This is a genomic window from Nonomuraea sp. SYSU D8015 (assembly GCF_008065375.1).
GTDB lineage: Bacteria > Actinomycetota > Actinomycetes > Streptosporangiales > Streptosporangiaceae > Nonomuraea.
In genome coordinates this window covers 1-115343 of the sequence record NZ_VJYI01000029.1, presented here as the reverse complement: position 1 = coordinate 115343, position 115343 = coordinate 1, and the positions used below count along the sequence as shown (strand labels likewise).

At 71.3% G+C, this 115343-nt stretch carries 106 protein-coding genes (1 of these 106 running past the window's edge); 65 read left to right on the top strand and 41 right to left on the bottom strand.

Features of this window, described 5'->3' with window-relative positions; genetic code table 11:
• The 4 genes from ID574_RS51940 to ID574_RS51925 all read left to right on the top strand — a co-directional run.
• Nucleotides 1–2192: the 3' portion of a glycoside hydrolase family 6 protein gene (locus ID574_RS51940; protein ID WP_188196502.1), read on the top strand. It extends 265 nt beyond the left edge of the window; the window shows 2192 of its 2457 coding nt (coding positions 266–2457); its start codon lies beyond the left edge, outside the window; the stop codon is at nt 2190–2192.
• A 119-nt stretch (nt 2193–2311) separates the two neighbouring features.
• On the top strand, nt 2312–3625 hold the full coding sequence (locus ID574_RS51935; RefSeq protein WP_188196501.1) for an MFS transporter: 1314 nt from the start codon (nt 2312–2314) through the stop codon (nt 3623–3625).
• Nucleotides 3626–3634: 9 nt separating this feature from the next.
• Entirely contained in the window at nt 3635–4300 is a 666-nt protein-coding gene (locus ID574_RS51930) for a response regulator transcription factor (RefSeq protein WP_188196500.1), read from the top strand.
• On the top strand, nt 4297–5622 hold the full coding sequence (locus ID574_RS51925) for a sensor histidine kinase (protein WP_188196499.1): 1326 nt from the start codon (nt 4297–4299) through the stop codon (nt 5620–5622). The genes ID574_RS51930 and ID574_RS51925 overlap by 4 nt, the downstream gene beginning before the upstream one ends.
• An 18-nt stretch (nt 5623–5640) precedes the next feature.
• Here ID574_RS51925 and ID574_RS51920 read toward each other — a convergent pair whose 3' ends face one another.
• A complete protein-coding gene (locus ID574_RS51920; RefSeq protein WP_223167968.1) occupies nt 5641–6546 on the bottom strand; it encodes a TAXI family TRAP transporter solute-binding subunit in 906 nt (301 codons plus the stop codon).
• 26 nt (nt 6547–6572) lie between these two features.
• On the opposite strand from ID574_RS51920, the gene ID574_RS51915 reads away from it, so the two are divergent.
• The 3 genes from ID574_RS51915 (at nt 6573) to ID574_RS51905 (ending at nt 11115) form a co-directional block, all read left to right on the top strand.
• Nucleotides 6573–7298, top strand: a complete 726-nt coding sequence (locus tag ID574_RS51915; protein WP_188196498.1) for a Mut7-C RNAse domain-containing protein — start codon at nt 6573–6575, stop codon at nt 7296–7298.
• Nucleotides 7299–7666: 368 nt separating this feature from the next.
• On the top strand, nt 7667–8233 hold the full coding sequence (locus tag ID574_RS51910; protein ID WP_188196497.1) for a hypothetical protein: 567 nt from the start codon (nt 7667–7669) through the stop codon (nt 8231–8233).
• A gap of 311 nt (nt 8234–8544) precedes the next feature.
• Nucleotides 8545–11115, top strand: coding sequence for an AfsR/SARP family transcriptional regulator (locus ID574_RS51905; protein ID WP_188196496.1), 2571 nt, complete (start codon nt 8545–8547; stop codon nt 11113–11115).
• 4 nt (nt 11116–11119) lie between these two features.
• On the opposite strand, the gene urtE is transcribed toward ID574_RS51905, so the two are convergent.
• Genes urtE through urtA form a run of 5 tightly spaced genes read right to left on the bottom strand, consistent with a single transcriptional unit; the run spans nt 11120 to nt 15607 of the window.
• Complete coding sequence (gene urtE / locus ID574_RS51900; protein WP_188196495.1) at nt 11120–11812, bottom strand: urea ABC transporter ATP-binding subunit UrtE; 693 nt, start codon at nt 11810–11812, stop codon at nt 11120–11122.
• Nucleotides 11787–12539: an urea ABC transporter ATP-binding protein UrtD gene (gene urtD / locus ID574_RS51895; protein WP_188196494.1), complete on the bottom strand. Its 753-nt coding sequence runs from the start codon at nt 12537–12539 to the stop codon at nt 11787–11789. The genes urtE and urtD overlap by 26 nt, the downstream gene beginning before the upstream one ends.
• A complete protein-coding gene (gene urtC / locus ID574_RS51890) occupies nt 12523–13557 on the bottom strand; it encodes an urea ABC transporter permease subunit UrtC (protein WP_188196493.1) in 1035 nt (344 codons plus the stop codon). Before urtC ends, urtD begins: the two co-directional genes overlap by 17 nt.
• Nucleotides 13554–14402, bottom strand: coding sequence for an urea ABC transporter permease subunit UrtB (gene urtB / locus ID574_RS51885; RefSeq protein ID WP_188196520.1), 849 nt, complete (start codon nt 14400–14402; stop codon nt 13554–13556). The genes urtC and urtB overlap by 4 nt, the downstream gene beginning before the upstream one ends.
• A complete protein-coding gene (gene urtA, locus ID574_RS51880) occupies nt 14402–15607 on the bottom strand; it encodes an urea ABC transporter substrate-binding protein (RefSeq protein ID WP_188196492.1) in 1206 nt (401 codons plus the stop codon). Before urtA ends, urtB begins: the two co-directional genes overlap by 1 nt.
• 198 nt (nt 15608–15805) lie before the next feature.
• Between urtA and ID574_RS51875 the strand changes: the two genes are divergently transcribed.
• From ID574_RS51875 to ID574_RS51845, 7 genes are read left to right on the top strand one after another with little or no spacing between them, the layout of a single operon-like run.
• Nucleotides 15806–16108 (top strand): urease subunit gamma, encoded by a 303-nt coding sequence (locus tag ID574_RS51875; RefSeq protein ID WP_188196491.1) that lies wholly within the window; start codon nt 15806–15808, stop codon nt 16106–16108.
• On the top strand, nt 16105–16416 hold the full coding sequence (locus ID574_RS51870; RefSeq protein ID WP_188196490.1) for an urease subunit beta: 312 nt from the start codon (nt 16105–16107) through the stop codon (nt 16414–16416). The genes ID574_RS51875 and ID574_RS51870 overlap by 4 nt, the downstream gene beginning before the upstream one ends.
• A complete protein-coding gene (locus tag ID574_RS51865) occupies nt 16409–18118 on the top strand; it encodes an urease subunit alpha (RefSeq protein ID WP_188196489.1) in 1710 nt (569 codons plus the stop codon). The genes ID574_RS51870 and ID574_RS51865 overlap by 8 nt, the downstream gene beginning before the upstream one ends.
• Nucleotides 18118–19044 carry an urease accessory protein UreF gene (locus ID574_RS51860; RefSeq protein WP_188196488.1) on the top strand — a complete coding sequence of 309 codons (927 nt, stop codon included), beginning with the start codon at nt 18118–18120 and terminating at the stop codon, nt 19042–19044. Before ID574_RS51865 ends, ID574_RS51860 begins: the two co-directional genes overlap by 1 nt.
• A gap of 16 nt (nt 19045–19060) precedes the next feature.
• The gene (gene ureG, locus ID574_RS51855; RefSeq protein WP_188196487.1) at nt 19061–19735 is read left to right on the top strand and encodes an urease accessory protein UreG; all 675 of its coding nucleotides are present in this window, start codon (nt 19061–19063) and stop codon (nt 19733–19735) included.
• The gene (locus tag ID574_RS51850; RefSeq protein WP_223167967.1) at nt 19735–20544 is read left to right on the top strand and encodes an urease accessory protein UreD; all 810 of its coding nucleotides are present in this window, start codon (nt 19735–19737) and stop codon (nt 20542–20544) included. The genes ureG and ID574_RS51850 overlap by 1 nt, the downstream gene beginning before the upstream one ends.
• Nucleotides 20545–20548: 4 nt before the next feature.
• Nucleotides 20549–21016: a hypothetical protein gene (locus ID574_RS51845; RefSeq protein ID WP_188196486.1), complete on the top strand. Its 468-nt coding sequence runs from the start codon at nt 20549–20551 to the stop codon at nt 21014–21016.
• A 1-nt stretch (nt 21017) separates the two neighbouring features.
• On the opposite strand, the gene era is transcribed toward ID574_RS51845, so the two are convergent.
• The 8 genes from era to ID574_RS51805 form a co-directional block, all read right to left on the bottom strand.
• A complete protein-coding gene (gene era / locus ID574_RS51840) occupies nt 21018–21926 on the bottom strand; it encodes a GTPase Era (RefSeq protein ID WP_442939438.1) in 909 nt (302 codons plus the stop codon).
• An 18-nt stretch (nt 21927–21944) separates the two neighbouring features.
• A complete protein-coding gene (locus ID574_RS51835) occupies nt 21945–22421 on the bottom strand; it encodes an NUDIX domain-containing protein (RefSeq protein WP_188196484.1) in 477 nt (158 codons plus the stop codon).
• A gap of 1 nt (nt 22422) precedes the next feature.
• Nucleotides 22423–22740, bottom strand: coding sequence for a cytidine/deoxycytidylate deaminase family protein (locus ID574_RS51830; RefSeq protein ID WP_188196483.1), 318 nt, complete (start codon nt 22738–22740; stop codon nt 22423–22425).
• Nucleotides 22741–22750: 10 nt separating this feature from the next.
• The gene (locus tag ID574_RS51825) at nt 22751–23383 is read right to left on the bottom strand and encodes a hypothetical protein (protein ID WP_188196482.1); all 633 of its coding nucleotides are present in this window, start codon (nt 23381–23383) and stop codon (nt 22751–22753) included.
• 543 nt (nt 23384–23926) lie between these two features.
• Nucleotides 23927–25222: a hemolysin family protein gene (locus ID574_RS51820; protein WP_188196481.1), complete on the bottom strand. Its 1296-nt coding sequence runs from the start codon at nt 25220–25222 to the stop codon at nt 23927–23929.
• On the bottom strand, nt 25219–25695 hold the full coding sequence (ybeY, locus tag ID574_RS51815; RefSeq protein WP_188196480.1) for an rRNA maturation RNase YbeY: 477 nt from the start codon (nt 25693–25695) through the stop codon (nt 25219–25221). Before ybeY ends, ID574_RS51820 begins: the two co-directional genes overlap by 4 nt.
• Nucleotides 25692–26732: a PhoH family protein gene (locus ID574_RS51810; RefSeq protein ID WP_188196479.1), complete on the bottom strand. Its 1041-nt coding sequence runs from the start codon at nt 26730–26732 to the stop codon at nt 25692–25694. The genes ybeY and ID574_RS51810 overlap by 4 nt, the downstream gene beginning before the upstream one ends.
• 261 nt (nt 26733–26993) lie before the next feature.
• The gene (locus ID574_RS51805) at nt 26994–27338 is read right to left on the bottom strand and encodes a histidine triad nucleotide-binding protein (protein WP_188196478.1); all 345 of its coding nucleotides are present in this window, start codon (nt 27336–27338) and stop codon (nt 26994–26996) included.
• 279 nt (nt 27339–27617) lie between these two features.
• Between ID574_RS51805 and ID574_RS51800 the strand changes: the two genes are divergently transcribed.
• Nucleotides 27618–28130, top strand: coding sequence for a SigE family RNA polymerase sigma factor (locus tag ID574_RS51800; RefSeq protein ID WP_080047132.1), 513 nt, complete (start codon nt 27618–27620; stop codon nt 28128–28130).
• Nucleotides 28127–28771, top strand: a complete 645-nt coding sequence (locus tag ID574_RS51795) for a hypothetical protein (protein ID WP_188196477.1) — start codon at nt 28127–28129, stop codon at nt 28769–28771. The genes ID574_RS51800 and ID574_RS51795 overlap by 4 nt, the downstream gene beginning before the upstream one ends.
• Before the next feature lie 87 nt (nt 28772–28858).
• Here ID574_RS51795 and ID574_RS51790 read toward each other — a convergent pair whose 3' ends face one another.
• From ID574_RS51790 to hrcA, 3 genes are read right to left on the bottom strand one after another with little or no spacing between them, the layout of a single operon-like run.
• Nucleotides 28859–29584: a 16S rRNA (uracil(1498)-N(3))-methyltransferase gene (locus ID574_RS51790; protein WP_188196476.1), complete on the bottom strand. Its 726-nt coding sequence runs from the start codon at nt 29582–29584 to the stop codon at nt 28859–28861.
• A complete protein-coding gene (dnaJ, locus tag ID574_RS51785) occupies nt 29581–30720 on the bottom strand; it encodes a molecular chaperone DnaJ (protein ID WP_188196475.1) in 1140 nt (379 codons plus the stop codon). Before dnaJ ends, ID574_RS51790 begins: the two co-directional genes overlap by 4 nt.
• Nucleotides 30721–30731: 11 nt before the next feature.
• Complete coding sequence (hrcA, locus tag ID574_RS51780; RefSeq protein WP_188196474.1) at nt 30732–31745, bottom strand: heat-inducible transcriptional repressor HrcA; 1014 nt, start codon at nt 31743–31745, stop codon at nt 30732–30734.
• Nucleotides 31746–31901: 156 nt separating this feature from the next.
• Here hrcA and ID574_RS61090 point away from each other — a divergent pair, with 156 nt between their 5' ends.
• The 3 genes from ID574_RS61090 to ID574_RS51765 are packed head-to-tail and all read left to right on the top strand — an operon-like array spanning nt 31902 to nt 34350.
• Nucleotides 31902–32768, top strand: a complete 867-nt coding sequence (locus ID574_RS61090) for a hypothetical protein (RefSeq protein ID WP_223167966.1) — start codon at nt 31902–31904, stop codon at nt 32766–32768.
• 17 nt (nt 32769–32785) lie between these two features.
• A complete protein-coding gene (locus ID574_RS51770; RefSeq protein WP_188196473.1) occupies nt 32786–33592 on the top strand; it encodes a DUF3097 domain-containing protein in 807 nt (268 codons plus the stop codon).
• Complete coding sequence (locus ID574_RS51765) at nt 33589–34350, top strand: DUF4870 domain-containing protein (RefSeq protein ID WP_188196472.1); 762 nt, start codon at nt 33589–33591, stop codon at nt 34348–34350. Before ID574_RS51770 ends, ID574_RS51765 begins: the two co-directional genes overlap by 4 nt.
• 4 nt (nt 34351–34354) lie before the next feature.
• Here ID574_RS51765 and hemW read toward each other — a convergent pair whose 3' ends face one another.
• Nucleotides 34355–35575, bottom strand: coding sequence for a radical SAM family heme chaperone HemW (gene hemW / locus ID574_RS51760; RefSeq protein WP_188196471.1), 1221 nt, complete (start codon nt 35573–35575; stop codon nt 34355–34357).
• Nucleotides 35576–35735: 160 nt separating this feature from the next.
• Between hemW and ID574_RS51755 the strand changes: the two genes are divergently transcribed.
• The 4 genes from ID574_RS51755 to ID574_RS51740 all read left to right on the top strand — a co-directional run bounded on the left by ID574_RS51755 (nt 35736) and on the right by ID574_RS51740 (nt 38428).
• Entirely contained in the window at nt 35736–36119 is a 384-nt protein-coding gene (locus ID574_RS51755; protein WP_188196470.1) for a hypothetical protein, read from the top strand.
• A gap of 310 nt (nt 36120–36429) precedes the next feature.
• Nucleotides 36430–36675, top strand: a complete 246-nt coding sequence (locus ID574_RS62555; protein ID WP_188196469.1) for a styrene monooxygenase/indole monooxygenase family protein — start codon at nt 36430–36432, stop codon at nt 36673–36675.
• On the top strand, nt 36579–37115 hold the full coding sequence (locus ID574_RS51745; RefSeq protein ID WP_188196522.1) for a hypothetical protein: 537 nt from the start codon (nt 36579–36581) through the stop codon (nt 37113–37115). Before ID574_RS62555 ends, ID574_RS51745 begins: the two co-directional genes overlap by 97 nt.
• A gap of 65 nt (nt 37116–37180) precedes the next feature.
• Nucleotides 37181–38428, top strand: coding sequence for a glycoside hydrolase family 18 protein (locus tag ID574_RS51740; protein ID WP_188196468.1), 1248 nt, complete (start codon nt 37181–37183; stop codon nt 38426–38428).
• Nucleotides 38429–38468: 40 nt separating this feature from the next.
• Here ID574_RS51740 and ID574_RS51735 read toward each other — a convergent pair whose 3' ends face one another.
• Nucleotides 38469–39107 (bottom strand): MOSC domain-containing protein, encoded by a 639-nt coding sequence (locus ID574_RS51735; protein WP_188196467.1) that lies wholly within the window; start codon nt 39105–39107, stop codon nt 38469–38471.
• Between the two features lie 41 nt (nt 39108–39148).
• Nucleotides 39149–39457, bottom strand: a complete 309-nt coding sequence (locus tag ID574_RS51730) for a hypothetical protein (RefSeq protein ID WP_188196466.1) — start codon at nt 39455–39457, stop codon at nt 39149–39151.
• 117 nt (nt 39458–39574) lie between these two features.
• Between ID574_RS51730 and ccmA the strand changes: the two genes are divergently transcribed.
• Both ccmA and ID574_RS51720 read left to right on the top strand, forming a co-directional pair.
• Nucleotides 39575–40201: a heme ABC exporter ATP-binding protein CcmA gene (ccmA, locus tag ID574_RS51725; protein ID WP_188196465.1), complete on the top strand. Its 627-nt coding sequence runs from the start codon at nt 39575–39577 to the stop codon at nt 40199–40201.
• 238 nt (nt 40202–40439) lie between these two features.
• Nucleotides 40440–41951 (top strand): DUF6297 family protein, encoded by a 1512-nt coding sequence (locus ID574_RS51720; RefSeq protein ID WP_188196464.1) that lies wholly within the window; start codon nt 40440–40442, stop codon nt 41949–41951.
• Between the two features lie 51 nt (nt 41952–42002).
• On the opposite strand, the gene ID574_RS51715 is transcribed toward ID574_RS51720, so the two are convergent.
• The gene (locus tag ID574_RS51715; protein WP_223167965.1) at nt 42003–42494 is read right to left on the bottom strand and encodes a GNAT family N-acetyltransferase; all 492 of its coding nucleotides are present in this window, start codon (nt 42492–42494) and stop codon (nt 42003–42005) included.
• A 66-nt stretch (nt 42495–42560) separates the two neighbouring features.
• On the opposite strand from ID574_RS51715, the gene ID574_RS51710 reads away from it, so the two are divergent.
• Entirely contained in the window at nt 42561–42857 is a 297-nt protein-coding gene (locus ID574_RS51710) for a hypothetical protein (protein ID WP_188196463.1), read from the top strand.
• Nucleotides 42854–43270, top strand: coding sequence for an acyl-CoA thioesterase (locus ID574_RS51705; protein WP_188196462.1), 417 nt, complete (start codon nt 42854–42856; stop codon nt 43268–43270). Before ID574_RS51710 ends, ID574_RS51705 begins: the two co-directional genes overlap by 4 nt.
• A 3-nt stretch (nt 43271–43273) precedes the next feature.
• On the opposite strand, the gene lepA is transcribed toward ID574_RS51705, so the two are convergent.
• Nucleotides 43274–45103, bottom strand: a complete 1830-nt coding sequence (gene lepA / locus ID574_RS51700; protein ID WP_223167964.1) for a translation elongation factor 4 — start codon at nt 45101–45103, stop codon at nt 43274–43276.
• A gap of 55 nt (nt 45104–45158) precedes the next feature.
• Here lepA and ID574_RS51695 point away from each other — a divergent pair, with 55 nt between their 5' ends.
• From ID574_RS51695 to ID574_RS51670, 6 genes are all read left to right on the top strand, one after another.
• Entirely contained in the window at nt 45159–46154 is a 996-nt protein-coding gene (locus tag ID574_RS51695) for a glycoside hydrolase family 18 protein (protein WP_188196460.1), read from the top strand.
• A gap of 138 nt (nt 46155–46292) precedes the next feature.
• The gene (gene rpsT / locus ID574_RS51690; RefSeq protein WP_188196459.1) at nt 46293–46562 is read left to right on the top strand and encodes a 30S ribosomal protein S20; all 270 of its coding nucleotides are present in this window, start codon (nt 46293–46295) and stop codon (nt 46560–46562) included.
• A gap of 178 nt (nt 46563–46740) precedes the next feature.
• Nucleotides 46741–49770, top strand: coding sequence for an ABC transporter permease (locus tag ID574_RS51685; RefSeq protein WP_188196458.1), 3030 nt, complete (start codon nt 46741–46743; stop codon nt 49768–49770).
• A 2-nt stretch (nt 49771–49772) separates the two neighbouring features.
• Nucleotides 49773–52337 (top strand): FtsX-like permease family protein, encoded by a 2565-nt coding sequence (locus ID574_RS51680; RefSeq protein ID WP_188196457.1) that lies wholly within the window; start codon nt 49773–49775, stop codon nt 52335–52337.
• Nucleotides 52334–53260, top strand: a complete 927-nt coding sequence (locus ID574_RS51675; RefSeq protein ID WP_188196456.1) for an ABC transporter ATP-binding protein — start codon at nt 52334–52336, stop codon at nt 53258–53260. The genes ID574_RS51680 and ID574_RS51675 overlap by 4 nt, the downstream gene beginning before the upstream one ends.
• Nucleotides 53250–53942 carry an ABC transporter ATP-binding protein gene (locus ID574_RS51670; RefSeq protein ID WP_188196455.1) on the top strand — a complete coding sequence of 231 codons (693 nt, stop codon included), beginning with the start codon at nt 53250–53252 and terminating at the stop codon, nt 53940–53942. The genes ID574_RS51675 and ID574_RS51670 overlap by 11 nt, the downstream gene beginning before the upstream one ends.
• 90 nt (nt 53943–54032) lie before the next feature.
• Here ID574_RS51670 and holA read toward each other — a convergent pair whose 3' ends face one another.
• From holA to ID574_RS51635, 7 genes are all read right to left on the bottom strand, one after another.
• Nucleotides 54033–55016, bottom strand: coding sequence for a DNA polymerase III subunit delta (gene holA, locus ID574_RS51665; protein ID WP_188196454.1), 984 nt, complete (start codon nt 55014–55016; stop codon nt 54033–54035).
• Between the two features lie 659 nt (nt 55017–55675).
• Complete coding sequence (locus ID574_RS51660) at nt 55676–57988, bottom strand: ComEC/Rec2 family competence protein (protein ID WP_188196453.1); 2313 nt, start codon at nt 57986–57988, stop codon at nt 55676–55678.
• Between the two features lie 484 nt (nt 57989–58472).
• Nucleotides 58473–59096, bottom strand: coding sequence for a ComEA family DNA-binding protein (locus ID574_RS61085; RefSeq protein WP_223167963.1), 624 nt, complete (start codon nt 59094–59096; stop codon nt 58473–58475).
• An 856-nt stretch (nt 59097–59952) separates the two neighbouring features.
• Complete coding sequence (locus ID574_RS51650; protein WP_223167962.1) at nt 59953–60654, bottom strand: DegV family protein; 702 nt, start codon at nt 60652–60654, stop codon at nt 59953–59955.
• Between the two features lie 280 nt (nt 60655–60934).
• Nucleotides 60935–62143, bottom strand: coding sequence for an imidazolonepropionase (gene hutI / locus ID574_RS51645; protein WP_188196451.1), 1209 nt, complete (start codon nt 62141–62143; stop codon nt 60935–60937).
• Between the two features lie 540 nt (nt 62144–62683).
• Nucleotides 62684–64087 carry a GTPase HflX gene (gene hflX, locus ID574_RS51640; protein WP_223167961.1) on the bottom strand — a complete coding sequence of 468 codons (1404 nt, stop codon included), beginning with the start codon at nt 64085–64087 and terminating at the stop codon, nt 62684–62686.
• A gap of 83 nt (nt 64088–64170) precedes the next feature.
• On the bottom strand, nt 64171–64863 hold the full coding sequence (locus ID574_RS51635; protein ID WP_188196449.1) for a DUF4097 family beta strand repeat-containing protein: 693 nt from the start codon (nt 64861–64863) through the stop codon (nt 64171–64173).
• A 165-nt stretch (nt 64864–65028) separates the two neighbouring features.
• On the opposite strand from ID574_RS51635, the gene aceB reads away from it, so the two are divergent.
• The 7 genes from aceB to ID574_RS51600 all read left to right on the top strand — a co-directional run bounded on the left by aceB (nt 65029) and on the right by ID574_RS51600 (nt 73466).
• Nucleotides 65029–66606, top strand: a complete 1578-nt coding sequence (aceB, locus tag ID574_RS51630; protein WP_188196448.1) for a malate synthase A — start codon at nt 65029–65031, stop codon at nt 66604–66606.
• Nucleotides 66607–66633: 27 nt separating this feature from the next.
• Nucleotides 66634–68070 (top strand): FAD-linked oxidase C-terminal domain-containing protein, encoded by a 1437-nt coding sequence (locus ID574_RS51625; protein WP_188196515.1) that lies wholly within the window; start codon nt 66634–66636, stop codon nt 68068–68070.
• Nucleotides 68067–69245, top strand: coding sequence for an FAD-binding oxidoreductase (locus ID574_RS51620; RefSeq protein ID WP_188196447.1), 1179 nt, complete (start codon nt 68067–68069; stop codon nt 69243–69245). Before ID574_RS51625 ends, ID574_RS51620 begins: the two co-directional genes overlap by 4 nt.
• A gap of 1 nt (nt 69246) precedes the next feature.
• Nucleotides 69247–70449 carry a (Fe-S)-binding protein gene (locus tag ID574_RS51615; protein WP_188196446.1) on the top strand — a complete coding sequence of 401 codons (1203 nt, stop codon included), beginning with the start codon at nt 69247–69249 and terminating at the stop codon, nt 70447–70449.
• A 70-nt stretch (nt 70450–70519) separates the two neighbouring features.
• Nucleotides 70520–71257, top strand: coding sequence for an IclR family transcriptional regulator (locus ID574_RS51610; protein ID WP_442939440.1), 738 nt, complete (start codon nt 70520–70522; stop codon nt 71255–71257).
• Nucleotides 71258–71285: 28 nt separating this feature from the next.
• Nucleotides 71286–71498 carry a DUF2277 domain-containing protein gene (locus tag ID574_RS51605; protein WP_188196444.1) on the top strand — a complete coding sequence of 71 codons (213 nt, stop codon included), beginning with the start codon at nt 71286–71288 and terminating at the stop codon, nt 71496–71498.
• Between the two features lie 54 nt (nt 71499–71552).
• Nucleotides 71553–73466: a zinc metalloprotease gene (locus tag ID574_RS51600; RefSeq protein WP_188196443.1), complete on the top strand. Its 1914-nt coding sequence runs from the start codon at nt 71553–71555 to the stop codon at nt 73464–73466.
• Nucleotides 73467–73487: 21 nt separating this feature from the next.
• On the opposite strand, the gene ID574_RS51595 is transcribed toward ID574_RS51600, so the two are convergent.
• Together ID574_RS51595 and ID574_RS51590 are read right to left on the bottom strand one after the other, a co-directional pair.
• Nucleotides 73488–73721, bottom strand: coding sequence for a DUF6289 family protein (locus tag ID574_RS51595; protein ID WP_188196442.1), 234 nt, complete (start codon nt 73719–73721; stop codon nt 73488–73490).
• A 59-nt stretch (nt 73722–73780) separates the two neighbouring features.
• Entirely contained in the window at nt 73781–74194 is a 414-nt protein-coding gene (locus ID574_RS51590; RefSeq protein WP_188196441.1) for a hypothetical protein, read from the bottom strand.
• A 93-nt stretch (nt 74195–74287) separates the two neighbouring features.
• On the opposite strand from ID574_RS51590, the gene ID574_RS51585 reads away from it, so the two are divergent.
• Genes ID574_RS51585 through ID574_RS51575 form a run of 3 tightly spaced genes read left to right on the top strand, consistent with a single transcriptional unit; the run spans nt 74288 to nt 76603 of the window.
• Complete coding sequence (locus ID574_RS51585; RefSeq protein ID WP_188196440.1) at nt 74288–74965, top strand: response regulator transcription factor; 678 nt, start codon at nt 74288–74290, stop codon at nt 74963–74965.
• A gap of 46 nt (nt 74966–75011) precedes the next feature.
• Nucleotides 75012–76250: a sensor histidine kinase gene (locus ID574_RS62115; RefSeq protein WP_188196439.1), complete on the top strand. Its 1239-nt coding sequence runs from the start codon at nt 75012–75014 to the stop codon at nt 76248–76250.
• Between the two features lie 35 nt (nt 76251–76285).
• Nucleotides 76286–76603 carry a PepSY domain-containing protein gene (locus ID574_RS51575; protein WP_188196438.1) on the top strand — a complete coding sequence of 106 codons (318 nt, stop codon included), beginning with the start codon at nt 76286–76288 and terminating at the stop codon, nt 76601–76603.
• Nucleotides 76604–76653: 50 nt separating this feature from the next.
• On the opposite strand, the gene ID574_RS51570 is transcribed toward ID574_RS51575, so the two are convergent.
• On the bottom strand, nt 76654–76848 hold the full coding sequence (locus ID574_RS51570; RefSeq protein WP_188196437.1) for a hypothetical protein: 195 nt from the start codon (nt 76846–76848) through the stop codon (nt 76654–76656).
• Nucleotides 76849–77326: 478 nt separating this feature from the next.
• Here ID574_RS51570 and ID574_RS51565 point away from each other — a divergent pair, with 478 nt between their 5' ends.
• The 3 genes from ID574_RS51565 to ID574_RS51555 all read left to right on the top strand — a co-directional run bounded on the left by ID574_RS51565 (nt 77327) and on the right by ID574_RS51555 (nt 79826).
• Nucleotides 77327–77896 carry a hypothetical protein gene (locus tag ID574_RS51565; RefSeq protein WP_188196436.1) on the top strand — a complete coding sequence of 190 codons (570 nt, stop codon included), beginning with the start codon at nt 77327–77329 and terminating at the stop codon, nt 77894–77896.
• Nucleotides 77897–78324: 428 nt separating this feature from the next.
• Entirely contained in the window at nt 78325–79068 is a 744-nt protein-coding gene (locus tag ID574_RS51560; protein ID WP_188196435.1) for an isocitrate lyase/PEP mutase family protein, read from the top strand.
• A gap of 47 nt (nt 79069–79115) precedes the next feature.
• Nucleotides 79116–79826, top strand: a complete 711-nt coding sequence (locus tag ID574_RS51555; protein ID WP_223167960.1) for a class III extradiol ring-cleavage dioxygenase family protein — start codon at nt 79116–79118, stop codon at nt 79824–79826.
• Here ID574_RS51555 and ID574_RS51550 read toward each other — a convergent pair.
• Nucleotides 79742–80656, bottom strand: a complete 915-nt coding sequence (locus ID574_RS51550) for a ribonuclease Z (RefSeq protein WP_188196434.1) — start codon at nt 80654–80656, stop codon at nt 79742–79744. The two genes, ID574_RS51555 and ID574_RS51550, sit on opposite strands and share 85 nt — an antisense overlap.
• Before the next feature lies 1 nt (nt 80657).
• Between ID574_RS51550 and ID574_RS51545 the strand changes: the two genes are divergently transcribed.
• The 6 genes from ID574_RS51545 to ID574_RS51520 all read left to right on the top strand — a co-directional run bounded on the left by ID574_RS51545 (nt 80658) and on the right by ID574_RS51520 (nt 86922).
• On the top strand, nt 80658–81167 hold the full coding sequence (locus tag ID574_RS51545; RefSeq protein ID WP_188196433.1) for a methylated-DNA--[protein]-cysteine S-methyltransferase: 510 nt from the start codon (nt 80658–80660) through the stop codon (nt 81165–81167).
• Between the two features lie 13 nt (nt 81168–81180).
• Entirely contained in the window at nt 81181–82086 is a 906-nt protein-coding gene (gene miaA / locus ID574_RS51540) for a tRNA (adenosine(37)-N6)-dimethylallyltransferase MiaA (RefSeq protein ID WP_188196432.1), read from the top strand.
• A 9-nt stretch (nt 82087–82095) separates the two neighbouring features.
• A complete protein-coding gene (gene dapF, locus ID574_RS51535) occupies nt 82096–82908 on the top strand; it encodes a diaminopimelate epimerase (protein WP_188196431.1) in 813 nt (270 codons plus the stop codon).
• A gap of 48 nt (nt 82909–82956) precedes the next feature.
• The gene (locus ID574_RS51530; RefSeq protein ID WP_223167959.1) at nt 82957–83712 is read left to right on the top strand and encodes an SCO6745 family protein; all 756 of its coding nucleotides are present in this window, start codon (nt 82957–82959) and stop codon (nt 83710–83712) included.
• 19 nt (nt 83713–83731) lie between these two features.
• Nucleotides 83732–86008: a tetratricopeptide repeat protein gene (locus ID574_RS51525; protein WP_188196430.1), complete on the top strand. Its 2277-nt coding sequence runs from the start codon at nt 83732–83734 to the stop codon at nt 86006–86008.
• Between the two features lie 155 nt (nt 86009–86163).
• Nucleotides 86164–86922 carry an SDR family NAD(P)-dependent oxidoreductase gene (locus ID574_RS51520; RefSeq protein WP_188196429.1) on the top strand — a complete coding sequence of 253 codons (759 nt, stop codon included), beginning with the start codon at nt 86164–86166 and terminating at the stop codon, nt 86920–86922.
• Between the two features lie 287 nt (nt 86923–87209).
• On the opposite strand, the gene ID574_RS51515 is transcribed toward ID574_RS51520, so the two are convergent.
• A complete protein-coding gene (locus ID574_RS51515; RefSeq protein ID WP_188196428.1) occupies nt 87210–88196 on the bottom strand; it encodes a helix-turn-helix transcriptional regulator in 987 nt (328 codons plus the stop codon).
• Between the two features lie 161 nt (nt 88197–88357).
• Here ID574_RS51515 and ID574_RS51510 point away from each other — a divergent pair, with 161 nt between their 5' ends.
• Entirely contained in the window at nt 88358–89026 is a 669-nt protein-coding gene (locus ID574_RS51510; RefSeq protein ID WP_223167958.1) for an HNH endonuclease family protein, read from the top strand.
• A 359-nt stretch (nt 89027–89385) separates the two neighbouring features.
• The gene (locus ID574_RS51505; RefSeq protein ID WP_188196426.1) at nt 89386–89841 is read left to right on the top strand and encodes an OsmC family protein; all 456 of its coding nucleotides are present in this window, start codon (nt 89386–89388) and stop codon (nt 89839–89841) included.
• On the opposite strand, the gene ID574_RS51500 is transcribed toward ID574_RS51505, so the two are convergent.
• Together ID574_RS51500 and miaB are read right to left on the bottom strand one after the other, a co-directional pair.
• On the bottom strand, nt 89829–92747 hold the full coding sequence (locus ID574_RS51500; RefSeq protein WP_188196425.1) for an AfsR/SARP family transcriptional regulator: 2919 nt from the start codon (nt 92745–92747) through the stop codon (nt 89829–89831). The two genes, ID574_RS51505 and ID574_RS51500, sit on opposite strands and share 13 nt — an antisense overlap.
• 243 nt (nt 92748–92990) lie before the next feature.
• The gene (miaB, locus tag ID574_RS51495) at nt 92991–94487 is read right to left on the bottom strand and encodes a tRNA (N6-isopentenyl adenosine(37)-C2)-methylthiotransferase MiaB (RefSeq protein WP_188196424.1); all 1497 of its coding nucleotides are present in this window, start codon (nt 94485–94487) and stop codon (nt 92991–92993) included.
• 138 nt (nt 94488–94625) lie between these two features.
• On the opposite strand from miaB, the gene ID574_RS51490 reads away from it, so the two are divergent.
• The 5 genes from ID574_RS51490 to ID574_RS51470 all read left to right on the top strand — a co-directional run bounded on the left by ID574_RS51490 (nt 94626) and on the right by ID574_RS51470 (nt 100003).
• Nucleotides 94626–95381: an amino acid ABC transporter ATP-binding protein gene (locus ID574_RS51490; RefSeq protein ID WP_188196423.1), complete on the top strand. Its 756-nt coding sequence runs from the start codon at nt 94626–94628 to the stop codon at nt 95379–95381.
• An 18-nt stretch (nt 95382–95399) separates the two neighbouring features.
• Nucleotides 95400–96269: a glutamate ABC transporter substrate-binding protein gene (locus ID574_RS51485; RefSeq protein ID WP_188196422.1), complete on the top strand. Its 870-nt coding sequence runs from the start codon at nt 95400–95402 to the stop codon at nt 96267–96269.
• A 58-nt stretch (nt 96270–96327) separates the two neighbouring features.
• Nucleotides 96328–96996 (top strand): amino acid ABC transporter permease, encoded by a 669-nt coding sequence (locus ID574_RS51480; protein WP_188196421.1) that lies wholly within the window; start codon nt 96328–96330, stop codon nt 96994–96996.
• The gene (locus tag ID574_RS51475) at nt 96993–97910 is read left to right on the top strand and encodes an amino acid ABC transporter permease (protein WP_188196420.1); all 918 of its coding nucleotides are present in this window, start codon (nt 96993–96995) and stop codon (nt 97908–97910) included. Before ID574_RS51480 ends, ID574_RS51475 begins: the two co-directional genes overlap by 4 nt.
• A 281-nt stretch (nt 97911–98191) precedes the next feature.
• Entirely contained in the window at nt 98192–100003 is a 1812-nt protein-coding gene (locus ID574_RS51470; protein ID WP_188196419.1) for a S9 family peptidase, read from the top strand.
• 16 nt (nt 100004–100019) lie between these two features.
• On the opposite strand, the gene rny is transcribed toward ID574_RS51470, so the two are convergent.
• The 3 genes from rny to recA form a co-directional block, all read right to left on the bottom strand.
• Nucleotides 100020–101639 carry a ribonuclease Y gene (gene rny, locus ID574_RS51465; protein ID WP_188196418.1) on the bottom strand — a complete coding sequence of 540 codons (1620 nt, stop codon included), beginning with the start codon at nt 101637–101639 and terminating at the stop codon, nt 100020–100022.
• An 832-nt stretch (nt 101640–102471) separates the two neighbouring features.
• Nucleotides 102472–102948: a recombination regulator RecX gene (gene recX, locus ID574_RS61075; protein ID WP_442939435.1), complete on the bottom strand. Its 477-nt coding sequence runs from the start codon at nt 102946–102948 to the stop codon at nt 102472–102474.
• A gap of 979 nt (nt 102949–103927) precedes the next feature.
• The gene (gene recA / locus ID574_RS51455; protein ID WP_188196417.1) at nt 103928–105019 is read right to left on the bottom strand and encodes a recombinase RecA; all 1092 of its coding nucleotides are present in this window, start codon (nt 105017–105019) and stop codon (nt 103928–103930) included.
• Nucleotides 105020–105534: 515 nt separating this feature from the next.
• Here recA and ID574_RS51450 point away from each other — a divergent pair.
• A complete protein-coding gene (locus ID574_RS51450; protein WP_188196416.1) occupies nt 105535–105810 on the top strand; it encodes a hypothetical protein in 276 nt (91 codons plus the stop codon).
• Here ID574_RS51450 and ID574_RS51445 read toward each other — a convergent pair.
• Nucleotides 105793–105987: a DUF3046 domain-containing protein gene (locus tag ID574_RS51445; protein ID WP_138720415.1), complete on the bottom strand. Its 195-nt coding sequence runs from the start codon at nt 105985–105987 to the stop codon at nt 105793–105795. The genes ID574_RS51450 and ID574_RS51445 overlap by 18 nt on opposite strands.
• A 43-nt stretch (nt 105988–106030) precedes the next feature.
• Between ID574_RS51445 and ID574_RS51440 the strand changes: the two genes are divergently transcribed.
• Nucleotides 106031–106225 carry a hypothetical protein gene (locus ID574_RS51440; protein WP_188196415.1) on the top strand — a complete coding sequence of 65 codons (195 nt, stop codon included), beginning with the start codon at nt 106031–106033 and terminating at the stop codon, nt 106223–106225.
• Nucleotide 106226: 1 nt separating this feature from the next.
• Here the strand turns inward: ID574_RS51440 and ID574_RS51435 are convergent, their stop codons facing one another.
• Complete coding sequence (locus tag ID574_RS51435) at nt 106227–106715, bottom strand: VOC family protein (RefSeq protein WP_188196414.1); 489 nt, start codon at nt 106713–106715, stop codon at nt 106227–106229.
• A 116-nt stretch (nt 106716–106831) separates the two neighbouring features.
• Here ID574_RS51435 and ID574_RS51430 point away from each other — a divergent pair, with 116 nt between their 5' ends.
• The 4 genes from ID574_RS51430 to ID574_RS63215 all read left to right on the top strand — a co-directional run bounded on the left by ID574_RS51430 (nt 106832) and on the right by ID574_RS63215 (nt 114804).
• The gene (locus ID574_RS51430) at nt 106832–111502 is read left to right on the top strand and encodes an Lhr family helicase (RefSeq protein ID WP_188196512.1); all 4671 of its coding nucleotides are present in this window, start codon (nt 106832–106834) and stop codon (nt 111500–111502) included.
• Nucleotides 111503–112052: 550 nt separating this feature from the next.
• Entirely contained in the window at nt 112053–113771 is a 1719-nt protein-coding gene (locus tag ID574_RS51425; RefSeq protein ID WP_188196413.1) for a hypothetical protein, read from the top strand.
• Nucleotides 113772–113813: 42 nt separating this feature from the next.
• The gene (locus tag ID574_RS51420) at nt 113814–114596 is read left to right on the top strand and encodes a hypothetical protein (protein WP_188196412.1); all 783 of its coding nucleotides are present in this window, start codon (nt 113814–113816) and stop codon (nt 114594–114596) included.
• Entirely contained in the window at nt 114499–114804 is a 306-nt protein-coding gene (locus ID574_RS63215; protein WP_223167969.1) for a GntR family transcriptional regulator, read from the top strand. The genes ID574_RS51420 and ID574_RS63215 overlap by 98 nt, the downstream gene beginning before the upstream one ends.
• Nucleotides 114805–115343: the final 539 nt, after the last annotated feature.

The following is a 115343-nucleotide window of genomic DNA, read 5'->3' as shown; positions in this document are numbered from 1 at the left end:
CCTATCTCGTCACCGAATACGTCCAGGGGCCGAGTCTGGACGACGCGGTACGCGAGTCGGGGCCGCTGAAGGGCTCGGCGCTGGACGGGCTGGCCGCGTCCATGGCCATGGCACTGCGGGCCATCCACGGGGCGGGGGTGGTGCATCGCGATCTCAAGCCGTCGAACGTGTTGCTCTCCCAGGTGGGGCCCAAGGTCATCGACTTCGGGATCGCGCAGCTCGCCGACGCGGAGATGAGCAGCGCGGTCCTCGGGACGCCCGCGTACATGTCGCCCGAGCAGGTGGCCGGCGAGGCCATCGGGCCGGCCTCGGACATCTTCTCGTGGGGTGGCACGGTGGCCTTCGCCGCGTGCGGCCGGCCGCCGTTCGGCTCCTCCGGCTCGGTCCCCACGATCCTGCTCCGCATCGTCAACGAGCCGCCCGACCTGCGGGGGCTCTCCGGTCCGCTGCGGGAGCTGGTGGCGGCGGCCCTGGCCAAGAGCCCGGCCGAGCGTCCCACGGCCCAGGACCTGATGGACCACCTCAGCACCTCGGCCTCAGGTGTGCCGGGGCGGGTCCCGGCGGGCGGCGCTGCGCCGGGCGCAGGCACGGCAGGCGGCGTTTTACAAGGTGCGGGCACGGCAGCCGGCGCTCCACCCGGCGGAGGCCCGGCGCCCGGCGGTTCACCGGCCGACCGAGCTGCGGACGCGGCGTCGGACGGGGCAGCGGACGCGGCGTTCCCGCAGGAGGGCGCTACGTGGCCGAGGAGCGAGCCCGCGATCGGCACCGCGCCGGGCACCGGATCACAGTCCACCGGAGCACCGCACAGCGGAGCGGCCCACAGCGGAGTCGCGCGTGGGGAAGCCCCGGACGCCGGCATCGAGACCCCGCACCCTGGAGCCCCACGCGCCGAAGCACCACACGTAGGAACACCGCACGTCGGAGTCGAGTCGGCCGGGGTGGCAGGGACCGGCGGGACGGGGGCCGGGGGTGGAGGCCCCATGGACGGGCGGCGGAGGAGGCTCCTGGCTGCGGCGGCCGCCGTGATCGTGGCCGTCGCAGGCGTGTCGGTGGCGCTCGCCTGGCGCGGTCAAGGCACCCCGGCCGACCCCGCCGCGAACGGCGACGGCACGGCCCAGGCCGGCACCGGGGACGGCAAGACCTCCAAGACAGGCACGGCCGAACGCCCGACCGCCGCGCAGAACCCCCTGACAGCCCAGGAGGACATCCGCTTCTACGCCCCCGAAGAGCCGAACGCGAGCCGCCAGGCCGACGCCTGGGCCGCGGACCGCCCCGAGGACGCCGAGCTCATGCGCAAGCTGGCCGCCGTCCCCTATGCGATCCGCCTGAACGAGCCCGAGGTCAGGGCCGAGGTGGAGAACACGATCACGGGCGCCGAGCAGGCCGGCGGCGTCCCCGTGTTCCTGATCAACTCCATGCCGGGCAGCGACTGCCAGTCGCACACGGCGGCGGAGATGGACGCGTACCACAAGTGGATCAACGGCATAGCCGGACAGATCGGCGACGCCAAGGCGGTGGTCCTCCTGGAGCCGGGCGGCCTGGTCAAAATGCCCGGCACCGAGAACTGCACCCTGCCGGGCTCCCCCGACCAGCGCTACAAGGACCTGCGTCAGGCCCTGCTGACCCTCAAGGCCGGCCCCAACACGGCCGTCTACCTCGACGGAAGCCTGGACTTCTACCCGGGCGCAGAGGCGATGTCCGAGCGCCTCATCGCCGCCGGAATCGACAAGGCGGACGGGTTCTTCACCAACACGGCCGGCCACGCCTACACGGAGAAGGCCGTCGAGTACGGCAAGAGGCTGTCGGCCTGCATCGGCATCCAGCTCGTCACGGGCAAGAAGGGCTGCCCATCGGACGCCACGGTGGACCCGGCGAAGATGCCGCACTTCATCGTCGACACCGCCAGGAACGGCCGAGGTCCGTGGGTCCCGAGGAAGAAGTACAAGGACCCGCAGACATGGTGCAACCCGCCCGGCAGGGGCGCCGGTGCGCGGCCGACCACGGACACGGGCGAGGAGCTGGTGGACGCGTACCTGTGGATCAGCAGGGCCGGGGCATCCAGCGGCCGGTGCCGGCGCGGCACGACCGGCGACAAGGATCCGGAGCGCGGCGTCGTGGCCCCGGAGGCCGGCCAGTGGTGGCCCGAGCTGGCGCTCGAAAGGGCCAAATTGGCCAACCCGCCGTTGCGGTGAGGTTACGTCCGTAAAGCCCCCATGTTAAGCGGACGTTAGATCTCGCCCCGCCTCCCTTGTCCGGACAACCCTCTGGGGTAAGGCTCTGGCCTGCACCTACTCCCCCCAGGAGGTTCCAAGTGAGCAAGGCACGCGTGCCGTGGAAAGCCGTGCTCGGCGGCTCTGTCGGCAATTTGGTCGAATGGTATGACTGGTTTGTTTACAGCAGTTTCGCCGTCTACTTCGCCGCGTCCTTCTTCCCCGAGGGGGACGACACCGCGAAGCTGCTCAACACGGCCGCCATCTTCGCCGTCGGGTTCTTCATGCGCCCGCTCGGCGGCTGGCTGCTCGGCCGGTACGCCGACAGGAAGGGCCGCAAGGCGGCGCTCACGCTCACCGTCACGCTGATGTCCGCCAGCGCCCTGCTGATCGCGATCGCGCCCACGTACGAGACGGTCGGCTACTTCGGCGCGCTGGTGCTGGTGGTGGCGCGGCTGCTGCAGGGAGTGTCCGTCGGTGGTGAGTACGCCGCCAGCGCCACGTACCTCACCGAGGCCACACCCCGAGGCCGCCGCGGCCTCGCCTCGAGCTTCCAGTACGTCTCCATGACGGCCGGCCAGCTCGTCGGCCTCGGGCTGCAGATCGTCCTGCAGAACACGATGTCCAAGGACGCGCTCGACTCCTACGGCTGGCGGATCCCGTTCGTGGTCGGCGCGCTGGGCGCCGCCGTGGTGTTCTACCTGCGCCGCAACCTCCTGGAGACCGAGGCGTACGACGAGGAGGAGCGCGAGGTCAGGACGGAGAGCCGGGGCACGCTCAGGGAGCTGCTCGCCCACCGCAAGGAGGCGCTGCTGGTCATCGCCCTGACCATGGGCGGCACGGTCGCGTACTACACCTACACGACCTACCTCACCAAATACCTGTCGAACACCGCGGGCCTGCCGAAGGAGACGGCCACGCTGGTGAGCTTCTGCGCGCTGTTCGTCTTCATGTGCCTGCAGCCGGCGGCGGGGGCGCTGTCGGACCGGATCGGGCGCAGGCCGCTGCTGATCACGTTCGGGATCGGGTCGATGCTGGGCACGGTGCCGCTGATGACGGCGCTCGCCGGGGTGAGCGGGTTCGGCGGGGCGTTCGTGCTCTCCCTCACGGGCCTGCTGATCATCACCGGGTACACCTCGATCAACGCCGTGGTGAAGGCCGAGCTGTTCCCGACGAACGTGCGCGCCCTCGGAGTTGCGCTCCCGTACGCGATCGCGAACGCGCTGTTCGGCGGCACCGCCGAGTACGTGGCGCTGTGGTTCAAGAACGCCGGCGTCGAGTCCGGCTTCTACTGGTACGTCTCGGGCTGCGCGGCGGTCTCGCTCGTCGTGTACCTGACCATGCGCGAGACGCGGGACGCGGCTCTGTCGCGTGCCGAGCAGGGGGCGGCGGAGACCGTCCCCGCCCGCGTCTAACCTGGCCCCATGCGAGTTCTGCTGGTCGAGGACGACGATCGGCTCGCCTCCGCGCTCACCACGGCCCTCGCCCGGCACGGCCACCAGGTCGCCCGGGCGGGGCTGGCCGTCGACGCCCTCCGCCTGGCGGGGGGCGTCGACTTCGTCCTGCTCGACCTGGGCCTTCCCGACCTGGACGGGCTCGACGTGCTGCGGCGCATTCGCCGAGTGTCGGCGGTGCCGCTGATCGTGGTGACGGCCCGCACCGAGGAGCGCGAGGTGCTGCGCGGCCTGCGGTCGGGAGCCGACGACTACCTCGTCAAGCCGTTCCGTACGACGGAGCTGATGGCGCGCATGGAGGCGGTGGTGCGGCGCGGCACCAGGCCGCGGCCGCCGCGCGACGACGTGGTGAGCGTCGGCGACGTGCGCATCGATCTGGGGTCCAGGCAGGTGACGGTGGCCGGGGAGCCGGTGACGCTGACCCGGCGCGAGTTCGACGTGCTGGCGCTGCTGGCCAGGGAGCCGGGCGTGGTGCGCAGCAGGGAGGAGATCCTCGACGAGGTCTGGGGCGATCCGCTGCTGTCGGCGTCGCGGTCGCTGGACGTGCACGTGGCGGGGCTGCGCTCGAAGACGGGCCGCCCCGGGCTGGTGGAGACCTTGCGCGGCACCGGCTACCGGCTGGGCTCGACGGCGTGAACTCGCGGCTGGTGGTCACGTTCACCACGCTGATCGTGTTCCTGATCGCGGCGCTGGCCGTGCCGCTGGGGCTGGCCTACGCCTCGCACCGGACGAACCGGCTGCTCCTCGACCGCCGCGCCGACGCCACCCGCTTCGCGGAGCTCGCCGACCGGGCGGCGGGGGAGGCCGACTACGCCGGGCTGACCGCCGAGATCGCCCGCTACGCCGGCCTGTACGGCGCCGCCGTCCGCGTACGCGACCGCGACGGCTCCGTCCGGGCCACCGCTGGCCGCTTCGACGCCGACGACCGGGACGCGACCCGCCTGGCGTTGTCCGGCCGCACCACCGAGGACCTGCCCATGATCACCCCGTTCGGCCCGGCGACCGTGCTGCTGGCCGAGCCGGCCGGACGGGACGCGCAGCTGTCGGGCGTCGTGCTGCTGCAGGCGCCCACGGGCCAGGCGCGGCTGGACGTGTCGCTGGTGTGGGGCGCGCTGGCGGTCGGCGCTCTGGTGGCGCTGGCCTATTCGGCCCTGGCGGCCAGGCGGCTGGCCCGCTGGATCCTCCGCCCGGTCACCGAACTGGACCGCACCACACAAGCCATCGCACAGGGCCGCCTGGACGCGCGGGCTCATCCCGGGGCCGGACCGTCGGAGCTGCGGCGGCTGGAAGAGCGCTTCAACGCCATGGCCGACGCGGTCGCCGGCGCGATGGAGCGGCAGCGGGCGTTCGTGGCGGACGCCTCGCACGAGCTGCGCACCCCGCTCACCGTGCTCGGGCTGCGACTGGAGAATCTGGAGCCCCATCTGCGTGGCGAGGGCACGTCCGAGTACGCCGAGGCGATGGCGGAGCTGGATCGGCTCGCACTGCTGGTCGAGGATCTGCTGACCCTGGCCAAAGTGGAGGCGGGGGCCGAGGTCGCGGGCAAGGCGGTGGGGCTGGGGCCGCGGCTGGCGGCGTGGCGGGAGGTGTATGGGGCGAAGAGGGTGAACCTGGTGACGGACATTCCTGAAATTTCGGAAGTGCCGGAGGCGGTGGCCAGGATCGCGGACATCGCCCTCGACAACGCCCAGAAGTTCGTGCCCGAGGGCGGCACGGTGACGGTCACCCTGGCCGACAGCGTGCTGCGGGTGGCCGACGACGGCCCGGGGCTGAGCGATGAGGAGCGCGCGGAGGCACTGGGCCGCTTCTGGCGGTCGGGGACGCACGCCAACGTGCCGGGCAGCGGCCTGGGTCTGGCCATCGCCGCCGAGCTGGCCAGGACGTGCGGGGCCACGCTGCGGCTCCTTCCCGCCGAACCACACGGGCTGATGGTGGAGCTGCGGCTCCCCCGTCCCTGAGGCGCCGCCCGGGCGAGCTCAGCCGTAGACGGACCGGTAGTAGCGGATCGCGCCCGGGTGCAGCGGCACGACGCCGGTGCCGATGGCGTAGCGCTCGTCGAGGCGGCCGCCCGGGGCCGTCGGCGCCTGGAGGCGGTCGCGGGCGCGGAAGAGCGTCTCGGTGATGGTGTGGGCCACGTCCTCGGGGAGCGTGGTCCGGCACATCAAATAGCTGGGGGTGCCCACGGTCGGGACGGGCGCCGCGGCCCCGTACGCGCCCGCGGGCACGGACGCGTCCTCGTACAGCGGCCCGAACTCCCGCCGCAGCACCGGCACCAGCGAATCCAGCGGGACGAGCCGGATGTCGCCGAGCGCGGCCAGGGCGGGTGTGGGCACGCCGCCCGACCAGAAGAACGCCTCGACCCCGCCGCTCCGCAACGCCTTGACGGAGCCGTCCAGGTCGAGCCGGACAACCTGTGGCGCCGGATCCAGCCGGGCGGCGGCCAGCACGCGCAGGGCCGTCACCGAGGTCCCGGACCCGTGCTGGCCGATGGCCACCGCCCGCCCCGCCAGCCGCCCGATCTCGGTGACCCCGGAGTCCTGGCGCACGACGAGGTGGACGTAGTTCAGGTACATCCTGGCCAGCGCGGACACCGGTCGCCTGCGTACGCGTACGGCGTCGTCGGCGCTGTCGGCCAGCGAGAATCCGACGTCGGCCCGCCCGTCGGCCATCATGGCGAGGTTCTCCACGCTGGCGGCGGTCCGCAGCACCCGCACGCCCATCCCCTCGCGCCGCAGCTCCGCGGCGAGCCGGTCGCCGAGCCCTTCGTACGGCCCGCCGACCTGACCTGTCGCCAGCCGAAGCTCGACCGGCCGCGCGCCGCCGCCCGAGCACCCGGCCGCCAGCACGGCGGCCGCGAGCAGGGCCCGGCGGCTAATCGGCATGAAGTCACGCTATCCGGTGCAACAGAATGGATGTTGTGACCGCACGCCTGCGCATCGCCCCAGAGCTGAGGATGTTCCTGCCGGTGAGCCGCCGCCAGGAGTGGCTGGAGGTGACGCCCGACGGCACCTCCACGCTGGGCCACCACGTCGAGTCCATCGGCATCCCGCTGACCGAGGTGGGCCCGATGACCGTGAACGGCCGCGGCGTGTCACCGTCCTACCAGCCGGCGGCCGGCGACGTGGTCGAGGTGCAGCCGATGCCCCGGCCGCAACAGCTGCCCGAGGAGCCGCGTTTCCTGCTGGACGTGCACCTGGGCACGCTGGCACGGCGGCTGCGGCTGCTCGGCATCGACGCCGCCTACCACAACGACAGGGACGACCCGGCACTCGTGGAGCAGGCCAACGAGGAGCGCCGGGTGCTGCTCACCCAGGACCGCGGCCTGCTGCGCCGCCGCGCCCTGTGGCTGGGGGCGTACGTGCGCGGCTCCCGGCCCGCCGACCAGCTGCGCGACCTGCTCGAACGTTTCTCCCCGCCGCTGCGGCCGTGGACCCGGTGCACGGCGTGCAACGGGCGGCTGGAGCCAGTCGCCAAGCAGGAGGTCGCGTCGCTGCTGGAGGCCGGCACGAAGCGCACCTACGACGCCTACGGCCGGTGCCGGGAGTGCGGTCAGGTCTACTGGCACGGCGCGCACAGCGACCGGCTGGAAGAAATCGTGCAGTCGGCACGTGCATGGACTAATAGCACACATTAACGACTGTTCGCGCAAATGAGTAAGGGAACTTTCCCCATGAGCACCTTCTAGAATGCGCTTCGAGTTGATCTCGAAACGGGCGCCTACCAGCACCTTCACCACCCATATCGCCATTAGGTAGTTACGCTCGCAAATCGTCCATCCGGGTGTATGCTGGGGCCGCCCCAAGCGGCACTTTAGGAACAACTCTCACATTTGGCGTTACCGCATCGTCGGCGGTAACGCCATCTTCGCGTATCCAAAATCAGCACGTATGCACGGTTCGCCACAGTTCACCACACCAGACCCTTAATAACGCTATTTTCCTCACATCACTTGCTTGCTGCCCCCCGCCGGGGCAATTCACCCAATTAGGAGATCCGCGGAAGATGACGGACAAATCAATGCCCGCCAACGATGCCGGGCCGGCCTCGGCCGGGCACGGGCGCAACTGGAAGAAGGCGACCGCCGTCATTGGCACGGCCACGGCGCTGGTCGGACTCACCAGCGCCGTGGTGTCCTTCACCCGGGTCAACGCCGAGGACGACTCCCCCGCCATCGCCATCACCGCACCAGAGACGGGGGCCGGGGCGACCGCCTCAGCCTGTCCGATGATCCGAGGCACGGCCAAGGTCGCGGAGGGACTGGCCTTGATCGTCGCGGTACGCCGGACGACCGGCATTCCGCGAGCAAAAACGCATTTCTACCGCGTCGACACCATTCGCCCCACCGGGCAATGGAACGTGACAATCTCTCTCGAAGCGGACAATCCCACGATGGCGGGCCAGTGGTATTCGATCACGGCATTCACCATGCCGTCCGCCTGGGCAGATTTTCTGGAGAGACTGGACGGCACCGCGGACGGCGTGCTGATGGTCGCATCCACGATGCCGCCCCATGAAGGCGAGACACCTTCCATCGATGTTCAGCGGGAAGCCGGGCAGGGCTTCTGCTGAGTGCGCTGCTGATTGCCTGGTCAGTGGCACCATCACCACCCAGGCAAACAGCGGTAGTGGAGAGAATAAACCATCACCGCGTACAACTCTTCTGCTACGCGCATTGTGGTCGGGTGGCCTTTTGGACACCCCGGACCAGCCCTCCGACGAGCGCAGGCCGAAGGGCTCGCCGCCCCGCCCGTACGCCTCGTAGATCACGCCCTGGCCGCCCGGCGAGACAGTAGTCGCCGAGCCTCTGGGGATCGGCGGAAGTGAGAGGAGCCACCAGGTGTGCCATTCTGATCGTCGTCTGCTTCGTGAAGGAAGGTCGCATGGAATTTCGCATCATGGGGCCGCTCGAGGTACGCGACGGCGACGGGCGGGATCGCACCCCGACCGTGCCGAAGCACCGCGACCTGCTCGCGATGTTCCTCATGAACGCGGGACGGCCGCTGACCGTGGAAAGGCTGCGCAAGCTGCTGTGGCCGCGCGAGGACGGCGACCGGTCCGACTCCCTGATCCGCGGCTACGTGGGTCAGCTGCGCCGGCTCATCGGCCAGGACATGATCACGACCGTGTCCGGCTCGTACGTCCTGAACCTGCGCGACGGACTACTGGACGTCGACCGCTTCCGGCTGCTCGTTGACCAGGGAGCCTACGAAGAGGCCCTGGCCCTGTGGCGGGGCGAGGTCCTGGAGGACGTCGACCCCGAGGGCGAGCGCTGGGTGGAGACCCGCAGGCTACGCGAGGAGCTGGCGGAGCTGCGGCTGCTGGCCCTGGAGCGCAGGCTGCAGGCGGACCTCGACGCGGGCAGGCACCGGGAGCTGCTGGCCGAGCTGAAGCGGCTGACCAAGCAGTATCCGACGTGGCAGCGCTTCCGCGGCCAGTACATGCTGGCCCTCTACCGCAGCGGCCGCCGGGTGGACGCGCTGGCCGCCTACGCGGTGCTGCGCGACCAGCTCGACGGCGGTCACGCGATCGAGCCCGACCCGGAGCTGCAGCTGCTCTACCACCGCATGCTGCACGACGACGTGTCGCTGCACGTCTCGGCCGGGCCGCCGGTGCTGCTGCCGCCCGACGTGGCGGACTTCACCGGCCGGGCCGAGCTGCTCGACCGGGTGATCGGCGGCCTGGTCGTGGTGCACGGCCAGGCGGGGGCGGGCAAGTCGGCGCTGGCCGTGCACGCGGCCTGGCGGTCGCGCGAGCGTTTCCCCGACGGGATCCTGTACGCGGACCTGCGCGAGACCACGGCGCCCGCGGCGGTGCTGGAAGACTTCCTGCGCTGGCTGGGCTGCCCAGCACAGGCGATCCCGGCCTCGCTGGAGCAGCGGGAGCGGCTGTTCCGCACCTACGCCGCCAACCGCCGGCTGCTGGTGGTGCTGGACAACGCGGCCGGCGAGGCGCAGGTGCGGCCGCTGCTGAGCGCGTGCCCGACCGTCATGACCAGCCGCTCCCCGCTCAGCGGCCTGACCGGCGCGCTGCGGCTGTCGGTCGGCGTGCTCGACGCCGCGGACGCGCTGGAGCTGCTGGTCAGGAGCTCGGGGCGGCCGGCGGACGACGCGCTGCGCAGGCTGGCCCGCTTCTGCGGCGGACTGCCGATCGCGTTGCGCATCGCGGGCTCCCGGCTGGCGGCCCGGCCCGAGTGGACGGTCGACTATCTGGTGGGGCTGCTGGAGAACGAGCAGGAGCGGCTCGACCGGCTGCACGCGGGCGATCTGGCGGTCCGCAGCGTGTTCGCGATCGGGTTCGACGGGCTGCCGGAGGCGGCCAAGCTGACGCTGCGCGGACTCGGCGAGCTGTCGGCGCCGGACTTCGCGGACTGGGTGACCGAGCGGCTGGGCGGGCAGGCGGAGGCGCTGGTGGACGCCGGGCTGCTGGAGACGCACGGCGTGGACGTGGCCGGCCAGGTCCGCTACCGGCTGCACGACTTGACCCGGTTGTTCGCCCGCGAGCAGCCGGTGCCCGGCGTGCTGGCGAGGCTGTCGGAGGTGGTGCTGGCCCGGGTGCGGACGTCGCGGTTCTCGCTGGTGTCGGGCGATCCGGCCACCGTCGTGGCGACCAGGGACATCAGGGAGTCCGTCGAGTGGCTGGCGGCCGAGCGGGCGTTCCTGGTCAGCCTGGTCGCCGATCTGCACGCGGCGGGGCTGGACGACGCCTGCTGGCGGCTGGCGCACCTGCTGGCTCCCTACCTGGAGCGGCATCGGTTCCTGGACGACTGGCGGGCCGTGACGACGCGGGCCCTGGAGTCGGCCAGGCGAGCCGGAGACGACCGGGGCGAGGCGCTCGTGCTCCTGACCCAGGGAGACCTGCACCTGGCCGAGCGGGAGTGGGATCGCGCCCACGAGACGCTGCGGCTGGCGCTCGGCATGTTCCTGCGCCAGGGCCGCACGCGCGAGGTCGACCACACCAGGCGCCGGCTCGGCCGCGTGCACCTGGAGCGGGGTCGGCTGGAGGAGGCGGAGCGGGCCCTGCTCACCTGCCTGAAGGGCGCGGAGAACCAGCGCGACGCCGCGGACGCCGAGCAGGTGCTCGGCATCGTGCTGCGCCGCGCGGGCCGGCTCGACGAGGCCGCTGACCGGCTGCTGGCCGCCGTCGGGCATCTCGCCGAGCTGGGCGACCGGCACCGGCAGGCAGACACGCTGCTGGAGCTGTCGGCGGTGCGGCTGGCGCAGGGCGCCAAACCGGCCGCCAGGGCGGCCGCCGAGCAGGCCAGGGGCATCGCCGTACGCCTCGGCGACCGGCTGCTCGACGCGCACGCCCTGCTGGCGCTGGCCAGGGTCAACCGGGCGGAGGGCGCGTCCGGGCGCTCGCGGGAGCTGGCCAGGGCGGCGCTGGAGGTCTTTGAGGAGACCGGCGACCGCCAGGGCGGCGCGAACGCCCGGGCGCTGCTGGCGATCTCATGAGCGCTTAGACGGCCAGCAGGCGGCGGACGTCCTCGCGCTGCAGTTCCCCGGCGTCGCCGGTCCGTACGACGTGCCCGGCGTCGAGGATGAGGAACCGGTCGGCCAGCCGCAGCGCGATGTCCAGATACTGCTCCACGAGCAGCACCGCCAGCCCCGAGGCGTGCAGGCGCTCGATGGCCGCCTCGATCTCGAGGATGATCGAGGGCTGGATGCCCTCGGTCGGCTCGTCGAGGATGAGCATCCTGGGCCGGGTCACCAGGGCGCGGGCCATGGCGAGCTGCTGTTGCTGCCCGCCCGACAGGTGGCCCGCGCTGCGCTTGAGCATGGGCTTGAGCGCGGGGAACAGGTCGAGGGCCTCGTCGATGGCCGACTTGGGCTGTTTGGCGGCCTCCACGGTCACCAGCAGGTTGCCGAGCACGGACAGCTGGGGGAAACACTGGTGGCCCTGGGGGACGTACCCCATGCCCAACCGCACCCGCTCGTGGGGCTTGAGCCTGGTGACGTCGCGGCCGTCGAAGGCCACCGTGCCCGAGGTCGCGGGCAGCACGCCCATGACGGTGTTGAGCAGGGTGGTCTTGCCGACGCCGTTGCGGCCCATCACGCAGACGAGCTGCCCGGATTCGACCTCCAGCGACACTCCGAACAGGACGCGCGCCCTCCCGTACCCCGACTCAAGATCGCTCACCGACAGCAGCATCGCTCGGTCTCCTCCCCAGATAGACCTCCTGCACCCGCGGGTCGGCGCTGACCTGGTCGACCGACCCCTCCACGAGCACCTTGCCCTCGTGCAGCACGGTCACCTTCGAGGCGTGCCGCCGCAGGAACTCCATGTCGTGCTCCACGACGATCACCGTGTGGTCGTCGGCGATCTCCGTGAGCAGCCGGCCGGTGCGCTCCCGTTCGTCGCTGGACATGCCGGCCACCGGTTCGTCCAGGAGCAGCAGCCGGGGCCGCTGCGCCAGCAGCATCCCTATCTCCAGCCACTGGCGCTGGCCGTGGGAGAGAACGCCGGCTGAACGCTCGGCGAGCTCTTCGAGCCCGGTCCTGGCGAGGGCCTCCTCGACGGCTTCGGAGACGCCCTTGCGGCGCCGGGCGAGCGACCACAGCGGTTTGCGGAAGCTGGCGGCAAGGTCGAGGTTCTCGACGACGGTGAGCTCCTCGAACACGACCGAGGTCTGGAACGTGCGGCCGACACCCAGCCGGACGATCTGGTGCTCCTTCCGGCCCACGAGGTCGTAGCCGGCGAACCGCACGGCGCCGGCGACCGGTTTCGTCAGACCGGTGATCACGTCGATGAGCGTGGTCTTGCCCGCGCCGTTGGGGCCGATCAGGAAGCGCAGCTCGCCTTCGGGCACGGTCAGGTCGACGCCGTCGAGCGCCCGGAAGCCGTCGAACTCGACCCGCACGTCACGTAGCTCGAGCACTTCGCAACCTCCCCAGGATGCTCCTACCTATTCCGGCGACGCCTTTGGGGGCGAGCGTCATGACCAGGATGAACAGCGCGCCCTGCAGGTAGAGCCAGCCATCGGCGAACTGCTCGCTGAAGGCGGTCTTGGCGTACCCCATGAGCACGGCGCCGAGCACGGCCCCGGCCAGCGCGTGCCGCCCGCCCACGGCCACCGCGACGACCAGCTCCAGCGACGGCACCACGCCGAGCAGCGCGGGCGAGATGATGCCGACGACCGGGACGAACAGCGCGCCCGCCAGCCCCGCCATGCCCGCCGAGATCGCGAAGGTGACGGTCTTGACCAGGGCCGGGTCGTAGCCGAGGAAACGCACCCGGTCCTCACCGTCGCGCACGGCGACGAGCAGGCGGCCGTAGCGGCTGTTGACCAGCTGCCGGGTGGCCAGGTAGAGGACGCCGAGCACGGAGGCCACCACCAGGTAGAGCCCGCGCTGCGTGGAGTCCTCGGCGAGGTCCTGCCCGAACAGCTCGAAGAAGTTGGTCATGCCGTTGGTGCCGCCTGTCAGGCCCTGCTGGCCGACCAGCAGGATGACCATGGCCGCGGCCAGCGCCTGGGTGAGGATGGCGAAGTACGCCCCGCGCACCCGCTGCCGGAACACCAGCGCGCCGAGGATCAGCGCGAGAGCCACGGGCCCGAGCACGGCCATGCAGAGCGCGAAGACCGGGTTGGCGAACGGTGTCCAGAGGGCGGGCAGCTCCTCCACGCCGCTCCACACCATGAAGTCCGGCAGCCCGCCGTCACCGGCCTCGGTGAGCTTGAGGTACATCGCCATCGAGTAGCCGCCGAGCCCGAAGAACACGCCTTGGCCGAGGGTGAGCATGCCGCCCTTCCCCCACGCCAGCCCGATCCCGAGCGCGACGATCGCGTAGCACAGGTATTTGGCCAGCAGTCCCAGCCGGAACGGCTCCAGCAGCAGCGGCGCCGCGACCAGGGCCACCACCGCGATGGCCGCGAACGGCAGGTTCCGTTTGATCATGTGAGCACCCTCGACCTGAGCACGAACATCCCCTGGGGCCGCACCTGCAGGAACGCGATGATCACCGCGAACACGATCACCTTCGCCAGGGAGGCGTCCGACCAGAACTCGGCGTAGGAGTTCAGCAGCCCGAGCCCGACGGCCGCGAGCACCGCCCCGCGCAGCTGTCCGAGCCCGCCCGCCACCACGACGAGGAACGCGTCCACGATGTAGTACGTGCCGAGCGCCGGCCCGACCGGCCCGATGAGCGTCAGCGCCACCCCGGCCACGCCCGCCAGCCCGGACCCGATGAAGAACGTCAGCATGTCCACCCGCCCGGCGTCGATCCCGCTGGTGGCGGCCAGCTGCCGGTTCTGCACCACGGCCTGCGTGCGGCGCCCGAGCCCGGTCCGGTTGAGGTAGACCCAGACGGCGACCACGCCCGCGATCGCCAGCCCCATGATGAACAGCCGGTTGTACGGCAGGATGCCCACCCCGCCGGACAGCCAGGAGGGGGCGGGCACCTGCACGTTCGGCGCCCCGAACAGGTCGCGGGCGAGCTGCTGCAGCACCAGGCTGACGCCCCAGGTGAGCAGCAGCGTGTCCAGCGGCCTGCCGTAGAAGTGCCGGATCGCCGCCCGTTCCAGCGCCAGCCCCATGAGCCCGGCCACGACGAACGCCGCCGGCAGCGCGAGCACCATGTCCTGCAGCAGGAACGCGGTGTACGCGCCCGCCATGATGAACTCGCCGTGCGCCATGTTGATCACGCCCATCTGCCCGAACGTGAACGTCAGGCCGAGCGCGATGAGCAGCAGCACCGCCCCGATCGACAGCCCGATCGGCAGCTGGTTGACGAAGGCCGACATCAGGAGGCCGCCAGCCCGGCCGCCCACGGGTAGCCCTTGAGGTAGGGGTCCGGCTTGATCGGCTCGCCGGAGTCCCACACCTGCTTGATCAGGCCGTCGGGCTGGATGATGCCGATGCGGGCGGTCTTGTACATGTGCTGGTTCTCGCCGTCGATGGTGACCAGGCCCTCGGGACGTTCGAGCGCGATGCCGGGCGCGGCCTTCTTGACGGCCTCGACCTCTGTGGTGCCAGCCTTCTTGACCGCCTCGGCCCACAGGTAGACGGCGTTGTAGCCGGCCTCCATGGGGTCGCTGGTGACCTTGTTGGCGCCGTACTTGGCCTTGAACGCCTTGACGAAGGCCTCGTTGGCCGGGGTGTCGGTGGTCTGGTAGTAGTTCCAGGCGACCGGGTGGCCGGCGATGTTGTCCACGCCGATGCCGGTGACCTCCTCCTCGGCGATGCTCACCGACAGCACCGGCATGCTCTCGGCGGTGGCGCCGGCGCTCTTGAGCTGCTTGAAGAAGGCCACGTTCGAGTCGCCGTTGAGGGTGTTGAACACCGCGTCGGGCTTGGCGCCCATGACCTTGTTGACCAGCGTGGAGTACTCGGTGTGGCCGAGAGGGGTGTACTCCTCGCCGAGGATCTCCATCCCGTTCGCGGCGGCGTACGCCTTTATGATCTTGTTGGCGGTGCGCGGGAAGACGTAGTCGCTTCCGACCAGGAACAGCTTCTTCTTGCCCTGCTCCTTCAGGTAGTCGAGGCCGGGGATGATCTGCTGGTTGGTGGTGGCGCCGGTGTAGAAGATGTACGGCGAGCTCTCCAGACCCTCGTACTGCACCGGATACCACAGCAGCGCCTTGTAGCGCTCGAACACCGGCAGCATGGCCTTCCTGCTGGCCGAGGTCCAGCCGCCGAAGACAGTGGCGACCTTGTCCTGCCTGATCAGCTTGGTGGCCTTCTCCGCGAACGTCGGCCAGTCGGAGGCGCCGTCCTCGACCACGGGGACGAGCTTCTTGCCCAGCACGCCTCCGGACTTGTTGATCTCCTCGATCGCGAGGAGTTCGGCGTCGCGCACGGTGACCTCGCTGATCGCCATCGTGCCGCTGAGGGAATGGAGCAGTCCGACCTTGATCTCGTTGGACTCGGCGGCCGGTTGGGAGTCGGATCCGCAGGCCGCGAGGGTGAGGACGACGAGCGCGGAGACGATCGCGCGAGATATGCGCACAGCGGTTCCTTCCTGCCGGGCGTTCCTGCCAGAAAGGTGACCCCGCGAAATTTCCCGCGAAGATCCCGGGCGTTAAGAGGTGTTTGCCGAATTTTCACGAATGCACATATTTCGATGTGCTGGCACCCGCCGCAGGCCGAAACCAACACGACATACACCGGCAACAGCTCGGAAACGGCCGGTTCCTAGTGTCCGGCCATGCGGCTTACCTCACACGAGCAGGAGCGGCTGCTCATCCACGTCGCCGCCGGGGTGGCGCGCGAGCGCCGGGCACGGGGCCTGCGCCTCAACCACCCCGAGGCTACCGCGATCATCGCGTCGTTCCTCATGGAGGGCGCCAGGGACGGGCGCACCGTTGCCGAGCTCATGGAGTCCGGCCGGACGGTGCTCAGCCGGGCCGACGTCATGGAAGGGGTGCCGGAGATGCTGGAGAGCGTGCAGATCGAGGCCACGTTCCCCGACGGCACGAAGCTCGTGACCGTGCACAGGCCGATCCCGTGATCCCGGGCGAGTACGTGCACCCCGACGGCTCGATCGCGCTCAACCCCGGGCGCGAGCGGGTGACGGTGCGGGTGATCAACACGGCGGACCGGCCGGTGCAGGTAGGCTCCCATTACCACTTCGCGGCCGCCAATCCGGGGCTGGAGTTCGACAGGAAGGCGGCGTGGGGGATGCGACTGGACGTCCCGGCGGGGACGGCGATCAGGTTCGAGCCCGGCGTCGAGCGCGACGTGACGCTGGTGCCGCTGGCGGGCGCGCGGGTCGTGCCGGGGCTGCGGCCGGAGTGGGCGGGGCCACTCGATGACTGACATCTCGCGCGCCCGGTACGCGGCGCTCTACGGGCCCACCACCGGCGACCGGATCAGGCTGGCCGACACCGACCTGTTCGTGGAGGTCACCGAGGACCTGTCGATGGGGCCGGCCGGCGCCGGCGACGAGGCGGTCTTCGGCGGCGGCAAGGTGATCCGCGAGTCCATGGGGCAGGCGCGGACCACCCGCGCCGAGGGCGCCGCCGACCTCGTCATCACCGGCGCGGTGATCCTCGACCACTGGGGCGTGGTGAAGGCCGACGTCGCCGTCCGCGACGGCCGCATCCACGCCATCGGCAAGGCCGGCAACCCCGACACGATGGACGGCGTGGACATCGTCATCGGACCGTCCACCGAGGTCCTGGCCGGGAACGGCAAGATCCTCACGGCCGGGGCCGTCGACTCGCACGTCCACCTCATCTGCCCGCAGATCCTCGACGAGGCCATAGGGTCCGGCGTCACCACGATCGTCGGGGGCGGCACCGGGCCGGTCGAGGGCACCAAGGCCACCACCGTCACCGGGACCTGGTACCTCGGCCGCATGCTGGAGTCGCTGGACGCGTACCCGCTGAACTTCGCGCTGCTCGGCAAGGGCAACACGGTCAATACCGACGGGCTCATGGAGCAGCTCAGGGCCGGGGCCTCCGGCTTCAAGCTGCACGAAGACTGGGGCACCACCCCGGCCGCCATCGACACCTGCCTCAGCGTGGCCGACGCCTCCGGCGTGCAGGTGACGATCCACACCGACACGCTGAACGAGGCCGGCTTCGTCGAGTCGACGCTCAAGGCCATCGGCGACCGGATGATCCACGCGTACCACACCGAGGGGGCGGGCGGCGGGCACGCGCCCGACATCATCCGCGTCGCCGCCCACTCCAACGTCCTGCCGTCCTCCACGAACCCCACCAGGCCGCACACCGTCAACACGCTCGACGAGCACCTCGACATGCTGATGGTCTGCCACCACCTCAATCCGTCCATCCCGGAGGACCTGGCCTTCGCCGAGTCCCGCATCCGGCCGTCGACGATGGCCGCCGAGGACGTGCTGCACGACATGGGCGCGATCTCGATGATCGGCTCGGACTCGCAGGCCATGGGGCGGATCGGGGAGACGATCATCCGTACGTGGCAGACGGCTCACGTGATGAAGGCCCGGCGCGGCGCGCTCGGCGAGGGCCCTGCGGACAATCTGCGGGCTCGCCGCTATGTAGCGAAATACACGATATGTCCGGCTATCGCCCATGGGCTGGACGCCGAGATCGGCTCGGTCGAGACCGGCAAGCTCGCCGATCTCGTCCTCTGGGACCCCGCCTTCTTCGGCGTCAAGCCGGACTTGGTGCTGAAGGGCGGCGTGGTGGCCTGGGCCCAGATGGGCGACGCCAACGCCTCCATCCCGACCCCGCAGCCGGTGCTGCCCCGGCCCATGTTCGGCGCCTCGCCGGTCACGGCCGCGGCCACCTCGCTCCACTTCGTCGCGCCGCTCGCCCTGGAGTCGGGGCTCGCCGACCGGCTGGCCGTACGGCGGCGGCTCGCCGCGGTGGCGGACGTACGGCGGCGCGGCAAGTCCTCGATGCCGCTCAACGACGCCCTGCCCAGGATCGAGGTGGCGCCCGACACGTTCGAGGTCCGGATCGACGGCGACCTCATCGAGCCGTCCCCGGCCGTCAGCCTGCCCATGGCACAGCGCTACTTCCTGTTCTGATGAACGCCGCCCTGCTCCTCCTCACCGACTCCCGCCTCCCGGCCGGCGGCCACGCCCACTCGGGCGGCACCGAGCGCGCCATCGCGTCGGGGGCGGTGCACGATGTGCCGTCCCTGGCGCGCTTCCTGAGAGGTCGCCTGCACGTTGCCGGCACGCTCTCCGCCGCTCTGACGGCCGCTGCCGCCCTCCAGGCGGCCCACCCCGCCGCAGACCCGACCAGGCCACCCGCCGCCCCACGGCCCGGGAGCGCCACGCCCGCCGCCACGCCTGTCCTCGCCGCGCGCGGCGTCCGGCCGGACGCCGGCGGGGGCGCGGCTCTTGAGCAGCCGCAGCCCATCGGCGACGCCGCGGCCGAGTCGAAGGCGGTGGCAGGGGGCGGAGCAGCACCCGAGGCCCGGCACATCACCGGCGGAGCCGGATGGGGCGGTGCGGCCGGGTCGCCGTGGGCGCGCCTGGACGAGGAGGTCGATGCCAGGACCGCCTCGCCCGCACAGCGGGACGCCTCCAGGACGCAGGGCAGGCTGCTGCTCAGGGTCGCCCGGCGCGTGTGGCCGTCGGAGGTGCTGGACGAACTGGCGCGGGACGTACCGAACCCTCACCATCCCCTAGCCCTCGGGGTGGCGGCGCACGCGGCCGGGGCGACGCCCGAGGAGGCGGCCATGGCGGCGGCATACCACGCGATCAGCGGCCCCGCCACGGCGGCGGTCCGGCTGCTCGGCCTGGACCCGGTAGCCGTCCACGCCCTGCTGGCGGACTTCGCCCCCGACCTCGCCGCCGTCGCGGCGGAGGCCTGCCTCGCCGCCACGAGCGCGTTCACCGACCCCGCGGTGCCTCGCTGGGAGGCGTTGCCCGCGTACTCAGCACCAGCACTGGACCTCCTGGCCGAGCAGCACATGCAGGCCGAGGTCAGGCTGTTCGTCTCATAGAGGAAGGACCACGAACATGGGCGCCAATCACGACGACCATCACCACGCACCCGACGGCCGCGGCCGGGCGCTGCGGCTCGGGGTGGGCGGTCCGGTGGGCAGCGGCAAGACGGCCCTGGTGGCCGCGCTCTGCCGGACGCTGGGCACGTCGCTGTCCTTGGGAGTGGTGACGAACGACATCTACACCACCGAGGACGCCGACTTCCTGCGCCGCGCGGGCGTGCTGGATCCCGAGCGCATCCTCGCCGTCGAGACCGGCTGCTGCCCCCACACCGCCATCCGCGACGACATCGCCGCGAACCTCGACGCCGTGGAGACCCTGGAGCACCGGTTCGGCCCGCTGGACCTGGTGATCGTGGAGAGCGGCGGCGACAACCTGACGGCGACGTTCAGCCGGGGGCTGGCGGACGCGCAGATCTTCGTCCTGGACGTGTCGGGCGGCGACAAGGTGCCGCGCAAGGGCGGTCCCGGGGTGACCACGGCGGACCTGCTGGTGATCAACAAGACCGACCTGGCATCCATGGTGGGCGCCGACCTGAGCGTTATGGACCGCGACGCGGCAAAGGTGCGCGGCGACCGCCCGGTCCTGTTCACCTCGATCAGGCAGGACCCCTCGGCCGCCACGGTCGCCGCCTGGGTCTCGGAGCAGGTGACGGCCTGGTCGCACGCCCACGCCTCCGCCGTTTCCTGATGTCTCCCCAGCCCACCGGCACCGCGGTGCACCAGCGGAGGCGTGCGATGCGGGCCCGCGCGGCCGTGGCCACCGGCCTGTCCTCCGACGGCCGGACCGTGGTCAGCCGGATGGCCTCGGCGCCGCCGCTGACGCTGCGCCAGACGGGCCCCTGCGCCGTCCATCTGATCTCCACGGCGGCCGGGCCCCTCGGCGGCGATCGGCTGGCGCTGGACGTGGACGTCGCCGCCCGCACCACCCTGGAGCTGGGCTCGGTGGCGAGCACGCTGGTCCTGCCCGGCGAGGGCGAGTCGGAGCTGCTGGTCACCGCCCGGGTGGGCGCGGGCGCGACGCTCCGTTTCGCGCCCGAGCCGACGGTGCTGGCCGCCGGCTGCGACCATCGCCTCATCGTCCGGCTCGCGCTGGAGCCGGACGCGACCGTGCTGTGGCGGGAGGAGATCGTCTTCGGCCGGTACGGCGAGGAGCCCGGCCGCTGCCACGCCCGCTTCGACGCCACGTTCGGCGACGGCCGCCCGCTGCTCAGGCAGGAGTTCACCGTCGGCGACCGGGCGCTCGACACCTCCCCGGCCGTCTACGGCACGGCGCGCTGCGTCGGGACCACGTTCCTCACGGCGACCGCCAAGGAGCCGCTCGTGGCGGACGGGGTCGCGGTCCTGCCGCTGGCGGTCTCCGGAACGCTGGTGTCGGCCCTCGGGGGCGACGCGGTCGAGCTGCGTTCACGCCTGGAATGGGGCGAACGAGCGGTGTCCGTCGGTGGTGACGACTCCGTTGCGGACGGTGGCCGGGGGCGCGAACCCGGCATACAGTGATCGTGTGGCCGATGACCTCCAGCCCGCGCCCGCCACGCCGCGGACCCGGCGGCGTTATCCGCTGGCCGTGTCTGTCGCCGGAGCGCTCCTGGTGTGCTGCACGATCCTGCCCTGGGCCGGCGTCGACGCGAAGATCGGCCTGCTCGGCAGCGGGGTGACCACCGACGTGCGTGGCGTCGACGACACGTTCGGGATCTACACCCTGCTGGCGGGGCTGGCGGCGGTGGCGTGCGGCCTGGCCGGGCTGCTCTCCCACCCGAGGCTGGCCGCCCTGGCCGTCGTGCCGGGGGCGGTGGCCGTGCCGGCGGTGCTGATGTTCGTGACCCGGGGCGGCGGCGCGCAGGATCGCGTCTCCATCGACCTGGGCGTGCTGTCGGTGGAGCAGGCGATCAGGTTCGGCTGGTTCGCGGCGCTGGCGTGCTCGCTCGCGGTCGCCGTCCTCGGCCTCCTGACGCTGCTCCGCCGCGCTTAGATCAGTCGTAGAAGCCCAGCCGCCGCAGCTGCTTGGGGTCGCGCTGCCAGTCTTTGAGCACGCTGATCCGCAGGTCGAGGTAGACGCGGGTGCCCAGCAGCGCCTCGATCTGCTGGCGGGCCTTGGTGCCGACCTCGCGCAGCCGCTCGCCCTTGTGCCCGATGACGATCGCCTTCTGCGAGGGCCGCTCCACGAACAGGTGCGCGTAGATGTCGAGCAGGTCGTCGCGCCCCTCGCGGGGCAGCATCTCGTCGACCACGACGGCGATCGAGTGGGGCAGCTCGTCGCGTACGCCCTCCAGCGCCGCCTCCCTGATCAGCTCCCCGACCAGCACCTGCTCCGGCTCGTCGGTGAGCTGCCCGTCCTCGTAGAGCGGCGGCGACTCCGGCAGGTGCCCGATCAGGACGTCCGCCAGCACGTCGAGCTGGTCGCCCGACTGCGCGGACACCGGCACGATGTCGGCGAACTCCCCCACCTGCGACACCGCGAGCAACTGCTCGGCGATCTGCTCCTTGGACGCCAGGTCGCACTTGGTCACCACGGCCACGACGGGCGTCTTCTTCACCGCGGACAGCTTGTCGGCGATGAACCGGTCGCCCTTGCCGATCGGCTCGTTGGCCGGCACGCAGAAGCCGATCGCGTCGACCTCGGTCAGCGTGGACAGCACCAGACTGTCGAGCCGCTCGCCGAGCAGCGTGCGCGGCCGGTGCAGGCCGGGCGTGTCGACGATGACGAGCTGGGCGTCGGGGCGGTGGACGATGCCCCTGATGGCCCGCCTGGTGGTCTGCGGCTTGGACGAGGTGATCGCCACTTTGGTGCCGACCAGGGCGTTCATCAGCGTGGACTTGCCGACGTTCGGCCTTCCCACGAAGCAGGCGAATCCGGCGCGATGGCTGTCTGGCGAAGTCACATTCTGCATTGTGGCCCATCAACGAGCGTGTTCACGCCACCAGGTGTACGCCACGGGCGCCACGCCGGGCGTCCAGGGGGTCGTCGGCAGCCCGGCGAACTCCTGCTCGGTGACCCACCGGCAGTCGTTGATCTCGACGCCGTCGGGCCGCGGGACGCCGGAGACCACCGAGCAGCCGTAGACCGCGATGACGTAGCCGACCTGGTGGCCGTTCGGGTAGGTGGTGCGGAACTCGGGGCCGCCGTACACGCCGATCAGGCCGCGTACGGCGATCTCGATGCCGAGTTCCTCGCGCAGCTCCCTGACCACGGCGTCCTGCGGGCGCTCGTCGGGGTCGATGCCGCCGCCAGGCGCGGCCCAGAGCCCCACGTCGCCGTGGCGGGCGACCAGCAGCCTGCCCTCGTCGTCGAACACGAACCCGGCCACCGACGGCAGCATGAGCAGCTCGGAGCCGACCTTCTCCCGCAACCTGGCCAGGAACGGCGACATCGGCATGTCAGGTCCGCAGCGTTCCGTCGGGGCCGGCCACGAGCAGCGACTTGACGCCCATCTCCGCGGCCACGGCCGCGTCGTCCGCGCCCGGCTCGCCGGCGGTCACGAGCGCGACGGCCTCGAGGGAGCGCGCGCCACTGGAAATGGCCATGGCCACCGCCACCTGCACCGCCGAGAGCGTGAGCGAGGCCAGCTTCACGTTGGTCGCCGAGTAGGTGCGGCCCGTCTCGTCGCGTACGGCGGCCCCTTCCTCGGAGCCGCTGCGCGCCCTGGCCGCGCGCGCCAACGTGATGATCTTGCTGTCTTCAGGATCGAGAGTCACGCGCTCTAGATTATGTGCCGGCCATGGCTATGGCCGCGTCGACCACCTTCCGGGTGCGGGTGGGGTCGACCTGGTTCATCCCCGTGTGGACCACCGACACGAGCGTGTCGCCCACCCGGGACAGCACGACGTCCATCGCGTACGGGTAACCGCGCAGCCGGCCCTGGAGCCGCGCGCCCACGGCCTCGTCCCCCACGTCCTCGACCGGCAGCTCGCGCAGTCGCAGGTCGGTGCCGGGGGAGGTGCGCACCGCCCGGCACGAATCCCGTGCCCTGGCCAGCGCGTCGAGGTGTTCATGGGCCTTATCGCCCGCGTACCGGGCCAGGCCCACCCCGGCCTGCTCCCCCAGCCCGTCGCCCTGGTAGCTGACGGCCACCTGGGCGGTCAGCGCCTGGCCGGGCGCGCGGCCGCCGGCCGGTTCGAGCAGCATCCGGCAGTTGTGGTCCGCCGGGCCGAACGGCATCCGCCACGCCTGCTCGGGCTTGGCCGTGAAGCCCTCCGGCAGCGGCGGCTCCTTGCTGAGCAGCTCGCGCAGCTGGGCCATGGCGTGCGGGTCGATGAAGCTCTCCGCGCCTTCGCCGCCGCATCCCGCCAGGGTGCAGGCGAGCACGGCGAAGGCGACGATCCCCTGTTTTCGTCTCATGATCCCTCCTGGCGCGAAACCTCCCCAAGCGACTAATGCGGCAATCCATCGGAGTTCCCACCAATGCGCAAAAAGGGTGCCCCCATCCGGTTTTCCGGACGAGAACACCCTTTGCGCCGACCAGCGTCTCAGCCGGCTACCCGACCGGGACGCTGTCGTCCCCCCTGGATCCATCCTCTCGCCGCGAACCCCACCCGGCGATCGGATGCTTCCCCTCTGACACCCACCGCACTGGATGTCGTGATTAGAGAGTGCCGGACGCGGCTTGCAGAAGACTTGTAGAACGCTTGCGACATCCGCCCGCATTTGTCCCCGAGCCTCTGGCCGTGACCTCCGTCTGCGGGGACGGCTGGCTTCTCCCCGCGATACGACGGCAGGGGGCAGAAGGGGGCTGTGGGAACGGCCGCCCTCCCCCCGGGCCGACCTCTCCCCAGGAGGGCGGGAGGGACCGCAGGACGGCCCGCCCTCCCCCATCTCACCTCCAAAAGGACAGGACGGGAGACGGCGGGAGGGACGATGCGAAGCGGCCTTGTGGGGTGGGGGTCAGTCGCGTTCCGCGGCGGCGGGGACGATCGTGTCCTCCGGAGGCGTGATGCGGCGCACGACCACCGTGCTGATCCGGTTGCGGCGACCCGCCAGGGTCTCGGCGGTGAGCGACAGGCCGGACACCTCCGCGTGGGACCCGGCGATCGGCACCCGGCCGAGCGCGTGGGCCAGCAGCCCGCCCACGGTCTCCACGTCGTCCACCTCGATCTCGGTGTCGAACAGCTCGGCCAGCTCGTCCACCGGCATCCGGGCCGTCACCCGGAGGGCGCCGCCGGGGACGGGCTCGACGCGGGGCGCCTCCTGGTCGTACTCGTCGGTGATCTCACCGACGATCTCCTCCAGCACATCCTCGATCGTGACCAGGCCGGCGGTGCCGCCGTACTCGTCGATGACGATGGCGATGTGGATCTGCCTGGCCTGCATCTCCCGCATGAGCTGGTCGATGGGCTTGCTCTCCGGCACGTATGCGGCCGGCCGCATGATGGACTCGACCGGCTCCTTGCCGCCGCCCTCGCCGGACTCGTGGATCTTGCGGGCGATGTCCTTCAGGTAGGCGATGCCGACGACGTCGTCCTCGTTCTCCCCCACGACCGGGACGCGGGAGAAGCCGCTGCGCAGCGCCAGCGAAAGAGCCTGGCTGATGGTCTTGCCGCGCTCGATGTAGACCATGTCGGTGCGCGGCACCATGACCTCGCGCACCAGCGTGTCGCCCAGCTCGAAGACCGAGTGGATCATCTCGCGCTCGTCGGGCTCGATCACCCGGCGCTCCTCGGCCAGATCGACCAGGTCACGCAGCTCGGCCTCTGAGGTGAACGGGCCGTCGCGGAACCCCTTGCCCGGGGTCAGGGCGTTGCCCAGCAGGATCAGCAGCTTGGGCAGGGGGCCGAAGATGCGGGTGAGGCCGTACACGATGGGGGCGCTGGCCAGCGCGACCGGCTCGGCGTGCTGGCGGCCCAGCGTGCGCGGCATGACCCCGACCACCACGTAGCTGACCACGATCATCACGACCGCGGCCCACACGTACGCCCAGCCCTGGTCGGCCATGATGTCGATGAAGAGCAGCGTCGCGATGACGGTGGCCACCAGCTCGCAGCTCAGCCTGAGCAGCAGGAGCAGATTGAGGTAGCGCGGCGGGTCGTTGACGATGGCCTGCAGCCGAGCCGAGCCCCGCCTGGCGTCGCGGGCGAACTCCTCGGCGCGCACCCTGGAGATGCGCGTCAGTGCCGTTTCCGCGCTGGCGATCAAGCCACCGACGATCACGAGGGCGATGGCCAAAGGCAACCAGGCGTTCACCGCGGGTTGCGCACCTCCTGCCACGACTCCAGGAGCTGCGCCTGGAGCCCGAACATCTCCTTGTGCTCCTCCGGCTCGGCGTGGTCGTAGCCGAGCAGGTGGAGGATGCCGTGGGTGCACAGCAGCTCGAGCTCGTCGGCCGTGCCGTGTCCGGCCTCCTCCGCCTGCCGGGCGGCCACCTGCGGGCAGAGCACGACATCGCCGAGGAGCGCGGGGTCGGCGGGGCTCTCATTGTCGCCACGCGCCCCGCCGCCGGGACGCAACTCGTCCATCGGGAAGGCCAGCACGTCGGTGGGGCCGGGCTCGCCCATCCACTTCTCGTGCAGCTCGGCCATGGCGTCCTCGTCGACGACCACGATGGACAGCTCCGCGAGCGGGTTGATGCCCATCTCCCCGAGCACATGGGCGGCCAGGGCGACCAGGCTCTCCTCGTCGACGCCGACGCCCGACTCGTTGTTGATCTCGATGCTCACGGTCGCCGCTTCCCTCGGTGCTGGATGGGCTTCGGCTCCTGGGCGGCCCGCGAGGCGTCGTAGCGCCCGTAGGCGTCGACGATCTCGCTGACCAGCTTGTGACGGACCACGTCGGAGCTGGTCAGCCGGGAGAAGTGGATGTCCTCGATGCCCTCGAGGATCTCCTGGACCACCCGCAGCCCGCTCACCGTGCCCGTGGGCAGGTCGACCTGCGTCACGTCACCGGTCACCACGATCTTGGAGTTGAACCCCAGCCGGGTGAGGAACATCTTCATCTGCTCGGCCGAGGAGTTCTGCGCCTCGTCGAGGATGATGAAGGCGTCGTTCAACGTGCGTCCGCGCATGTACGCCAGCGGCGCGACCTCGATCGTGCCCGCGGCCATCAGCTTGGGGATGGAGTCGGGGTCGAGCATGTCGTGCAGCGCGTCGTAGAGGGGGCGCAGGTAGGGGTCGATCTTCTCGTAGAGCGTGCCGGGTAGGAAGCCGAGCCGCTCGCCCGCCTCGACCGCCGGGCGGGTCAGGATGATCCGGTTGACCCGCTTCTCCTGCAGCGCCCGCACGGCCTTGGCCATGGCGAGGTAGGTCTTGCCGGTGCCGGCCGGGCCGATGCCGAACACGATCGTGTGCTTGTCGATCGCGTCGACGTAGCGCTTCTGGTTGACGGTCTTCGGCCTGATGGTGCGCCCGCGCGAGGAGAGGATGTCGAGGGACAGCACCTCGGCGGGCCGGTCGGAGGTCATGCGGAGCATGGCGATGCTGCGCTCGACCGCGTCGGGGGTGAGCTCGCCGCCGCTGCGCAGGACCTCGACGAGCTCTTCGAAGAGCCGCACCACGGTGCCGCTCTCGTCGGGGCTGCCGGTGACGGTGATCTCGTTGCCGCGCACGTGGATGTCGGCCCGGAAGGCGCCCTCGATGACACGCAGAAGCTCGTCGCGGGAGCCCAGGAGGCTGACCATCGGGTATTCGTCCGGAATCAGCACCTTCGCTTGAGTACGCGAGGGAGGTGCAGTTCGTCGGGATTCGTGTAGTTCGGACATGGGCAGGCCAGCGGCCTGATGCCTCCCGGTCTCTTTCGGTGTTCTTCTCCGCCCATGGTATCCGGGGCCGGGCGGATTACTCTCGCCAATATCACCGGTGATCCTGGCCCCGCTACCGCACGTGCTGCTTCGTCGCAGGCCGGTACGACGAGCGGTCCCGGCGCACCGCGTCCTCCGGCCTTCTTCTCCAAGAAGACCTCCGCCGGAGCCGGCGGGTGCCGGAAGAGCGGAGCGGAGTCATGGAGAGGTGCGGAAACGGGCCTAGCCGGGCGGCCACGTCAGCGCACGCCCGCCCAGCACGTGGGCATGCACGTGGAAGACGGTCTGGCCGGCGCCGGGCCCGGTGTTGAAGACGATGCGGTAACCGTCGCCGGCCACGCCCTCCTGCACGGCCACCGCGTGGGCGGACTTGAGGACGTCGTCGGCGAGCCCCTCATCGGCCTCCGCCAGCGCCGCCGCGTCGGCGTGGTGCTCCTTCGGAATCACCAGCACGTGGGTGGGGGCCTGCGGCTTGATGTCGCGGAACGCCAGTGTCCTGCCGGTTTCGTAGATGATCTCGGCGGGAAACTCCTTGGTAACGATTTTGCAGAAGAGGCAGTCGTTCACGTCAGCACCCTATCGAGACGCCACCTGTTAGCGAGTCCGTTGCGAATCGGTAATCACCAGTGTCGTGCGTGGGAAGATCCGCGCGGTTAGGGTGTGTGTGCGACACTTCAACAAAAAAGACGATTCAGGGTCGGGCGAGCGCCACCTGGCGAGGACACGACTGGCGTAATGCACCCTAACGAACCGGGGAACCCTCCAGAACCGGAAGAGCGTAAACCCTCTGGGAAGGCCGCGCGTCCCACAGATGTGACCACCGAAACCCTCCTGGCCGACAGGTCGATGGGGGCGGTGCCAGTCGGGTGGGATGCCGACATGGCCGTTACCGCGCTATACAGCGCGCACTTCCGGTCATTGGTGCGTCTCGCCGTGTTGCTCGTGCGAGACATAGCAACCGCTGAGGAGGTCGTGCAAGATGCGTTCGTCGCCATCCACGGCGCCTGGCGCAGGCTTCGCGACCCCGACAAAGCACTCGCCTACCTCCGTCAATCCGTCGTCAACCGGTCCCGTTCCGTGCTGCGTCACCGCGCGGTCGTCGAGAAGTACGCTCCCAAGGGCCTGCCAGACGCTCCGAGCGCCGAGAACGGCGCAATCGGCGAGTTGGAACGCTCCGCCGTCATCGAGGCGTTACGGGCCCTTCCAACCCGACAGCGAGAAGCACTAGTTCTGCGGTATTACGGTGATCTGTCCGAAGCTGAGATAGCCCACGCCATGGGCATCAGCAAGGGCGCGGTCAAGAGCCACACCGCACGTGGCATGGCCGCCTTGCGATCCGTCCTGGAGAAAATGTCATGACCCAGCCCCCCGACGAGTACGGCGACCTCCTGCGCCGTGCGCTCCGCGCGGAGGCGGACGCGGTCGTGCCCTCGCCGGACGGACTGGAGATCATCCGCGCCCGGATCGAGCGGCGCGGCGTCCGCAATCTGTTCTGGTGGCGCGCGGGTGCGGCCGCCGCCAGTGCCGTCCTCGTGGCGGGGGCGATCGTGATGGCCGTCCCCGGGCTGCGCTCGCAGATCATCGAACAGCAGACCTTCCAGCCGGTCGAGAACCAGACCACGTCCAAGGTCCCGTCCAACTCCTCCACCACCCGCTCACAGCAGCCGCCACCGCCGTCCACCTCCGCCCCCGAGCCGAACGTGGTCCTGGTCCCCACGCCGTCCAAGCCCCCGACCCCGCGGCCGACCAGGACGGCGAACTCGACCAGCAGGCCGTCGCCGACCCCGACCACCGAGACCACCCCGTGCCCGACGTCCGCCGAGCAGACCGAGGCGGCCGAGGACTGCCCGTCGGCCTCCCCCACGCCGACGCCGACCGACGCGGAGCCGACCACGTCGCACTCGGCGTGCCCCCTCGAAGAGTGCCCGCCCGACGACACGACGGTGAGCCCCAGCGAGCTGGCGAGCCCGCTGGTGGAGTCGTCCCCCAGCACGCCCTAGAGCGTCACCAGCGGCCCGAGGGCGCGAGCAGAGCGTCCTGGAGCGTCACCCAGCGGCCCGTACGCGTGAACAGCACGGCCTGGAGCGTCACCAGCGGCCCGTACGCGTGAACAGCACGGCCGCCGCAGCCACCCCCGCCGTGGACGTCCGCAGGACGGTGGTCCCCAGCAGCACGGGCACGGCCCCGGCCGCCGTGAACCTGTCCAGCTCCTCCTCCGAGACGCCGCCTTCGGGCCCCACGACCACCACGATGTCGCCCTTCGGGGGCAGCGCCACGCCGGAGAGCGGCTCGGCCGACTCCTCGTGCAGCACCAGCCCCAGCGCCGCTCCGGCGAGCAGCGACTCCACGCGGGCCGTGGAGGCGGGCTCGGTCACCTCCGGCAGGTGGAACCTGCGGGCCTGCTTGCCCGCCTCGCGGGCCGTCGAGCGCCACTTGTGCAGCCCTTTGGCGACCTTGTCGCCCTTCCACTGTGTGATGCTGCGCCCGGCCGCCCAAGGCACGATCACGTCGACGCCCGCCTCGGTCATCATTTCGACCGCCAGCTCGCCCCGGTCGCCCTTGGGCAGCCCCTGGACGACGACGAGCCGCGGCTGGGCCGCCTCGACCACGTAGCGGCCGAGCACGTCGAGCCTGAGCGCGTCCTTGAGCACCTCGCGCACGACGCATTCGGCTACCCGGCCGGCGCCGTCGGTCAGGTCGACCCGCTCACCGGCCCGCAGGCGGCGTACGGAGGCCGCGTGCCGCCCCTCCGGGCCGGTGAGCGTCAGCTCAGGGCCGTCGAGCTCCTCCGAGAGGAAGACGGGCGCGGTCACCGGCCGTTGAAGGCGTCGCGCAGGCGCGAGAAGAAGCCCTGCTGCCCCGGCGCGAACTTGCCGGGCGGGCGCTCCTCGCCGCGCAGCTTGGCCAGCTCCTTCAGCAGCTCTTCCTGGGCGGCGTCGAGGCGGCTCGGGGTCTCGACGTTGACGTGGATGAGCAGGTCGCCCCTGCCCGACTCGTTGAGCCGCTGCACGCCGCGCCCGTACATGGTGATGACCTGGCCGGACTGCGTGCCGGGGCGGACGTCCACCTCCTCGGACCCGTCGAGGGTCTCCACGGCGAGCACGGTGCCGAGCGCGGCGGCCGTCATCGGGATCTGGACGGTGCAGTGGAGGTCGTCACCGCGCCGTTCGAAGATCTCGTGGGGCCGCTCGACGATCTCCAGGAACAGGTCGCCGGGCGGACCGCCGCCGGGGCCGACCTCGCCCTCGCCGGCGAGCTGGATGTGGGTGCCGTCCTCGACGCCCGCGGGGATGCGGACCTTGATCGTACGGCGGGTCCGCACGCGGCCGTCGCCGGAGCACTCCTGGCAGGGGTGGCGGATGATGGTGCCGAACCCGCCGCACTGCGGGCACGGCCGCGAGGTCATGACCTGGCCCAGGAAGGAGCGGGTGACCTGGGAGATCTCGCCGCGCCCGTTGCACATGTCGCACGTGTCGGGGTGCGTGCCGGGCGCGGCGCCTGCGCCGTGGCAGACGTCGCAGAGCACGGCCGTGTCGACGACCAGCTCGCGGGTGGTGCCGAACGCCGTCTCGCGCAGGTCGAGCTCGACCCGGATGGTGGCGTTGCGGCCCCGCCGGGCGCGCGAGCGCGGCCCACGGGCGCCTGCGGCCGTGCCGAAGAAGGCGTCCATGATGTCGCTGAACGGGAAGCCAGCTCCGAAGCCTCCGGCGCCCGCGCCTGCCGCCGCGCCGCCGAAGGGGTCGCCGCCCAGGTCGTACATCTGGCGCTTGTTCGGGTCGGACAGCACCTCGTAGGCCTGCGTGATCTCTTTGAACCGCTCCTGGGTCTCAGGATCGGGATTCACGTCGGGGTGCAGCTCGCGGGCGAGGCGGCGGTACGCCTTCTTGATCTCGTCCTGACTGGCGTCACGCCGCACCCCGAGGGTGGCGTAGTAGTCGCTGTTTGCCACTTATCGACCTCTTATGATGCAGCCAGGATCTGGCTGACGTAGCGGGCCACCGCGCGAACGGCGCCCATCGTCACGGGATAGTCCATCCTGGTGGGCCCCAGCACACCGAGCCTGGCCAGTTGGTTGTCGCCAGAACCGTATCCGGTCGCGACGACGGATGTGCCGCGCAAGTAGGGGTTTTCCGAGCCGATTCGCACGGTGAGCGCGGACGGGGTGTCGGAGGTGGTCTCGCCGAGCAGCCGCATGAGCACGACCTGCTCCTCCAGCGCCTCCAGCACGTCGCGCAGGCCGGTGGAGAAGTCGGCGCCGGCGAGGTTGGCCGCCCCGGCGAACACGATCTTCTCGTCGTGCCGCTCGACCAGCGTCTCGAGCAGCACCGAGAGGATCGTCGCCACGGCGGGCCGGTCTTCGACGGGCAGGCGCTCCGGCAGGTCGGCGACCAGCTCGGGCACGTTGCTCAGCCCGCAGCCGTCGAGGCAGGCGTTGAGCACCGCGCGCAGATGGGCGATGCGGGTCTCGTCGACCACCTCGGGCAGCTCGATCACGCGCTGCTCGACGCGGCCGGTGTTGGTGATCAGCACGAGCATGACCCGCCGGTCGTTCAGCGGCACCAGCTCGACGTGCCTGACGGTCGAACGCGTGAGCGTGGGGTATTGCACGACCGCCACCTGCCTGGTCAGCTGCGCGAGCAGCCGGACCGTGCGGGTGACCACGTCGTCGAGGTCGACCGCCCCGGCCAGGAACGTCTCGATCGCTCTGCGCTCGGCTCCCGACAGCGGCTTGACCTGGGAAAGCCTGTCGACGAACAGGCGATATCCCTTGTCCGTCGGCACGCGGCCCGCGCTGGTGTGGGGCTGGGTGATGTAGCCCTCCTCCTCGAGCGCGGCCATGTCGTTCCTGATCGTCGCTGGGGAGACCTTGAGGTTGTGGCGCTCGGCCAGCGCCTTGGAGCCCACCGGTTCGTTGGTGGACACGTAGTCTTCGACAATGGCGCGGAGCACCGCCAGTTTCCGATCGTCGAGCACGTGCTCACCTCCTGCCTCTGCCCTATGGGAAACGCGATGTCTAGCACTCTGTGTTCCCGAGTGCCAAGTGTACGGCTCTCGCCCACAAGGTGCGATAACACCGACTCCCATCCTCTTGCTAGCCACTTACAAGCGACAGGCTTCACACTTGCGGACATGTCGGACGTTCCACAGCCCCCGTCGTACGGCCCGCCACCTGGGCAGGGCCCCTACCACGGCCATCCACAACCTCCTCAGCCCGGCTACGGCCCGCAACCAGGCTCCCAGCCCGGCTACGGACCCCAGCCCGGGTCCCAGCCCGGCTACGGCCCGCAACCCGGTTCTCAGCCCGGGTACGGCTACGGCCAGCAGCCCGGATCGCAGCCTGGCTATGGTGCGCCGCCGTACGGTGCGCCGCAGCAGCCGTATGGCCCGCCGCCTCAGTACGGACAATACGGCCAACAAGGCCAGTTCCCACCCAGGATCGATTCCAAAGCCATAAAACCGAGCCTGTGGTGGATCGCGCTCGTCTGGGGCGTGGCCGTGGTGTGCGGGATCGCCGGTGTGGTCATCTTCGTCGGCGGAGTGGTCGGCAGCGTGTCCGATCTGGCGCCGAGCAAGACATTCGCGTCGGGCGAGAGCCTCACGGTGACCGTCGACCCGGCGGACAAGCCGGCCGTCTACGTCGCCACCGACACACCGGTCAACTACGAGTGCGCGATCTCCGGCGGCACCGGCCAGGCCAAGCTCGCCAAGACCTCCGGCTCCCAGACGGTCACGGTCAGCGGCGTGGTGTGGGAGCAGATCCTCGTGATCAACGCGCCCGTCAAGGGCGACTACCAGCTGACCTGCACCAACCAGGAGACGGCCACCGTCCGGTACGGCGTGGGCAAGCCCCTGTCGTCCGCCGCGGGCGGGCTCGTGGGCGGGACGGCCGCGTTGTTGCTGATCCCAGGGGCCGGGCTCCTCGTCGCGATCGTCGGCACCATCGTGATCCTGATGCGCCGCAGCTCCGCCCGTAAGCGCCTCGCGGCCGGCGGGTGATTTGCTACGGTCCCCGTGTGTACGAGGGCGATGTGCTGGCGGGGAATTGGCGACGGCCGGGCAAGGGCAAGATCCCGAAGGTGCCCGCCGAGCCGGACCTCGTCGTGGAGGACGCCGACAGCGGCTTCTGCGGGGCGGTCGTGGCCTGCGACAAGGAGGCCGTCACGCTGGAAGACCGGTTCGGCAGGCGGCGACTGTTCCCCCTGGCGCCGGCCGCGTTCCTGCTGGAGGGTAAGCCTGTGACCCTGGTACGCCCCGCGGCAGCCCCGGCGGGACCCCGGCGCAGCGCGTCGGGCTCCATCGCCGTCGAAGGGTTGCGGGCGCGGGTGGCCAGGGAGAGCCGGATCTACGTGGAGGGCGTGCACGACGCCGCCCTCGTGGAGAAGATCTGGGGACACGACCTGCGGGTCGAGGGCGTCGTGGTCGAATACCTGGAGGGCGTGGACGATCTGCCGGCCATCGTCGCCGAGTTCGGCCCCGAACCGGGGCGACGACTGGGTGTGCTGGTCGACCACCTCGTGCCCGGCTCCAAGGAGAGCAGGATCGCCGCCGAGATCACCTCGCCGGACGTGCTCGTGGTGGGACACCCGTTCGTCGACATCTGGCAGGCGGTCAAGCCCTCCGTGCTGCGCATCCCGGCGTGGCCGGACGTGCCGCGCGGGGTGCCGTGGAAGGAAGGCGTGATCGCGGCCCTGGGCTGGCGCATGGAGCCCGCGGAAGCGTGGCGGCGCATTCTCGGCGCCGTCTCGAGCTACACAGACCTGGAGCCGGAGCTGCTCGGCCGGGTCGAGGAACTGATCGACTTCGTTACGGAGGCATCATGAGCCAGAACCCGCCGCAGCCAGACGACGACGCGACGCGGTACGTCCCCCCGTCGGACATCCCACCGGCCCAGGGCTCCGGCCCCCATCAGCAGCCCGGCCCCGGCTACGGCTACGGCCAGCAGCCCGGATCGCAGCCTGGTTACGGTCAGCAGCCCAGTTACGGCCAGCAGCCCGGGTCGCAGCCCGGTTATGGCTACGGACAGCAACCCGGCTCCCAGCCGGACTACGGCTACGGGCAGCAGCCGCCGAGCTATGGTCAGCAGCCGCCCGCCTACGGTCAGCCGCAGTCCGGCGGCTACGGGCCGCAGCCCGGTTACGGCCCCCAGGGCGGTTACGGTCCCCAGGCCGGTTACGGTCCCGCGCAGCAGCCGCCGCCCGGCTACGCCTACACGCCGGGCCCCGGTGAGCCGTACATCCCCGGCAGGTACGGCCCCCGCCCGGGCACCGACGACACCACGATGGCCATGCTGTCGCACCTGCTGGGCCTGCTCGTCTCCTGGATCGGCCCACTGATCATCTACCTGATGAAGAAGGACGAGTCCCCCTATGTCAGGGACCAGGCGGCCGAGGCGCTGAACTTCCAGATCACGATGTTCATCGGCTACATCGTCTCCGGCATCCTGATGATCGTCTTCATCGGGGCCCTGCTGTTCCCGGTGATCTGGATCCTGTCCCTGATCTTCCACATCCAGGCCGCCCTGGCCGCGAACCAGGGCCAGAACTACCGCTACCCGTTCGCCATCCGCCTGGTCACGTGAGCACCTAGACCAGCAGATCCCTGACGAGGGCGTCGGCCAGCAGCCGCCCCCGCAGCGTGAGGACCATACGCCCCGACTTGAACGGCTCGGGCTCCAGCAGGCCGCGCGCCAGCGCGCTCGCCACGGCGGGGCGCGCCGCGGGCGCCACCTCGGCCAGCGGGTAGCCGGAGGCCAGCCGCAGCTCCAGCATCAGCCGCTCGGCGGCGCGGTCGTCCTCGCCGAGCACCTCGCGGGCGTGCGCGGGCGAGGAGTGCGCGGCCAGCCGCTGCGCGTAGGCGGCCGGATGCTTGACGTTCCACCAGCGCGTGCCGCCGACGTGGCTGTGTGCTCCGGGCCCGGCCGCCCACCAGTCGCCGCCGGTCCAGTAGAGCAGGTTGTGGCGGCAGCGTGCCTGGTCGGAGGCGGCCCAGTTGGACACCTCGTACCAGCGGAGGCCCGCCTCGGCCAGCATCCGGTCGGCGATCAGGTAGCGGTCGGCGGCCACGTCGTCGTCGGGCATCGGCAGTTCGCCGCGCCTGATCCTGGCGGCCAGCCTGGTGCCCTCCTCGACGATCAGCGAGTACGCCGACACGTGGTCGGGCCCGGCCTCGATCGCCGCGGCCAGCGAGGCCCGCCAGTCGTCGTCGGACTCGCCCGGCGTGCTGTAGATCAGATCCAGGTTGACGTGCTCGAACCCGGCCTGCCTGGCCTCGCGCACGGCCGCCGCGGGCCGCCCCGGCGTGTGCTTGCGGTCGAGGACCTGGAGCACGTGCTCGCGGGCGCTCTGCATGCCGAAGCTGATCCGGTTGAACCCGCCGTGGCGGAGCTTCTCCAGGTAGGAGGGGTCCACGGACTCGGGGTTGGCCTCCGTGGTGACCTCGGCCCCCGGCCGCAGCCCGAACTCGGAGTCGATCGCCGCCAGGATCCTCGCCAGGTCCTCCGGAGGGAGCAGGGTGGGCGTGCCGCCGCCGAAGAACACCGTCTCCACCGGCAGCTCGGCGTCGCCGAGCACGCGGCGCGCGAGGCGCACCTCCTCGACGACCGTGTCGGCGTAGTCGCGATGGGAGGCGCCGGGGCCGAGCTCGGCGGCGGTGTAGGTGTTGAAGTCGCAGTAGCCGCAGCGGGTCACGCAGAACGGCACGTGGACGTAGAAGCCGAACGGACGCTCGCCGAGGCCGCGGAGGGCGCTCTCGGGCAGCTCGCCCGAGGTGGGCACGGGATCGCCGTCAGGCAGGGTGGATGGCACGTACTCCAGTCTGCCGCGCCCGCAGGTATGGAGCCGCCACTCCGCAGGCGACAACGGCCGGCCGGCGGGCTCAACAAATCCTCAACACAATCTCAACGCGTGCGCCCTACCGTCCCTGGCATCGATCGGATCGGGCGAAGGGGGACCAACAATGGGGCACATGGCCAGGGTGATCGGGGCGCTCGCGATCGCCGGCGCGACGGGGGCTGCCCTGCTGACCGGATCGGGCGCGGCGTCAGCCGCCACGCTGCCCGGGTGCGGCGCGCCGCGTCCGGTCAACGTCGACTCCGGCTGGGGCGTCATGGGGGGTTCGTTCAACCTCAAAACCGCTCCGTACGCCAAGTGCGGCAACGTCACCAGGGTCCACGCGGGCCAGGTCCTGTACTTCCACTGCTGGACGCGGAACGAGTACGGCAGGCACTGGGTGTACGTCCGCGTCAAGGGCACCGGGACGCACGGCTGGATGAGCAAGGACAACCTGCGCACCATCAGGAACACCCAGAGGCAGGCATGCGGCGGCGAGGACCACCGCGACTACAGGTGACGGGCCGGATGGCGGGACCGCCCCGCCATCGAAACGGCTTTCCGCGGCCGGCCGACGTTCTCCGGTCGCTTGACATTGACCTGCTCCTCGCCCTAAAGAGGCGAGAATTCCGGAACCGCTTGCGCGGCCCTGGTGCTTGGCGCTTCACAGACCGGACAATCCCGAAGTCTCCACGCCCTGAGACGACCGGCCCGGCCGCCTGTAGTGCCATGTTGATCTCACTCGACGGTTTGGTTATCGCACACCCGTTCGATCGATTCCGACTTTAGCGCCTCTCCGGCCGTGCCGCCATTGATTCGCTGAGCTCATCGTGGTGGCGGCGGGGCGGCACGCGGTGGCGGAGCTGTTCCCGCGCGATCCCGCGCGCTCGCCGTACGACGTGCCGCAGCGCAGGCTGTTCGCGGGCGTGTTCCATGGCGTGCGACCGAGCACGACGCTCGGCTACGACATCTCGCCCGGATGGACCCGGCAGGCGTCGGGCCCGCGCTGCTCGCGACGATGGCCGAGCACGCGCCGCGCCTGCGCGAGCAGATCGACCCGGCCGAGTTCGGGCTGACGGGGGCCGAGGACGCGCTGCGGGGCGCGGTCACGCCGACCGTGCGCGAGGCGGTGGCCAAGCTGCCGAGCGGGCGTGTCGCCCTGGCGATCGGCGACGCCTGGATCACCGACGACCCGCTGACCGCGCAGGGCGCGAACGTGGGCTCGGCCTGCGCCTGGATCGCGGCCGAGTCGATCGCGGCGGACGGGCCGTACGACGTGGCCTGGGCGCGCGCCGTCGCCCAGCGGATGTGGGACGAGGCGGCCGGGCCGGTCACCGAGTGGACCAACGCGTTCCTGCGGCCGCCGGCCGACCACATCATCGAGTTGCTCGCGACCGCGGCGACCCGCGCGGAGGCCGCCGACCTGATGGTTGAGCTGTTCTCCGACCCGGCGGGCAACTGGGCGGTGCTGTCCGACCCGGACGAGGTCATCCGGCTCGTTGACGCCATGGTGTGAGGGCTCTACGATCGCCTCAACTGATAGGAAAGTTTCCTATCAGTTGAGGCTTCTCGGAGACACTCGTGAAGAGAAAGATCCTGATCACGCTCTCGCTCCTGCTCGGCTTCACGGCGGTCTCCGTGCCGGCCGAGGCCCACACCGGATTCAAGCGGGTCGCGTACTTCATCCAGTGGGGCGTCTACGGCCGCGACTACCACGTCAAGGACGTGGACGCCACGGGCGCCGCGGCCAAGCTCACCCACCTCAACTACGCGTTCGGGTTCGTCAACGCCGAGGGCTCCTGCTACTCGGCCGACCCGTGGGCGGACTGGCAGCGGCCGGTGCCGGCCGAGCAGAGCGTGGACGGCGTGGCCGACGCGCCCGGCCAGGCGCTGAACGGCAACCTCAACCAGCTGCGCAAGCTCAAGGCCAAGCACCCGGGGCTCAAGGTGCTGATCTCGCTGGGCGGCTGGACCGGCTCGAAGCACTTCTCCGACGCCGTGCTCACCGCCGAGTCGCGGGCCGGCCTGGCGCGGTCGTGCATCGACCTCTGGCTGCGCGGCAACCTGCCGGGGCTCGAACCGGGCGCGGGGGCCGGCGTATTCGACGGCATCGACCTGGACTGGGAGTGGCCGGGCTCGTCCGGGGCCGAGGGGAACGTCATCCGGCCGGAGGACAAGCGGAACTTCACGTTGTTCGTGGAGGAGCTGCGGGCGCAGCTCAAGGCGTACTCGGGGGCGGCGCAGCTCACCGCCTTCCTGCCGGCCGCGGCCGCCAAGATCGACGCCGGGTTCGAGGTGCGGCGGGTGTTCCAGGCGCTCGACTTCGCCACCGTCCAGGGGTACGACCTGCACGGCTCCTGGGAGCTGCAGACCGGGCACAACGGCAACCTGTTCACCGACCGGCGCGACCCGAACCCGGTGAAGTACAGCGTCGACCAGACCGTCCGCGACTACTTGTCGCGCGGGGCGCCCGCCCGCAAGATCGTGGTCGGGGTGCCCGCGTACGGGCAGGGCTGGACCGGCGTCACCGGGGGCGGCGACGGCCTCTACAAGCCCGCCACCGGGCCCGCCCCCGGCAAGTGGGCCCCGGGCAGCGAGGACTACAAGGACCTGGTGAGCAAGCCCGGCAAGCGTTACCGGGACCTGCGCACCGGGACGTTGTGGCTCTACGACGGCAACGAGTTCTGGTCGTACGACGATCCGGCGGTGATGGTGCAGAAGGCGGCGTACATCCGGCTCAAAGGGCTGGGCGGGTCGATGATGTGGTCGATCGACCAGGACGACTCCCGCGCCTCCCTCACGTCGGCGTTGTACTCGGTCCTGCGCTGAGAACAGGCATGAGAACCGGCGGCCGGGTAGAGCCCCCTCCCTACCCGGCCGCCTCCACGCCGAGCACCTTCTCGGCCATCTCGTCCCATCGGCGGTCATGCCCGGGGACGGCGAGGATCCGGCGCAGCGCGTCCCTGTCCCCGTGGCGGGCCCGGAACCAGTCGGCCACCGTCACGCCGGCCTCGGGCCGCGAGACGATCTCCACCTCGTCGCCGGCGCCCAGCTCGCCCAGCTCGACCACCCGCAGGTAGGCCCCCGGACGCGCGGCACCGGTGAACCGCTTCACCCATCCCGGCCTGTCCATCCAGTTGCGGAACACCACGCACGGCGTGCGGGGCCCGGTGACCTCCAGCACGGCGCTGCCCACCCGCCACCGCTCGCCGATCATGGCCCCGTTGACGTCGACGCCGGAGGTCGTGAGGTTTTCTCCGAACCGGCCGTTGCGCAGGCCCTCCCCGAGCTCGCCCTCCCACCACTCGTAGTCTTCGCGGGCGTAGGAGTAGACGGCGTGGTCGGGAGCGCCGTGGTTTTCCTTGTCGGCGCGCTCGTCACCGGCCAGCCCGTTGGCGTGCACCTCCACGCGATGCGTGACCGCCTGCTTGTCGATCGCCGTACGCCCCATCTTCCCGGCCCACTCAGCAACGACCGTTTTGCCCACGTTTACGGAGAGAATGCGCATATTTGGACGGTAGCCGAGCACCACTTCGCTCAGCGACACCTTTATCGGCCCCGCACTTCGCCCGAATTGAGCTGGGACTCATCGTCGAACCCGGCGAGCTCTAACAACGCCTCCAACGCCGCCTGCCGGATCTCCTCGACCGAGTCACCCCGTTCGCCGAAACACTCGGCCGCCACGTCCAGCAGTGCGGTGACGACCGCGGCGTCCGGATAGGGCACGTCGACCAGCACCGTGCCGTCATCCCCCTCCTCGCCGGCCGCGTCCAGGTGGCGCCTCAGCAGGCGCCTGGCCTCCTCGGCAACAGCGACCCCCAGCACCGCGGCACGCTCGAATCGCTCAGAAGCAATCACGTCACCCTCCAGTCGCACAGGTGTTCGGAAGAGAAGGTAGACGACGCCACCGACAGAATCCCTTGCACGCACGGGACTCGCGCGCGCCGGGCGGGCCCGGCTCGTTACACTCGAACGGTGTACGACTTGATCATCAACGTTGAGGACCTCACGGTCGAGCTCGGCGGCAACCCCGTGCTCCAGGGGATGAATCTGACCGTGTGCGCCGGCGAGACCGTGGCCGTGGTCGGCCCCAATGGATCCGGCAAGTCGACGCTGCTGCGCTGCCTCGCCGGGCTCCAGCCCGCCGCCTCGGGCGAGGTGCGGGTGTTCGGCGAGCCACCGGCCGACGACGGCCCCTTCTGGCGCCGGGTCGCGTTCCTGGCCGACGAGCCGGCTTGGTATCCGGGGCTCACCGCGCGCGAACACCTGGAGTTGATGGCGGCCGTGCACCCCGAGGCTCGCATGACGGTCGAGGCGGCGTTGGACGTGTTCGCCCTGGCGGAGCGGGCGGACGCGGCGCCGCTGAACCTGTCCACCGGCCAGCGCCAGCGCCTCTCGCTGGCCGCCGCCCTGCTCAGGCCCAGCACGTTGCTGCTGCTCGACGAGCCGGAGCGCGGCCTGGACGCCGATTTCCGCGCCCGGCTGGCCGACCTCCTCGACGCGTACACCGATGAGGGCGGCACGGTGCTCATGGCCACCCACGACCCGGGCCTGGCCGCCCGCGCCCGCCGGATCGCGCCTTCGCCGGGTGTGGCCGCATGACCGGGACCTCCGAGATCGGGCTGCGGCAGCCCGCTGGACGGATCCTCACGAAGGACGGCACGCCGATGACGCCTGGACGTGTCGAAGGCAGCCCGGCCCATCGGCTCCGGCGAGGCCTGAGGGCGTCATCGGCAGAGCGTCGATCACGGCAGGGTGCGAACACCCCCGGCCGAACCCGCCGACTGCCGCGGGGGCACGGGCGAGCCGCCGGCAGCGCGTCGGGATCGGAGGCCAGGGGATGACCGAGTCCGAGATCAGCGTGCGTTCGGTGCGGGCCTTCGTGCGCTCGCGCAGCCGTACGCGCTCCAGCGCCGTCGACCGCTACGTGACCGCCTTCTGCGTCGCGATGTTCCTCGCCGTGCTCGGCGACCCGCTCTCCGGCGTGCTGGCGGGGCTGGCCGGGCCCGCCGATCCCGCGCGCATGGGCGCGGGGGTGGCGCTGATCGCGATGGCTTTGACCGGCTTCCTGGCGGCGGCCCGGGCCGCCGGGCCTGTGATGTTGTCCGCCCCCGACGCGTCCTGGCTGCTGCTGTCGCCGCTGGATCGGCGGCGTCTGCTCGGACGGACCGGACGGGCGCTCGTCCTGGTCGCCGTCGTGGCGGGGGCGGTGCTCGGGCTGGGGATGCTGGCGGTGCTCGGCGCGCCGGACCGGCTCGTGTGGCGGCTGCTCGGTGCGCTGGTGCTGGGCGTCTCGGCGAGCGTGGGCGGGATGGCGCTGGCCGTGCTCGGGCAGGCGTCCCAGTCCTGGCAGGTGTGGCTGACCGCCGCGATGGCCGCGCTGCTGGTGCTGGCGGTGGTGGCCGTGAGCGGGCAACTCCGCACGGTGCTGGCCATCGCCGCGAGCGCGCCCCTGCCCGCGGTGGCGGCCGCCGCCTCCGGCGCCGCCCTGGTCTCGGCCTTGCTGGTACGCCAGGCGTGGGCATCCCTCGACAAGATCCCCGCTCCCGTCCTCGTGACGGCCTCGACCCGGGCGGGACACGTGGCGAGCGCGGCCGCCGGCGTCGATCCCGGGGGGTTCACGTGGATCGCCGAGGACAACCACTGGCGGGCCAGGAAGCTCACCTCCCGGCGGTGGCCGTCGTTGCCCGCGCCCTTCGCTCTGGCCTGGCAGGACTGGCGCCGCCTGGCCCGGAGGCCGGGGCGGCTGGCGACCATGTTCGCGGCCGTCGCGCTTCCCGCCGTGCTGGCCCAGGCAGGCGGCTCTCCGGCGGCCCTCGGGGCGGCCGTGCTCGTGGGCGGGCTGGCGGTGGCGGCGGCGAGCACGTCGGGCGCCCGCCGCGACGGCGACAACCCCGCCCTGGCCAGGCTGATCGGCGTGGGCCGCCGCCCGGCACTGGCGGCCCGCGCCCTGCTGCCCGCGTTGCTGAGCGGCGCATGGACGACGATGGCGCTGGCCGGCCTGACTCTGGCGGGAACCGGGGCGGGGATCGGAGCGGGCTCCGAGTCGTGGTGGCTGTTCGGGCCGTTGGTCGCGCCTGCTCTTGCGGCGGGTGCCCTTCGGATGGTCAGGCGGAGTCCGGTCGACCATTCGCTCCCCGTCATCGAGACGGCCGGCGGGGCGATCCCGCTCGGGCCGGTGCTCTGGGCGGCCACGGGCGTGGACCTGGCGCTGATCGGGTGCCTGCCTGCCGCGATCGCGCTCACCGCTCCCTCTGCCGAGATGGGGGCGTTCCTGGCGGCCCAGGCCGTGACCGGCCTGGCGGTGCCGGCCGGCTATGTGTGGCGGGCGAAAGGGCGCGCGGGCGGCTGAGAGCCCTCCACAGGCCCCTGAGAGCCCTCCACAGGCCGCTGAGGCGCCGTTTCAGGCGACGTACACGTCGCTCGGCACTCCCCCGTACGGGATCGTGCGGTCTTTCCGCATGCCCGCCCGCTCCGCCACCTTTCGTGACGGCGCGTTGACGTCGCGGATCACCGCGACGATCGGCCCGAGCCCTTTGCCGAGCCGCAGCGCCGTCTCGACCAGCTCGAGCGCGTACCCGTTCCCCCATGCGGACGGCCGGAACCGGTAGTAGAGGTTCAGCACCTGGTCACCGTCGACGACGGCGTGGCGCAGGCCGCCGAAGCCGATCACCTCCTGCTCCCCCAGCAGCCGCACCGCCCAGTAGCCGAGCCCGCGCTCGGCCCAGTCGGCCAGCCACAGATCCAGCATGGCCCGGCTGGACGTCAGGTCGGGGGAAGGGCCGGAGGGATTGTACACGCTCGTACGCGGATCGGAGTGAAGCTCGTGCACGGCCGCCAGGTCGCCGGGCGTGACGCGAGATAGAAGCATTCGCGCCGTTTGCACCACTTCCATGCCTTCAGCGTAGCCGTTACGATCGATAGGCAATCGCTACCAATCGATAGAGCGATGGAGCGGCAGATGGACGTACCGAAGATCCAGGCGGCGCTGCGGCTCCTCGCGCGCGGGCTGGAGGAGCTGGCGGGCGCGCTCGGCGAGCAGGCGGAGGCCGGCGAGGACGAGCGGACGGCACGCGTCATCCGGGAGTGGGGACGGCGCGGGCTCACCCAGAAGGAGGCGTCCGAGCTGTTCCAGAGGAACGGGTTCGCCCCGCAGACCACGGGCGGATGGGCGCGCGGCGAATGGGTGGAGATCGGCGACGACGGCCTGCGCTACCTCACCGCCAAGTCACACGCCTGGCTGGAGGACCGATCATGACGTTCTCGGTGCGCATCGCCGTACGCGGCTACGAGCTCGACGCGCAGGGCCACGTCAACAACGCCGTCTACCACCAGTACGGCGACCACGCCCGCTGGGAATGCCTGCGGGCCGCGGGCATCTCCGTCGACGACCTGCTGAGCGGCGGCATCGGCCCCGTCACCCTGGAGAACACGATCCGCTACCACCGGGAGCTGCGCGGCGGCGACGAGGTCGACGTGACGTGCGTGTTCGAGTGGGGCGAGGGGCGGACGTTCCGGGTCAGGCAGGAGTTCAGGCGCGCGGACGGCGAGCTCGCGGCCGAGATGACCGGCGTCGGCGGGCTGATGGACCTCCGTGCCCGCCGCCTGCTCGACGACCCCAAGGCGCGCTGGCGCTCGCTCGCGCGGACGCCGGCCGTGCTGGGGCTCTGAACGCTACTTCTTGGCCTTGTCGGCGCTGGAGTCGGTGGACAGCGCGGCGACGAAGGCCTCCTGGGGCACCTCGACGCGGCCGACCATCTTCATCCGCTTCTTGCCTTCCTTCTGCTTCTCCAGCAGCTTGCGCTTACGGGAGATGTCACCGCCGTAGCACTTGGCCAGGACGTCCTTGCGGATGGCGCGGATGTTCTCGCGGGCGATGACCCTGGCGCCGATCGCGGCCTGGATCGGCACCTCGAACTGCTGCCGCGGGATCAGCTCGCGCAGCTTCTTCGCCATGTCGACGCCGTAGGAGTATGCCTTCTCCTTGTGGACGATCGCGCTGAACGCGTCGACGGGCTCGCCCTGCAGCAGGATGTCGACCTTGACCAGGTCGGCCTCCTGCTCGCCCGCCGGCTCGTAGTCGAGCGAGGCATAGCCCCGGGTGCGCGACTTGAGCTGGTCGAAGAAGTCGAAGATGATCTCACCGAGCGGCAGCGTGTAGCGGATCTCGACACGGTCTTCCGACAGGTAGTCCATGCCGAGCAGCTGGCCGCGCCGCCCCTGGCAGATCTCCATGATCGCGCCGATGAACTCGGCCGGGGCCAGGATCGTGGACTTGGTGACCGGCTCGAAGACCTGCGCGATCTTGCCGCCCGTCGGGAACTCCGACGGGTTGGTGACCGTGAGCTCCTTGCCGTCCTCCATGACCACGCGGTAGACGACGTTGGGCGCGGTCGAGATCAGCGACAGGCCGAACTCCCGCTCCAGCCGCTCGCGCACGATCTCCATGTGGAGCAGCCCCAGGAAGCCGACGCGGAAGCCGAACCCGAGCGCGGCCGAGGTCTCCGGCTCGTAGACGAGCGCGGCGTCGTTGAGCTGGAGCTTGTCGAGCGCCTCGCGCAGCTCGGGGTATTCGTCGCCGTCGATCGGATAGAGCCCGGAGAACACCATCGGCTTCGGATGCTCGTAGCCCGCCAGCATCTCGCCGGCCGGCTTGGCCGCCGAGGTGACGGTGTCACCGACCCGCGACTGGCGCACGTCCTTGACGCCGGTGATGAGGTAGCCCACCTCGCCCACGCCGAGGCCCCGGTCGGAGACCTTGGGCTCGGGCGAGATGACGCCGATCTCCAGCGTCTCGTGGGTGGCCATGGTGGACATCATCAGGATGCGCTCGCGCTTGCCGAGGTGCCCGTCGATGACCCGGACGTACGTCACCACGCCGCGGTAGGTGTCGTAGACCGAGTCGAAGATCAGCGCCCGGGCGGCCGTGTCCGCGTTGCCGACCGGCGCGGGGACCGTCTGGACCACGTGGTCGAGCAGCTCGCGCACGCCCTCTCCGGTCTTGCCGGAGACCTTGAGCACGTCGGACGGGTCGCAGCCGATCAGCCCGGCGAGCTCCTCGGCGAACTTCTCCGGCTGCGCCGCGGGCAGGTCGATCTTGTTGAGGACCGGGATGATGTGGAGGTCGGCGTTCATGGCCAGGTAGAGGTTGGCCAGCGTCTGCGCCTCGATGCCCTGGGCCGCGTCGACCAGCAGGATGGCGCCCTCGCACGCCTGCAGCGATCGCGACACCTCGTAGGTGAAGTCGACGTGCCCCGGCGTGTCGATCATGTTGAGCACGTGGCCGTCCCATGGCAGCCGCACGGCCTGCGACTTGATCGTGATGCCGCGCTCGCGCTCGATGTCCATCCTGTCGAGATATTGAGCGCGCATGGAGCGGTCGTCGACCACGCCGGTGATCTGCAGCATCCGGTCGGCAAGGGTCGACTTGCCATGGTCGATGTGCGCGATGATGCAGAAGTTGCGGATCAACGCGGGGTCGGTCTGGCCAGGCTGAGTGCGCACCGAAGTCCGTTTCGACAGGGTTGAGGTCAAGCGTCTTTCATGGTGACATGCCCGGGTGATTGCCCGAACCGTCATCCGCCGCGGCCTGCGCCTGGTCGCGCTTGCCTTGGCCGTCGTGGTCGCGCTGGTCGGCCTCCTCGCCGCCGCGCTCCGCCTTCAGTTTACCGGTGCCCCGGCGGCCTGGGCGAAGAGCACCGGCAACGACGCCCTCTGGCTGGGACACATGTGGGTGGACGGCCGCCGCACGGAGCGCGACGTCGAGCGGCTCGCCGTACGGCTGCGCGCCACAGGGGTCAAGGACGTGTACGTCCACTCCGGCCCCTTCGAGTGGGACGGCCGATTAGACCCCGCCAAATACCCCAACGCCGGAAATTTCGTGAAATGGATGCATAAGAACCTGCCCACCGTCCGCGTCTCCGCCTGGCTCGGCCAGGCCGTCAAGAACGGTCTCGACCTCGACGACCCTGAGGCCCGCGACAACGTCCTGGCCGGCATCGCCGCGATCATGAAGCAGGGCTACGACGGCATCCACTACAACTTCGAGCCCATCGGCGACGGCGACACGGAGTTCCTGGACCTGCTGGAGCGGACCAGGCAGCACACGAAACTCCTGTCCACGTCCGTTCCCCAGATCGAGCCGTACGCGGGCATGCGCCTGGCCGCGAGGGCGATCCTGGGCCACGACAAATACTGGTCCGGGGGCTATTTCGAGCAGGTCGTGAGCCGCGTCGACCAGGTCGCCATCATGACGTACGACTCGGGCACCCCGGCTCAGTCGCTCTACGGCGGCTACGCGGCCAGGCAGGCCGAGCTCGCCCTGGGCATGGTCCCCGAGGAGAAGCACCTGTTCATCGGCGCCCCCGCCTACCACGACCACGGCCTGCCCTGGCTCGACGCGGCCGAGAGCGTGGCGATGGCGGCGGAAGGCGCCCGGCTGGCCCTGACCGAGCACGGCCGCAGAGAACGCTTCGGCCTGGCGCTGTACGTCGACTTCGCCGCCACCGAAGAGGACTGGCGGGAGTACATGACCCGATGGATGACCGTACACTGACGAAGAACAGACCCTTTGCCCAGGCCGTTGATTTGAGCAGCCACCTGGGTTATTGGTAACCTGTTCAACTGCGTGTGGCGCGCCCTCTCTCTAGCCCGCGCGCCCCATCCATCACCAGACTTTCACCGAGGCTTCTTCGTGGCGAACATCAAGTCCCAGATCAAGCGCAACAAGCAGAACGAGAAGGCTCGTCTGCGCAACAAGGCGGTCAAGTCCTCTCTGAAGACGGCCGTCCGCAAGTTCCGCGAGGCCGCCGAGCAGGGCGACGTCGAGCAGGCCCAGGCGCTGCAGCGCGCCGCCGCCCGCCAGCTGGACAAGGCCGTCAGCAAGGGCGTCATCCACAAGAACCAGGCCGCCAACCGCAAGTCCTCGATCGCCAAGCAGGTCGCGGCTCTGGCCGCCAAGTAGGACTCGCAGCACCGACGCCGCATCCCTAGGGGTGCGGCGTTTTTGTTGTCTCCGCGTTTTGTCACGATTTCGATATCACATGGGCGTATCGGGTGCGTCACCGTTGCCGAGATCACCTTGCCCACCGTCCGGCCGCTCGCTGATGGTGCACTAAACGGCCTGTGGCGAAGGGGGACGGATGCGGGCGCCGTTGGTCGTCAAACGGGCGTTCAGCGAGCCGATGCTCCTCCTGGCCGCGTTCGGGTCGATCCTGCTGGCCACCACCACGCTGGTCGCGCTGGCCATGTACGCCTCCTCCATCACCGACGCCGGCGTCCGCCGGACGATGGAGACGGCCTCCTACCGCCAGAAGGCCGCGACCGTCACCGCCCAGGTCACCGCCGAGACCTTCGTCAGGTACGACCGGGCGGTGCGCGACGAGCTCACCAGGGCCTACTCCGCCCCTCCTGCCGTCGCCACCAGCCTCCGCTCAGACTCGTACGTCATGCCGGGGCAGGACGGCAAGGAAATGCCGGAGCTGCTCAGGTTCGGCAGCCACGACGGGCTCGACCGGCACGCCAAGCTCGTCTCGGGCAGCTGGCCGCGGACCGGCGGATCGCCGGTCGAGGCGGCGATCTCGCTGGAGGCGGCCTCGGCCACCGGGTTCGAGGTCGGCGGGGAGTTCACCACGAAGGGCCGGCTCGACCCGCGCCCGGTCACGGTCCGCGTCGTCGGCGTCTTCCAGCTCGACGACCCCGCCGGCGAGCGCTGGGCGGGGGAGCCGTTGCTGAGCAGGGGCGTCGAGCGTGGCGAGTTCGCCACGTACGGGCCGCTGATGGTGGCGCGGGAGACGTTCATGGCGCGCTTCGCCACCAACGTCAGAGCCACCTGGACGGCCGAGCCCGACCTGAGCAGGCTGACGCCCGAGCGGCTGCGCCCACTGGCGGGCGCGGTCGGCGGGGTCGGCGAGCGGCTGACGGCGGCGGGCTGCGTGAGCTGTGTGGCCGCCAGCCGCCTGCCCGAGATCCTCACCCAGCTCGACACCGCGTCCCTGGTGGCCCGCTCCACCATGCTGATCCCGGTGCTGCAGCTGCTGTTGCTGGCCGCGTACGCGCTGATGCTCACCGCCCGGCTGCTCGCCGACCACCGCCGCATGGAGGTGGCGCTGCTGCGCTCGCGCGGCGCCGGCACGGTCCGCCTGGCGGGGCTGGCCGGGGCCGAGGCGCTGCTGGTGGCGCTGCCGTGCGCGGTCGTCGCGCCGCTCCTCGGGCCGCCGCTGCTGGCGCTGGTCAACCAGCTGCCCTGGATCAGGGCCTCTGGGGTGCGCCTGGCGCCGTCGGCCGATCTCGGCACGTTCCTCGTGTCGTTCGGGGTGGCCCTGGCCTCGGCCGTGCTGCTGGTGCTGCCGGCGTTGGCGGGCGCGCGGCGCACGTACGTGGAGGAGCAGTCGGCGCGCGGCCGCGGGGTGCGCGGGCTGATCGAGGGGGCGGGCGCGGACCTGGCGCTGCTCGCGGTGGCCGCGCTGGCGATCTGGCAGCTGCGTCGCTACGGCGCGCCGGTCACCGTGACTGCGGCGGGAGGGCTCGGCATCGACCCGCTCATCGTCTCCGGACCCGCGCTGGCGCTGCTCGCGGGCGGCATGCTGGGACTGCGGCTGGTGCCGCGCGTGTCGCGGGCGACCGTGCTGCTGACCTCCCGCAGGCCCACGCTCGCCCCCGCGCTGGGGGCGTGGCAGGTCAGCAGGCGGCCGCTCACGTACGCCGGTCCCGCGTTGCTGCTGACCATGGCGATCGCGATCGGCATCGTGTCCATGACCACGGCCGCCACCTGGCGGGCCTCGCAGCTCGACCAGGCCCGCCACCAGGCCGGGGCCGACCTGCGGCTGTCGGGGCCGCCGGACGCGCCCGAGCTGGGGTCGCTGGGGCGCGGCACGGCCTTCAGCGCGCTGCCCGGCGTCACCGCGGCCTCTCCGGCCTTCCGCGGGCAGACCGAGGTGAGCGGCGAGAGCGCGGTGCTGCTCGGGCTCGACGCGGCCGCGCTCGGTGAGCTGTTCCACCTGCGTCCCGACCTCTCGGCGCAGACGGTCCCGCAGATCTCCCGGGCCCTCGTCGGAGGTCAGGTCGCCGGGCTGGAGCTGCCCGGACGGCCTCGCACGCTCGTCGTGCGGCTCGAGGCGGGCGCCGACGTGCCGGCGCGGCTGGTGCTGTCCGACGCGCTGGGCGTGTGGCGGGATCTGCCGCTCGGCCTGCTGCGCGAGGGCGACAACCGGATCGAGCTCGATCTGCGGTCGCTCGCGGGGCGGTCCGGCGAGATCACCTACCCGTTGTCGCTGCGCGGCCTCGTCAGCGGCGCGCCGGTCGGGCTGACCTTGACCGGGCTCGGCGCGGACGGCCGCGACGTGGCGATGCCCCGGATCTCCCGTGAGGTGCCCGACGTGATCGCGTTCGGGCCGCTGCGGAATCTGGGGCCGCTGCCCGTGGTGCTCACCGCCGACCTGGCCGCCGCGCTCAAGCTGAGTGCCGGCCAGGCCGGGCGGATCAACGTCGGCGGGCGGGTCCTGCCGGTCACGGTGGTGGGCGTCGTCGACAGCATGCCGACCGCCGCGGGCGGGCAGAACGCCGTGCTCGCCGATCTGGGGACGCTACAGGGCCACGAACTGGCCGCGGGGCAGCCGCCCAGACCCGTCACCGAATGGTGGCTCGCCGCCGCCGACACGGCGCCGGCGCGGGCGGCGCTGCGCAAGAGCCCCGAATGGGACGTGACCGCGGTCGACCGGCGCGAGCTGGAGGCCGCGCTGCGGGACGACCCGCTCGCCGGCGGTCTGCAGGGGGCGCTGATGCTGGGGTTCGCCGCGGCGCTGGGGTTCGCGCTGCTCGGGTTCCTGGTGAACGCGGCGGTCGCGGCGCGGGAGCGGAGGGCCGAGTTCGCCGTCCTGCGGGCGCTCGGGACCAGCTCCCGGCAGATGTTCGGGCTGCTGGCGACGGAGCAGGCGTTCGTCATCGGGCTGTCGCTGGCGGCCGGCACCGGGCTCGCCGTGGCCGTCGGGAGGCTGGTGGTGCCGCACATCGTGCTCACCGGGCAGGCGGCGGCGGTCACGCCGGGCGTGCTGCTCGACATCCCGTGGGCGGCCACGGCCGCGATGCTGGCGCTGGTGGCCGGGGTGCTGTTCGCGATCGTCGCCGGGCTGGCACGGCGCCTGCGGCGCGGGCACGTCTTGGAGGACAGGTGAGGATGCCTCTTCCCGTCCGTGAGCACGTGGGCACGCTGGCCGTGCTGGCCGCGCTCACGGCGGTCGCCTGCCTGCTCGTCTCCGGGCTGCCCAGGGCGATGCAGGCGTCTTTCGACCAGGCGCTGCGCCGGGCGCTGACCACCGCCCCCGCCGTGCAGGCCGACCTGACGGTGGCCGCGGAACCGTACGCGCCGACCGAGGACCTGCACGAACGCGCCGCCTTCGAAGCCCGCGGCCGTCACTGGCGCGAGGCCCTCCCGGCGGCGCTCCAGCCGCTGGTCACGACCACCGGTCACATGAGCGCCAAGACCGTCCGCACGCCCCTCACCGGGACCGGCGGCGCAACGTACGTCAACCTCGGCTGGCTGTCCGACGCCGACCGGCGGGTGAACTGGGTGCAGGGCCGGGCGCCCGGCCCGCCGTCCACGACCCGCCACGAGGGCGCCAACATCCCCCTGATCGAGGTGGGCGTCGTGGACGAGGCCGTACACCAGATGGATCTCCGGATCGGGCAGACCAGGACGCTGGGCGAGAGCGACTACGTCGCCGTGAAGATCGTCGGGGTCTTCAAGGCCAAGGACCCGCGCGACCGCTACTGGACCCACAACCCCGACGTCCTCCACGTCACCAAGCAGCTGACGCGGGACGGCACCATCGAGCTCCACACCACGACGCTGATGTCCGACGCGGGGCTGGCCGCGCTCAGCAGCGCCTCCCGCCACCTGACGTACCGCTGGGTGCTGCCCGTCGACGCGCGGGCCGCGAACGCGCTCGACGTGCCGCACCTCAGCGCGGCGGTCGAGGACCTGCGCCGGCTGGTGTCGGTCCAGGTGGTGAGCACCACCCCGCACCGCCTGGACACCGGGCTGCCCAAGCTGCTCGGCGACTTCAGCGCGGCGCTGGCCACCGCGGAGACCGTGATGTACCTGGTGCTCGGCGGGCTGCTCGCGGTCGCGATCGGCGTGATCGTGCTGGGCGTGCGGCTGCTGACCGACCGGATGGACCACACGCTGGGGCTGGCGCGGGCGCGCGGCGGGTCGCTGCGGCAGGTGGCGGGCGCCGGGGCGGCGCTGACCGGGCTCGCCGTGGCGCCCGCGGCCCTCGCCGGGTACGCCGTGTCGTTCCTCGTGCCGGGACCGGTGCTCCTCGTGGTGCACGTCGGCCCGGCGGTCGTGGTGGTCGCGGCGGTCGGGTTCGCGGTGGCGCGGGTGTCGCTCGCGCATCGTACGCCGCTGCGCGAGCGGCGCGACGACGTGGTCGCCGCACGGCCGTCCGTCCGGCGGATCACGCTGGAGGTGCTGGTCGTGGCGCTGGCGCTGGCGGGGGCGTACCTGCTGCGGGCGCGCGGCCTGACCCGGGATCCGTTCCTGTTGTTCGTGCCGGTCGCGCTGACGCTCGCGGCCTCGCTGATCACGTTGCGCTGCTACCCGTACCCGCTGCGGCTGCTCGTCCGGCTGGCCGGGCAGGGCCGTGCCGCCGTGCCGTTCCTGGGGCTGACCAGGGCGGCCAGGGCGCGCTCCGCCAGCGGGCTGCCGGTGCTGATCCTGCTGCCGGCGCTCGGGGTGTCGGTGTTCGCCGCGGTGATCTCCGACGGGATCGCGACCACGCAGCGGCTCGCGTCCTGGCAGCAGGTCGGCGCGCCGATCAAGGTGACGTCGCTCGGGATCATCTACCCCTCCCTCGTCGAGCAGGTGCGCGCATTGGACGGGGTGGAGGAGGTGGTGGTCGCGCAGACGGGGCGCGTGCAGCTCGGGTACGTCGCCGAGTACGCACAGGCCGTCGCGGTGGACGTGGCACAGTGGCGGCGGCTCGTCGCCGGCGCGCCCATCGACCTGCCGGAGCTGTCCGGCGGCACGTCCGCGCTGGTCTCGCCCGAGCTGCGGGGGCGGGGCACGTTCGAGATCGGGTGGCAGTCGCGGATGCGGCTGACAACCCAGGGAGTGATCGACTCGGTCCCCGGGTTCCACACCGACGGCAAGTTCATCCTCATGCCTTTGAGCGCGCTCCCCCGGCCTGAGGTGAACACGTTGCTGATCAAGGGTGACGCCTCGCCCGCCGAGCTGGCGCGGCTGGTCCCGCTGGCGACCGTGGACACCCAGGAGCGGGCGCTGGCCGCCATCCGGGAGGATCCGCTGACCGGCACGGTCCGCTCCACGCTGATCGTGGTGACGGTGGCGCTGGGGGCGTACGCGCTGGTGGCCGTCATCCTGTCGCTCGTCGTCGGGGCCGCCGACCGGGCCAGGGCGGTGTCGTTCCTGCGTACGCTCGGGCTGTCGGACCGGCAGGCGCGGCGCCTGACCGTGCTGGAGGTGCTGCCCATGGTCCTGGTCACCTCACTGGCGGGGCTCGCGCTGGGGCTGGGGCTGCCGCCCGCGCTGGGGCCCGGGGTGGACCTGTCCGCGTACGCCGGGGACCTGCCCGTCGGCGACTATTCGCCCGATCTGCTCACGCCCGCCGCGCTGGCGGCGGGGCTGACCGTCGTGGCCGCGCTCGGCGCGTACGCGCACACCGCCATCGCGCGCCGCCGCAGTCTCGGCGCCGAACTCCGAGTGGGAGACTCTTCATGAACCCGACCCTGTCCGAGCTGGAAGCCAGGGCCGCGCGGAAGAAGGCCGCGTTCGGCGGCGACGCGCACATCGTGTGCGACAACCTCGTCCGCATCTACAAGACCGAGGGCGTCGAGGTCGTCGCGCTGCAGGGCCTGGACCTCGTGATCGACGAAGGCGAGCTGGTCGCCATCGTCGGGGCGTCCGGGTCGGGCAAGTCGACGCTGCTCAACGTGCTGTCCGGGCTGGACGTGCCCACGGCCGGGGTGGCGAGGGTGGCGGGCATGGACCTGCTGTCGATGACCCCGCGCGACCGGCTGCGCTACCGGCGGTCCGTGGTCGGGTTCCTCTGGCAGCAGACGGCGCGCAACCTGCTGCCGTACCTGACCGCCCGCGAGAACGTCGAGCTGCCGATGCGGCTGGCCGGCGCCGCCTCGAGGAAGGGGCGGGCCATGGAGCTGTTGGAGCTGCTGGGCGTGGACTCCTGCGCCAACCGGAAGGCCACCGAGATGTCGGGCGGCGAGCAGCAGCGCGTCGCCATCGCCGTCGCCCTGGCCAACTCCCCGCAGCTCGTCCTGGCCGACGAGCCGACGGGAGAGCTGGACAGCGAGACGTCCGAGCTGGTGTTCCAGGCGCTGAGGACGGCTAATCGGGAACTCCGGGTGACCGTGGTCGTCGTGACGCACGACCCGCTGGTGTCGGAGCAGGTGGACCGGACGGTGGGCATTCGCGACGGGCGTACCAGCAGCGAGACGCTCCGGCGCGAGGACGCCGAGGGGCGGATCATCGCCGAGGAGTACGCCGTGCTCGACCGGGTGGGGCGGCTGCAGCTGCCCCGCGACTTCATGAACGCCCTCCGCATGGAACGCCGGGTGCGTCTGGAGCTCGAATCCGACCACATCGGCGTGTGGCCCACCCGAGAGGAGTCCTCTGATGAGCAGTGAGCCCCTGGTCCTGGTCGAAGGGCTGCGCAAGGTCTACCGGACCGGCCCCAGAGAGGTGGTGGCGCTGCGCGACGTGTCGTTCTCCGTGTTCCCCGGCGAGCTGGTCGCGGTCAGAGGGCGGTCCGGGTCCGGCAAGACCACCCTGCTCAACCAGATCGGCGGCCTGGACCGGCCGGACGCGGGGCGGGTCGTCGTGTCCGGGCACGAGGTCACCGCGATGCCCGACGAGGCGCTGCTGGAGCTGCGCCGGGACGTGGTGGGCTTCGTGTTCCAGTCGTTCGGCCTGATCCCCGTGCTGTCGGCCGCGGAGAACGTCGGGGTGCCGATGCGGCTGGTGCGGATGCCGGTGGACGAGCGGGAGGAACGCATCCGCCTGCTGCTCGCCCTGGTGGGGCTGGAGCAGCATGCCAATCAGCGGCCGTACGAGCTGTCGGGCGGGCAGCGGCAGCGGGTGGCGATCGCCAGGTCGCTGGCGAACCGGCCGCGTCTGCTGGTGGCCGACGAGCCCACGGGGCAGCTGGATTCGCAGTCCGGGCGGCAGATCATGGAGCTGTTGCGGGCGCTCGTACGGAGCGAGGGCGTCACAGCCCTGGTCGCCACCCACGACCCCAGCCTGCTCACGCTGGCCGACCGCGTGCTGGAGATCAGCGACGGCGCGGTGCGGGAGGCCGCACTCACCTGACGGCACGGGGACCACCGTAACCGCGAACGGAGATGAGCTGATAGCGCACGCAGCAGCACCGCCATATGCCGGTCATGCCGGTCGATCTCTTCATCTCCCCGTACGACTGGCCACGATGACCTGCACCGTGTGCTCCAGCGCGTACGCCGGATCGGCTCCCCCGCCCTTGACCTGCTCATCCGCGTCGGCCACCGCCTGGATGGCCCTCGACAACCCCTCCGGCCCCCACCCGTTGAGCTGCCGCTTCACCCGATCGACCTTCCACGGCGGCATGCCGAGGTGGCTGGCCAGTTGCCCGCCCCGGAGGTTGCGCGGCGCACTGCCGACCTTGGCCAGCGACCGCAGCCCTCCGGCCAGAGCGCTCACCAGCAGCACCGGCGCGACCCCGGTGCCGAGCGCCCACCGCAGTTGCTCCAGAGCCTCCGCCAGTCGTCCCTCGATCGCCGAGTCGGCCACATTGAAGCCGGTGACCTCGGCCCGTCCCTTGTGATAGCGCGCCACCGCCGCCGCACTGATCGTCTTGTCCTCTGTGTCGAACGCCAGCTGACTGCACGCCGCCGCCAACTCCCGCAGATCGTTGCCCACGGCGTCGAGCAGCGCCTGCGCGGCGTCCCCGGAAATGCTCCGCCCAGCCCGCTTGAACTCCCCCTTGATGAAGTCGAGCCGCTCCCCCGCCTTGGTGACCTTGTTGATGGTGATCACCGCGGCCTTGGCCTTCTTCACCCCATCGACCAGCGCCTTGCCCTTCACCCCGCCGGGATGCACCAGCACGAGCACGGTGTCGTCGGACGGCTGCTTGGCGTAGGTCACGATCTCAGTGATCACGTCCTTCGCCAGATCCTGCGCCGACCGGATCACCACGACGGAGCGATCGCCGAACAGCGACGGCGAGGTCAGCTGCGTCAGCTCACCGGCCGTCACCTTTCCGCCCAGGAGATCGTGCACCTCGGCACTCGGATCGGCGGCCCGCGCCGCCGCCACGACGCCGCTCGCCGCCCGCTCGGCCAGCAACTCCTCGTCGCCGAGAACCAAGGTCACAGGTGCTGGATCGCTTCCCGCCATGTCTCGCAGCATGCCACGTCCCACCGACGACCTGGTACTCGACGACATCACGGCACCCTATATGGGTTAGGTCCGGCAGCTACGAAATCGGTTAAGGTCGACCAGCTCTGGAGGAGTCATGCCTGGACGGCTCCTCAAGCCGGAGCGGCTGCAGGACCGTGATCACAAGTGGGCGCTGCTGCACGATCTCCTCGCCGATCCAGCCCCCGAGAGGGATGGCCAGGCCCCGAGCTGCGGCTGGCCATCCCTCTCGGGGCGGCGACGGAACGGAAAGTCGTTCCTGCTGGAGGCATTCAGAGAGGCTGTGGGCGGGCTCTATCTGATCCGGACCCTGCCGCCAAGCAGGGGCACGAGCAGGGGCATCGGCTCGATGACGCGGTCCTCGCCCTCTTGCCCCTGGACCGCTTCCAGCCCGACGTCGTCGACGCCGCCCAGCGCCGCCGCGACGTCCTCCTGGTGGGCATCGGCGCGGTGTACGGGGACGGTCCCATCCAGAGCCTGACATGACGTGTGCCAGGGTTGTGTGACTGATGTGCTGTAGGTCGACCAGAAACGCAAGTGTTCCAGCAAGATGCACGCGAGCCGAAGCCGTACGAGGCGGTTCGGCGGCACTCCGGGATACGAGCGGCTCGGGCGCCGGCGTGACCAGTCTCTCGCCTGTCCACTGCCGTCTACAGTCCCCGTGTGACCACAGCCAATCCTCCGTCACGCTCCACGACGGCGATATCTCCTGACTGGTCGGTGCGATATGCGGTGGCGCCGAGGCGCTGAAGGAGGGCGAGCGTGGGCGGGGCCGGATGGCCGTAGTCGTTGTCGGCGCCCACGCTGATCAAAGCCACCCGCGCTCCGAGTGAGGCCAGGAAGGCGGGCGACTGCCGGTGGGATCCGTGGTGCGGGGTCTTGAGGATGTCGGCTCGTACGGGCGCACGGCGCAGCAACTCCTCCTGGGCCTCCGTTTCCAGGTCACCGCCGAGCAGGATCGACCCCGCACGCCAGCGTACGTGGAGCACCACGCTGGCGTTGTTGATCGCGCTGCCCTCTCCCTGCCCCTGTATCTCGATCATGGCGGGATCGGGGGCGAGCACGGTCAGCTGTGACGGGCCGAACCGCCAGCCGGTGCCCGGCACCGCCGTCCATTCAGGTATCCGCCGCTGCGCCAGGGTGGCCGAGGCGTGAGCTGCGGATCGGGCATCGTGCCGGTGCGGGCTGATGACCACGGCTCCGACGCGCCGGTTCCTGAGGACCCCCGGGAGGCCGTCCACGTGGTCGGCGTGCGGGTGGGTGAGGACGAGCAGCGGTACGTCATCGACACCCACCCTGTTCAGGCACTTGTCCATGGCGACGGGATCGGGTCCGGCGTCCACCACGACGCCCTGCCCAGGCCCGGCCGCGACGATCATCCCGTCGCCTTGCCCGACGTCGCACATCACCATCAGCCAGCCCTTGGGCGGCCAGGGGCCGGCGATGGGACGGATCACGAGGACGGCGACCAGCGCGGCGCTCGCGATCGTCAGCGCCATCGTCCGCCACGCGCGGCGGCGCAGTATGGGGATCGCGACGGCCACGGTGAGCCCGAGCAGGCCCAGCCCCAGGAGGCCGCTGGGCCACGGCAGCGTGGCGAAGGGCAGGTCGACGGCCCACCCGGCCACCCTGATGATCCACCCCACGGCGTACCCGGCCGGGATGACGAGAAGGCTCGCGGCCTCGGGCCACGGCGGCGCCACGAGCGCGGCACCGAACCCGAGCAAGGTGGCTGGGGCCACCGCCGGTGCCACGAGCAGGTTCGCCAGCACCGCCACGGGCGTCAACTGTCCCGACATCAGCACGAGAACAGGCGTCACGGCCACCTGTGCCGCCGCCGGCACGGCCACCGCCTCGGCCACCCAGCGCGGAACCGGTATCCGGCGCGACGTCCCCGAGCCATCACACGGTGGTTTCTTGGCGTCACGGCATTCGCGGTCACCGCGGCCAAGCCCCGGTTCTCGGTGGTCATGGCTCTCTCCTGAGGATGTGTCGCGTTCTTCCTCCTCGGATTGAGTGCGCGACAGGCGGTCGCGCCAGCGGGGAGCCAGGACGAGGATGCCGGCGGTGGCCGCGACCGAGAGGGCGAAGCCGTAGGAGCGGGCGAGTTCGGGCGCGAACAGCATCAGCAGCAGGACCGTTGCCGACAGTGCCGCCAGGCCGTCCCTGGCGCGGCCTGTGCCGAGCGCGATGGCCGCCACCAAGCCCATGATGAGGGCTCGCAGGACGCTCGGGGACGGGCGTGCCACCACGGCGAACGCGATCATCGCGACGGCGGCGAAGCCCGCTCTCATCGGCAGGGAAAGGCCGATCAAGCGGGAGATCGCCAGGGCCGCGCCCGCGACGATGGCCAGGTTCGCGCCGCTGACGGCGTGCAAGTGGTTCATCCCCGCCTCCCTGAGGTCGGACGCCACCTGGGGATCCATGCGGGAGACGTCGCCGACGACCAAGCCCGGGAGGAGTCCTCGCTGATCGGGAGGCAGGACGTCGGCGGCGGCTCGCAGACCGGATCGGAGGCTGCCTGCGACCGTCTGGAGGTCGGACGGGGGCGTGAGGACTCGTGGTGGGCCTCGGACCAGGAGGATCGCCGCCACCAGATCGCCTGGAGTCGGTCGTGCCAGGCGACCGGTGACTTCGAGATGCTGGCTGGGGAGCAGGGCACTCCAGTCGCGACCGCTGGCGAAGACGGTGATGGGGACGTTGACGGCTTGCCTGCTGTCGGCCATCTGGATGGTTTTGAGCGTGGCCTGTACTACGTAGCTTTCCTGGTGGAAGTGTCCGGCTCTGGGTGGTCTGCGCTTGGGGTCGTCGGTGAGAGCGATCCTGGCGGTGATCGATGCGCCCTTTGCCGCCAGTTCGGTCGCCGGTCCGGAGGTGAGTGCCTGGACCCGGAAGGCGACCGACGCCGAGGTCGCGGCCACGCAGATGAGGGTGGCGATGACGGCATTGCGCCATATGGTCATCACGACCAGCGAGCGCGAAAGCCGCGCACCCCATTGAGGAAGCCTCCGTAGCCGCCGCCTTTCCGCCTCGGTGGACGGCATCTGCCAACTCCACTCGGTGGACGACACCCGCCCTTGCAACTCGGTGGACGACATCCCCCCTTGCAACTCGGTGGACGACGTACTAGCCGCCTCGGTGGTCCATGTCCGCCGCGTGTTCGGTCGGGGGGCGGACGGGCGAGTGCACCACGCCAGGGCGGAGGCCGCCAACGCTGCGCACATCGCCACGATCATGCCTACGGAGGCCGTGCAGCCGAGGAGGATCAGGGCACTCGTCCAGGCCGCCAGGGCGGGGAGGGTGAGAGGCCAGGCGTGCATGCGGTCGGACGGGTCCGGATCGCTGTGGATCGATCGGACGCCTGTCAGACTCGTGCCGCCGGTCCCCACCTCTGTCGGTCTGCCGGTCGGGTCGGCGCCGAGCCGGACTGATTTCGAGTGGGTCATGTCAGACACGGACCTTCGGCTTGATCTCGTCGAACTTCCGCGGGCCGATGCCGCTCACCTCGCGTAGTTGCTCGACGCTGCTGAAACCGCCATGGGTGTCGCGGAACTCGGTGATGCGCGTGGCCAGGACCTCACCCACGCCTGGGAGTTGTTCGAGCTGGTCGGCCGTGGCGGAGTTGAGGTCGAGGACGGCGGTGGCGGGGTCGGCGGCGGAAGAGCCGGGAGCGGCCGAACCGGCACGGGCGCCCACCATGATCTGCTCGCCGTCGATCAAGCGTCTGGCGAGGTTGAGCGAGCCCGTGGAGGCGCCTCGTGTCACCCCGCCGGCCGCTGTCACGGCGTCCGCGACCCGGGCGCCTGAAGGGAGAAGGTAGACGCCTGGTTTGCGAATCTTTCCGGCGACGTGGACGGTCACTTTCGAGGCGGAGGACGGCGTCGACGACGAGATCGGCGCGGGAGGCGGCAGCGGCTCCGGCGTGGGCCGGGATCGCCAGACGAAGAAGGCGGCGACGGCAACGGCAAGGGCGCCCACAGCGAGCAGCACGCGAAGGCCTGGTTTGCCGGGATCGAGAGCAGGCGCCTGTGAGGCCAGGGCGGTGCGGAACGCCTGGAAAGATGGCGGCACGGGCACCGGGCCCCCACCGGTGCGCCCGGCTCCAGGGGGCGGCTCATCGGGATGGCGAGGGCGCGCCGGGGCCGACTCATAGGGATGGCGAAGCCGCGCAGAGGCCGACTCATCCGGTTGGCGAGGCCGTGCCGAGACCGACTCATCGAGGTGGTGAGCGCGTGCTGGCGACGGCTCATCCGGGTGACGAGCGCGTGCTGGCGACGGCTCATCCGGGTGACGAGCGCGTGCTGGCGACGGCTCATCGGGGTGGTGGAGGCGCGCCTCGGCCAACTCATAGGGATGGCGAAGCCGTGCAGGGACCGACTCATCCGGATGGCGAGGCCGTGCCGCGGCCGACTCATCGGTGTGGCGAGGGCGCGCAGGGAACGGCTCGTCGTGGTGGTGAGAGGTTGTTCCGGTCGGGTGACCGTGGGGAAGAGGGGGTACGGCGTCCGGGTCGGTGCTGTGGCGTGTCCGGGTCTCCGGCCGCGCGCCGTCACCGCCCATGCGCCGCGGGAGAAAGCGGCGAGGTCGGCGGGCAGGGTTGATGATCGACCGTAGCCGGGACTCGGCTATGGCGCGCTCTGCGGTCGGATCCGGGGTTCGCACGGCAGAGAACGTAGGCCCCTGGCGGCCGCTGTAAGGGCCCGAGCGGCGTTCTGGGGACAGTGGCGGGATCGGTGGCTAAGGCTGTGGACAGAGATGCCTGAGGGGCGGTTTCACGGCCGCCTGCACACAGCCACTACAGGCCCGCCCCGGAGGTCGCGAGGCGTGACGGCGCCCAACGACCACAGGCCCGGGAGGACACGAACGCAGGTCGGCGCCCAACGACCACAGGCCCGGGAGGACACGGACGCGGGTCGGCGCGCAAGGACTACAGGCTTGGGAGGTTGCTCGGTGTGACGGTCAGGCCCAGCATTCCGGGGCCCACGTGAGCGCCGATCACCGGGCCGACCTCCACGACCCGCGACTCCACCAGCCGCGGCAGCCGCTTCGCCACCCGTTCCGCGAGGGCCTCGGCGCGGGACCGCGCCGCCAGGTGCTGGACCGCCACCTCCACCGGGCCGTCCCCCGCGGCCTCCACCGCCAGGTCCTCCAGTCGGGCGATGGCGCGCGCCGACGTGCGGACCTTCTCCAGCAGCGAGATCCGGCCGTCCACGATGTGGAGCAACGGCTTGATCATGAGGGCCGAGCCGAACAGAGAGGCCGCGGTGCCGATGCGGCCGCTGCGGCGCAGGTAGTCGAGGGTGTCGACGTAGAAGAACGAGCGGGTGGCAGCGGCGCATCGGCGGGCCGCCGTCGTCACCTCCTCCAGGGATGCCCCCTGAGCGGCGGCGCGTGCCGCGGCCAACACCGGATAGCCGAGGCCCATCGCGATCGAGCGGCTGTCGATCACTTCCACCGGTACGGGCGCCTCTCGTGCGGCCGCCCTGGCGGACTCGACGGTGCCCGACATCTCGGCCGACAGGTGGATCGAGACCACGCCCGTGGCGCCCGCCTCGGCGAGGGAGGAGTAGCAGGCGGCGAAGCGGGACGGGGAAGGGCGGGAGGTGGTGGCGGAGGCGAGGTCGTTCACGAAGGATCCCGAACCACCCGATTCAGAGGTGCCTGCCTCTAAGGCGCGCCCCTCCGGGGTAGAGCGCCCGGCAACCGGCCCGCCCGCGTGTGGGCGCCCGGCAAGCGGCCCGTCCCCGTGCGAGCCACCGGCAACCGGCCCGCCCCCGTACGAGCCCTCGTCGTACGATCTTTCGCCGACGACCACCTGCAACGGCACGACAGTGACGCCAGGCACAGCAGGCAGATAAGCCGTCGAATCCGTCACAACGGCAACCAAGGGCGGCATAGCCCAAGATTACTTACTGAACCGGCGTCCCACCCCGCCACACGCGGCGCGGCTTCAGGCCGAAGGACCAGGCGAATGCGCCCTCGTGGTCGGCGTCCCACTGCACGATGTCGGCCAGCCGGCCCGGCGCCAGGACGCCGCGGTCGGGAGCGCCCAGGACGGTGGCGCCGCCGAGGGTGGCGGCGCGCAGCGCGTCGTTGACGCTCATCCCGAACGCCGACACCGCCATCGCCACCACCAGCGACATCGAGGTGATGCCGCAGTAGCCGGGGTTGTGGTCGCTCCCGAGCGCGATCTGCACGCCGTGCTTGATCATCTGGCGGACCGGCGGGAGGTGGCCGCGCTGGAGGGCCGTGGCCGGGCAGACGACCGCGGGCACGCCGTAGCGGGACATGATGGCGATGTCCTCGTCCGACATGTGGTGCAGGCCGTCGGCGGAGGCGCAGCCGAGCTCGGCGGCCAGTTGGACGCCGCCGCGGCGGCTGTAGAGGCCTGCGTGGATGCGCGGCAGCAGGCCGACGTTGCGGCCGGAGGCGAGGACCCAGCGGGATTCCTCGGTGGTGAAGTAGCCCTCGTCGCAGTAGACGTCGACGCTGTCGGCGCCGGCCGCCGCCGCGTCGGCGCACCAGGCGCCCACGGCCTCGACGTATTCGCGCTGGCGGCCGAAGTATTCCGGAGGCACGACGTGCGCCGCGAGGAACGTGACGTGCACGCGCGGCATCATCGGCTCCTTCTCCAGCTCGCGCAGGAGCCGCACGTCAGCGAGCTCGCCGTCGCGCGTGAGGTGGTAGCCGGTCTTGGCCTCGACGGTGGTGGTGCCGCTGAGCAGCCAGCCGCGCAGCCGCTCGCGCACGCCGTTGCACAGCGTCCAGGGGTCGGTGCCGCGGGTCACGGTGACGGTCGAGCCCACGCCGCCGCCCGCCGCGGTGATGGAGGCGGCGCTGGAGCCGCCGGTGCGGATGGCGAGCTCGGCGTAGCGGTTGCCGGCGTAGACCGGGTGGGTGTGGGCGTCGATGAGGCCGGGCGTGACCAGCGCGCCGCCGAGGTTTTCGACGTGGTCGACGTCGACGATGTCGTCGACGACCCCGGGCACGCTCTGCGGCAGGTCGGGCGCCCGCCCGACCCAGGCGATGCGGTCGTTGTGCACGAGGATGGCCGCGTTGCTGAGGACCTCGTTGCCGGTCCACAGGCGGCCGATGTTGGTCAGGAGCCGAACGGTCACCGCATCACCGCCCTGCGCAAGCCCCCGCGCGAGTGCGAAGCCCAGCGCACGGCCTGTGCCGCGCCCACTGAGTCCGCTCCGGGTCCGGACGACATGGGGGGTCTCCTGCTCTCATCCGCGTCGTGTTGTGCGGTGACCGTATCGCCCGAGTCATGATCCGGCGATTTCAGTTCAGTTACGTTATTTCACATGTCGGGCTGGTGTACAGGGTTATTCGGAAGAAAGACCACAGATCACAACCGTCACCCAGCCCCGCCTCGTGCTCATGGCCCCCGTTGACGACTTCGGCACCAGCAGTCATCATCCGAAACCCACAACCCACGCCCAAAAGCCAGACCTACTTTAGGTCTGGCCAATCCTAGCAATACCCGGGGTTCGGGGACCACTGCCGCTTTTGGGCAGCTCTGTGCGCTTTGCAGCCAGACCTGCCCAACCGTGCCGTGATGTGTCGCCGGCAGTGCCGGCCACACGACCCGTTGCCGGGCGGCTTCACCGTACCGCAGCACGGCGGGCCACCCGGCCCGAATCGCCAAATGACCTTTACGAGACGCGCTCCACCGGCTTGCCCACCCGCTCGAGCTCCTGGAACAGGCTGGGCAGCACGCGAGCGTGCAGGATCGTGCCGTCCTCGACGTGGTCCACCGAGAGCACCTCGCCCTCCTTGTGGGCCCGCGAGATCAGGTCGCCCCTGTCGTACGGCACCAGCAGGTGCACCTCGTGGTCCAGCCTGGGCAGCTCACGCTCGATGAGAGCCATGAGCTCGGGAATGCCCTTGCCCGTCCGGGCCGAGACCACGATGCTGTGGCGCTCACGCCTGGTGATGCGGTCGAGCACCTCCTGGTCGGCGGCGTCGGCCTTGTTGACCACGACGATCTCGGGGATGCCGGAGGCGCCGTCGATGTCGGCGAGCACCTCGCGCACCGCCGCGAGCTGGCCCTCGGGGTCGGGGTGCGAGCCGTCGACCACGTGCAGGATCAGGTCGGCGTCGGCGACCTCCTCCAGCGTGGAGCGGAACGCCTCGACCAGCTGGTGCGGCAGGTGGCGCACGAAGCCGACGGTGTCGGCGATCGTGAACAGCCTGCCCTCCGGCGTGCGCGCGCGGCGCACCGTCGGGTCGAGGGTGGCGAACAGCGCGTCCTCCACCAGCACGCCCGCGCCCGTGACGCGGTTGAGCAGCGAGGACTTGCCCGCGTTGGTGTAACCCGCGATGGCCACGGCCGGCACCTCGCGCCGCTGGCGCTGGTAGCGCATGGTCTCACGCGAGGTGGACATGCCGCTGATCTGGCGGCGCAGCTTCGCCATCCGCTCGCGGATGCGGCGGCGGTCCAGCTCGATCTTGGTCTCACCCGGGCCGCGGCCGCCGATGCCGACGCCGCCGGCCGCGCGGCCGCCGACCTGCCGGGACAGGTTGCCACCCCAGCCCCGCAGGCGGGGCAGCAGGTATTGCAGCTGCGCCAGCTCGACCTGGGCCTTGCCCTCACGGCTCTTGGCGTGCTGGGCGAAGATGTCGAGGATCAGCGCCGTACGGTCGATCACCTTGACCTTGACCACGTCCTCGAGCTGGCGGAGCTGACCAGGGGTCAGCTCGCCGTCGCAGATCACGGTGTCGGCCCCGTGGGACTCCACCACGTCACGCAGCTCCACGGCCTTGCCCGAGCCGATGTACGTGGCCGGGTCCGGCTTCTGGCGGCGCTGGATGAGCCCGTCGAGCACCTGCGACCCGGCGGTTTCCGCCAGGAGCTTGAGCTCGAGCAGGGAGTTTTCCGCGTCCTCCGCGGTGCCCGAGGTCCAGACGCCGACGAGGACGACCCGCTCGAGCCGGAGCTGCCGGTATTCGACTTCGGTGATGTCCTGGAGTTCGGTGGACAGACCCGCAACGCGGCGGAGCGCCTGGCGCTCCTCGAGGTCGAAGTCGCCGGTCTCGAGCGTGATGTTTTCGTGCATTCGTGTCATCTCTATGAGGGAACGTCTGGACACCCCGGTGTCTTCCCACGATGGTGGCAGAACATCCCCTGCCCAGCACCTGGTTATCCCGGCAACACGCTGATGTTGCCGGAGCCCGAGGCCAGTGAGATCTTGCGCGGCGAGGCGTCGTCCCTCTTGACCGAGACCTCGACGTCGCCGGATCCCGTGTCGGTCGACACGTCGTAAGCCCCGTCGGGGACGTTCAGCGTGATGTCCCCCGACCCGGCCTCGATCTTCGCGCTCTCGGGCGCGGCGGTGTACCCGAGCTCGACGTTCCCCGATCCCGTCTCGGCGACCACGGTCTTGCCCGCCAGGCCCGAGGCGTCCACGTCGCCGGAGCCGACGTGCACATTGATGTCGCCGGTCAGCCCTCTGAGCGTGAGGTTGCCCGAGCCGCTGTCGAGGTCCACGGGCAGCCCTTTGGGGATCTCGACCTTGTAGTCGACGCTGCACCGTCCCCAGTTCGACGGGCAATCGTAGTCCACGAACAGCACGCCGCCCTCGACCTTGTGCTGGGCCTTGGGCTTGTCGTCGCCGCTCCAGCGGTGAGTCTCCACGACGCGGACGGCCGCGCCGTCGGTCTCCGTGACCACGGCGTCGCCCGCACGGGTGTCCAGCTGAAGCTTGGTGACCTTGTCCGTCACCTCGTAGGACACCGTGTCCTGATTCCTCGGGCCGGCGATGCCCGCGAGCCCGCACCCCGTCAGCACCACTGCGGAGGCCAGCAGCCCGACCGCGATCGCAATCGTCTTCATGCCGGAAATCCTTCCGCAGCACGGCCTTCACCACATCGGGGATGCCCCCGAAGACCCCCGGGGGGAACCCCCGCCTTTGACCGGGGAAGCACCATGGGAGTAGCTTCACTTCCACAATCCAGAAGTGTTTTTCCACAGAGCGGAAACAGAGCGGAAAGAGGTCCCATGGAGATCACCGGCCCGATGCTCGACCGGTTCGACGAGATCCTCACGCCGGAGGCGCTCGATTTCGTGGCGACTCTCCAGCGGGAGTTCGGCGCCAGGCGGCTGGAGCTGCTGGAGGCCCGCCAGGCGCGGCAGGCGGAGCTGTCCGCGGGCGGCATGCTCGACTTCCTGCCGGAGACCAAGGAGATCAGGGAGGGCGACTGGCGGGTCGCGCCCCCGGCGCCGGGCCTGGAGGACCGCCGCGTCGAGATCACCGGCCCGGTCGACAAGAAGATGACCATCAACGCCCTCAACTCCGGCGCCAAGGTGTGGCTGGCCGACTTCGAGGACGCCAACTCCCCGCTCTGGGAAAACTGCGTGGCCGGCCACCTCAACCTCCGGGACGCGCTCGACCGCACGATCGACTTCGAGACCGGCGGCAAGGCGTACGCGCTCAAGCCGGACGCCGAGCTGGCCACGGTCGTGGTGCGGCCGCGAGGCTGGCACCTCGACGAGAAGCACGCCGCCGTCGACGGGAAGCCGGTGTCGGGGTCGCTGTTCGACTTCGGGCTCTACTTCTTCCACTGCGCCCAGCGGCAGATCGACAAGGGCAAGGGTCCCTACTTCTACCTGCCCAAGATCGAGTCGCACCTGGAGGCCCGGCTCTGGAACGACGTGTTCACCCGGGCGCAGGAGCTGCTCGGCATCCCGTACGGCACCATCAGGGCCACCGTGCTCATCGAGACCTACCCGGCCGCGTTCGAGATGGAGGAGATCCTCTACGAGCTGCGCGACCACTCGGCCGGGCTCAACGCGGGCCGCTGGGACTACCTGTTCAGCGTGATCAAGAAGTTCCGCACCAGGGGCAGGGAGTTCCTGCTGCCCGAGCGCAACGCGGTCACGATGACGGCCCCGTTCATGCGCGCGTACACCGAGCTGCTGGTGCGCACCTGCCACAAGCGCGGCGCGCACGCCATCGGCGGGATGGCGGCGTTCATCCCCTCGCGCAAGGACCCCGAGGTCAACGCCGTGGCGCTGGAGAAAGTGCGCGCGGACAAGACGCGCGAGTCGGGCGACGGGTTCGACGGGTCCTGGGTGGCGCACCCCGACCTGGTGCCGATCTGCCGCGAGGTGTTCGACGGGGTGCTGGGGTCGCGGCCCAACCAGATCGACCGGCTGCGTGAGGACGTCAGCGTGACCGCCGCCGACCTGCTGGCGGTCTCCGAGACGCCCGGCGAGATCACCGAGGCGGGGTTGCGCAACAACGTGGACGTGGCGCTGCGTTACCTTGCCGCCTGGATGGGCGGGCTGGGCGCGGTGGCCATCCACAACCTCATGGAGGACGCCGCCACGGCCGAGATCTCGCGCTCGCAGATCTGGCAGTGGATCCACAACGACATCACGCTCGCGGACACGGGCGCGCAGGTGACCAAGGAGCTGGTCGAGCAGATCATCTCCGAGGAGCTCGCCAAGATCGCCGCGGAGCCGGGCTACGACGAGAAGCTGTTCGACCAGGCCACGGCCCTGTTCAAGGAAGTGGCGCTGGACGACGACTTTGCCGAGTTCCTGACGCTCCCGGCATATGCCCGGATGCCGTGAATAATCGGAAACGGAGGTGATCGGGTGTTGGACACGCTGGTGGCGGCGCTGCGTTCGCTGCTGCCCCACGACTCGGTGATCACCGATCCGGTACGCCTGCGCACCTACGAGTGCGACGGGCTCACGTACCATCGGGCGACCCCCGGCGTGGTCGTGCTGCCGGGCACGGCCGAGCAGGTCGCCCGCGTGGTACGCCTGTGCAACGACTTTGGCGTGCCGTTCGTGGCGAGGGGCTCGGGCACGGGCCTGTCGGGCGGCGCGCTGCCCCGCGAGGACGGCGTGCTCATCGTCACCTCGAAGATGCGCGCGATCCTGGAGATCGACCTGGCCAACCGCAGGGCGGTGGTGGAGCCCGGCGTCACCAACCTGGCCATCACCGAGGCCGTGCGCGACCGGGGCTACTACTACGCGCCCGACCCCTCCAGCCAGCAGGTCTGCTCGATCGGCGGCAACGTCGCGGAGAACTCCGGCGGCGCCCACTGCCTCAAGTACGGCTTCACCGTCAACCACGTCGAGGCCTGCGAGATCGTCACCCCGGACGGCGACCTGGTCACGCTCGACCGCATGGACCCGGGCTACGACCTGCTCGGCGCGTTCGTCGGCTCGGAGGGCACGCTGGGCATCGCCACGAAGGTCACGGTACGGCTCAGCCGCGCGCCCGAGGCCGTGACCACGGTGCTGGCCGCGTTCGAGAGCATCGAGCAGGGCGGCCAGGCCGTGTCGGCGATCGTCTCGGCGGGCATCGTGCCGGCCGCGATCGAGATGATGGACGCGCTGTCCATCGAGGCGGCCGAGGCCGCCGTCGCCTGCCGCTACCCCGAGGGCGCCGGTGCCGTGCTCATCGTGGAGCTGGACGGGCCCGAGGCGGAGGTCGAGCGGCAGTTCGCGCAGCTCGAGGAGATCTGCTCGGGGGCGTTCGAGCTGCGCGTGGCGGCCGGCCCGGCAGAGCGGGCGGCGATCTGGAAGGGCCGCAAGTCGGCGTTCGCGGCCGTCGGCCGCATCAGCCCGGCCTACATCGTGCAGGACGGGGTGGTGCCCCGCACGTCCCTGCCCAGCGTGCTGGCCGCCATCGACCGGCTCTCGGCCGAGCACGGGATCAGGGTGGCCAACGTCTTCCACGCCGGCGACGGCAACCTGCACCCGCTGGTGCTGTTCGACGACGCCGAGCCCGGGGCGGGCGAGCGGGCCGAGGTGGTCTCGGGCGCGATCCTGGACCTGTGCATCGAGCACGGCGGCTCGATCACCGGCGAGCACGGCGTCGGGGTCGACAAGAGCCGCTACATGCCGCGGATGTTCAGCGAGGCCGACCTCGACACGATGCAGCTGGTCCGGTGCGCGTTCGACCCGCAGGGGCTGTCGAACCCGGGCAAGGTGTTCCCCACGCCGCGCCTGTGCGGTGAGGTGCCGGGCGTGCGCAAGGGCGTGCATCCCCTGGTGGAGTCCGGGAGGGCGGAGCAATTTTGACGACGGGGGTCACGATCAGGGAGGCCGGCGCGGACGACGCCGTCGACGGCGTGCGCCCGCGCTGGGTGGCGCTGCCCGAGACGGTCGAGGAGATCGCGGCCGTCCTGCGGGACTGCGCCGAGCGGGACCTCGCGGTGGTGCCGGTGGGCGGCGGCACGAAGCTGCACTGGGGCACCCCTCCGGAGCGGTGCGACGTGCTGCTGGACATGTGCTGCCTGAACGAGATCCTGGAGCACGCGGCCGGCGACCTCGTCGTGCGCACGCAGGCCGGGGTGACGATGGACGCCCTGGCCGCCGCGCTCGCGGAGAAGGGTCAGGAGCTGGCGCTCGACGTGCCGTTCACCGAGGGCACGACGGTCGGGGGCACGCTGGCCACGGCGACCGCGGGCCCGCGCGCCTTCCGCTACGGCACCGCCCGCGACCTGCTCATCGGCATCACGGTCGTGCTGCCCGACGGCACGATCGCGCGCTCGGGCGGCAAGGTCGTCAAGAACGTCGCCGGCTACGACCTCGGCAAGCTCTTCACAGGCTCGTACGGCACGCTAGGGGTCATCTCCGAGGCCACGTTCCGCCTGCACCCGCTGCCCGCCGCGCGCCGCTGGATCACGGCGGAGCTGGACCCCGCCGAGGTGCCGTCGATCGCGGCGGCCCTGGCGGCCTCCCAGGCGGAGCCGAGCGCCGGCGAGGTGGACCGGCCGGATCCCCGCGGGCCGGTGACCCTGTCCGTGCTGGTCGAGGGCGCGGCCGCGGAGGCGCGGGCCGAGACGCTGCGCGCCCTGGTGGGCGAAGGCGACGTGGCCGACGCGCCGCCGTCGTGGTGGGGACTGATCTCGGGCGACGAGGTGTTGGTGGAGGTGCGGTTCCCGGCCACGGGGACGGCGGCCGTGCTGGACGCCGCGGCCGGCACGGGGCTGCCGCTGCGGGGGTCGGTCCTGTCCGGGCGCGTGTTGCTGGAGTCGTGGGGCGCGATCGGGGAGCGCGAGCTGGCCGAGGCCGTGTCCGGGCTGCGGGCGCAGGTGGAGGCGGTCGGCGGGCGGGTGAGCGTGCTGGCGGCGCCGTACGCGGGCGTGGACCGCTGGGGGCAGGTGAGCGGGCTGCCGCTGATGCGGCGGGTCAAGGAGCGGTTCGATCCCGGGCGCAGGATGTCTCCCGGCCGGTTCGTGGGGGGTATCTGACGTGGATCCGAAGCTGATCAACGACTGCGTGCACTGCGGGTTCTGCCTGCCGACGTGCCCGACGTACGTGTTGTGGGGCGAGGAGATGGACTCGCCGCGTGGCCGGATCCACCTGATGAGCCAGCACGTCGAGGGCACGCCGATCACGCCGGAGATGGCCGGGCACTTCGACGCCTGCCTGGGTTGCATGGCGTGCGTGACCGCCTGCCCGTCGGGCGTCAAGTACGACCGGCTCATCGAGCTGACCAGGGTGGAGGTGGAGCGCGAGCACGTGCGCGACCCGCAGGAGCGGGCGGTGCGCGGCATCGTCTTCAGCCTGTTCCCCTATCCGCGCAGGCTGCGGCTGCTGCGCCCGACGTTGGGGCTGACCGGGCGGATGGCGCGGTTCCTCACCCGCGTGCATCCGAGCCTCGGCGCCATGGCCGGGCTCGCGCCCCGCGTGGAGCGGCGCCAGCGGCTGCCGCGCGTGGTCCGGGCCAGGGGTGAGCGGCGGGCCGTGGTCGGCATGCTCACCGGCTGCGTCCAACGCGAGTTCTTCCCGCAGGTGAACGCGGCCACGGCGCGGGTGCTCGCGCTGGAGGGCTGCGACGTGGTCGTCCCGCCGGACCAGGGCTGCTGCGGGGCGCTCAGCGTGCACTCCGGGTGCGACGACCAGGCCAGGCGGCTGGCGCGGCGGACGGTCAGGACGTTCGAGCAGGCCGGGGTGGACACTGTCGTGGTGAACGCGGCCGGCTGCGGCTCGTCCATGAAGGAGTACGCCGAGCTGATCGGCCGCGAGCCGGGATTCGAGGTGCGTGACCTGTCGGAGTTCCTGACCGAGCTGGGGCCCGTGGCCAAGCGGCACCCGCTGCCGCTCACCGTCGCCTACCACGACGCCTGCCACCTGGCCCACGCCCAGGGCGTGCGGGCCCAGCCGCGCGAGCTGCTGAGCGGCATCCCCGACCTGGAGGTGCGGGAGATCCCGGAGTCGGCGATCTGCTGCGGCTCGGCGGGGACGTACAACATCTTCCAGCCGCAGGCCGCCCGCGACCTCGGCGACAGGAAGGCCGCGGCCGTCCGCACGACCGGCGCGGAGCTGCTGGTCTCCGCCAACCCCGGCTGCACCATGCAGATCGCCGCCGCCATGCGGCGGGCCGGCGCGCATATCAGGGTCGCGCACACCGCCGAGGTCCTGGACGCGTCCCTGCGCGGAGTAACGCTGTGAGCGACCGGAGGGAGCGAACCATCAGACACAGCAGCGTGCTCGCCGGCCCGACGGAGGAGGGCCGGTGAGCGTGCAGTCGGTCGAGCGGGCGCTCGACGTGCTGGAGGCGCTGGCCGAGCACGGTGGCGAGGCCGGGCTGTCGGAGATCGCGGCCCGGACCGGGCTGCCGTACGGCACCATCCACCGGTTGCTGCAGACCCTGCTCTCGCGCGGCTACGTGCGCCAGGAATCCGACCGGCGCTACGCCCTGGGCGGCGGCCTGGTCCGGCTCGGCGGCATCGCGGAGAGCATGGTCGGCGTGTGGGCGCAGCCTTATCTGACGAAGATGGTCGAGCTGTCCGGCGAGACCGCGAACCTGGCCGTGCTCGAAGGGGACTTCGTCGTCTACGTGGCGCAGGTGCCCTCGCCGCGCAGGCTGCGGATGTTCGCCGAGGTCGGCAGGCGGGTGCTGCCGCACAGCACGGCCGTGGGCAAGGTGCTGCTCGCCGACCGGCCGGCCGCCGACGCGGTCGCGGTGTTCGAGCGGACCGGCATGCCGCGCCGCACCCCGAAGACGATCACCGATGTCAACGCCATGCTGGCCGAGCTCGACCGCGTCCGGGCCCGCGGCTACGCCATGGACCTCGGCGAGGAGGAGCTGGGCGTGCACTGCCTGGCCGTGCCCGTGTGGGACGGCGGCCGGGTGGCGGCCGCGATGTCGGTGTCGGGCCCGGCCGAGCGCATCGACGCGCACGACCGCGACGAGCTGGCGGAGGGCCTGCGCAAGATCGCCCTCGACTTCGGCAACGAGCTCAGATCCCCGCCATGACGAGCGGATCGGCCATTACGGTTGAGGCATGTGTAGAAGCATCAAAACCCTGCGCCCGCCGTTCACCGAGGACGTGACCCCGGAGGACGTGCGGGCGGCGGCACTCCAGTACGTCAGGAAGATCTCCGGCTTCCGCGCTCCCGCCGCGCACAACGCCGAGGCGTTCGACCGGGCCGTCGAGACGATCACGAAGGCGTCGGAGGAGCTGCTGGGGGCGCTCCAAGTTCGCGGGAGTCGTTGACAGGCCCTCCTGGCGCGGGACGATGTAACCCCCAGCGAATCCCCGGGAGCTGCCATGATCAGCGGGTTGTACGAGGGACAGGACGGCGACTCGCGGCTGGCGCTCCGGGTCGACGTCGACGGGGCCAGGCCCACCGGCCGGGTGAGCGGTGACCTGTTCGCCGTGGCGGGCGCGACGACCTCCTACGTCGGCTCCTTCGTGGTCGCCGCCCCCGCCGTGCGCGCCGAGGGCGACGAGGCGCGGATCCAGGGGCGCGGGACGTTCACGTTCAGCACGCCGATCAAGGACGTGAGCGTCACGATCACGGACGGGTCGGGGACGGCGGCGCTGGCGGGGCGCACGTACCAGGTGTCGTTCGCCTCGCCGTACTTCCGCCGGGTGCTGCTGGAGCAGGACTCGGTGACGGGGACCGTGCCGTTCGTGTCGTACCACACGGGGTCCCTGCCGGGGCCGGGCGGGTCGCCGGCCAGGGAGCTGAGCGTGAGCGCCGCGTACGCCGAGGCGGGCATCGAGCTCACCCTGGCCCAGCCCGGGGTGATCCCGGTGGACGGGTCGGGCGCCGACCTGGCGTGGGACGACGCCGAGCTGCACCACGCGATGACGCAGCAGTTCAGCGTGTTCGGCGACGCGCCGGCGTGGCGGCTGTGGCTGCTGGTGGCGAGCAAGCACGTGGGCGGCTACCGGGGCATCATGTTCGACTACAACGACGCCCACCAGCGGCAGGGAGCCGCGGTCTTCTACGACGCGATCCAGGGCACGTCGCCGCAGGCGCAGCGCGCGCAGCTGCGGACGTACGTCCACGAGTTAGGCCACGCCTTCAACCTGCTGCACTCCTGGCAGAAGAACCTCGCCAACCCGCCCCAGCCACTCGGCCCCGAGGGCGGCTTCGGCGATCTGTCGTGGATGAACTACGTGCATAATTTCCGCCCCGGCGGAGAGCAGGGCTACTGGGCGGCCTTCCCCTTCCAGTTCACCGACCCCGAGCTCGTGCACCTGCGCCACGGCTTCTACCGTGACGTGGCCATGGGCGCCAACGCCTTCGGCACCGGCGCCGCCGAGATCGAGCCGTTCGAGCAGCCCGTCGAGGACCACTCCGGGCTCCGGCTGGAGCTGCGCGCCAAGGAGTCGTTCGAGCTGGGGGAGCCGGTCGTGGTCGAGCTCAAGCTCTCCTGCGCCGGCGAGCCCCGCGTCACCCACGGTCACCTGCATCCCGACACCGAGTTCACGCAGGTGTCGATCACCCAGCCGGGCGGCAGGACCGTGCTGTACCGGCCGATGATGCGGTACTGCGTGGACACCTCGCCGGACATCCGGCTGGACGAGGGCAACCCGGCCATGTACCGCAGCGCGTACATCGGGCACGGCCGCGACGGGCACTACTTCCAGCAGCCCGGCGAATACCAGGTGCGCGCCCAGTACATCGCCGCCGACGGCTCCCGCATCGTCTCCCCCGCCTGCCTGGTCAGGGTGCGCTTCCCGGTCGGCTGCGACGACCACCAGGTGGCCGAGCTGATGCTGGGCGAGGAGCAGGGCAAGCTGTTCTCCCTGCTCGGCTCCGACTCGCCGGCGCTGCGCTCGGGCAACCTGGCCCTGGACGAGGTGATCGACCGGTACGGCGACCACCGCCTGGCCACCTACGCCCGGATGGTGAAGGGGCTGAACGCCGAGCGCGAGTTCAAGGCGCTGACCGCCGGCAAGCGGCTGCGGATCCGGCCGCCGGACCCCAAGCAGGGCATCGAGCTCCTCACCCGGGTCGCGCAGGAGGCCACGATCGACAACATCACGCTCAACATGGTGATGCGCCGCCTCGCCAGGGCCCAGGCCAGGCAGGGCGACCTGTCGCGGGCGAACGCGGTGATGGACGAGATGGTCGGCATGTTCGCGGCCAAGGGCGTCAACCCGATCGTCATGGGGCAGATCAGGCGGCAGGCCGAGCTGACGAAGGCGGCGCTGAGCGCGGAGGCCTGAGCGCCGCCCCGGATCAGATCGTCAGCAGGGGGATTCGGAGAAGTCGTAGAAGCCGGTGCGCGTGCCCCACATGGAGCGCTCACCGTCGCAGCCCACGACCAGCTCGCCGACGACGGTCGTGCGGCTGCTGTCGGAGTAGTAGACGGTGTAGCAGACGTGGTCGATCTTGCAGGCGCGGGCCGCGGCGGGGCTCGACGTGACGGCGGCTACGGTTGCGGCGGCGAGGAGGGTGGCCACCAGAACGCGTCGGATCATCGGCGTTCCTTCCGGTTGAGGGAAGTGTCGCTTGGGGATCCGCCGGTCAGGGGCGATCGTTACCGCGCGACGGGCTGCCCGCCCTCGCAGGTGATCGTGAGCTCGACGTCCTCGCCCTCGTGCGGCTCGAACTCGACCGAGGCCTCGCGGGCCGGGCCCGGCTCGACGCCGTCCACGGAGTAGTCCTGGGCCGGGCTCCACGAGCGCAGTGTGACCAGGTCGCCGTCGCAGGAGGCGATCACGGTGCCGCCCGCGCTGCGGATCAGCTTGCCCGGCTGGGAAGGCGCGGGCTGGCCGGTCGCCGTGCCGCCCGCGCGCGGGGTGGCGGTGGAGAGGGCGGCCTGGACCTCCTCCGCGGTGAGCACGTGAGTGGAGGCTCCGGTGAGCGGGGTGCCGAGCAGGCCGAGCACGGCCACGGACGCTCCGGTGGCGGCGACGGCGGTGGCTGCCCAGGCCAGCACAAATTTCTTCATCGCCCTCACCTTCCCCCATGTCATGCTAAGGCGGGGTTAAGGGGATGCTAAGACCGCTCAAGTCACGGTCATCGAGCGTCTACGTTCCTGTATATGGCGGACATCCTGCTCATCGAGGACGACGTGGCGATCCGTACTGCGCTCAGCCGGGGGCTGCGGGAGCTGGGCCATGCCGTGTCCTCCTCGCCCACGGCGCTGGACGGGCTGCGGCTGGCCGTGCAGGACCGGCCCGACCTGATCGTGCTGGACCTGGGGCTGCCGGACCTCGACGGGGTGGAGCTGCTGCGGATGTTGCGGGCGGTCAGTCAGGTGCCGGTCATCGTGGCCACCGCCCGTGACGGCGACGCCGAGATGGTGCCCGTGCTGGACGCGGGGGCCGACGACTATGTGGTGAAGCCGTACAGCGCGGCGCAGCTGGACGCGCGGGTCAGGGCCGTGCTGCGGCGGGCCGGCGGGTCGGCGCCGGAACCGCTGGCGGTGGGGGCGCTGCGGGTGGACCCGCGGGCGCGTACCGCCACGCTGGACGGCACGCCGCTGGATCTGACGCCGCGCGAGTTCGACGTGCTGCACTATCTCGCCGCCCGGCCCGGCGAGGTGGTGACGAAGCGGGAGCTGCTGACGGAGGTGTGGCAGCTGCCGTACGGGGGTGCGGACAAGACCGTGGACGTGCACCTGTCGTGGCTGCGCAGGAAGCTCGGCGAGACCGCCGCCGAGCCCCGCTACCTGCACACGGTGCGCGGCGTCGGCGTCAAGCTGGTCGAGCCGTCATGAGACGGCGCACGGGTCGCTCTACGGGGGCCTTCTCCGCGGAGGCGTCATGAGGCGGTGGCTGGCGCTGCTGGCGGCGGCGACGACGTCGCTGGTGCTGATCGCGTTGCTGGTGCCGATGGCGTTGCTCATCCGGACCGTGGCCGAGAACGGCGCGATGAGCCGGGCCACGGCCGCGGCCGAGTCCGTGGCGGTCGCGGTGGGGACGCCGGATCTGGGGCTGGCCGTGGAGCAGGTGTCGCGGCCGGTGACGGTGTTCCTGCCCGACGGGCGTACGGTGGGCGCCGCGGCCGCCAGGTCGGACGCCGTGCGGCTGGCCGCGACGGGGCGCAGCGTGACCGCCGTCGCGCCCGGGGGCAGGGAGGTGCTGGTATCGGCGCAGTCACCCGGGGGCACGGCCGTGATCAGGGTTTTCGTGCCGGACGCCGAGCTGATGCGGGGCGTGCGCGAGGCGTGGGCGGCGCTGACGGTGCTCGGGCTCGCGCTGGTCGTGCTGGGGATCGTGCTGGCCGACCGGCTGGCGCTGGCGGTGACGCGGCCGGTGGACGGGCTGGCGCGGGTCTCGCACCGGCTGGCCGGGGGCGACCTGACGGCCCGGGCGCAGCCGGGCGGGCCTCCCGAGGTGCGTTCCGTGGCGCTGGCGCTCAACCATCTGGCAGGGCGGATCGACGAGCTGCTGGCGGCCGAGCGGGAGTCGGTGGCGGACCTGTCGCACCGGCTGCGTACGCCGCTGACGGGGCTCCGGCTGGACGCCGAGTCGCTGCGCGACCCGGAGGAGGCGGCGCGGGTGCAGGCCCGGGTGGACGCGCTGGAGCGGGCGGTGAGCGCGGTGATCACAGAGGCGCGGCGTCGCACGGCCGGGCGCGAGTCGTGCGACGCGACCGCGGTGGTGCGCGAGCGGGTGACGTTCTGGTCGGTGCTGGCCGAGGACCAGGGGCGCGAGGTGACGATCTCGCTGCCGTCCGGGCCGCTGCCGGTCGCGGTGGGGGCCGACGAGCTGGCGGCGTGCGTGGACGCGCTGCTGGGCAACGTCTTCGCGCACACGCCCGAAGGGGTCGCGATGTCCGTACGGCTCGCGCCCCATCCCTCGGGGGCGCTGCTCGCGGTCGGGGACGCGGGGCCGGGGTTCGATCCGGCGCTGCTGGAGCGCGGGAACAGCGGGGGCGGGTCGACCGGGCTGGGGCTCGACATCGCCCGGCGTACGGCCGAGTCGTCCGGCGGCCGGCTGACGGTTTCGTCGCCTCCGGAGGGCGGGGCGCGCGTAGAGGTGGTCTTAACGGCCGCTTAGCGCGCGGTTATCGAAGATCGCGATTTCGTGGGGTCATGCGAATCACGAAGAAGCTCATCGTTGTCGGTGCCGGAGTCGTCGCGCTGGTCGCGGGCGGCAGCGTCGCTGCCGTCGCCGCCACCTCCGCCGCCCCGAAGGTCACCGCCGAGAAGGCCATCGAGATCGCGCACAAGGAGGTGCCGGGCGCGTGGGTCAGCGAGCTGGACTACGACAAGCGCGGCTCCCGTCCGGACGCGTGGGAGCTCGAGCTGACCAAGGGGGCCCAGCTGTACGAGGTGGACGTCGACGCCACCACCGGCAAGGTCACCGACCGCCAGACGAAGCAGTCCGACGGTGAGGACGACGACGACTGATCCGGCCGTCCTGCCGGGCCCGCCGCCGATCGGCGGCGGGCCCTCTCCCGTCATCGGGTGAGGCGGTCCAGGAAGCTGTAGCAGGCCTCCCGCCGGAAGTCGTCGAAGGTGGCGCAGGGGTCCGCGATGCGGACGCCGAAGGCCGGCGGTCGCCGCCGCTCCGGCTCACGCCGCTCCGACGCGCGCGGCGCCGGGGCGGGAGCCGGCCGTACGTGCGGCGGCGCCTGCAGGGTGGGCGATTCCACGCGGTGAGGTGTCGACGGCCGCCGCGGCCGGGGCGAGGGGGTCCGTGCGGGCGTCCGTGAAACAGCCGACGACACCCGAGGTCCCGGGGTCGGTGACGGAAGCGCCAGGGTCGGCGAGGGCATGAGTTTCGTCCAGTCATGGAACGTTCCATGTGACGCGGCGAATGTCATGTGCGAGATCGGCGAAGTAGCCGTCGGTGTATTCGATCTTACGGAAAGCCGCGTTTCCTCATCGAATTCCCGCGGGGATTGGGTAAACGCCAGGAATACTCCGACCACGGCGGTGACGAGGACTCCGGCCGCTCCCGTCAGGGAGGTCATGCGGCCACGACCACCTGCGGAAATAGATCTAAGAGGGGACAAGTCGTGATTCCTTTGTGATTGGTGTGCGAGCATTCCTCTGATGCGGCTAGTGTGGTCCATCACCCGCGGAAGCCGGCGAGCTTTCCCCGATACGACCGCAGGGAGCTGTAGCACCATGCATGATCCGACCGAGCCGGATCGCCAGGAGATCCTCTCCGGACCAGGTGATGTCCGCCTGGCCGAAAAGAGCGAGAGCCGAAGGCCCAGAGCCCCGAAGAACACGAAGAAGACCATCGTCATCGCGGCCTCGGCGCTCGCCGCCGTGCTGGCGGCGGGCGGTGTCGGATACATGCTGGCGGCCGGCCCCACCGCCCCGGCCACGCAGGACGCCGGCGGCCGGCCGGCGCCGTCGGAGAGCGCCGCGATCGACCCGAACTTCCAGGACGACGACGCCACCATGGGCGACGTCACCACCGACGCGCCCGAGGACGGCCTGCCGGACGACGGCAGCATGGGCGACCCGGCCGCCGACCCTGGCCCCGGCGACCCCGCCGCCGACACGGGATCGAGGGGCTCCGACCCCGAGCCGGGGACCGGCCCGTCGCGCGGCACGGCCCAGACCGGCGACAGCAAGAAGCCCGCGACGTCCTCTCCCACCGCGCCGCCGCAGTCCTCGGCGGGCGACAACCCGGCGGACGGCCCGGCAGGCGAGGTCACCGGCCAGTGCGCCGCAAGCGGCTGCTGACCGCCACCTGGGCCCCGGCACCCCGCTGAGACTTCCCGTTCCCTCGGGCCCTCGCTCGGCAGTTCCCGATCCCTCGGGCTCCGGCCGTGGAGCGTCCAGACCGTCGGCTACGACACCAGCCCCCTCGAAGCGGGCAGGCCGGAGCACGGCACCAGCGCGCCCATTGAGCGTCCCAACGCCGGCGCATCGCCCCAGCGGCATTGGCCACGCATAGGCAGAGGCGCGTCCTGAGCCACCCAGCGCGGCCACCTCTCCGGGAAGCGGCCGAGGCGTGTGCCCCGCCCTGCGCGCCCGGGGTTTGCGGGCCTGCCGGGGCGGCTGATGCCGGTGCGGGACGGGCCCTCGTCGCGGGCCGGGTGAAGTGGCTTGCCGTTAATAGGCGCCAATGGACCTTCGGCGGGAGCCACTCGTATCCGTAGGGTCGGGGCATGACGACGACTGACAAGGCGTCCGCCCTGCGGGCGGCGCACGTTCCCGGGAGCCCTCTGATCCTCCCCAACGTCTGGGACGCCGCCTCCGCCCGGGCCGTGCAGGAGGCCGGTTTCCCCGCGGTCGCCACCGGCAGCGCCGCCGTCGCCCGGGTGCTCGGGTACGAGGACGGCGAGGGCACGCCGGTCGACGAGATGATGGCCGCCGTCTCCCGCATCGTCAGGGCCGTGGACGTGCCCGTGACCGCCGACGTCGAGCGCGGCTACGGGCTCAAGCCCGCCGAGCTGGCCGAGCGGCTGGCCGCGACCGGCGCCGTGGGGTGCAACCTGGAGGACACCGACCCGCGCACCGGCACGCTGGTGGACCCGGGAGCCCAGGCGGAGTTCCTGGCCGAGGTGCGGGCCGCCGCCGGGCGGGACCTGGTGATCAACGCGCGCGTCGACGTCTACCTGCGCGGCCGGCCCTCCAGGCAGGAGGCGGTCGAACGCGGGCGTCGGTACCTGGAGGCGGGAGCGGACTGCGTGTACCCGATCGGGCTGGGCGACGAGGCCGAGATCGAAGCGCTGGTCGCCGAGCTGGGCGGGCCGGTCAACATCCTCTTCAGGCCGGGCACGCCGTCGCTCGGGCGGCTGGCCGAGCTGGGGGTGGCCAGGATCAGTTTCGGGGGCGGACTGCACCAGGCGGCCCACGCCTACGCCCAGAGCCTGTTCGCGAAGGTCAAGGAGGGCCACTCCCCTTACTGAGGAGGGCCGCTCCCCTGGTGAGGCCGCGGCCACGTACGCTTGCGCTCGTGCTTGCCGCCGCGGCCGTCTGCCCGCATACCCCGCTGATCGTGACCGCATTGCCGGAGCTCCGCGCCGCCTGCCGAACCGCGATCGCCGGGCTCCTCGAGACCGGCCCCGACGCCGTGGTCGTGGTGGGCGGGGCGGCGTCCACGGCCGCGTACGACGGCGACGCGGCGGGCACCCTGCGCCCCTGGGGCCTGGACGTCACGGCCGGCCGCGGCGAGCCCGTCCTGCCGCTGTCCCTGACCGTCGGCCGCCGGCTCCTCGGCGAGCGCGCCCCCGACGCCTTCCAGTCCGTGGCCTTCGACGCCGCGGCCGAGGAGTGCCGCACGATCGGCGTCAAGCTGGCGGAGGCCGGGGAGCGGATGGCACTGCTGGTCATGGCCGACGGCTCGGCCTGCCTCACGCCGAAGGCGCCGGGCAGGCACGACCCGGCCGCGCAGGCGTACGACGACCTGATCGCGCACGCCCTCGCCGCCGCCGACGCCGCCGCCCTGGCCGGACTGGACCCCGCCGAGGCGGACCGGCTGTGGGCAGGCGGCCGGGCGGCCCTGCAGGTGCTGGCGGGCGCCGCCGGGACAGGCACGTACGAGGGCCGCCTCCTCATGCGGGCGGCCCCGTACGGCGTCGGCTATTTCACCGGGCTGTGGACCTGGCGCTTGGGCACCGGGACCTTCATCAGGTCGCGGGCGAGCACGACCTCCCCGTCGAAGTGACGCCGCACCTCGCCCACGAACGAGGGCTCGTCGTCGAAGCCGTACCGCTCGGAGAAGTGCGTGAGCACCAGCCTGCGCACCCCCGCGTCCGCCGCCACCAGCCCGGCCTCGAACGCCGTCAGGTGCCCGTACTCCTTGGCCAGCGCGCTCTCCGCCGACAGGAACGTGGCCTCGATGACCAGCAGGTCGACGCCCGAGGCCAGCTCGAAGACCGTGTCGCAGAGCCGGGTGTCCATGATGAACGCCACACTCTGCCCCGGTTTGGGGACGCTGCACTCGTCGAGGGTGACGCCGCGCACCACGCCGGTGCGCTGCAGCTCGCCGACCTCCGGGCCGCGGATGCCGTGGGCGGCCAGTTTCTCCGGCAGCATGCGGCGGCCGGTCGGTTCCTGGACGCGGTAGCCGTACGACTCGACGGGGTGGGACAGGCGGCGAGCGGTCAGCGGGCCGACGCCGGCCAGGTCGCCGGAGACCGGATGCTCGCTGATGATGTGCGTGTCGGCGAAGGCGGCGGCGTGGCGGAGCCGGCGCCAGTAGGTCTCGCCGGAGGCCGGGTACACCGCACGCACCGGATGCCTGACCTTGTCGCGGGCGATGCGCTGGATGACGCCCGGCACGCCCAGACAGTGGTCGCCGTGGAAGTGCGTCAGGCACACCCAGTGCACGTCGTGCGCGCTCAGGCCGGCGTGCACCATTTGCCGCTGCGTGCCCTCCCCCGGGTCGAAAAGGAAGCCTTGACCGTCCCAGCGCAGAAGGTAGCCGTTGTGGTTACGGTGTCGGGTAGGAACCGCACTAGAGGTGCCCAGCACCACGAGCTCACGTGAGGACATCATGACCACCGTAGCCTTCGCCGAGGTGCCGACGCCGGTGGGGACGTTCGTCCTGGCCGTCACCGAGGTCGGCCTCGTCGCGTCGGGCTGGGGCTCCCGTGCGCGGCTGGCCGACCGGCTCGGGCTGGCTGAAGTCCATGATTCGGATCGTACGGCCTTCGCGGTCGCGGAGCTGAACGCTTATTTCGCCGGCGACCTGCGGACGTTCCAGACCCCGGTCGACTGGCGGCTCATGTCGGGCGCGCGGCTCCAGGTCCTCCAGGCCCTGCACGAAGTCCCGTACGGCACCGCCGTCACCTACGGCGAGCTGGCGGCTCGGAGCGGCTCGAAGGTGCCGGCCCGCGGCATCGGCTCGATCATGGGCTCCAACCCCATCCCGATCGTCGTGCCGTGCCACCGCGTGATCGCCGGCAACGGGCTGGGCGGGTTCAGCGGCGGCGAGGGTGTGGAGACCAAGCGCTGGCTGCTGACCCACGAGGGTTACCTGCAGCCCACACTCCTCGACTTCTAGCACACTTGTGGGTGTGCGCCAGCAGCCTGTCATCGCCGTCGTCGGACCCACCGCGGCCGGCAAGTCCGACCTCGCCGTGGAGATCGCGCTCCGCCTCGGGGGCGAATGCGTCAACGCCGACTCCATGCAGCTCTACCGCGGGATGGACATCGGCACCGCCAAGCTGACCCCCGCCGAGATGCGCGGGGTCCCGCATCACCTGCTGGACATCTGGGACGTCACGGTCACCGCCAGCGTGGCCGAATACCAGCGGCTGGCCAGGAAGGCCATCGACGCGGTCGAGGTGCCCGTGCTGGTCGGCGGGAGCGGCCTGTACGTGCGGGCGGCGCTCGACGACCTGGAGTTCCCCGGCACCGACCCGGACATCAGGGCGCGGCTGGAGGCCGAGCTGGCCGAGCGCGGCCCCACCCCGCTGTACGAGCGGCTGCGCGAGCAGGACCCGGCGGCCGCGGCGGCCATCCTGCCGAGCAACGGCCGCCGCATCGTGCGCGCGCTGGAGGTGATCGAGCACTCGGGCCGCCCGTTCTCGGCGACGATGCCGTCGTACGACGCCGTCTACCCGAGCGTCCAGATCGGCCTCGACGTGCCCCGGCCGGAGCTGGACGAGCGGATCGCGCTCCGGGTCGAGCGCATGTGGCAGGCCGGGCTGGTGGACGAGGTGCGGACCCTGCTCGGCCAGGGGCTGGCCGGGGGCCGCACGGCGAGCCGCGCCCTGGGGTACGCGCAGGTCATCCGCTTCCTGGAGGGTGAGTGGAGCGAGGAGGAGGCGATCGCGGAGACGATCAGGGCGACCAGGCGCTTCGCCCGCCGCCAGGAGTCGTGGTTCCGCCGCGATCCGCGGGTGTGCTGGCTGCCGTACGACGCCTCGGATCTGCTTGAACGATCCCTCGCGCGAATCGCCGAACACTCTTGCGCATAAACTTTTAGAATGCGCTTTCTCAAGGGGCACGGCACCGAGAACGACTTCGTCATCCTGCCCGATCCCGACGGCGAGATCGACGTCACGACCACGCTCGTCGCCAAGATCTGTGACAGGAGAGCCGGCATCGGGGCCGACGGCGTGCTCCGGGTGGTCCGTACGAAGCAGTGCCCCGAGGTGGCCGAGCAGGCGGCCGCCGCCGAGTGGTTCATGGACTACCGCAATGCCGACGGCACCATGGCCGAGATGTGCGGCAACGGCGTGCGCGTGTTCGCCCGCTACCTGATCGACGCCGGGCTCGCGGATCCACAGGAGTTCGCGCTGGCCACGCGGGGCGGCGTGCGCAAGATCCGCGTCGAGCCGAACGGCGACATCACCGTCGACATGGGCAAGCCCGTCGTACGCGGCGAGAGCGTGACCCACCTCGGCAGCCACGAATACACCGGTGTCCACGTCGACATGGGCAATCCCCACCTGGCGTGCCCCATCGGCGACCCCGTGGCCCAGCTCGATCTGAGCCACCCGCCCGCCTTCGACACCGGCGTGTTCCCCGCCGGCGTCAACATCGAGCTGTTCAACCCGGTCGGCGTCAGGCGCGCGGTCATGCGCGTCTACGAGCGCGGCGTCGGCGAGACCCGCTCGTGCGGCACGGGCACGGTGGCCACGGCCGTCGCGGCCGCGGGCCTGTCGGGCGAGACCACCGGCACCTGGACGATCGAGGTGCCCGGCGGCACGCTGACCGTCATCCTCGATGAGGACACGAGCTACCTTTCCGGTCCTGCCGTCATCGTGGCGAGCGGGGATCTGATGCTTGCAGAATGATGTTCTCCTGAGGGATGCTGGGTCCACTTCACGAACTGAGGGGTGGACATGGCAGACCCACGCACCACCGCGGTCCAGGTCAAAGCACCGATCGGCCAGTTCGGCGGCGGATGGATGATCTCCAGAGAGGCCAAGGCCGTCTGTGACGAGCACGGCCTCGGCGCCCGCGAGCTCTACTTCAGGGGGCGCTGCGGCGTGCTCGGCGAGTGCGACGCCGACGTGGTCGCCTCGATCGCCGTCTTCTTCCCGTACCAGCACGTCGAAGAGAGCTGGAACGGCGGCCGCAAAATCCCCGTCGAGCAGGCCGTCGAGCTGTACGCCGAGGCGTGCCGGACGTGGGGCCGGCGCAAGCTCGGCGGCCACGACGGCTGCGCCAGGATCGCCGAGCTCCTCGAACGCGTCGTCGAGCGGGCTCCGTCCACCGGCGCCCCGCTGTTCGCCGGCTGGCGCACCGTGCCGCTGGCCGACGACCCACCCGCCCGGGCCACCCAGCTCATGCACTGCGTCCGCGAGCTGCGCGGCGGCCTGCACGCCAACGCCGTGATCGCGGCCGGGCTGCACCCTCTGGAGGCCACGCTGGCCGCCGACCACGACGCGACCCCGTTCGGACACGCCACGGGCGAGATGATCGCCAAGTTCTTCACCTGGCCGGAGCCCTACGACACGCCCTCGCCGGAGGTCGTGGCGCGGCGTGCGGCGGCCGAGGAGAGGACCGACGATCTCATGGCGCCCATGTTTTCGGTCCTTGACGACGCCGAATCGGACGAGCTGATCAGGCTTCTGCGTTTGGGGCACGCTCGTTGACCTGGCAGACTGACTGCCCATGGACGTGGACATCTGGGCCTGGGTCGGAGACACCCAGCAGCAGCTTTCCGAGGCGGGCAACGTTGGCCTCGCCATGGCGCTGGGAGACCTTCCCGCACAGGCCTACGAGGGCCGATACCCGCAGCTCGACGTGATAGCCCCGGCCATCGCGCAGCAGGCCGAGGCCCTGGAGCTGCCCTGGCTCGAGTTCTACGCCCGCTACTGGCACCTGATGGGCCGCATCGGCGACCGGGCGCAGGGCGCGGTCGCCGTCGACGACGCCCAGGAGCTGCTGGCGTTCGCCCAGCGCGAAGACGTACGCGAGTGCCCGTCCGTCCCGGCGGCGGTCGAGGCGCTGGCCATCGCGTGGGCCAACGCCGACGGCCCCGGCCACGCGCAAGAGCGTCTGGAGACGCTGGGCGCCCACATCGAGGGCATGAGCCCGGAGAAGCCGGCCTTCGCTGGGCTCGCGACCCAATACGTCGCCGCGCTCATCGACGCGGGCACGGCGGGCGAGGCCGCCACCTACGCCGAGTCCGCCATCGAGCGGCTGCGCGTGGCGGGCCGCCAGGCCAGCTGGGAGCTCGGCGCCGAGCACGCCCGCGCGCTGCTGGCCGCCGGCCGCGCCGAAGACGCGCTCGCCGCGCTGCAGGCGGCCTCCGAGTTCCCGCCCGACGACCCGGTGGCCAAGGCCCACCGCGACGGCGTGCGCCGGGCGCTGATCCTGGCCACGCTGGGCCGCACCGCCGAGGCCGTGGACGCGCTGCCCGACCTCGACGTGGTCGGCGAGCACCCGCGCGTCTTCGTGGAGTGGTCGCGGGCGGTCGACCTGCTGGCGGGCTCCTCGCAGATCACCAACACCTGGCAGCTCGGCCGCGTGCTGCGCCAGTGGATCGACTACTTCGGCATGATGGGGGCCTACCGCGCCCGCGTCGAGCTCGCGCTGATCGCCGGCGACCTGGCCGTCGCCCGGCAGGGCGTGTGGCAGGCCAGGCTGCTGGCCGACCTCGCCGAGTCCGGCAGCGCCGAGCTGCGCGACACCGAGGGCCTGCCCGAGCGCATCGCCGCCCTGCGGGCCGCCGCCGACACCGCCACCGAGCCGGAGGCCCCCGGGCCGCTGGAGGAGCGGGTGGGCCTGTTCGACGCGGCCGACGGCTTCAACGCCGACCCGGAGAAGTGGGTGGGCTGGCTGGCGCCGCTGTCCGGCCAGGACCTCGAGGCCACCCGCCGCCACACCACCACGCTCGGCTTCCTCGGCTACCCGTCCACGGGCGCCGACATCTACTGGAAGCTGCTCGTCGACTCCGGCACGATCGCCGAGGCCGAGCCCAACGACGTGGGCTACCTGACCACGCTGCTCATCGAGGCCCGCCAGGACGAGCGGCTGGAGCAGATGGCCGCGCTGCTCCCGCACGACGCGCAGCAGATCGCGCTCGCCCGCCTGCACACCGCCAGGGAGCGGTGGCCGGAGGCGCTCGACGCCGCCGAGCACGCCGTGGCGGCCGGGGGCGGCCTCGACGCCCGCCGCCTGCTGGCCGGCGCGGCCCAGCAGCTCGACCAGAACGCCAGGGCCGCCGAGGTGCTGTTGGAGGTGCTCGACGAGCTCGCCGACGAGGATGTCTGGCGCATGATCGTCATGGCCACCTCGGCGGAAGACTGGGACACCGTACGCAAGGGCGCGGCCAAGATCGGCATGCCGATCAAGTCCAAGGAGGGCCCGATCGAGGAGGAGATGGGCCTCATCCGGGTCATCCTCCCCGCGCCCGACGGCGGCCAGCGCCAGGTGCTGTCGATCCGCACCGGCCCCGCCACCGCCCGCCTGGCCCTGCCGCAGCCGCGCGGCATGGACTACAACGCCGGCGACCTGGTGGTGTTCGACCCGCAGCTCCTGGAGCCCGTCCCGGACGACCCCGAGGAGCAGCAGAACTTCGTGCCGCCGTTCGCCGCGGTGCGCATCCTGCGGCCCGGCGGCTACACCAGCTACTTCTTCGACGGCGCCGCGCCGAGCGAGGAGGACTGGGCGGAGTTCACCGAGGTCATGGCCGAGCGCGGCTGGCCGATGTGGGTCTACAGCGACGAAAACTACAAGGTCACACACCCGACCAGCGGTGAGCCGCTGCCGGGCGTGTTCGGCTGGGTCGCGGTGCCGCCGGACGTCTCGCCGGAGGAGGTCGACGCGCTGCTCGACGACGCGACGGAGCGGTGGGTGCATCCGCTGGCGTGGCTGGACCTGGCGCGTGAGATCGACGTCGAGGTCGAGCGGCACGAGCGGATCGTCAAGGAATACGGGCTCTAGAGGCTCGGGTGTGCAGGGGCGCTCCGGTCCCGGCGGGACGCCGGGGCCGGGGCGCTCCCGGTTTTGGCAGGACGCCCGGCTGGGCGCTTTCGGGGTTTCGGCGGGACGCCGGGCTCGGCGCTTTCGGGGTTTCGGCGGGAAAGGCGAGGTCTGACGTGCTGGAGCGCTTTCGGCTGGACGGGAAGGTCGCGATCGTCACGGGCGCCTCGTCGGGGCTGGGCGTGGCCTTCGCTCGCGGGCTGGCCGAGGCGGGGGCCGACGTCGCGATCGGCGCCCGGCGCGCGGACCGCTTGGAGGAGACCCGGCGACTGGTCGAGGAGACCGGCCGCCGGTGCCTGGCCGTGCCGATGGACGTGTCACGCCCCGAGGACTGCGAGGCGCTGGTCGCCGCGGCCGTCGAGGGCCTGGGCGCCGTCGACATCCTGATCAACAACGCCGGTATCGGCACAGCGGTCCCCGCGGTGCGGGAGACGCCCGAGCAGTTCCGTCAGGTCATCGACGTCAACCTGCACGGGACGTACTGGATGGCGCAGGCGTGCGCGCGCGTGATGCGGCCGGGCTCGTCGATCGTGAACATCGGCAGCATCCTCGGCGAGACCACGGCCGGACTCCCGCAGGCCGCCTACAGCGCCTCCAAGGCGGGGGTGATCGGGCTCACCCGCGACCTGGCCCAGCAGTGGACCGGACGGCGCGGGATCAGGGTCAACTGCCTGGAGCCCGGCTTCTTCGCCTCGGAGATGACCGAGCAGTACAAACCGGGCTACCTGGAGCGGATGATGGAGTCCCGGGTGGTGATGGGGCGGCCCGGAGATCCCGCCGAGCTCGTGGCGGCCGCGGTGTTCCTGGCGAGCGACGCGGCCTCGTACATCACCGGGGTGACGCTGCCGGTCGACGGCGGGATCCTCATCACCTGAGCCAGGCTGGGGCGCGCATATCGAGCATGCGCCGACAACATCACCGCGTATGTCGCCGGCGCGGTGGCGCGTCGGCTACGGCACCAGTCGGCGCCGACCTGCGGCGCGTCATCAGGACGAGCATGGGATGTTCACCGACGAGGAATTGTCGGAGGCCCGTTCCAGGATCTTTGGGACGGAGGACGCCGAAGGGCCGGCGAGCGAGACGTGACCGAGCACGTCGAACCGCGCCGGCCGGTTGTGCGGCGACCGCGTCCGGCTCATCGGCATCTGACCGCTCGTCACCATCAGGAGCGGTCCAGGAGATCGTTCTGGGCGGCGAGGAAGCCGGCGTGAAAGCGCGTTCTGGCGCCCAGGCGTTCGCACAGCACCTGGACGCGGCGCTGCACCGTACGCGGGCTCAATCCCAGCTGCCGGGCGATGGCGTCGTCCTTCATGCCGGCCGCCAGCAGCGCCAGCACCTCGGCGTCAGGAGCCTGCGGCTCGGCTTCGAGACCCTCCGTGGACAGGCGGAGCGGGACGGCGGCGCGCCACAGCGTCTCGAACAGGCCCACCAGGGCGTCCAGCAGCGCGGACGGGTGGACCACCAGGGCGCTCTCCACGGCGCGGTCAGAGTCGGAGACCAGGGGCAGGATGGCGGTGCGGGCGTCGGCGACCGCGAGCTTGACCGGCACCTGGCCGAGCCTGGCCTGCTCGCCGTCGGCGATGGCGCGGCGCGTGTGGGCCAGCATGCCGGGGTGTTCGAAGGCCTGGGGGCTGTAGATGCCACGGGTGACGGGGGCTCCCCTGCGGGCGGCCCGGCGCCGGTTCTCGTGGTCGTCGCTGATGTCCACCGCGTACGGGGGATGCACCAGCACGAGCAGCTCCCGCGTGGCGCCCCGTTCGAGCTGGAGATAGCGGCGGGCCACCGCGTCGCGCCCGGTCACCACCTCCAGCACCTCCTCCGGCTGCGGCCCGCTGCGCTGGGCGACCTCCGTGGCCAGCAGCGCGGCGGCGGCGCGGCTGTGCGTGAGCTCCTCCTGGCGGCGCGCGACGAGGATGTCGATGGCGATGGTGGGCGGCGTGGCGACCACCCGCAGCGGCCTGCCCGCCACCCGGGAGATCAACCCGAGGTCCTCCAGTCTGGGGAGCATGCGCCGGATGGCGGCGGCGGACGAGCCGGTCTCGGCGGCCAGCTCGCTCAGCGTCGCCGGGCCGTGCCTGAGCAGGGCCCGGTAGGCCGCCTCCTCCGCGACGGTGACCCCGAGCCCTTCCAATAAGCGCCGCTGCGCCATGCCACCTCTTCCTGACAGGTCATGATCCACAATCAGAGTACGATGCCAGGAGCTCCACGTCTTGTTCCGGGGCGAGCGCTCAATGGTCGTTGCATGGCTACTTGACGTCATTGAGGGGATCTATACCTAGACTTTACGAAAATCGGAGTCTGGGGGTTCCCGTGCGGGTTCGGGCGTTCATGGCAGGTCTGGCCACCATGGTGGTCCTGGTGGGCTGCGGCGGTCTGGACGCGCAGTCCACCGACCCCAAGACGTCCAAGCCCGACTCGGCCTCGGTTTCGGACGCCCGCAAGAAGCTCGCCGAGCTCGCCGTCAAGGGCCGCGCACCCAAGACCGGTTTCGACCGCGACGAGTTCGGCCCGGCCTGGGCCGACGTGGACCGCAACGGCTGCGACACCCGTAACGACATCCTCAAGCGCGACCTCGAGGACGAGACCTTCAAGCGGGGGACCCATGACTGCATCGTCCTGACCGGCACGCTCAAGGACCCCTACAGCGGCAAGACGATCGAGTTCAAGCGCGGCCAGGACACCAGCATGGACGTCCAGATCGACCACGTGATCCCGCTCTCGGACGCCTGGCAGAAGGGCGCCCAGCGGTGGTCGGCGACCAAGCGCAAGGAGTTCGCCAACGACCCCCTGAATCTGCTGGCCGTGGACGGTCCCCTGAACAGCCAGAAGAGCGACTCCGACGCCGCCACCTGGCTCCCGCCCCGTAAGTCGTATCGGTGCACGTACATCGCCCGTCAGATCGACGTGAAGGCGAAGTACGATCTCTGGGTCACGTCCGCGGAGAAGAACGCGATGGAAAGAATCCTCTCGGACTGCTGAAGACCCGCTTGCTGTAGTCCGCCGCAACGACCGGGGCGGATTCGCCGGCGGTGACCTCGGCTCGTGCAACACCTGGACGGCCTCTTCGGCCGAAGTGGCATGACTGCTCATACATTTCCGCGCCTGCCCCTGGGAGAGGGTTGAAAGGGGCTTGGTAGCGTCGGCGGCGAGCGTGGGCTTCTGAAGGGGACGACGGGTCTCACGGCCGCTTTCCCCGCCAGGCGGCTGCGCTCGGATGCTCGGCCGGATAGGGTCGAACGACCGCAGTCGGCCCTGAAGGCACCCGCAGCACGAGGAGGGAGAGGCGGTTGACGGTCTCACCCGGATCCGCGCCCACGGACGGTGCCTCACTGGGCCATGTGCGTGTTCAGGCCAGCGCGCGGCTGATCCCCGACACGCCGCTCCAGGTCAGCGTGACGGCGGGGCGCCATTCCTTCGTGGCGGACGAGCCCGAGTCCTACGGCGGCACCGACGTCGGCCCTTCGCCGGGCCAGATGATGCTGGCCGCGCTCGGCGCGTGTCAGATCATGACGTTCCAGATCTGGGCCAGGAAGCTGGGCCTGCGCATGGACGGGGTCGAGGTGAGCGTCAGTGGCGATCTCGACCCGCAGAGCTGGATCGGTGAGGAGAGCAGCAACCGGCCCGGCTTCAGCCAGATCCTCTTCAAGGCCACCGTGACGGGGCCCGAGCCGGAGGAGCGGTACGCCGAGCTCGCCCGGCTCGTCGACGAGCACTGCCCGATCATGGACTCGCTGCTGGACGTGGTGCCGGTCCTCACCGAGGTCGAGTTCAAGAGTCCCGATCAAGTGAGCTGAGCCAGCGCGTACGCGGCCGCCTCGTCCACCGACATCCGCGCGCCCCTCGACCGGGCGAGCGTGAGCATCTGGTGAGGCAGCGCCGCCTTCGCCCGCTCGACGTGGTCGCGGACGTCGCTCCCCCGCGCGGTCCTCGGTACGGACGCGAACCCGGAGCGCTCCAGAGCGGTGTCGAGGACGACCACGGACTCATGCCGGTCCGACGCGCCCAGCACCGGGATGAGGCCGCGCAAGGTGACCGCGAGCATGCCACGGCCGCCCGCCCGCCGCCAGTGCTCGATCACCTCGCCGAAGGTGTACGGCGCCGCCTCCCGCGGCCCATGCGGAGGCCCCCACACCCCCAGGGCGGTCATCATGCACAAACCCGCCACGAACACGTTTCCCACCGCCTCCGCCGTGGAGTACGCCTCCCGCACCAGCTGAGCCGCCTGCGCGGGGTCGGCCCGGTACGCCATCTCGGCCGAGAAGAGCAGGTACAGGGCGTGCGCGCTGGGCGAGCGGGTGGCGAACGCCACGTCCTCGCACTGCGCGACGAGCTCGGCGGCCTCCTTCTCGGCCCCCTGGAACAGCTGCGCGAGCGCCAGCGACCCGGCGCAGAGCAGCACCTGGAGCGGGCGGCCTGCAGCCGCCGCCAGCCGGTGCGCGACGCCGAACCGGCCGGCGGCCTCGGCATTGTCGCCCCACAGCAACGCCAGATCGCCGAGCACCATGTACGCCGGCAGGAACCGCGCGTCGTCGCATGCGCCGGAGCCGCCGAGCTCGATCGCCCGCGTCGCCAGCGCCAGGGCGTCCTCGGCCGAACCGCCGATCAGGGCCCCCACCGCGGCGGCCCCCACGACAGCGGGATACAGCGGATGCCCCGGCGCGCCCGGCAGGGCGATGGCCTCCCCCGCCCAGGCGAAGACGTCCTCGCGTACCCTGCTGGCCGCGAACTGGTGCAGCACCGCGCACAGCCGCAGCCCCAGCTCGACGTCACCCTCCTGACACGACCGGCGGTGCGCCGCGCGCAGCTCCGCCATGGAGTCGATCGCCGTGGCCGCCCACCTGGCCTCGTCGGGGGTCGCCAGGCCCTCGTCGATCCGCTCGGCGAGGCCGGCGAAGTGCCTGGCGTGCGCCAGGGCCATGGGCCGCCACTCGTCGTGCCTCCTCAGCTCGCCCTCGGCGAACCGCTTGACGGCGGTCAGCAGCCGGCACCTGCCCGGCTCCCCCGTGGGCGAGATCAGGGACTTGTCGGCGAGCCGGCCCGCCAACGCGGCGACGTCACCGTCCAGTGGTACGCAGACCGCCCGCGCGTCGTCGAGGGTGAACGAGCGGTCGAAGATCGCAAGGCGCCGCAGCAGCATCTTCTCCCCGTCGTCGAGCAGGTCGTACGACCAGCGCACGACGGAGTCCAACGTGGCGTGGCGGCCATGGGACGCCTCCGTCCTCGTGAAGATCGTTTCGACGGCGGCGTGATCGTGGCCGAGGACGGCCGCCTGCGCGGCGGCGAGTTCGAGCGCGAGCGGCAGGCCGTCGAGCCGTCTGCACGTCTCGGCGACCCCGGCCAGCGCTTCGGCGGTCTCGGGCACGGCCCCGCCGGACTCGTCGAGCCGCGTCAGGAAGAGGCGGACCGCCGGGCTCCCCCGGATCCGCCCGGGATCCGCCTCTGCCGGCGGCGGAAGGGGCAAGGGCCTGACGCGGACGACCCGCTCCCCCGCCAGCGACAGGCGCTGGCGGCTCGTGGTCAGCACGAGAAGATCGGCGCACCGCGCGGCGAGGGCCTGGATCAGCTCCCGTACCGCGCCGATCAGGTGCTCACAGGTGTCGAGGATGAGCAGCGCGCGCCCACGGGCCCCCAGCCTCGCGGCGAACTCCTCCACGGCCGCATCGCCGGCGCCGGACAGCCCCACGGCCGAGACGACGTGAGCCACCACGGCGGCCCCGTCGGCGACCTCCGCGAGGTCGATCCAGTGGCGCTGCGCATACTCCGCTCCCAGCCGCGCCATGACCTCGGTTGCGAGGCAGGTCTTGCCGACTCCGCCGGGGCCGACGAGGCTGACGATGCGCGACCGGCGCGCGGCGTCGACCGCTTTGTCCAGCTCCTCCTCCCGACCGACGATGGCGACGAGCCCGGGCCTGCCGCCCTGTCCGAGTACGGCCGCCGGGCGGGGCTCGGCCGGCACCGGCGGATCACGCGGAAGATCGCCGGCCAGCAACGCCGCATGCAGTGCGCTCAGCTCCTCAGACGGCTCGACGCCGAGCTCCGCCGCCAGCGTGCGGCGCAACGCGTCGTAGACGGCCAGCGCGTCGGCCGACCGGCCCAGCCGGTGGTAGGCCCGCATGAGCTGCCCGTACGGACGCTCGCGCAGCGGCGCGTCCCTGATCAGCGCCCGTAACTCCACCGCCGCCCGTCCGGGGTCCCCAGCGGACAGGACCGCCTCCGCCCTGGCCTCCCGGGCGTCCTCGCGTAACTCCTGGTAGTGCGCCGAGGCGGCCTGGCCGGCGGAGTCGCGGATCTCCAGGTACGCCGGCCCGCGCCACAACGCGAGCGCCTCGTCCAGCAGGGCGATCGCCTCGTGCGGCCGCGTCGGCACCGCCTGCCGCCCGCGCTCGACGAGATCGGCGAACACGGCCGCGTCAAGGTCCCGCCCGTCCACCGTCAGGGCGTACCCGGTGCGGTGGGTGTGCAGCGACTTGGCGGATCCGCCCAGCCGGTAGCGCAGCCGGAAGATCCGGTTGTGCAGGGCCGCGTGCGCGTTGGCCGGCGGCCGGTCGGGCCAGACGACGTCGATGAGCTGGTCCGGTGTGACGATCTGCCCTTCGGCCAGCAGAAGCCGGCAGAGCAGCGCTCGCTGCTGCACGCTGCCCATGTCCTTGATCTGGTCGGCCGACCGTACTTCAAGGGGGCCGAGAACGAGGTACTCCACGTGCCCCCTCCCGTCACCGCAAATTTAACCGAATCCCGCCCGATACCGATGCCGGCGTGACGATGTCGGCCGGTCTCTTCGGGCTGGGCATCCGGTGCGGCTGGTACGAGGCCCGCAGCCACGGTCTCCTGACGACCGCCGGCTCGTCGCGATGTTCGGTCGCGGGCAGGCTGGTCATGGCGGCGGGGCGGGATCGGCCGCCGCCATGGCCGCCAACGCGGGAGGACGTCGCGCGGGCGGCGCTCAGTGCGCCGAGCAGGAGCCCGTCGACGCGGGCATGGGCGCCGGGCGGCCGATGGTGGGCATGCCCAGCAGCACTCCCGATCCCTGCGACGGCGGCGCGGCCTGCCGGGCTTCCCAGGCATCGCCGGCCCGGGTCCGCCGGACCGAGCGCACGGGCCCGTCGGCCACCAGGTGGTGCGGGGCCGCGTACGTCACCTCGACCGTCACCATGTCCCCCGGCCGGGGCGTCTGGTCGCCGGCCGCGAAGTGCACGAGCCGGTTGTCCGGCGCCCGCCCCGACAGCCGGCGGGTGGCGTCGTCCTTGCGCCCCTCCCCCTCGGCGACGAGCACCTCGAGCGTCTGCCCGACCTGCTTCTTGTTCTCCTCCCAGGAGATCTCCTCCTGCAGGGCGACCAGGCGTTCGTAGCGCTCCTGCACGACCTCCTTGGGCACCTGGTCGGGCATGGTGGCCGCCGGGGTGCCGGGGCGGATGGAGTATTGGAAGGTGAAGGCGCCCGCGAAGCGGCTCTGCCGGACCACGTCGAGCGTGGCCTGGAAGTCTTCCTCGGTCTCCCCCGGGAAGCCGACGATGATGTCGGTCGAGATGGCCGCGTCCGGCATGGCGGCGCGGACCCGCTCGATGATGCCCAGGTAGCGCTCGGCGCGGTAAGAGCGCCGCATCGCCTTGAGGATGCGGGACGAGCCCGACTGCAGCGGCATGTGCAGCTGGTGCATGACGTTGGGCGTCTCGGCCATGGCGGCGATCACGTCGTCGGTGAAGGCGGCCGGGTGTGGCGAGGTGAAGCGCACCCGCTCAAGACCCTCGACGTCGCCGCAGGCGCGCAGCAGCTTGCCGAAGGCCAGCCGGTCGCCGAACTCCACGCCGTAGGTGTTGACGTTCTGGCCCAGCAGCGTGACCTCCAGGACACCCTGCTCGACGAGGGTGCGGACCTCGGCGAGGATGTCGCCGGGACGGCGGTCCTTCTCCTTGCCGCGCAGCGAGGGCACGATGCAGAAGGTGCACGTGTTGTTGCAGCCGACCGAGATGGCCACCCAGGCGGCGTAGGCGGACTCGCGCTTGGTGGGCAGCGTCGAGGGGAAGACCTCGAGCGACTCCTTGAGCTCGACCTGCGCCTCGCCCTCGATGCGGGCCCGCTCGAGCAGCACCGGCAGCGAGCCGATGTTGTGGGTGCCGAATACCACGTCGACCCACGGCGCCTTGCGGACGATCTCTCCCTGGTCCTTCTGCGCCAGGCAGCCGCCCACGGCGATCTGCATGCGGGGGTTGCGCGTCTTGGCGGGCCTGAGGTGGCCGAGGTTGCCGTAGAGGCGGTTGTCGGCGTTTTCCCGCACGGCGCACGTGTTGAACACCACCACGTCGGCGGTCTCGCCGTCGGGCGCGGGCACGTAGCCGGCGTCCTCCAGCAGGCCGGACAGCCGCTCGGAGTCGTGCACGTTCATCTGGCACCCGTATGTGCGCACTTCGTATGTGCGGGCGCCCTCCTGGGTCACAGTCATGGCATGTTCAAGGGTAGTCGTTGCGCGGCTTGCGACGGCCCTCACCGATCCAAAAGGCCAGCTCGATGGCCGGATGTGATCGGATCGGTACCGCTCGGTTAGTGACCAGCGCCTTAATGCCCTCTACCGTTTCGTTCCATGACGGAGAACGGCGACGCCACTCCACTGGTTCAGTTGGAGAACGTCAACAAGCACTTCGGGGCGCTTCATGTCCTGAAGAACATCAACTTGACCGTCTCTCGTGGCGAGGTCCTGGTCGTCATCGGCCCATCGGGCGGCGGGAAGTCGACGCTGTGCCGCGCGATCAACAGGTTGGAGACGATCGACGACGGGAAGATCATATTTGACGGCCAGGTGCTGCCCGCCGAGGGCAAGGCGCTGGCCCGGCTCCGGTCCGAAGTCGGCATGGTCTTCCAGTCGTTCAACCTGTTCGCTCACAAGACCATCCGGGAAAACGTGACCCTCGGTCCGACCAAGGTCCGCGGCGTCGCCAAGGACGCCGCGGACAAGCGAGCCATGGAGCTGCTCGAACGGGTGGGCATCGCGGCGCAGGCGGACAAATACCCGGCCCAGCTCTCCGGCGGCCAGCAGCAGCGGGTCGCGATCGCCAGGGCACTGGCCATGGACCCGAAGATGATCCTGTTCGACGAGCCGACCTCGGCACTGGACCCCGAGATGGTGCAGGAGGTGCTCGATGTCATGATCGGGCTGGCCCGTGACGGGATGACCATGATGGTCGTCACGCATGAGATGGGGTTCGCCCGCAGGGCCGCCAACCGCGTGGTGTTCATGGCAGACGGGCAGATCGTGGAGGAGAACACCCCTGACGAGTTCTTCACCAACGCGCAGACCGACCGGGCGCGCGACTTCCTTTCGAAGATCCTCACGCACTGACTATTGAGGCAGGTACACATGCACATGCGTCGAATGGGAGCGGTGCTCTCGATAGCGGCCTTGGCCGCCGGTCTGGCCGCTTGCGGCGGTGGAGGCGGCGGAGGCCAGAGCTACTCCACCGTGGTCGACAAGATCACGGGTGCCAACGAGGTCGTGGTGGGCACCAAGTGGGACCAGCCGAGCCTGGGCCTCAAGGTGGGCAACGAACCCGAGGGTTTTGACGTCGACGTGGCCAAGGCCGTCATCAAGGAGCTGGCCGGCGGCAAGGACGTGAACATCACGTGGAAGGAGTCGGCCTCGTCCAACCGCGAGCCGTTCCTCCAGAACGGCACCGTCGACATCGTCTTCGCCACCTACTCCATCACCGAGGAGCGCAAGGGCAAGGTCACCTTCGGTGGCCCGTACGTCATCGCGCACCAGGACATCATGGTCCGCAAGGACGACACCTCGATCAACACGCCGCAGGACCTCAAGGGCAAGAAGATCTGCAAGGCCGCGGGCTCCAACTCGTACAAGCGGATCACCGACCCGCCGCCGGACGGCGAGCTCGACATCGACGCGACCACCGTCGACGCGGCCAACTACTCCGAGTGCGTCCAGAAGCTCAACGGCAGCAACCTCGACGCCGTCACCACCGACGACCTGATCCTGGCGGGCTTCGCCAAGCAGGCAGGCGGCAACTTCAAGGTGCTCGGCCAGGGCTTCACCGACGAGAAGTACGGCATCGGCCTGAAGAAGGGCGACACCAAGACCTGTGAGGCCGTCAACACGGCGGTGAAGAAGCTGTGGGACAACGGCACCATGAAGCAGCTGCTGGACAAGTGGTTCGGCGGCATTCAGGGCCTGAAGGTGTCCGCGGAGGCCCCGCCCGCCGAGGGATGCGCCTGATCAAACCAGAGGCGGCGGCCGGGATCCCGGCCGCCGTCGCTCTATGCGGTGGAGCACGATGGACGAACTAATCAAATACGCCCCCGAGCTCGCGCTGGGCTTCTGGGAGAACGTCAAGCTGTCGCTCGTGGGCGTGGTGGCCTCCCTCATCCTCGGCACGATCCTGGTGGCGATGCGGGTGTCCCCCACCCCGGTGCTGCGCGCGGCCGGCACCGTCTACGTCAACGTCATACGCAACACCCCGCTGACCCTGGTGCTGGCGTTCTCGGCGCTGGGCCTGAGCGACCAGCTCGGCCTGGTCTTCTCCGAGATGCCGACGACCAACTCCTTCTGGATCGTGGCGATGGGCCTGTCGGCCTATACCTCGGCCTTCGTGTGCGAGGCGCTGCGCGCCGGCGTCAACACGGTGCCGCTCGGGCAGGCGGAGGCGGCCAGGGCGATCGGGCTGACGTTCATACAGTCCCTGACCATGATCATATTGCCGCAGGCGTTCCGCGCGGTCATCGCGCCGCTGGGCAGCGTGATGATCGCCATGATCAAGAACACCACCGTCGCCACGGCCGGTGGGTTCCTCCTCGATGCCGCGGCCACGATGAAGGAGGTCTTCGACACGACGGGCGCGTCGATTCCGATCTTCCTCGGCCTGGTCGTCGCCTTCATGGCGCTGACCCTGCCCATCGGCTTCCTCACCGGCTGGCTGGCGCGACGACTGGCGGTGGTCCGATGAGCACCTCTGTCCTGTTCGATGCCCCCGGCCCCCGCGCGCGGGTGCGCAACGGCCTCCTCACGGTGGTCGGCGCCGCCCTGGTGGCCGGGGCGCTGTACGGCATCTGGGCCGGCTTCGACGCCAAGGGCCAGTGGGAAGGCAAGATCTGGGAGCCGTTCCTGCAGTGGAACACCTGGGAGGTCTACATCATCCCGGGTCTGATCGGCACGTTGCGGGCCGCCGCGGCTGCCTCGGTGCTGGCGCTGGCCTTCGGCGCGATCTTCGGCCTGGCCCGGCTGTCCGACCACAAGTGGATCCGAGTCCCGGCCGGCGTGGTGGTCGAGGTCTTCCGCGCCATCCCGCTGCTGCTGCTGATCTTCTTCATCTTCTACGTGGCACCCACCGTGTTCGGCGGCGGCGACTACGCGTTCATGGCAGTGGTCCTGGGTCTGACCCTGTACAACGGCTCGGTGCTTGCCGAGGTCGTCAGGGCGGGCGTCAACGCGGTGCCGAAGGGGCAGTCCGAGGCCGCGTACGCGGTGGGCATGCGCAAGAACCAGGTGATGCGGCTGGTGCTGCTGCCGCAGGCCGTCACGGCGATGATGCCGGCGATCGTCAGCCAGCTCGTGGTGCTGCTGAAGGACACCGCGCTGGGCTACATCATCGCCTACGTCGACCTGCTCAACACCGGCTTCAAGATCCTGCCCGCCGTCTTCTTCGGCTCGCTGATCCCGGCGGCGATCGTCATCGGGATCATTTACGTGCTGCTCAACATGGCGCTGAGCTACCTGGCCACCTGGCTGGAGCGGCGCAGCAGGCGCAGCCGCAAGACGGCCGCGGGGCCCATCGTGCCGCCCGGCGCGGGCTCCGTCGCATTGGCGGCCGGCATGGGCGGTGCCGCCACCGGCGCGGCCATACCCGACGTCGGAGAATGATCGGGCGGCGGGCGCCACGCCCGCCGCCCGTACACCCAAAGACCGCCGGCAAAGCCCCAAATCTCTATGCGCCCGTCTTGACGCGCACGACGGCGCACTGTCGGGGATCCGACCGATCCGAAGGGCCTCCGCCGTGTGCGGGCAGATCGTACCGGCCGCCGGCGACCGGCAACCGGCCACCCTGGGAGCGCACCGACGAGTGCGGCCCCGGTGCGGGTGAAGCTGCGCCTGATCTCCTGGGACCGCCCGCACTGTCGGCGATCTTCCGGCAGGATGCGGGTATGCCTTTCTGGCCCTCCCCCATTTCGACCAGAGAAGTGGCCGGTTCGGGCGTGCGCCCCGCCTGGCCGACGGCCCAGGGCGGCCGGGTGTGGTGGACCGAGGACCGTCCGGGTGAGGGCGGGCGTACCACGATCATGTGCCGCGTCCCGGACGGCACCTGCCGTGAGCTGCTGCCGTCGCCGTGGAGCGCGCGCACCCGGGTCCACGAGTACGGCGGGCGGCCGTACGCCGTGACCCCCGAGGGCGAGGTGGTCTTCGTCAACCTCAAGGACCAACGCCTGTACCTCTTCGGGGATAACTGCGAGCCGAAACCCCTCACGCGGGAGGGCTGCCGCTACGCCGACCTGCTCGTTCACGATGGTCAAGTGTGGTGCGTCAGGGAGCGGCACGCCGAGGACGGCAAGGTGACCAGGGCGATCGTGTCGATCCCGCTGGACGGCGGCGAGGCCCGCGAATGGGTCACCGGATGCGACTTCTACGCCTCCCCCGCCGTGTCCCCCGACGGGCGGCATCTCGCCTATGTTTGCTGGAACCACCCGCGCATGCCGTGGAACGGTACCGAGCTCCGCGTCACGCGCCTGTCGGGCGGCGGCTCGTGGACGGTCATGGGAGGGCCCGCGGAGTCCGTGCTCGACCCGGCGTGGCGCGACGAGTCCCGCCTCTATGTGATCTCCGACCGCTCGGGCTGGTGGAACCTGTACGAGGTCGGCCTGCGCGGCGACGACGCGCGGGCGATCCATCCGGCCGAGGAGGAGTTCACGCTGCCGCCGTGGCAGCTGGGCGGCCGGCCCTATGCGGCGCTGGGCGACGGGCGGCTGGCGGTGCTGCACGGGCGCGGCGACCTGCGGCTGGGCCTGCTCGACCCGGCGTCGGGCACACTTGCCGACCTCGACCTGCCCTACAGCGGGTGGGACGCCGCGCTGACCGCCGACGGCACCGCCGTGACGGGGATCGGCTACTCCTCCGTGATCCCCCGGTCGGTCGTCACCGTGGACGCGGCGTCGGGCGTGGCCCGCTCGCTCCGGCAGGACGTCGAGCGGCTACCCGATCCGGCCTTCCTGCCCGTGCCGCGGGAGGTGCGGGTGCGCGACGAGATCCACGCCTTCCTCTACCCGCCGTACGAGCCGGCCACCGAAGGAACGCTCCCGCCCTACGTGGTGTTCGTGCACGGCGGTCCGACCGCGCATGCCGACACCGCGCTCGACCTGGAGAAGGCATTCCTGACCTCGCGCGGCATCGGCGTGCTCGACGTCAACTACGGCGGCTCCACCGGCTACGGCAAGGCGTACCGGGAGCGGCTGAAGGGCCAGTGGGGGCTGGTGGACGTGGCGGACACGGTCGCCGCCGCCCAATGGCTGGCCGCCGAGGGGCTGGCCGATCCCGCCCGGATCGCGGTACGCGGCCGCAGCGCGGGCGGCTGGACCGTGATGGCGGCCTGCTGCCGCTCCGACGTGTTCGCGGGCGGCGTGTCCTACTACGGCGTCAGCGCCCTCGCGCCGCTCGTCGCGCACACCCACGACTTCGAGTCGCGGTACGTGGAGTGGCTCGTGGGCGATCCCCGGATGTACGCGGGTCGCGAACCGCTCTCCCTGGTCGACGGCGTCTCCTGCCCGATGCTGCTCTTGCAGGGGCTCGACGATCCCGCGGTGCCGCCCGAGCAGTCCGAGGCCTTCGCCGACGCGCTGTCCGAACGCGGGATCCCGTGCACGTACCTGGCATTCGAGGGCGAGGCGCACGGCTTCCGCCGCGCCGAGACCCGCACCGCCGCCCTGGCCGCCGAGCTGGCCTTCTACCAGCAGATCTTCGGCTAACCCGGATCTGCCCGGGCTAGCGGGCGAACTCGGTGGCCCTCGACTCCCTGACCACAGTGATCCGGATCTGCCCGGGGTAGGTGAGCTCCTCCTCCACCTGCTTGGCCACGTCGCGGGCGATCACCTGGGCCTGGATGTCGTCGATCGCGTCGGGCTTGACCATGACCCGGATCTCCCGCCCGGCCTGCATGGCGAACACCTTCTCCACGCCCTCGTACGACTGCGCGATCTCCTCCAGCCGCTCCAGCCGTTTGACGTACGCCTCCAGCGACTCCCTGCGGGCGCCCGGCCGGCTGCCGCTGATCGCGTCGGCGGCCTGCGTGAGCACGGCCTCGACGGTGCGGACCTCGACCTCGTTGTGGTGCGCCTCGATGGCGTGCACCACGTCCTCCTCCTCGCCGTACCTGCGGGCGATCTCCGCGCCGATCAGCGCGTGGCTGCCCTCGACCTCGTGCGTGAGAGCCTTGCCGATGTCGTGGAGCAGGGCGCAGCGCTTCAAGAGCTGCTGGTTCATCTTCAGCTCGGCGGCCATGATGCCGGCGATGTGGGCGGACTCGATGAGGTGCTTGAGCACGTTCTGTCCGTACGAGGTGCGGTAGCGCAACTGCCCGAGCAGCAGCGTCAGCTCGGGGTGCATGTCGGTGATCCCAAGCTCGACCAGGGCGTCCTCGCCCGCCCGCGCGCACAGGTCCTGCACCTCCTGGCGGCTGCGGTCGTGCGCCTCCTCGATCCGCTGCGGGTGGATGCGCCCGTCCAGCACCAGCTTCTCCAGCGTGAGCCGCGCCGTCTCTCTCCTGACCGGGTCGAAACACGACAACAACACCGCCTCGGGTGTGTCGTCGATGATCAGATTGACCCCGGTCGTGGACTCGAAGGCGCGGATGTTGCGGCCTTCGCGGCCGATGATCCGGCCCTTCATCTCATCGCCGGGGAGATGCAGCACGCTGACGACCGACTCGGCGGTCTGCTCGGCTGCCACCCGCTGGACGGCCAGCGTCACGATCTTGGTGGCGCGCTTCTCGCCCTCCTTGCGGGCCTCGCCCTCGATCTCCCTGACGATCAGGGCGGCCTCGCGCTTGGCCTGGTTCTCGATCTCCTTGACCAGCTCGGCCTTGGCCTGGTCGGCGGTCAGCCCGGCGACCCGCTCCAGGATGACCCGCCGCTCGTCCTCGACCTGGAGCAGCTCCTCGCGCCGGTCGGCCAGCTCGATCTCGGTCTCGGCCAGCTTCCTGTCCCGCTCGGCCTGCCGCCTGGCCTCCTCGTCCAACCGCTGCTCGCGCTCGGCCAGCCGGGCCTCCCTGCGCTCCAGGTCGGCGCGCAGCTCCTTGAGCTCGGACTTGAGTATCCGGCTCTCCTCCTCGACCTCCCGCCGCATCTGGGCGGCGCTCTCGGCGGCGGCCTCGGACCTGCGCAGGATCTCCTCGGCGTCGATCTCCGCCTTGTGGCGGATCTCGCGGGCCTCCTCACGCGCCTGCTCGAGCTCCTCGTTGACGGCCTCGAGCTGCTCGGGGCTCGGACTGGCCGCCCCCTTCGGCAGGACGCCGGAGGTGCGGCGGATGACGACGAGCAGTGCGACGATCATCCCGAACGCGAGCACGAGCACCGCCACCATCAGCACTACGACCAGCGGCCCCATGTGCGCCCCGCCCTCCTCGCGTCGTCAACACCTCATAACGCGGACCCAGACAATGGGAGGGGTCACAAGCGCGCCACGCGAAGCCCGTTCGGCGCCGGGATCGATGTCAAGCCAAGACTGACCGGGCGTCGGCTGGGAAAGCCGACACCTCGCCCGCCTCGATCAACCGAGCTCGTTCGTCCGTCGTTCACCGGTATGGCAATCCGCGCTGCGCGGAGTAACTCCTCACTGCCGTCGAGGTTATGCGTCGAACTGGTCACGAGCAAGCAAACGCGTCATCAAGCGTGTCTTACAGGCCTGCATCTCCACATTCGGCCCAACATCCCCCATTAATGCCGGACTTGCCCCACCACGCACCCCGAATCCCCTGCCTGACCAGGCATTTCACCCCTCCGATCCCTGATCGCCACCGGACAGGACCGCAGCGGGCCCGGAGCCCCAGCTCCTGCACCACATCCCAGGGAAAGGTGAACATGACGCAAAGTTCCGATCTCGTGCCACGAAGGAGCCCGACGGGACGACGCGGACGGCAGCGCATACCCTCCCTTCCCCTCGTCACGCCTCCCGCTTCGCCAGGTCTAGCTGATGCCGCAGGTGAGGGGTGAGCCAGTCGAGGGCATCGCTGTCCCCGCTCTGGAGGTGCAGGCCGTACGCCTGCCTGGCCAGCAGCAGGGGCGCGCGGACGCGGGGATGTGGAGGTGCGCACTGCCGATGCTGCGTGCCCCGACATGACGGCTGTGGCCGCTCCAGGGTGCGGAGACCGGCGGCACGGAGACCGGGGGCGCGGAGGCGCAGCGGCAGCCGGGAGGGGCGACGATGCGAAAGGCCGGAGTTACGGGAAGTCGTCCTCCAGGTCGATGCCCTCCTGTTCCAACGCTTCCCGGATCACCCGGTAGGCCAGGCCGGAGGAGTAGCCTTTGCGGGCGAGCATGCCGGCGAGGCGACGGGTGCGGGTTTGCGGATCCAGGGAGCGGGTGGCGGCGAGCTTGCGATCCACCAGCCGCCGGGCCGTCTCCGCCTCCTGGTCGGAATCCAGGCGTTCCACGGCTTCCTTGACCGTGTCGTTGTCCACACCCCGATGGCGCAACTCGGCCGCCAGGGCACGTCTGGCGAGCCCGCGCCCGTGGTGCCGGGAGTCGACCCAGGCCTCGGCGAACGCCTCGTCGTTGATCAGCCCGAGCTCGGAGAACCGGTTGAGCACCGCCTCGGCGGCCTCCTCCGGCACCTCCCGTTTGCGGAGGGCCTCGGCGAGCTGGGCACGCGTCTTGGGCGCCATGGTGAGCAGGCGGAGGCAGATGGCCCGCGCCACCGACTCCGGATCGGCGTCGGGGCCGGCCCCGGCAGGACTGTCGGCATCGGGCCCCTCAGGCAGCCACCCTCGGCCCTTTGCGTCGTTTCCCCGTTTTCTCTTCGATCGGCCAGATCGCCGCCCACCGCTCGATCGTTTCGCACCGCCACCCGACCGCTCATCCGACCGCTCGTCCGAAAACCAGCTGCTCCCCGCCAGCACCGTGGAATGCCACCCGCCGTCAGGGGGAGCTCCCTCGGAACCGGTCTCCGCGCCGGCTTGACGATCGGCGAACGCCGCGGCCCCTCGAATTCTGCCGCGATCTCGGGGCGGAACGGCGTCTGCGAGCTCGGCCACGGCAGGTGGGCGATCGCCGCGCTCCACATCGGCCACGGCGGATTGGAGATCGCTGTCATCCCCATCGGGTGCGGCGGATTGGAGATTGCCCTCATCCCCATCGGGTGCGGCAGGTTGCCGATCATCCCCTTCCCCATCGGGTGCGGCAGGTTGCCGATCGCCCTCTTCTTCGTCGGGCGCGGCGGATTGGGGAGCGCCGCCCTCCCCGTCGGGCATCGCAAGCCGGCGGTCGGTCACCGCCGCATCGGTTCCGGCAGGTTGGGCGTCGTCGTGCGTCGGACCGGGCTCGGCGGTCCGGCGATCGTCGTCCCCTGTGGCGGGCTGCTCGGCAGGCACCGCCTCAGAGACACGGAGACGGTTGCGTTGCTCGCGCCACTCGTCCACCGACGGCCAGCCGTCGGAGGCCGAGCGGGCCAGGTCTCGCCCCGATGACCAGGCCTTGTCCGATGTGCTACCCACGTGCCGGCCTTCCGCCAGCGGCGCGGCGCACCGGGCCGATGACGCCTCGGTTCACGCCTGCCGGGCGCGACGAGACAGCGGGCCAGGCGCGCCGGTTCACGCCTGGCAGACGCGACAGGTGAGCGAGCCAGGCGCCCCGGATCAGGGGCGCCTGTGGCCGATTCGTGTCACTCATGGCGAGCGATCAGACGTCACCCGGCTTCGGAGTGGACTTCGAGCCGCGGCCCGAGGGCGCGGCGGCCGGGGCCGGGGCGGCGGCGGGCTCGGCGGGGGCGTCGAGGCGCGGGCCCACGCCCAGCTTGTCCTTGATCTTCTTCTCGATCTCGTTGGCCATGTCGGGGTGGTTCTTCAGGAAGTTACGGGCGTTCTCCTTGCCCTGGCCGAGCTGGTCGCCCTCGTAGGTGTACCAGGCACCGGACTTGCGGACGAAGCCGTGCTCGACGCCCATGTCGATGAGGCCGCCCTCGCGGGAGATGCCCACGCCGTAGAGGATGTCGAAGTCGGCGACGCGGAAGGGCGGGGCCATCTTGTTCTTCACGACCTTGACCCTGGTGCGGTTGCCGACCGCCTCCGTGCCGTCCTTGAGCGTCTCGATGCGGCGGATGTCCATGCGGACCGAGGCGTAGAACTTGAGCGCCTTGCCACCGGTCGTCGTCTCGGGGCTGCCGAACATGACGCCGATCTTCTCGCGGAGCTGGTTGATGAAGATGGCGGTGGTGCCGGTGCTGCTGAGGGCGCCGGCGACCTTGCGCAGGGCCTGGGACATGAGGCGGGCCTGGAGACCGACGTGGCTGTCGCCCATCTCGCCCTCGATCTCGGCCTTGGGCACGAGCGCGGCCACCGAGTCGATGACGATGATGTCGACGGCGCCGGACCTGATCAGCATGTCGGCGATCTCGAGCGCCTGCTCGCCCGTGTCGGGCTGGGAGACCAGCAGGGCGTCGGTGTCCACCCCCAGCTTCTTGGCGTATTCGGGGTCGAGGGCGTGCTCGGCGTCGATGAAGGCCGCGATGCCCCCGGCCCGCTGGGCGTTGGCCACGGCGTGCAGGGCGATCGTGGTCTTACCCGACGACTCGGGGCCGTAGATCTCGACGATGCGGCCGCGCGGCAGGCCGCCGATGCCGAGTGCCACGTCAAGGGAGATCGACCCGGTGGGGATCACCTCGATGGGAGCTCGGGCGTCATCGCCCAGGCGCATCACTGAGCCCTTGCCGAACTGACGCTCGATCTGGGCGAGCGCGGTCTCAAGGGCCTTCTCGCGGTCGTTGATAGCCATGGAAACTCCCCCTGGAGGGTCTCGCGGTCCGATCAGTCGAGTGAAAGCTACGGCCTGCCACCGACATTTTCTCTGGGTGTCGGGGAAGTCGTGGCCCGGCGTAGCCCCATCGTAGCCGAACGACTGTTCGATCACAGCAGGAACGCGCAGGTAACTGTCAATCGCTCGCGTCGGGCGTGGTGAGGACGCAACATCGGTTCCACCGCTCCCCGGTCCATCTTCGATGGCGGCGGGGATCGCCGGCCGTCGGGCAGTCAGGTGACAGTGGAGAAGGTGATGCTGGGCTCCGCGACGCGGCGCCGGATCCCGGGTCGTTAGGGCGTTCCCCGCCTGGTTCGAGAGCGGGTCCGGGCTCCGGATGGCGGGCCGCCCACGCACGAGTTCTTCAAGCCGTACGCACTGACGTTCGACTTCGCCCGCATGCGAATCCTCATTGACCCGGCCGGCTGACGATGTTGTCATGCGCGGTGAGCTGGGGAGACTCACTGCAAGGGGCTACGGTTGGAGGCGGCGACGTGGCGAGCGGCTACACCGGTGAACGGCGCGCCCATCTCCAGGCGCTCGCCGAGCTGCTCCCCGACGAGGGGATGGTGAGCCGCATGCTCGGCGGCGACGAGCCGGTGCTGTGGGTGTGGCACCCGGGCACCGGCCGCCAGACGATCATCTTCGCCACCCCGTCGAGCAGCGGCTGGCTCTTCCTGTGGTCGTCCGGAGGGCAGGGCCGGGCCGACGATCTGGAGCGCACGGTCGGCGCGCTGCGGGAGACCCTCGGCTCAGCGCAGCCTGGGTGAGACGTCCTCGACCTGGCAGACGGCCCGCCAGACGGTCTTGGCGCTCTCGCCGTCGGCCAGCGCCTGCATGACCGTGCGCCCGCCGAGCGGGGCGATCACGTAGTCGCGCGCCCACGACTCGGCGTACGTCTCGCCGAAATGAGCGTTCATCCGTCGCCAGAACTCCGTCAACCGCATGAATCAAGTATGGAATCGCTCAGGACGTGGGTAAGACAGGCCCATGGCAAAGACCCCGAAGTCCTCACCCCCGAAATCAGCCAAGACGAAGGCGAACCGGGCCAGGCGCCGCAAGCTGTTGCTGACGCTGCGCCTCACCGTGCAGAAGGAGAAGGCGGAGCGATCGGAAAGGCACGCCGGCATCAAGCAGGAGCCCCGTGAGGGCAGGCCGCGTACGCGCAGGGCGTCGCGACGCTAGGTCACAACACCCGCGCGCCGTACATCTCACCGAGATGGTCGGCGAGCAGCTCCAGCCGGGCGCCGTCGGGGTCCTTGAAGTAAATGGAGGCGCCGCTCTCTATCTGGTGCGGCACGCCGGCCATCTCCAGCTTCCCGCGCAGCCTCTCCCAGGTGGCGGGGTCGACGGAGATCGCGATGTGGTGCAGGCCACCGAGCACTTCCTGGTACGGGCCCAGGTCGAGCCCGGGGAAGTCGAAGAACGCGAGCAGGTTGCCGTTGCCGATGTCGAAGAAGAAGTGGTTCGAGCCCTTGTAGTCGCGATTCTCGATGATCTCCGTGAGCGGGAACTCCAGGAGGTCCTGGTAGAACTTGATGGTGCGCTCCACATCGGACGAGAGCAGGGCGATGTGGTGCAGGCCGCGGGCGCTGCTCGACGGTCGGTGCGGTAAGACGTGGCGACGCCTTATTTCCGCACGGCGGGCTTCGATGGCCGCGTAATCAATGGTCACGGTGGCTGTATGTCCGCCAACCCCCCGCCTCAATCGCACGGCGCGGCGCCAATGCGTTTTCTGTCGGTGGCGCGAGGCACTATGTGCAGGTGAGCTCGCTAGACCAGTTCAGCCAGATGACCAGGCAATGGTTCACCGGAGCCTTCCAAGCGCCCACGGCCGCCCAGGAGGGGGCGTGGGAGTCGATCTCACGTGGCGACAACACCCTGGTCGTCGCGCCGACCGGCTCGGGCAAGACGCTGGCGGCGTTCCTGTGGTCCCTCGACCGGCTGGCCGCCGGGCCCGCGGACGGGCGCGAGGGGACTCGCGTGCTCTACGTGTCCCCGCTCAAGGCGCTGGCCGTGGACGTGGAGCGCAACCTGCGCGCGCCGCTGGCCGGGCTCAAGCAGACGGCGCGGCGGCTCGGGCTGGCGGTGCCGGAGATCTCGGTGGCGATCCGCTCCGGCGACACCCCCGCAGAAGACCGCAGGCGGTTCGCGGCCAAGCCGTCCGACATCCTGATCACCACGCCGGAGTCGCTGTTCCTGCTGCTCACCAGCCAGGCGCGGGAGGCGCTGCGCGGGGTCGAGACGGTGATCGTGGACGAGGTCCACGCGGTCGCTGCCACCAAGCGCGGCGCGCATCTGGCGCTCAGCCTGGAGCGGCTCGACGCGCTGCTCGAGCGGCCCGCGCAGCGCATCGGGCTGTCGGCCACCGTGCGGCCGGTGAGCGAGGTGGCGGCGTTCCTGGGCGGCAGCAGGCCGGCCACCGTCGTGCAGCCGCCGTCGGAGAAGCGGATCGAGATCGAGGTCGTCGTCCCTGTGGAGGACATGACCGAGATGGCCGGCGGAGGGCCGCCGGAGGGCGAGGAGCCCGCCAACAGGTCGATCTGGCCGCACGTCGAAGACCGCCTGTTCGACCTGATCGGCGAGCACAGCTCGACGATCGTGTTCGCCAACTCCAGGCGCCTGGCCGAGCGGCTGTGCACGCGGCTCAACGAGCTGGCCTACGACCGCTCCCAGGGCGCCGTCGACCTCTCGATCTGGGAGACGGGGGCGCCCGCCGATTCGACGTGGGAGCCGCCCAAGCGCACGCCGGCCGAGATGATGGCGCAGGCGGGGGCGAGCAAGGGCGTCGTGACGGAGATCGTGCGCGCCCACCACGGCTCGGTCTCCAAGGAGGAGCGGGCGCAGATCGAGGAGGCGCTCAAGTCGGGGCGGCTGCCCGCCGTGGTGGCCACGTCCAGCCTGGAGCTGGGCATCGACATGGGCGCGGTCGACCTGGTCGCGTGCGTGGAGGCGCCGCCGAGCGTGGCGAGCGGCCTGCAGCGCATCGGCCGCGCCGGCCACCAGGTCGGCGCGGTGTCCAAGGGCGTGATCTTCCCGAAATACCGTGGCGATCTGGTGCAGACCGCGGTGGTGGCCGAGCGGATGAAGAGCGGCCAGATCGAGGAGCTGCGCTATCCGCGCAATCCGCTCGACGTGCTGGCCCAGCAGATCGTGGCGATGACGGCGCTCGACGAGTGGACGGTCGACGAGCTGGAGTCGGTGGTCAAGCGGGCCGCCCCCTACGCCACGCTGCCGCGCAGCGCGCTGGAGGCCACGCTCGACATGCTGGCCGGGCGTTATCCGAGCGAGGAGTTCGCCGAGCTTCGCCCGCGCATCGTGTGGGACCGCGTCACCGGCACGCTCCATGGCCGGCCGGGCGCGCAGCGGCTGGCGGTGACCAACGGCGGCACCATCCCCGACCGCGGCCTGTTCGGCGTGTTCCTGGTCGGCGAGCGGGCCTCCCGGGTGGGCGAGCTCGACGAGGAGATGGTCTACGAGTCTCGCGTGGGCGACGTGTTCGTGCTGGGCGCGACGTCGTGGCGGATCGAGGACATCACCGCCGACCGGGTGCTGGTCTCCCCCGCACCCGGGCAGCCGGGCAAGCTGCCCTTCTGGCACGGCGACGCGCCGGGCCGTCCGGCCGAGCTGGGCCGGGCGATCGGCTCGTTCCTGCGCGAGCAGGCCAAGAAGGGCTCGACGGAGCGGATCAGGGCCGCCGGGCTGGACGAATACGCCGCGGGCAACCTGCTGGCCTATCTCGAGGAGCAGCGCCAGGCCACCGGCTACGTCCCCGACGACCGCACGCTCCTCGTCGAGCGCTTCCACGACGAGCTCGGCGACTGGCGGGTGGTGATCCACTCGCCCTACGGCGCGCGGGTGCACGCCCCGTGGGCGCTGGCGATCAACCGGCGGCTGCGTGAGCGCTACGACCTCGACGTGCAGGCCGTCCATTCCGACGACGGCATCGTGCTGCGCATCCCCGACACGCTGGCCGAGCCGCCGACGGACGTGGCGGCGTTCGACGCCGACGAGATCGAGCAGATCGTCACCGAGGAGCTGGGCGGGTCGGCCATGTTCGCCTCCCGGTTCAGGGAGTGCGCGGGGCGGGCGCTGCTGCTGCCGCGCCGCACGCCGGGCCGGCGCAGCCCGCTGTGGCAGCAGCGGCAGCGGGCCGCCCACCTGCTGGGCGTGGCCTCGCAGTACGCGTCGTTCCCCATCGTTTTGGAGACGATGCGCGAGTGCCTGCAGGACGTCTTCGACGTGCCGGGCCTGGTGCGGCTCATGCGCGACATCGCCGCGCGCCGGGTGCGGGTGGTCGAGGTGGAGACCTCGCAGGCCTCGCCGTTCGCGGCGTCCCTGCTGTTCCACTACGTGGGCGCGTTCATGTACGAGGGCGACGCCCCGCTGGCCGAGCGGCGCGCCCAGGCCCTGGCGCTGGACACCACGCTGCTGGCCGAGCTGCTCGGCCAGGCCGACCTGCGCGAGCTGCTCGACCCCGACGTGGTCGCCGACGCCGAGCGGGAGCTGGCAAGGCTCGACCGCCCGCTGCGCGACCTGGAGGACCTGGCAGACCTGCTGCGTTCGCACGGGCCGCTGCCGGCGCTCGACGTGAGCGTGCGCGGGGGCGACCCGGCCTGGCTGGAGGAGCTGGAGCGGACGCGGCGGGCCATCAGGGTGCGCATCGCGGGCGATGAGCAGTGGGCGGCGATCGAGGACGCGGCGCGGATGCGTGACGCGCTGGGCGCGCCGCTGCCGGTGGGGGTGCCGCACGCGTTCCTGGAGCCGGTGGCCGATCCGCTGGCCGACCTGGTGGCGCGGCACGCCCGCACGCGCGGCCCCTTCCACGCCGGCACCGCCGCCGCCCGGTTCGGGCTCGGCGTGGCCGTGGTGACGGACTCCCTGCGGCGGCTGGCCGCGTCCGGGCGGGTCGTCAGCGGGGAGTTCCGGCCCGGCGGGCGGGGCGAGGAGTGGTGCGACGCCGGGGTGCTGCGGATGTTGCGCCGCAGGTCGCTGGCCCGGCTCCGGAAGGAGGTGGAGCCGGTCGCGCCGGAGACGCTCGCCCGGTTCCTGCCGGTCTGGCATGGCATCACCGGATCGCCTGCGTTCCGCGGCACCGGTCCGTCGGGGGCCGGATCCGCCGGCGCGGGCTGGGCCGGGCCTGGCGGGGCCGGTGGGGGCGCTTCCTCCGGTCCGGGCTGGGCGAGCGAGCTCGGGGCGCACGGCGGCGGGGCGAGTGCGGCGCGGGCCATGGACTCGCTGGTGCGCTCCATCGAGCAGCTCCAGGGGGCCGCGGTGCCCGCGTCCGCGCTGGAGACGCTCGTGCTGCCCTCGCGGGTGCCGGGCTACCATCCGGCGCTGCTCGACGAGCTGACCTCGTCCGGCGAGGTGATGTGGGTGGGGCAAGGGGCTCTGCCGGGCGGCGACGGATGGGTGTCGCTCTATTTCGCCGACACGGCGCCGCTGCTGGTGCCCGACCCCGCCGAGATCACGATGACGCCGGTTCACGAGCGCGTGCTGGAGTTGCTGGGAGGCGGTGGTGCGCTGTTCTTCCGCGGGATCTCCGACCAGCTGGGCTCACTTGACGATCAGACGCTGGTCTCGGCCCTGTGGGACCTGGTGTGGTCGGGGCGTGTGTCCGGAGACACGCTGGCGCCGTTGCGCGCCACGCTCGGCACCGGGCGCCCCGCGCACAGGCCGCCGACGACGCGGCGGCGGCGCGCCGTGCTGCCGAGCCGCAGCGGCCCGCCGACCGTGGCCGGGCGCTGGTGGCTGCTGCCCGGGCCGGCCGCCGACGCCACCCAGCGGGCCCAGGCGCAAGCCGAGGTCCTGCTGGAACGGCACGGGGTCGTCACGCGGGGATCGGTGACGTCGGAACGGCTACCCGGGGGATTTACGCCCATTTATCAGGTCTTGCGGGCGTACGAGGAGAGCGGCCGCTGCCGCCGCGGCTACTTCGTCGAGGGGCTCGGGGGCGCACAGTTCGCCCTGCCGGGCGCGGTCGACCGGATGCGTGCCATGGCGCCCGGCATCACGCCGACGGCGGGCGACGAGCCCGGCGCGGCTGCGGACACGATGTCGCCCGGCCCGATCGGCAGGCGCGGCGGTGGGACGGAGCGGCGGGCCGTGGTGCTGGCGGCCGCCGATCCGGCCAACCCGTACGGCGCCGCGCTCCCCTGGCCCCAGCGCCCCGGCGACGTCGGCCACAAGCCGGGCAGGAAGGCCGGGTCCCTGGTCGTGCTCGTCGACGGCCACCTGGTGCTCTACGTCGAACGGGGCGGCAAGACGCTGCTGTCGTTCGCCGACGACGAGCGGTTGCAGCCGGCCGTCGACGCCCTGGCCCTCGCCGTACGGGACGGTGCGCTCGGGAAGCTGACGGTGGAGCGGGCCGACGGCGCGTCCATCATCGAGTCGCCGCTGGCGGCGGCCCTGGAGGCGGCCGGCTTCCACCCGACGCCGCGCGGCCTGCGACTCCGCGCCTGACGACCGCAGCGACTGCAGGCTCCGGACTACCAGTGCCGGCACCCCCAGGACCGGCACCCCCAGGACCGGCACCCTCAGGGACGGCACTCCCAGGGACGGCACCGCCGCGCCGATCCATCCACGGCAGCCGCTCACCGCAGTGGCGCCCGTGGTGGACAGCGGTGGTCGTCGATCCGGCAGCGCGCGTTGTCGGCACCGGTTCCTGGTGAAGAGCACCGGCTCGGTGCGCTGGCGGCCGGAGTCCGGTGGCACGTGGCCAAGCAGCTGGTCGGTGTGCTGCCGGACGGGCTCGCGATGCCGGAGCGGCTCACCGGCCGCGAGGTGCTCACCTACCTCGGCCTGCTGCGCGGCCTGGGCAAGGACGTGGTGGCCGAGCGGGCCGAGGAGCTGCTGGCGGTGGCGGTGATCGACAAGGGCCGGGTGGCGGCTGCGGGCCCGATCGACGAGGTACGCGGCACGGCGACGCTGGAGGACAGGTTCGTGGAGCTGGTCGGCGCCGATCCCACCGGCGTGAAGGGGCTGTCGTGCTGTAGCGCTGACGCTGGCCAGGATGAAGATCGCGATCCTGCGCCACTCCACCACGGGCCGGCGTGGCTCCATGATGGCCGCGGGCGGCTCGCTCGGCCTCGTCCTCGCGGCGGGCACGATCTACCTGGCCTTCCTGGAGGGCGATTGGCTCGCCGCGGCGTACGCCGTGTGGATGCTCGGCTGGATCATCGGCCCGGTCTTCTCCGGCGGCGGCGAGGAGACGCTGCGCCCCGAGTTCTTCTCGCTGGTGGGCCTGCCCGCGCACCGGCTGGCGGCGGGGCTGCTGGTGTCGGCGTTCGTGGGCGTGGCACCGGTGATCAGCGTGATCGCCCTGGCGGGGCTCGTGGTCGCGGCCGAGCCGGGAAGCGTGCTCGTGGCGCTGCCAGCCATGGTGCTGCAGTTGGCCGTGTTCGTGCTGCTGTCGAAGGTGGCCGTGGCGATGCTGGGCATCGCGCTGCGCTCGCGGGCCGGCGCGATCGGCGCCGGGCTGGTCAACGGCGTGGTGCTGGCCTTCCTCGGCCAGGCGTGGGTGTTCGCGGTGGCGTTCGGGCAGGGCGAGCAGATCCCCGGGTTCGTACGCTACCTGCCGTCCGGGTGGGGGCTGCTGGCCGTACAGGGGAACTACCTGGCGCCGGCCGCCATGGTGGTGCTGATCGTGCTGTTGCTGGGAGTGTGGGCGGCGCTGCTGGCGCGGCCCACGGGCGCGAACCGGCCCGCGACGCGCGGCCGCCGGCCGATGCGCGCGGCCACGGCCCAGGAGGCGGTGGTGGCCAAGGAGCTGCGTACGTGGTCACGCGACCTGGTGCGCACCCATCAGCTCACGTTCGCGCTGGCCTACGGGGTGTTCTTCGCGGGCGCGCCGCTCGTGCTGGGCTGGACGGGCCTGCTGCCGTGGGCGGCGCCGATCTTCGTTGTGATGGCGGCCTCGATGACGTCGAACCTGTACGGCGCCGACGGCACCGCGCTCTGGCTGTCGCTGATGGCGCCGGGCTCGTCGGACGTGCGTGGCAGGCAGCGGGCCTGGCTGGTGACCGTGGCCCCGGTCGCGCTGGCACTGGCGGTGGCCTTCACCGCGATCGCCGGCGGGCCGTGGCCGATGATCCTGGCGGCCACGTTCGCGGTGCTCGGCGGCGGGGCCGGGCTGGTGCCGCTGGTCTCGGTGTACGGGCTCGTGCCGGGCACGGATCCGCAGCGGCGGGGCGGCAACCCCCTGCGTACGAGCGAGGATGAGGGGTCGCTGACCGGGCTGGCGTACCTGATGATGCTCCTGGTGGCGCTCAGCGGCGCGCCTGCCGTCGCGGTGGCGGCGGCGGCCGGCTGGTGGGGCGTGGCTGCCGGGGCGGCGACGGGTGCGCTCTCTTACTGGGGATTCGGCCTGCTGGCCGAGCGGCGGCTGGCCGCCCAGGGGCCCGAGCTGCTGCACCTGATGCGTACGGGACGGCCACCCGAGGGCGGCGCCAAGGGCATGTCGTTCAAGCTGCCGGACATGCCGAAGGCGCAGCGGGCGATCACGACGACGTGCCTGTCGCTCGGCGCGATCCCGCTGGTGCCGCAGGGGATCGTGGCCGCGGTCTTCGTGGCGGACGGCCGGCTCCGGCATTCGTGGTTCCTGGCGACGGACATGCCGCCGGGCCTGCGCTGGCCGGTCGCGATCGGCATGATGCTCATCGGCCTGGCCATGTACGGCGTGAGCCTGTGGCTCGTGCGCCGGGCGAAGCGGCGCGCCGCGACCACGACGTGAAACGGCTTCCGCCCGTCGGAGCGGCCGACGAAGATTGAGCGCATGCGCCCTCTGCAGCGGTTACGTGCGGATCTCAGCACCGGCAAGAACCTCGAGATCTACCTGACGGCGACCATCGCGCTGGTCGTCGGCGTGCTCGGCGTCTTCAGCATCGTGAAACCGGACATCGTCGGCGCCGCGACGCTGGCCGTGCTCGCCCTCGTCGCCGTGAACGCCCTCGGCCCCAGGCACCAGGTGGCCGACTTGGAGGCGCGGGTCGCCGAGCTCAATCGCCTGGTGGAGGCGAGAATGGCCGGCGACTCCTTCCTGACCGCCGTGCGGAAGGGGCTCGACGAGCGCGTCGCGCGGGCCGGCGACATCCGCTTCGCCGGGGTGACGCTGAGCCGCACGGTCCGCGCCCACGTCGACGACCTGCGCAAGAGCCTGGGGCGCGGGGCGTCGGTCAAGGTGTTGCTGATCGACCCGAAGGGCACGGTGCCGGAGGAGGCCGCGAGGCGGAGCACCATCCCCGACCACGCCGACGTGTTCGAGCACCGCGTGGAGTCCACGATCTACCTCCTGCGGGATCTGAAGGACTCCATCGAGGTGCGGTTCATGCCGTTCGTGCCCGCCTTCGGGCTGGTCCTGCTGGACGCCGACGATGACGACGGCGTCATTCACGTCGAGCTCGGCACGCACAGCGCGGCGGGGCGGGATCCGGTCTTCACCCTCACTCCGCGCCGGGACCATTTCTGGTTCGAGCACTTCAAGGGGGAGTTCGACCGCATGTGGGAGGTCAGCCGGGAGGCGACCGAGGCCGACTGGTATCCACGCAAGAGGAGCTGAGCGCGCTGTATACAATCGCCGTTGGATCACGGATCTGACGCTGACGCCGCCCACCGGCCCTCCGCGACGAGGTACGAGTGAGCTGCGGCGCCGCATCCTCACGGGCGATCTCCCTCCGGGCGTCCGGCTGGTCGAGGATCGGCTGACCGCTCAGCACGGCGTGTCGCGTAACTGGGTACGCGAGTCCATCCGGGTACTGGCCGCATGAGTTCTGCAGCAGTTCGCTCACACGTTCTGTCCAAGAGAGCCGAATTCCAGTAGTCCAGCGATAACGCTGGGTAAGCATCGGGAAGCGGGTGGGGTGATGCAGGTGTACCGATGTGCTCGCGATCGGCATGTGCTGACCCGGTCGTATGCCTGCCGCTCGGCGAAGGGCCGTGCTGGCACGGCAAGGGAAGGCGCCGGGCATGACTGAGCTGCGGCCGATCGCGGCGCCCCCGATCGGCGGCTGAATCGGGACACAAGTCCCGTGCCTGTTCATCACCCGTCACTCGCTCCCTGGTCTGTAGGCCGGGGCTCGCCTCGCTGGTCGGGGTGCGCCGGAGTGACCAGACCCAGCCACCACCACATAGGGAGGTGACCTTGGTGGCTGTGTTGGACACACGTGAGCAGATCCACTCCGCCGTGCTTCCTCAGCGGCGGACTCTGGAATCCGTGTCAGCAGACAACCCCGGAGCAGGGACGAAACGGGGCGTGGACGCCTTCGGGCAGCGGAGTGTCCGACATGGTCGAGGGGAGACCCGCCGC

Bases quoted from the DNA above. Each gene is read 5' to 3' on its own strand.
- ID574_RS51765 (WP_188196472.1), top strand. From the start codon at position 33,589: ATGAGCCAGAACCCGCCGCAGCCAGACGACGACGCGACGCGGTACGTC.
- recA (WP_188196417.1), bottom strand. From the start codon at position 105,019: ATGGCTATCAACGACCGCGAGAAGGCCCTTGAGACCGCGCTCGCCCAG.
- ID574_RS51635 (WP_188196449.1), bottom strand. From the start codon at position 64,863: ATGAAGACGATTGCGATCGCGGTCGGGCTGCTGGCCTCCGCAGTGGTG.
- ID574_RS51860 (WP_188196488.1), top strand. From the start codon at position 18,118: ATGAACGCCGCCCTGCTCCTCCTCACCGACTCCCGCCTCCCGGCCGGC.
- ID574_RS51470 (WP_188196419.1), top strand. From the start codon at position 98,192: ATGCCTTTCTGGCCCTCCCCCATTTCGACCAGAGAAGTGGCCGGTTCG.
- ID574_RS51525 (WP_188196430.1), top strand. From the start codon at position 83,732: ATGGACGTGGACATCTGGGCCTGGGTCGGAGACACCCAGCAGCAGCTT.
- urtC (WP_188196493.1), bottom strand. From the start codon at position 13,557: ATGATCAAACGGAACCTGCCGTTCGCGGCCATCGCGGTGGTGGCCCTG.
- ID574_RS51670 (WP_188196455.1), top strand. From the start codon at position 53,250: ATGAGCAGTGAGCCCCTGGTCCTGGTCGAAGGGCTGCGCAAGGTCTAC.
- ID574_RS51850 (WP_223167967.1), top strand. From the start codon at position 19,735: ATGTCTCCCCAGCCCACCGGCACCGCGGTGCACCAGCGGAGGCGTGCG.
- ID574_RS51710 (WP_188196463.1), top strand. From the start codon at position 42,561: ATGGACGTACCGAAGATCCAGGCGGCGCTGCGGCTCCTCGCGCGCGGG.
- ID574_RS51755 (WP_188196470.1), top strand. From the start codon at position 35,736: ATGGCCAGGGTGATCGGGGCGCTCGCGATCGCCGGCGCGACGGGGGCT.
- ID574_RS51530 (WP_223167959.1), top strand. From the start codon at position 82,957: ATGGCAGACCCACGCACCACCGCGGTCCAGGTCAAAGCACCGATCGGC.
- ID574_RS51490 (WP_188196423.1), top strand. From the start codon at position 94,626: ATGACGGAGAACGGCGACGCCACTCCACTGGTTCAGTTGGAGAACGTC.
- ID574_RS51800 (WP_080047132.1), top strand. From the start codon at position 27,618: ATGGGGGCGGTGCCAGTCGGGTGGGATGCCGACATGGCCGTTACCGCG.
- ID574_RS51445 (WP_138720415.1), bottom strand. From the start codon at position 105,987: ATGCGGTTGACGGAGTTCTGGCGACGGATGAACGCTCATTTCGGCGAG.
- ID574_RS51545 (WP_188196433.1), top strand. From the start codon at position 80,658: ATGACCACCGTAGCCTTCGCCGAGGTGCCGACGCCGGTGGGGACGTTC.
- ID574_RS51915 (WP_188196498.1), top strand. From the start codon at position 6,573: ATGGATGTTGTGACCGCACGCCTGCGCATCGCCCCAGAGCTGAGGATG.
- ID574_RS51585 (WP_188196440.1), top strand. From the start codon at position 74,288: ATGGCGGACATCCTGCTCATCGAGGACGACGTGGCGATCCGTACTGCG.
- hflX (WP_223167961.1), bottom strand. From the start codon at position 64,087: ATGCACGAAAACATCACGCTCGAGACCGGCGACTTCGACCTCGAGGAG.
- rny (WP_188196418.1), bottom strand. From the start codon at position 101,639: ATGGGGCCGCTGGTCGTAGTGCTGATGGTGGCGGTGCTCGTGCTCGCG.
- ID574_RS51550 (WP_188196434.1), bottom strand. From the start codon at position 80,656: ATGTCCTCACGTGAGCTCGTGGTGCTGGGCACCTCTAGTGCGGTTCCT.
- ID574_RS51685 (WP_188196458.1), top strand. From the start codon at position 46,741: ATGCGGGCGCCGTTGGTCGTCAAACGGGCGTTCAGCGAGCCGATGCTC.
- ID574_RS51745 (WP_188196522.1), top strand. From the start codon at position 36,579: ATGGACCCGGCAGGCGTCGGGCCCGCGCTGCTCGCGACGATGGCCGAG.
- urtE (WP_188196495.1), bottom strand. From the start codon at position 11,812: ATGCTGCTGTCGGTGAGCGATCTTGAGTCGGGGTACGGGAGGGCGCGC.
- ID574_RS51865 (WP_188196489.1), top strand. From the start codon at position 16,409: ATGACTGACATCTCGCGCGCCCGGTACGCGGCGCTCTACGGGCCCACC.
- ID574_RS51930 (WP_188196500.1), top strand. From the start codon at position 3,635: ATGCGAGTTCTGCTGGTCGAGGACGACGATCGGCTCGCCTCCGCGCTC.
- ID574_RS51675 (WP_188196456.1), top strand. From the start codon at position 52,334: ATGAACCCGACCCTGTCCGAGCTGGAAGCCAGGGCCGCGCGGAAGAAG.
- dapF (WP_188196431.1), top strand. From the start codon at position 82,096: ATGCGCTTTCTCAAGGGGCACGGCACCGAGAACGACTTCGTCATCCTG.
- ID574_RS51425 (WP_188196413.1), top strand. From the start codon at position 112,053: ATGAAGATCGCGATCCTGCGCCACTCCACCACGGGCCGGCGTGGCTCC.
- ID574_RS51875 (WP_188196491.1), top strand. From the start codon at position 15,806: ATGCGGCTTACCTCACACGAGCAGGAGCGGCTGCTCATCCACGTCGCC.
- urtB (WP_188196520.1), bottom strand. From the start codon at position 14,402: ATGTCGGCCTTCGTCAACCAGCTGCCGATCGGGCTGTCGATCGGGGCG.
- ID574_RS51420 (WP_188196412.1), top strand. From the start codon at position 113,814: ATGCGCCCTCTGCAGCGGTTACGTGCGGATCTCAGCACCGGCAAGAAC.
- ID574_RS51430 (WP_188196512.1), top strand. From the start codon at position 106,832: ATGACCAGGCAATGGTTCACCGGAGCCTTCCAAGCGCCCACGGCCGCC.
- ID574_RS51660 (WP_188196453.1), bottom strand. From the start codon at position 57,988: ATGACCATATGGCGCAATGCCGTCATCGCCACCCTCATCTGCGTGGCC.
- ID574_RS51910 (WP_188196497.1), top strand. From the start codon at position 7,667: ATGACGGACAAATCAATGCCCGCCAACGATGCCGGGCCGGCCTCGGCC.
- ID574_RS51480 (WP_188196421.1), top strand. From the start codon at position 96,328: ATGGACGAACTAATCAAATACGCCCCCGAGCTCGCGCTGGGCTTCTGG.
- ID574_RS51575 (WP_188196438.1), top strand. From the start codon at position 76,286: ATGCGAATCACGAAGAAGCTCATCGTTGTCGGTGCCGGAGTCGTCGCG.
- ID574_RS51735 (WP_188196467.1), bottom strand. From the start codon at position 39,107: ATGCGCATTCTCTCCGTAAACGTGGGCAAAACGGTCGTTGCTGAGTGG.
- aceB (WP_188196448.1), top strand. From the start codon at position 65,029: ATGGAGATCACCGGCCCGATGCTCGACCGGTTCGACGAGATCCTCACG.
- ID574_RS51720 (WP_188196464.1), top strand. From the start codon at position 40,440: ATGACCGAGTCCGAGATCAGCGTGCGTTCGGTGCGGGCCTTCGTGCGC.
- ID574_RS51810 (WP_188196479.1), bottom strand. From the start codon at position 26,732: ATGTCCGAACTACACGAATCCCGACGAACTGCACCTCCCTCGCGTACT.
- ID574_RS51485 (WP_188196422.1), top strand. From the start codon at position 95,400: ATGCACATGCGTCGAATGGGAGCGGTGCTCTCGATAGCGGCCTTGGCC.
- ID574_RS51515 (WP_188196428.1), bottom strand. From the start codon at position 88,196: ATGGCGCAGCGGCGCTTATTGGAAGGGCTCGGGGTCACCGTCGCGGAG.
- miaB (WP_188196424.1), bottom strand. From the start codon at position 94,487: ATGACTGTGACCCAGGAGGGCGCCCGCACATACGAAGTGCGCACATAC.
- ID574_RS51595 (WP_188196442.1), bottom strand. From the start codon at position 73,721: ATGATCCGACGCGTTCTGGTGGCCACCCTCCTCGCCGCCGCAACCGTA.
- ID574_RS51590 (WP_188196441.1), bottom strand. From the start codon at position 74,194: ATGAAGAAATTTGTGCTGGCCTGGGCAGCCACCGCCGTCGCCGCCACC.
- ID574_RS51905 (WP_188196496.1), top strand. From the start codon at position 8,545: ATGGAATTTCGCATCATGGGGCCGCTCGAGGTACGCGACGGCGACGGG.
- ID574_RS51795 (WP_188196477.1), top strand. From the start codon at position 28,127: ATGACCCAGCCCCCCGACGAGTACGGCGACCTCCTGCGCCGTGCGCTC.
- ID574_RS51680 (WP_188196457.1), top strand. From the start codon at position 49,773: ATGCCTCTTCCCGTCCGTGAGCACGTGGGCACGCTGGCCGTGCTGGCC.
- ID574_RS62115 (WP_188196439.1), top strand. From the start codon at position 75,012: ATGAGGCGGTGGCTGGCGCTGCTGGCGGCGGCGACGACGTCGCTGGTG.
- ID574_RS51560 (WP_188196435.1), top strand. From the start codon at position 78,325: ATGACGACGACTGACAAGGCGTCCGCCCTGCGGGCGGCGCACGTTCCC.
- holA (WP_188196454.1), bottom strand. From the start codon at position 55,016: ATGCTGCGAGACATGGCGGGAAGCGATCCAGCACCTGTGACCTTGGTT.
- ID574_RS51920 (WP_223167968.1), bottom strand. From the start codon at position 6,546: ATGCCGATTAGCCGCCGGGCCCTGCTCGCGGCCGCCGTGCTGGCGGCC.
- ID574_RS51835 (WP_188196484.1), bottom strand. From the start codon at position 22,421: ATGCCGATGTCGCCGTTCCTGGCCAGGTTGCGGGAGAAGGTCGGCTCC.
- ID574_RS51475 (WP_188196420.1), top strand. From the start codon at position 96,993: ATGAGCACCTCTGTCCTGTTCGATGCCCCCGGCCCCCGCGCGCGGGTG.
- ID574_RS51705 (WP_188196462.1), top strand. From the start codon at position 42,854: ATGACGTTCTCGGTGCGCATCGCCGTACGCGGCTACGAGCTCGACGCG.
- ID574_RS51715 (WP_223167965.1), bottom strand. From the start codon at position 42,494: ATGGAAGTGGTGCAAACGGCGCGAATGCTTCTATCTCGCGTCACGCCC.
- ID574_RS51600 (WP_188196443.1), top strand. From the start codon at position 71,553: ATGATCAGCGGGTTGTACGAGGGACAGGACGGCGACTCGCGGCTGGCG.
- ID574_RS61090 (WP_223167966.1), top strand. From the start codon at position 31,902: ATGTCGGACGTTCCACAGCCCCCGTCGTACGGCCCGCCACCTGGGCAG.
- ID574_RS51440 (WP_188196415.1), top strand. From the start codon at position 106,031: ATGGCAAAGACCCCGAAGTCCTCACCCCCGAAATCAGCCAAGACGAAG.
- ID574_RS51605 (WP_188196444.1), top strand. From the start codon at position 71,286: ATGTGTAGAAGCATCAAAACCCTGCGCCCGCCGTTCACCGAGGACGTG.
- ureG (WP_188196487.1), top strand. From the start codon at position 19,061: ATGGGCGCCAATCACGACGACCATCACCACGCACCCGACGGCCGCGGC.
- ID574_RS51565 (WP_188196436.1), top strand. From the start codon at position 77,327: ATGCATGATCCGACCGAGCCGGATCGCCAGGAGATCCTCTCCGGACCA.
- ID574_RS51825 (WP_188196482.1), bottom strand. From the start codon at position 23,383: ATGAGACGAAAACAGGGGATCGTCGCCTTCGCCGTGCTCGCCTGCACC.